The 112,528-nt window shown below is 66.2% G+C and carries 113 protein-coding genes (2 of these 113 cut by a window edge); 66 read left to right on the top strand and 47 right to left on the bottom strand.

The features are described from left to right. The 9 genes in view from H7A85_RS05915 to H7A85_RS05875 are tightly spaced (at most 42 nt apart) and all read left to right on the top strand, a layout consistent with a single transcriptional unit that may run on beyond the window. Positions 1-1,401: the 3' portion of a putative monovalent cation/H+ antiporter subunit A gene (locus H7A85_RS05915; RefSeq protein ID WP_182084948.1), read on the top strand. 972 nt of this gene lie to the left of the window's left edge; 1,401 of the gene's 2,373 nt are visible here — the last part of the coding sequence; its start codon lies off the left edge, out of view; its stop codon occupies positions 1,399-1,401. Beyond that, positions 1,398-1,817 carry a Na(+)/H(+) antiporter subunit B gene (locus tag H7A85_RS05910; protein ID WP_182084947.1) on the top strand — a complete coding sequence of 140 codons (420 nt, stop codon included), beginning with the start codon at positions 1,398-1,400 and terminating at the stop codon, positions 1,815-1,817. The genes H7A85_RS05915 and H7A85_RS05910 overlap by 4 nt, the downstream gene beginning before the upstream one ends. A gap of 16 nt (positions 1,818-1,833) precedes the next feature. After that, positions 1,834-2,211 (top strand): Na+/H+ antiporter subunit C, encoded by a 378-nt coding sequence (locus H7A85_RS05905; RefSeq protein WP_182084946.1) that lies wholly within the window; start codon positions 1,834-1,836, stop codon positions 2,209-2,211. A 42-nt stretch (positions 2,212-2,253) separates the two neighbouring features. Further along, positions 2,254-3,906 carry a proton-conducting transporter membrane subunit gene (locus H7A85_RS05900; protein ID WP_244631007.1) on the top strand — a complete coding sequence of 551 codons (1,653 nt, stop codon included), beginning with the start codon at positions 2,254-2,256 and terminating at the stop codon, positions 3,904-3,906. Beyond that, complete coding sequence (locus tag H7A85_RS05895; protein ID WP_182084944.1) at positions 3,903-4,376, top strand: Na+/H+ antiporter subunit E; 474 nt, start codon at positions 3,903-3,905, stop codon at positions 4,374-4,376. Before H7A85_RS05900 ends, H7A85_RS05895 begins: the two co-directional genes overlap by 4 nt. Beyond that, positions 4,373-4,738 (top strand): cation:proton antiporter, encoded by a 366-nt coding sequence (locus tag H7A85_RS05890; protein WP_182084943.1) that lies wholly within the window; start codon positions 4,373-4,375, stop codon positions 4,736-4,738. Before H7A85_RS05895 ends, H7A85_RS05890 begins: the two co-directional genes overlap by 4 nt. Further along, positions 4,735-5,112: a monovalent cation/H(+) antiporter subunit G gene (gene mnhG / locus H7A85_RS05885; RefSeq protein WP_182084942.1), complete on the top strand. Its 378-nt coding sequence runs from the start codon at positions 4,735-4,737 to the stop codon at positions 5,110-5,112. Before H7A85_RS05890 ends, mnhG begins: the two co-directional genes overlap by 4 nt. Further along, complete coding sequence (locus H7A85_RS05880; protein ID WP_244630976.1) at positions 5,109-5,492, top strand: DUF423 domain-containing protein; 384 nt, start codon at positions 5,109-5,111, stop codon at positions 5,490-5,492. Before mnhG ends, H7A85_RS05880 begins: the two co-directional genes overlap by 4 nt. Before the next feature lie 33 nt (positions 5,493-5,525). Beyond that, positions 5,526-6,308 (top strand): SDR family oxidoreductase, encoded by a 783-nt coding sequence (locus H7A85_RS05875; RefSeq protein WP_182084941.1) that lies wholly within the window; start codon positions 5,526-5,528, stop codon positions 6,306-6,308. 6 nt (positions 6,309-6,314) lie between these two features. On the opposite strand, the gene H7A85_RS05870 is transcribed toward H7A85_RS05875, so the two are convergent. After that, positions 6,315-7,718, bottom strand: coding sequence for a virulence factor family protein (locus H7A85_RS05870; RefSeq protein WP_182084940.1), 1,404 nt, complete (start codon positions 7,716-7,718; stop codon positions 6,315-6,317). Continuing rightward, positions 7,715-10,306: a bifunctional lysylphosphatidylglycerol flippase/synthetase MprF gene (mprF, locus tag H7A85_RS05865; protein WP_182084939.1), complete on the bottom strand. Its 2,592-nt coding sequence runs from the start codon at positions 10,304-10,306 to the stop codon at positions 7,715-7,717. The genes H7A85_RS05870 and mprF overlap by 4 nt, the downstream gene beginning before the upstream one ends. 330 nt (positions 10,307-10,636) lie before the next feature. On the opposite strand from mprF, the gene H7A85_RS05860 reads away from it, so the two are divergent. Next, positions 10,637-13,087, top strand: a complete 2,451-nt coding sequence (locus H7A85_RS05860; protein WP_182084938.1) for an EAL domain-containing protein — start codon at positions 10,637-10,639, stop codon at positions 13,085-13,087. 11 nt (positions 13,088-13,098) lie between these two features. On the opposite strand, the gene fliI is transcribed toward H7A85_RS05860, so the two are convergent. Next, entirely contained in the window at positions 13,099-14,421 is a 1,323-nt protein-coding gene (fliI, locus tag H7A85_RS05855; RefSeq protein ID WP_244630975.1) for a flagellar protein export ATPase FliI, read from the bottom strand. 5 nt (positions 14,422-14,426) lie between these two features. After that, positions 14,427-15,152: a flagellar basal-body rod protein FlgF gene (gene flgF, locus H7A85_RS05850; RefSeq protein ID WP_182084936.1), complete on the bottom strand. Its 726-nt coding sequence runs from the start codon at positions 15,150-15,152 to the stop codon at positions 14,427-14,429. Between the two features lie 192 nt (positions 15,153-15,344). Here flgF and motA point away from each other — a divergent pair, with 192 nt between their 5' ends. The 37 genes from motA (at position 15,345) to H7A85_RS05665 (ending at position 48,107) form a co-directional block, all read left to right on the top strand. After that, complete coding sequence (gene motA, locus H7A85_RS05845) at positions 15,345-16,217, top strand: flagellar motor stator protein MotA (protein WP_182084935.1); 873 nt, start codon at positions 15,345-15,347, stop codon at positions 16,215-16,217. Positions 16,218-16,227: 10 nt separating this feature from the next. Beyond that, positions 16,228-17,163 carry a FliM/FliN family flagellar motor switch protein gene (locus tag H7A85_RS05840; RefSeq protein ID WP_182084934.1) on the top strand — a complete coding sequence of 312 codons (936 nt, stop codon included), beginning with the start codon at positions 16,228-16,230 and terminating at the stop codon, positions 17,161-17,163. Then, positions 17,144-17,503, top strand: a complete 360-nt coding sequence (locus H7A85_RS05835) for a hypothetical protein (protein ID WP_182084933.1) — start codon at positions 17,144-17,146, stop codon at positions 17,501-17,503. Before H7A85_RS05840 ends, H7A85_RS05835 begins: the two co-directional genes overlap by 20 nt. 148 nt (positions 17,504-17,651) lie before the next feature. Continuing rightward, positions 17,652-17,969 (top strand): flagellar motor switch protein FliN, encoded by a 318-nt coding sequence (gene fliN, locus H7A85_RS05830; protein WP_244631006.1) that lies wholly within the window; start codon positions 17,652-17,654, stop codon positions 17,967-17,969. Positions 17,970-17,976: 7 nt separating this feature from the next. Continuing rightward, entirely contained in the window at positions 17,977-19,005 is a 1,029-nt protein-coding gene (locus H7A85_RS05825; protein WP_182084932.1) for a FliG C-terminal domain-containing protein, read from the top strand. A 75-nt stretch (positions 19,006-19,080) separates the two neighbouring features. After that, positions 19,081-20,169, top strand: coding sequence for a flagellar biosynthesis protein FlhB (gene flhB / locus H7A85_RS05820; RefSeq protein WP_182084931.1), 1,089 nt, complete (start codon positions 19,081-19,083; stop codon positions 20,167-20,169). A 72-nt stretch (positions 20,170-20,241) separates the two neighbouring features. Then, positions 20,242-20,685: a hypothetical protein gene (locus H7A85_RS05815; RefSeq protein WP_182084930.1), complete on the top strand. Its 444-nt coding sequence runs from the start codon at positions 20,242-20,244 to the stop codon at positions 20,683-20,685. A gap of 199 nt (positions 20,686-20,884) precedes the next feature. Further along, complete coding sequence (gene flgB / locus H7A85_RS05810; RefSeq protein ID WP_182084929.1) at positions 20,885-21,265, top strand: flagellar basal body rod protein FlgB; 381 nt, start codon at positions 20,885-20,887, stop codon at positions 21,263-21,265. A gap of 6 nt (positions 21,266-21,271) precedes the next feature. Beyond that, positions 21,272-21,688 carry a flagellar basal body rod protein FlgC gene (gene flgC / locus H7A85_RS05805; RefSeq protein WP_182084928.1) on the top strand — a complete coding sequence of 139 codons (417 nt, stop codon included), beginning with the start codon at positions 21,272-21,274 and terminating at the stop codon, positions 21,686-21,688. A 5-nt stretch (positions 21,689-21,693) separates the two neighbouring features. Next, positions 21,694-22,011 carry a flagellar hook-basal body complex protein FliE gene (locus tag H7A85_RS05800; RefSeq protein ID WP_182084927.1) on the top strand — a complete coding sequence of 106 codons (318 nt, stop codon included), beginning with the start codon at positions 21,694-21,696 and terminating at the stop codon, positions 22,009-22,011. Positions 22,012-22,025: 14 nt separating this feature from the next. After that, positions 22,026-22,808 (top strand): flagellar basal-body rod protein FlgG, encoded by a 783-nt coding sequence (flgG, locus tag H7A85_RS05795; RefSeq protein ID WP_182084926.1) that lies wholly within the window; start codon positions 22,026-22,028, stop codon positions 22,806-22,808. Positions 22,809-22,811: 3 nt separating this feature from the next. Further along, positions 22,812-23,282 (top strand): flagellar basal body P-ring formation chaperone FlgA, encoded by a 471-nt coding sequence (gene flgA / locus H7A85_RS05790; protein ID WP_182084925.1) that lies wholly within the window; start codon positions 22,812-22,814, stop codon positions 23,280-23,282. A gap of 140 nt (positions 23,283-23,422) precedes the next feature. Continuing rightward, on the top strand, positions 23,423-24,487 hold the full coding sequence (gene flgI, locus H7A85_RS05785) for a flagellar basal body P-ring protein FlgI (RefSeq protein WP_244631005.1): 1,065 nt from the start codon (positions 23,423-23,425) through the stop codon (positions 24,485-24,487). Beyond that, entirely contained in the window at positions 24,484-25,116 is a 633-nt protein-coding gene (locus tag H7A85_RS05780; RefSeq protein ID WP_182084923.1) for a MotE family protein, read from the top strand. The genes flgI and H7A85_RS05780 overlap by 4 nt, the downstream gene beginning before the upstream one ends. Further along, on the top strand, positions 25,113-25,823 hold the full coding sequence (gene flgH / locus H7A85_RS05775) for a flagellar basal body L-ring protein FlgH (protein ID WP_182084922.1): 711 nt from the start codon (positions 25,113-25,115) through the stop codon (positions 25,821-25,823). Before H7A85_RS05780 ends, flgH begins: the two co-directional genes overlap by 4 nt. 160 nt (positions 25,824-25,983) lie before the next feature. Continuing rightward, positions 25,984-26,520, top strand: a complete 537-nt coding sequence (locus tag H7A85_RS05770; protein ID WP_182084921.1) for a flagellar basal body protein FliL — start codon at positions 25,984-25,986, stop codon at positions 26,518-26,520. 41 nt (positions 26,521-26,561) lie between these two features. Further along, positions 26,562-27,296, top strand: coding sequence for a flagellar type III secretion system pore protein FliP (gene fliP, locus H7A85_RS05765; RefSeq protein ID WP_244631004.1), 735 nt, complete (start codon positions 26,562-26,564; stop codon positions 27,294-27,296). A gap of 262 nt (positions 27,297-27,558) precedes the next feature. After that, positions 27,559-29,271, top strand: a complete 1,713-nt coding sequence (fliF, locus tag H7A85_RS05760) for a flagellar basal-body MS-ring/collar protein FliF (RefSeq protein ID WP_182084919.1) — start codon at positions 27,559-27,561, stop codon at positions 29,269-29,271. A gap of 3 nt (positions 29,272-29,274) precedes the next feature. Continuing rightward, positions 29,275-30,141, top strand: coding sequence for a hypothetical protein (locus H7A85_RS05755; protein ID WP_182084918.1), 867 nt, complete (start codon positions 29,275-29,277; stop codon positions 30,139-30,141). Further along, a complete protein-coding gene (locus tag H7A85_RS20990; RefSeq protein WP_280514905.1) occupies positions 30,138-31,259 on the top strand; it encodes a flagellar motor protein MotB in 1,122 nt (373 codons plus the stop codon). Before H7A85_RS05755 ends, H7A85_RS20990 begins: the two co-directional genes overlap by 4 nt. Further along, a complete protein-coding gene (locus tag H7A85_RS05745; RefSeq protein ID WP_182084917.1) occupies positions 31,256-32,509 on the top strand; it encodes a hypothetical protein in 1,254 nt (417 codons plus the stop codon). The genes H7A85_RS20990 and H7A85_RS05745 overlap by 4 nt, the downstream gene beginning before the upstream one ends. After that, a complete protein-coding gene (locus H7A85_RS05740; protein ID WP_182084916.1) occupies positions 32,506-33,927 on the top strand; it encodes a flagellar hook-length control protein FliK in 1,422 nt (473 codons plus the stop codon). Before H7A85_RS05745 ends, H7A85_RS05740 begins: the two co-directional genes overlap by 4 nt. A gap of 308 nt (positions 33,928-34,235) precedes the next feature. Then, the gene (locus H7A85_RS05735; protein ID WP_182084915.1) at positions 34,236-34,907 is read left to right on the top strand and encodes a response regulator transcription factor; all 672 of its coding nucleotides are present in this window, start codon (positions 34,236-34,238) and stop codon (positions 34,905-34,907) included. A gap of 178 nt (positions 34,908-35,085) precedes the next feature. Beyond that, positions 35,086-36,495 (top strand): flagellar hook protein FlgE, encoded by a 1,410-nt coding sequence (locus H7A85_RS05730; RefSeq protein WP_182084914.1) that lies wholly within the window; start codon positions 35,086-35,088, stop codon positions 36,493-36,495. A 97-nt stretch (positions 36,496-36,592) separates the two neighbouring features. Then, positions 36,593-38,380 (top strand): flagellar hook-associated protein FlgK, encoded by a 1,788-nt coding sequence (gene flgK / locus H7A85_RS05725; protein WP_182084913.1) that lies wholly within the window; start codon positions 36,593-36,595, stop codon positions 38,378-38,380. Positions 38,381-38,395: 15 nt separating this feature from the next. Then, a complete protein-coding gene (locus tag H7A85_RS05720) occupies positions 38,396-39,463 on the top strand; it encodes a flagellar hook-associated family protein (RefSeq protein ID WP_182084912.1) in 1,068 nt (355 codons plus the stop codon). Positions 39,464-39,530: 67 nt separating this feature from the next. Next, complete coding sequence (gene flaF, locus H7A85_RS05715) at positions 39,531-39,881, top strand: flagellar biosynthesis regulator FlaF (RefSeq protein ID WP_182084911.1); 351 nt, start codon at positions 39,531-39,533, stop codon at positions 39,879-39,881. A 2-nt stretch (positions 39,882-39,883) separates the two neighbouring features. Then, positions 39,884-40,336, top strand: coding sequence for a flagellar biosynthesis repressor FlbT (flbT, locus tag H7A85_RS05710; protein WP_182084910.1), 453 nt, complete (start codon positions 39,884-39,886; stop codon positions 40,334-40,336). Between the two features lie 3 nt (positions 40,337-40,339). Next, on the top strand, positions 40,340-40,744 hold the full coding sequence (flgD, locus tag H7A85_RS05705; RefSeq protein ID WP_182084909.1) for a flagellar hook assembly protein FlgD: 405 nt from the start codon (positions 40,340-40,342) through the stop codon (positions 40,742-40,744). Between the two features lies 1 nt (position 40,745). Beyond that, on the top strand, positions 40,746-41,012 hold the full coding sequence (gene fliQ / locus H7A85_RS05700) for a flagellar biosynthesis protein FliQ (protein ID WP_090960449.1): 267 nt from the start codon (positions 40,746-40,748) through the stop codon (positions 41,010-41,012). Positions 41,013-41,176: 164 nt separating this feature from the next. Beyond that, a complete protein-coding gene (gene flhA / locus H7A85_RS05695; RefSeq protein ID WP_182084908.1) occupies positions 41,177-43,273 on the top strand; it encodes a flagellar biosynthesis protein FlhA in 2,097 nt (698 codons plus the stop codon). After that, positions 43,270-44,025, top strand: coding sequence for a flagellar biosynthetic protein FliR (locus H7A85_RS05690; protein ID WP_182084907.1), 756 nt, complete (start codon positions 43,270-43,272; stop codon positions 44,023-44,025). The genes flhA and H7A85_RS05690 overlap by 4 nt, the downstream gene beginning before the upstream one ends. Further along, positions 44,022-44,426, top strand: a complete 405-nt coding sequence (locus H7A85_RS05685; RefSeq protein ID WP_182084906.1) for a hypothetical protein — start codon at positions 44,022-44,024, stop codon at positions 44,424-44,426. The genes H7A85_RS05690 and H7A85_RS05685 overlap by 4 nt, the downstream gene beginning before the upstream one ends. A gap of 80 nt (positions 44,427-44,506) precedes the next feature. Further along, positions 44,507-44,932, top strand: a complete 426-nt coding sequence (locus H7A85_RS05680; RefSeq protein ID WP_182084905.1) for a rod-binding protein — start codon at positions 44,507-44,509, stop codon at positions 44,930-44,932. A 78-nt stretch (positions 44,933-45,010) separates the two neighbouring features. Further along, positions 45,011-45,364 carry a hypothetical protein gene (locus H7A85_RS05675; RefSeq protein WP_182084904.1) on the top strand — a complete coding sequence of 118 codons (354 nt, stop codon included), beginning with the start codon at positions 45,011-45,013 and terminating at the stop codon, positions 45,362-45,364. Further along, the gene (locus H7A85_RS05670; RefSeq protein ID WP_182084903.1) at positions 45,361-45,834 is read left to right on the top strand and encodes a hypothetical protein; all 474 of its coding nucleotides are present in this window, start codon (positions 45,361-45,363) and stop codon (positions 45,832-45,834) included. Before H7A85_RS05675 ends, H7A85_RS05670 begins: the two co-directional genes overlap by 4 nt. Before the next feature lie 95 nt (positions 45,835-45,929). Next, positions 45,930-48,107 carry a DUF1217 domain-containing protein gene (locus tag H7A85_RS05665; RefSeq protein ID WP_182084902.1) on the top strand — a complete coding sequence of 726 codons (2,178 nt, stop codon included), beginning with the start codon at positions 45,930-45,932 and terminating at the stop codon, positions 48,105-48,107. Between the two features lie 11 nt (positions 48,108-48,118). Here the strand turns inward: H7A85_RS05665 and H7A85_RS05660 are convergent, their stop codons facing one another. From H7A85_RS05660 to H7A85_RS05640, 5 genes are all read right to left on the bottom strand, one after another. After that, positions 48,119-49,021 (bottom strand): SMP-30/gluconolactonase/LRE family protein, encoded by a 903-nt coding sequence (locus tag H7A85_RS05660; protein WP_182084901.1) that lies wholly within the window; start codon positions 49,019-49,021, stop codon positions 48,119-48,121. A gap of 11 nt (positions 49,022-49,032) precedes the next feature. Next, positions 49,033-50,007, bottom strand: coding sequence for an ABC transporter permease (locus H7A85_RS05655; RefSeq protein ID WP_182084900.1), 975 nt, complete (start codon positions 50,005-50,007; stop codon positions 49,033-49,035). After that, positions 50,004-50,948 carry an ABC transporter permease gene (locus H7A85_RS05650; RefSeq protein ID WP_182084899.1) on the bottom strand — a complete coding sequence of 315 codons (945 nt, stop codon included), beginning with the start codon at positions 50,946-50,948 and terminating at the stop codon, positions 50,004-50,006. The genes H7A85_RS05655 and H7A85_RS05650 overlap by 4 nt, the downstream gene beginning before the upstream one ends. Beyond that, positions 50,945-52,450 carry a sugar ABC transporter ATP-binding protein gene (locus H7A85_RS05645; RefSeq protein ID WP_182084898.1) on the bottom strand — a complete coding sequence of 502 codons (1,506 nt, stop codon included), beginning with the start codon at positions 52,448-52,450 and terminating at the stop codon, positions 50,945-50,947. Before H7A85_RS05645 ends, H7A85_RS05650 begins: the two co-directional genes overlap by 4 nt. 79 nt (positions 52,451-52,529) lie before the next feature. Continuing rightward, complete coding sequence (locus H7A85_RS05640) at positions 52,530-53,546, bottom strand: substrate-binding domain-containing protein (RefSeq protein WP_182084897.1); 1,017 nt, start codon at positions 53,544-53,546, stop codon at positions 52,530-52,532. A gap of 227 nt (positions 53,547-53,773) precedes the next feature. On the opposite strand from H7A85_RS05640, the gene H7A85_RS05635 reads away from it, so the two are divergent. Together H7A85_RS05635 and H7A85_RS05630 are read left to right on the top strand one after the other, a co-directional pair. Further along, positions 53,774-55,054, top strand: coding sequence for a GAF domain-containing protein (locus tag H7A85_RS05635; RefSeq protein ID WP_244630974.1), 1,281 nt, complete (start codon positions 53,774-53,776; stop codon positions 55,052-55,054). Next, positions 55,051-55,791 (top strand): response regulator transcription factor, encoded by a 741-nt coding sequence (locus H7A85_RS05630; RefSeq protein ID WP_182084896.1) that lies wholly within the window; start codon positions 55,051-55,053, stop codon positions 55,789-55,791. The genes H7A85_RS05635 and H7A85_RS05630 overlap by 4 nt, the downstream gene beginning before the upstream one ends. 48 nt (positions 55,792-55,839) lie before the next feature. Here the strand turns inward: H7A85_RS05630 and H7A85_RS05625 are convergent, their stop codons facing one another. Further along, on the bottom strand, positions 55,840-56,991 hold the full coding sequence (locus tag H7A85_RS05625; RefSeq protein ID WP_182084895.1) for an alpha/beta hydrolase: 1,152 nt from the start codon (positions 56,989-56,991) through the stop codon (positions 55,840-55,842). A 249-nt stretch (positions 56,992-57,240) separates the two neighbouring features. Between H7A85_RS05625 and H7A85_RS05620 the strand changes: the two genes are divergently transcribed. Then, positions 57,241-58,662, top strand: coding sequence for an FAD-binding oxidoreductase (locus H7A85_RS05620; RefSeq protein WP_182085090.1), 1,422 nt, complete (start codon positions 57,241-57,243; stop codon positions 58,660-58,662). Here the strand turns inward: H7A85_RS05620 and glpK are convergent. The 3 genes from glpK to H7A85_RS05605 all read right to left on the bottom strand — a co-directional run bounded on the left by glpK (position 58,659) and on the right by H7A85_RS05605 (position 62,549). Next, a complete protein-coding gene (gene glpK / locus H7A85_RS05615) occupies positions 58,659-60,158 on the bottom strand; it encodes a glycerol kinase GlpK (protein ID WP_182084894.1) in 1,500 nt (499 codons plus the stop codon). The genes H7A85_RS05620 and glpK overlap by 4 nt on opposite strands. Before the next feature lie 14 nt (positions 60,159-60,172). Continuing rightward, positions 60,173-61,684, bottom strand: coding sequence for a glycerol-3-phosphate dehydrogenase (glpD, locus tag H7A85_RS05610; RefSeq protein WP_182084893.1), 1,512 nt, complete (start codon positions 61,682-61,684; stop codon positions 60,173-60,175). 97 nt (positions 61,685-61,781) lie between these two features. Continuing rightward, complete coding sequence (locus H7A85_RS05605; protein WP_182084892.1) at positions 61,782-62,549, bottom strand: DeoR/GlpR family DNA-binding transcription regulator; 768 nt, start codon at positions 62,547-62,549, stop codon at positions 61,782-61,784. Between the two features lie 247 nt (positions 62,550-62,796). Between H7A85_RS05605 and H7A85_RS05600 the strand changes: the two genes are divergently transcribed. Continuing rightward, on the top strand, positions 62,797-62,955 hold the full coding sequence (locus tag H7A85_RS05600; RefSeq protein WP_182084891.1) for a hypothetical protein: 159 nt from the start codon (positions 62,797-62,799) through the stop codon (positions 62,953-62,955). Between the two features lie 9 nt (positions 62,956-62,964). On the opposite strand, the gene H7A85_RS05595 is transcribed toward H7A85_RS05600, so the two are convergent. The 8 genes from H7A85_RS05595 to H7A85_RS05560 all read right to left on the bottom strand — a co-directional run bounded on the left by H7A85_RS05595 (position 62,965) and on the right by H7A85_RS05560 (position 71,930). Next, positions 62,965-64,122: an alpha-hydroxy acid oxidase gene (locus H7A85_RS05595; protein WP_182084890.1), complete on the bottom strand. Its 1,158-nt coding sequence runs from the start codon at positions 64,120-64,122 to the stop codon at positions 62,965-62,967. Positions 64,123-64,129: 7 nt separating this feature from the next. Further along, positions 64,130-65,455 (bottom strand): histidinol dehydrogenase, encoded by a 1,326-nt coding sequence (gene hisD, locus H7A85_RS05590; protein ID WP_182084889.1) that lies wholly within the window; start codon positions 65,453-65,455, stop codon positions 64,130-64,132. Between the two features lie 4 nt (positions 65,456-65,459). Beyond that, positions 65,460-66,260 (bottom strand): ABC transporter permease, encoded by an 801-nt coding sequence (locus H7A85_RS05585; RefSeq protein ID WP_182084888.1) that lies wholly within the window; start codon positions 66,258-66,260, stop codon positions 65,460-65,462. Beyond that, positions 66,257-67,207, bottom strand: coding sequence for an ABC transporter permease (locus H7A85_RS05580; RefSeq protein ID WP_182084887.1), 951 nt, complete (start codon positions 67,205-67,207; stop codon positions 66,257-66,259). Before H7A85_RS05580 ends, H7A85_RS05585 begins: the two co-directional genes overlap by 4 nt. 86 nt (positions 67,208-67,293) lie before the next feature. Next, positions 67,294-68,409 carry a PotD/PotF family extracellular solute-binding protein gene (locus H7A85_RS05575; protein WP_182084886.1) on the bottom strand — a complete coding sequence of 372 codons (1,116 nt, stop codon included), beginning with the start codon at positions 68,407-68,409 and terminating at the stop codon, positions 67,294-67,296. 33 nt (positions 68,410-68,442) lie between these two features. Continuing rightward, complete coding sequence (locus H7A85_RS05570) at positions 68,443-69,507, bottom strand: ABC transporter ATP-binding protein (protein WP_182085089.1); 1,065 nt, start codon at positions 69,505-69,507, stop codon at positions 68,443-68,445. Positions 69,508-69,675: 168 nt separating this feature from the next. Next, entirely contained in the window at positions 69,676-70,434 is a 759-nt protein-coding gene (locus H7A85_RS05565; RefSeq protein ID WP_182084885.1) for a glucose 1-dehydrogenase, read from the bottom strand. 35 nt (positions 70,435-70,469) lie between these two features. Next, complete coding sequence (locus tag H7A85_RS05560) at positions 70,470-71,930, bottom strand: protein adenylyltransferase SelO (protein ID WP_182084884.1); 1,461 nt, start codon at positions 71,928-71,930, stop codon at positions 70,470-70,472. 174 nt (positions 71,931-72,104) lie between these two features. Here H7A85_RS05560 and H7A85_RS05555 point away from each other — a divergent pair, with 174 nt between their 5' ends. Both H7A85_RS05555 and H7A85_RS05550 read left to right on the top strand, forming a co-directional pair. Further along, complete coding sequence (locus H7A85_RS05555) at positions 72,105-73,004, top strand: ROK family protein (RefSeq protein WP_182084883.1); 900 nt, start codon at positions 72,105-72,107, stop codon at positions 73,002-73,004. A gap of 44 nt (positions 73,005-73,048) precedes the next feature. Then, a complete protein-coding gene (locus tag H7A85_RS05550; RefSeq protein WP_182084882.1) occupies positions 73,049-73,840 on the top strand; it encodes an inositol monophosphatase in 792 nt (263 codons plus the stop codon). Between the two features lie 42 nt (positions 73,841-73,882). Here the strand turns inward: H7A85_RS05550 and fba are convergent, their stop codons facing one another. The 3 genes from fba to tkt all read right to left on the bottom strand — a co-directional run bounded on the left by fba (position 73,883) and on the right by tkt (position 77,858). After that, positions 73,883-74,950 (bottom strand): class II fructose-bisphosphate aldolase, encoded by a 1,068-nt coding sequence (gene fba, locus H7A85_RS05545; protein WP_182084881.1) that lies wholly within the window; start codon positions 74,948-74,950, stop codon positions 73,883-73,885. Positions 74,951-74,971: 21 nt separating this feature from the next. Further along, positions 74,972-75,736, bottom strand: a complete 765-nt coding sequence (locus H7A85_RS05540) for a triose-phosphate isomerase (protein ID WP_182084880.1) — start codon at positions 75,734-75,736, stop codon at positions 74,972-74,974. Between the two features lie 118 nt (positions 75,737-75,854). After that, positions 75,855-77,858 carry a transketolase gene (gene tkt, locus H7A85_RS05535; RefSeq protein WP_280514904.1) on the bottom strand — a complete coding sequence of 668 codons (2,004 nt, stop codon included), beginning with the start codon at positions 77,856-77,858 and terminating at the stop codon, positions 75,855-75,857. 230 nt (positions 77,859-78,088) lie between these two features. On the opposite strand from tkt, the gene H7A85_RS05530 reads away from it, so the two are divergent. Together H7A85_RS05530 and H7A85_RS05525 are read left to right on the top strand one after the other, a co-directional pair. Next, a complete protein-coding gene (locus tag H7A85_RS05530; RefSeq protein ID WP_244630972.1) occupies positions 78,089-79,030 on the top strand; it encodes a sugar-binding transcriptional regulator in 942 nt (313 codons plus the stop codon). A gap of 116 nt (positions 79,031-79,146) precedes the next feature. Beyond that, positions 79,147-79,608 (top strand): RpiB/LacA/LacB family sugar-phosphate isomerase, encoded by a 462-nt coding sequence (locus H7A85_RS05525; protein WP_182084878.1) that lies wholly within the window; start codon positions 79,147-79,149, stop codon positions 79,606-79,608. Positions 79,609-79,689: 81 nt separating this feature from the next. Here the strand turns inward: H7A85_RS05525 and H7A85_RS05520 are convergent, their stop codons facing one another. Then, a complete protein-coding gene (locus H7A85_RS05520; RefSeq protein WP_182084877.1) occupies positions 79,690-80,505 on the bottom strand; it encodes an outer membrane beta-barrel protein in 816 nt (271 codons plus the stop codon). A 529-nt stretch (positions 80,506-81,034) separates the two neighbouring features. On the opposite strand from H7A85_RS05520, the gene H7A85_RS05515 reads away from it, so the two are divergent. From H7A85_RS05515 to H7A85_RS05495, 5 genes are all read left to right on the top strand, one after another. Beyond that, positions 81,035-82,477, top strand: a complete 1,443-nt coding sequence (locus tag H7A85_RS05515; protein WP_182084876.1) for a UbiA family prenyltransferase — start codon at positions 81,035-81,037, stop codon at positions 82,475-82,477. Beyond that, positions 82,470-83,819: an FAD-binding oxidoreductase gene (locus H7A85_RS05510; RefSeq protein ID WP_182084875.1), complete on the top strand. Its 1,350-nt coding sequence runs from the start codon at positions 82,470-82,472 to the stop codon at positions 83,817-83,819. The genes H7A85_RS05515 and H7A85_RS05510 overlap by 8 nt, the downstream gene beginning before the upstream one ends. 131 nt (positions 83,820-83,950) lie before the next feature. Further along, on the top strand, positions 83,951-84,391 hold the full coding sequence (locus H7A85_RS05505; protein ID WP_182084874.1) for an EamA family transporter: 441 nt from the start codon (positions 83,951-83,953) through the stop codon (positions 84,389-84,391). Then, the gene (locus tag H7A85_RS05500) at positions 84,388-85,401 is read left to right on the top strand and encodes an NAD(P)-dependent oxidoreductase (protein WP_182084873.1); all 1,014 of its coding nucleotides are present in this window, start codon (positions 84,388-84,390) and stop codon (positions 85,399-85,401) included. The genes H7A85_RS05505 and H7A85_RS05500 overlap by 4 nt, the downstream gene beginning before the upstream one ends. Positions 85,402-85,485: 84 nt before the next feature. Beyond that, a complete protein-coding gene (locus H7A85_RS05495) occupies positions 85,486-86,868 on the top strand; it encodes an aspartate aminotransferase family protein (protein WP_244631002.1) in 1,383 nt (460 codons plus the stop codon). Between the two features lie 70 nt (positions 86,869-86,938). On the opposite strand, the gene H7A85_RS05490 is transcribed toward H7A85_RS05495, so the two are convergent. Next, the gene (locus tag H7A85_RS05490; protein WP_182084871.1) at positions 86,939-88,687 is read right to left on the bottom strand and encodes a hypothetical protein; all 1,749 of its coding nucleotides are present in this window, start codon (positions 88,685-88,687) and stop codon (positions 86,939-86,941) included. Between the two features lie 116 nt (positions 88,688-88,803). Here H7A85_RS05490 and H7A85_RS05485 point away from each other — a divergent pair, with 116 nt between their 5' ends. Continuing rightward, on the top strand, positions 88,804-89,613 hold the full coding sequence (locus H7A85_RS05485) for a DUF1194 domain-containing protein (protein WP_182084870.1): 810 nt from the start codon (positions 88,804-88,806) through the stop codon (positions 89,611-89,613). Between the two features lie 17 nt (positions 89,614-89,630). Here the strand turns inward: H7A85_RS05485 and H7A85_RS05480 are convergent, their stop codons facing one another. Next, positions 89,631-90,587 carry a YbhN family protein gene (locus H7A85_RS05480; RefSeq protein ID WP_182084869.1) on the bottom strand — a complete coding sequence of 319 codons (957 nt, stop codon included), beginning with the start codon at positions 90,585-90,587 and terminating at the stop codon, positions 89,631-89,633. Positions 90,588-90,851: 264 nt separating this feature from the next. Between H7A85_RS05480 and H7A85_RS05475 the strand changes: the two genes are divergently transcribed. Beyond that, positions 90,852-90,998 carry a hypothetical protein gene (locus H7A85_RS05475; protein WP_182084868.1) on the top strand — a complete coding sequence of 49 codons (147 nt, stop codon included), beginning with the start codon at positions 90,852-90,854 and terminating at the stop codon, positions 90,996-90,998. 145 nt (positions 90,999-91,143) lie between these two features. Here H7A85_RS05475 and H7A85_RS05470 read toward each other — a convergent pair whose 3' ends face one another. The 7 genes from H7A85_RS05470 to H7A85_RS05440 all read right to left on the bottom strand — a co-directional run bounded on the left by H7A85_RS05470 (position 91,144) and on the right by H7A85_RS05440 (position 98,580). Beyond that, positions 91,144-91,473 (bottom strand): response regulator, encoded by a 330-nt coding sequence (locus tag H7A85_RS05470; protein ID WP_182084867.1) that lies wholly within the window; start codon positions 91,471-91,473, stop codon positions 91,144-91,146. Positions 91,474-91,609: 136 nt separating this feature from the next. Continuing rightward, positions 91,610-93,538: a GGDEF domain-containing phosphodiesterase gene (locus tag H7A85_RS05465; RefSeq protein WP_244630970.1), complete on the bottom strand. Its 1,929-nt coding sequence runs from the start codon at positions 93,536-93,538 to the stop codon at positions 91,610-91,612. Positions 93,539-93,692: 154 nt separating this feature from the next. Then, on the bottom strand, positions 93,693-94,613 hold the full coding sequence (locus H7A85_RS05460) for a lipid A biosynthesis lauroyl acyltransferase (protein WP_182084865.1): 921 nt from the start codon (positions 94,611-94,613) through the stop codon (positions 93,693-93,695). Beyond that, the gene (locus tag H7A85_RS05455) at positions 94,610-95,653 is read right to left on the bottom strand and encodes a zinc-binding dehydrogenase (protein WP_182084864.1); all 1,044 of its coding nucleotides are present in this window, start codon (positions 95,651-95,653) and stop codon (positions 94,610-94,612) included. Before H7A85_RS05455 ends, H7A85_RS05460 begins: the two co-directional genes overlap by 4 nt. A gap of 22 nt (positions 95,654-95,675) precedes the next feature. Next, a complete protein-coding gene (locus tag H7A85_RS05450; protein WP_182084863.1) occupies positions 95,676-96,962 on the bottom strand; it encodes a beta-ketoacyl-ACP synthase in 1,287 nt (428 codons plus the stop codon). Between the two features lie 54 nt (positions 96,963-97,016). Beyond that, on the bottom strand, positions 97,017-98,222 hold the full coding sequence (locus H7A85_RS05445) for a beta-ketoacyl-ACP synthase (protein ID WP_182084862.1): 1,206 nt from the start codon (positions 98,220-98,222) through the stop codon (positions 97,017-97,019). A gap of 76 nt (positions 98,223-98,298) precedes the next feature. Continuing rightward, positions 98,299-98,580, bottom strand: a complete 282-nt coding sequence (locus H7A85_RS05440; protein WP_182084861.1) for an acyl carrier protein — start codon at positions 98,578-98,580, stop codon at positions 98,299-98,301. A gap of 112 nt (positions 98,581-98,692) precedes the next feature. Here H7A85_RS05440 and dusA point away from each other — a divergent pair, with 112 nt between their 5' ends. Then, positions 98,693-99,712 carry a tRNA dihydrouridine(20/20a) synthase DusA gene (gene dusA, locus H7A85_RS05435; RefSeq protein ID WP_244630968.1) on the top strand — a complete coding sequence of 340 codons (1,020 nt, stop codon included), beginning with the start codon at positions 98,693-98,695 and terminating at the stop codon, positions 99,710-99,712. A 24-nt stretch (positions 99,713-99,736) separates the two neighbouring features. On the opposite strand, the gene H7A85_RS05430 is transcribed toward dusA, so the two are convergent. The 3 genes from H7A85_RS05430 to H7A85_RS05420 are packed head-to-tail and all read right to left on the bottom strand — an operon-like array spanning position 99,737 to position 102,215. Further along, positions 99,737-100,438, bottom strand: a complete 702-nt coding sequence (locus tag H7A85_RS05430) for a TIGR02281 family clan AA aspartic protease (RefSeq protein ID WP_182084860.1) — start codon at positions 100,436-100,438, stop codon at positions 99,737-99,739. A gap of 1 nt (position 100,439) precedes the next feature. Next, a complete protein-coding gene (locus H7A85_RS05425) occupies positions 100,440-100,655 on the bottom strand; it encodes a DUF1289 domain-containing protein (RefSeq protein WP_182084859.1) in 216 nt (71 codons plus the stop codon). A gap of 54 nt (positions 100,656-100,709) precedes the next feature. Beyond that, entirely contained in the window at positions 100,710-102,215 is a 1,506-nt protein-coding gene (locus H7A85_RS05420; RefSeq protein ID WP_182084858.1) for an ATP-binding protein, read from the bottom strand. A 185-nt stretch (positions 102,216-102,400) separates the two neighbouring features. Between H7A85_RS05420 and H7A85_RS05415 the strand changes: the two genes are divergently transcribed. Further along, positions 102,401-102,886, top strand: coding sequence for an Lrp/AsnC family transcriptional regulator (locus tag H7A85_RS05415; protein ID WP_182084857.1), 486 nt, complete (start codon positions 102,401-102,403; stop codon positions 102,884-102,886). A 22-nt stretch (positions 102,887-102,908) separates the two neighbouring features. Here the strand turns inward: H7A85_RS05415 and H7A85_RS05410 are convergent, their stop codons facing one another. Beyond that, positions 102,909-103,775: an NAD(P)-dependent oxidoreductase gene (locus tag H7A85_RS05410; RefSeq protein WP_182084856.1), complete on the bottom strand. Its 867-nt coding sequence runs from the start codon at positions 103,773-103,775 to the stop codon at positions 102,909-102,911. 180 nt (positions 103,776-103,955) lie between these two features. Here H7A85_RS05410 and H7A85_RS05405 point away from each other — a divergent pair, with 180 nt between their 5' ends. Then, positions 103,956-104,648 (top strand): TetR/AcrR family transcriptional regulator, encoded by a 693-nt coding sequence (locus H7A85_RS05405; protein WP_182084855.1) that lies wholly within the window; start codon positions 103,956-103,958, stop codon positions 104,646-104,648. 3 nt (positions 104,649-104,651) lie between these two features. On the opposite strand, the gene H7A85_RS05400 is transcribed toward H7A85_RS05405, so the two are convergent. The 7 genes from H7A85_RS05400 to moaA form a co-directional block, all read right to left on the bottom strand. Continuing rightward, positions 104,652-105,449 carry an ABC transporter permease gene (locus H7A85_RS05400; RefSeq protein WP_182084854.1) on the bottom strand — a complete coding sequence of 266 codons (798 nt, stop codon included), beginning with the start codon at positions 105,447-105,449 and terminating at the stop codon, positions 104,652-104,654. Further along, positions 105,446-106,153 (bottom strand): ABC transporter permease subunit, encoded by a 708-nt coding sequence (locus H7A85_RS05395; RefSeq protein ID WP_182084853.1) that lies wholly within the window; start codon positions 106,151-106,153, stop codon positions 105,446-105,448. Before H7A85_RS05395 ends, H7A85_RS05400 begins: the two co-directional genes overlap by 4 nt. Before the next feature lie 98 nt (positions 106,154-106,251). Continuing rightward, positions 106,252-107,046 carry an ABC transporter substrate-binding protein gene (locus H7A85_RS05390; protein ID WP_182084852.1) on the bottom strand — a complete coding sequence of 265 codons (795 nt, stop codon included), beginning with the start codon at positions 107,044-107,046 and terminating at the stop codon, positions 106,252-106,254. A gap of 70 nt (positions 107,047-107,116) precedes the next feature. Next, a complete protein-coding gene (locus tag H7A85_RS05385; RefSeq protein ID WP_182084851.1) occupies positions 107,117-107,788 on the bottom strand; it encodes an NTP transferase domain-containing protein in 672 nt (223 codons plus the stop codon). Next, on the bottom strand, positions 107,785-108,711 hold the full coding sequence (locus H7A85_RS05380; protein WP_244630966.1) for a DMT family transporter: 927 nt from the start codon (positions 108,709-108,711) through the stop codon (positions 107,785-107,787). Before H7A85_RS05380 ends, H7A85_RS05385 begins: the two co-directional genes overlap by 4 nt. A gap of 175 nt (positions 108,712-108,886) precedes the next feature. Then, positions 108,887-109,117: a YMGG-like glycine zipper-containing protein gene (locus H7A85_RS05375; protein WP_182084850.1), complete on the bottom strand. Its 231-nt coding sequence runs from the start codon at positions 109,115-109,117 to the stop codon at positions 108,887-108,889. Between the two features lie 85 nt (positions 109,118-109,202). Then, positions 109,203-110,243 carry a GTP 3',8-cyclase MoaA gene (gene moaA / locus H7A85_RS05370; RefSeq protein ID WP_182085085.1) on the bottom strand — a complete coding sequence of 347 codons (1,041 nt, stop codon included), beginning with the start codon at positions 110,241-110,243 and terminating at the stop codon, positions 109,203-109,205. A 104-nt stretch (positions 110,244-110,347) separates the two neighbouring features. On the opposite strand from moaA, the gene H7A85_RS05365 reads away from it, so the two are divergent. Further along, positions 110,348-110,710 (top strand): DUF971 domain-containing protein, encoded by a 363-nt coding sequence (locus H7A85_RS05365; RefSeq protein WP_182084849.1) that lies wholly within the window; start codon positions 110,348-110,350, stop codon positions 110,708-110,710. Positions 110,711-110,722: 12 nt separating this feature from the next. Here H7A85_RS05365 and H7A85_RS05360 read toward each other — a convergent pair whose 3' ends face one another. Together H7A85_RS05360 and H7A85_RS05355 are read right to left on the bottom strand one after the other, a co-directional pair. Next, the gene (locus tag H7A85_RS05360) at positions 110,723-111,469 is read right to left on the bottom strand and encodes a proteasome-type protease (protein ID WP_182084848.1); all 747 of its coding nucleotides are present in this window, start codon (positions 111,467-111,469) and stop codon (positions 110,723-110,725) included. Positions 111,470-111,622: 153 nt separating this feature from the next. Beyond that, positions 111,623-112,528 carry the 3' portion of an alpha-E domain-containing protein gene (locus H7A85_RS05355; protein ID WP_182084847.1) on the bottom strand. Its footprint extends 36 nt past the window's final position, so only the last 906 of its 942 coding nucleotides appear in the window; its start codon lies off the right edge, out of view — the gene reads right to left on this strand; it ends in the stop codon at positions 111,623-111,625.

Genomic DNA, 112,528 nt, shown 5'->3' with positions numbered 1-112,528 from the left:
GAACTCGCGGTGGAGGCGGCGGTCCTCTACCTTTTCGCCCACTCCTTGGCCAAGGCCTGCCTTTTCATGGTGGCCGGCTCAATTGACCACGGCGCGGGCACGCGCGACATCCGAGCCCTCGGCGGTTTGCGCTCCAAGATGCCGATCACCTTCGCCGCCGCCCTTCTGGGCGCTGCCGCGATGGGTGGCCTGCCGCCGCTCTTCGGCTTCCTCGCCAAGGAGGAGGTCTACGCCGCCACCGCCATCGGAGACGTGCGGGGCGTCCTGACGACGATCGCCGCCGTTCTCGGCAATTCGCTGATGTTCGCCGTGGCGCTCCTCGTCGCCCTCAAGCCCTTCCTCGGTCCGCTGCCGAGCGGCATGCGACGCGCCCATGAGACCCACCCCCTGATCTGGTTCGGGCCGCTGCTTCTCGGCGTCATCGGATTGGTCGCGGCGATCTTCTCGCAGACGACGCACCAGTTCATCTCCAACCCGATGTCGCCGCCCGCGCTCGACGGGGCGCTCGCGGTGGATATCGCGCTCGGGTTCCACTGGGGGCCGGCGCTGATCCTGTCGATCGCCACGGTGGCGCTCGGAGCGCTTCTGTTCTGGCGGGCGCAGGTCATGCGCGCGCGCATCGCCGCGCTTCTGTCGCGGATCGGCTGGGGGCCGGACAAGGGCTTCGACCAGCTGATGCGAGGCCTCGTGATCTCGTCCTCCGTCATCACCAACCGGCTGCAGCCGGGACGGCTCGACGTCTACATGCGCGTGACCTTCGGCGTCATCGTCGCCACGCTTTGGATCACCATGATCTGGACCCGCTCGCTGCCGGCCTTGCCCCCGTTCCCTCGGCTCTTCTTCTACGAGTGGGCGGTGATCGGCATCGTGGTGCTCGGGCTCTTCGTCGTCGCCTTCTCGTCGAGCCGTCTGACGGCGATCGTCTCGCTCGGCATCCAGGGTCTGGCCGTCGCGCTCCTGTTCATGCTGCTCGGCGCACCCGACCTGTCCTTCACCCAGTTCATGGTGGAGATCCTGTCGGTCTCGATCCTGGCGCTGGTGATGACGCGGCTCCGGCTCATGCCGGCCGATCGCCGGCCCTGGGGCAAGATCCTGTCGGAGGCGGGGCTGGCGGTGGCCGGCGGGGCTGGGCTCGGCCTGTTCCTTCTGGCGGTGACGCAGCGGCCCTTCGACCCCTCGCTCGCTACCTTCTACGAGACCTACGCCTACACGATCGCCCATGGCCGCAACATCGTGAACGTCATCCTCGTCGACTTTCGCGGCGTCGATACGATGGGCGAGATCGCGGTGGTGCTGACGACGGGCGCCGCGATCCTGGCCCTCGTGCGCATCCGGGCTGCCAAGCCGGACGCGCGCCATTCGCGCAAGCGTCGCCGCCGCTCCGGGGAGCTGCATTCATGAGAACCGTGATCTTTCGCGTCACCGCGCCCTATCTGACGGCACTAATGCTCCTGTTCTCGCTGTTCGTGCTTCTGCGCGGGCACAACGAGCCGGGTGGCGGCTTCATCGGCGGGCTGATCGCGTCCTCTGCGATCGCGGTCTACGGCATGGCCTGCGGCGTCGACGCGGTGCGCCGCGCGCTCCACTTCCACCCCATCGCCTATGCCGGGTTCGGCCTTCTGATGGCGGTGGCCGCGGGGTTTCTGCCCATCTTCTCGGGCAGCCCGTTCATGACCGGGCTCTGGGCTTTCGTGTCCGTCGCGGGCGCCGATGTCGCCCTGTCCACGACGCTCGTCTTCGACGTCGGGGTCTTTCTCGTCATCGTCGGGGCGATTTCGGCGATCGCCCTGTCCCTGGAAGAACGGTACTCGGGATGAGGGGAGGGCGCTAAGCATGGAAGTCGCTCTCGCCGGCCTCGTCGCGGTGATGTTCTCCATCACCATCTACCTCCTTCTGTCGCGCTACATCATCCGGATGCTGCTCGGCGTCGTGCTGCTCGGAAACTCGGTCAATCTGTCGCTCTTCGTCGCCGGGCGCATCGATCCGATCGCGCCGCCGCTGATCCCATCGCATCTGAAGGTGCCGCCGCAGGATATCGCCAACCCCGTGCCGCAGGCGCTGGTGCTGACGGCGATCGTGATCTCCTTCTCGTTCTTCGTGTTCCTTCTGGTGCTGGCCTACCGCGCGTATCAGGACCTGGAGACCGACGACACCAACGAGATGCGCGTCGCCGAGCCGGAGGACGAGGGGCTGCCGCCCCTCGGCTATTGAGGAATTTCGATGGAAGAGACTGCGGCTCTCATCGCCGAAGCCATGGTGTTCGATCGGTTCCATGCCGACCAGACGCTGCTCATCGTGCCCGTCGCGATCTGCTTCGTGTTCGGCGCCATTCTCCTGATGATGCGCCGGCGGATGGATCTGCATCCGGTGATCGCGGTGGTCGGGTTGACGCTGCTGCTCCTGGCAGATCTCGCGCTTCTCGTGCGCATCGCCGAGGGCGGGCCGATGTCCATGGCCATGGGCGCGTGGAAGCCGCCCTTCGGCATCTCCTTCACGGCCGACCTCCTGTCCGCCCTGTTCCTGTCGGTCGCCGGGTTCGCGGGTCTCGCCTGCGGGATCTATGCGATCGCCTCGATCGACGAGGAAGGGCGGCGCTATGGGTTCTTTCCGTTCCTGTTCATGGTGATGGCAGGCGTTTCCGGCGCGTTTCTGACGGGTGACATCTTCAACCTCTATGTCTGGTTCGAGGTGATGCTGATCGGCTCGTTCGGCCTCCTGATCCTCGGCTCGGAGCGCGAGCAACTCGACGGCGCGACCAAGTACTGCTTCCTCAACCTCATCGGCGCGACGCTGTTCCTCCTGACGACCGGCTACCTGTTCGGGCTGTTCGGCACCCTCAACATGGCCGATATCGCGCTCAAATCGTCGCGCATGGAGGGCAACGGCATCCTTCTGACGATCGCTTCGCTTTATGTCGTGGCGTTCTCGATGAAGGCGGCGGCCTTTCCCCTGAACTTCTGGCTGCCGGCCTCCTACCATACGCCCCGTTTCGTCGTGTCGGCGCTGTTCGCAGGGCTCCTGACCAAGGTCGGGATCTACGCGCTGATCCGCGTCGTCCTGATGCTGTTTCCGCCCGAACGCGGGGGCCTCGGCTTCGTGATCGCCTGGATGGCGGCGCTGACCATGCTGATCGGCGCCTTCGGCGCGTTGGCGCAGTCCGACCTCCGGCGCATGCTGAACTACGTGGTGATCACCGGCATCGGCACGATCCTCGTCGGCATCGCCATTCCGCCGGTCCTGGAAAGCGCATCGAGCGCGATCACCACCGGGGCGGCGAGCGTCGTGCGCGAGCAGGCGCTCGGGCCCTATTTCGAGAGCGGCATCTCGGACGAGGGGCCGCTTGCCACCGGGCTGTCGGGTGCGATCTTCTACGCCCTCCATTCCATTGTGGTGATGACGGCGCTGTATCTGGCGGCGGGCGTCGCCGCCTTCCGCAACGGGTCGTCGTCGCTCCACGAGATGGGCGGGCTGTGGCGGCGGCATCCGATGTTCTCCGCGCTGATGCTGGTTCTCCTGCTGACGGTCGCCGGCCTTCCGCCGTTTTCCGGCTTCTGGCCGAAGATGCTTCTCGTGCGCGCTTCCATCGCGGCGGATCTGCCGTGGCTGGCAGCGGCCGTCCTCGTATCCGGCTTCCTTTTGACGATCGCCTGCGCGCGCGTCTTCGCGCTGGCGTTCTGGCGCCCGTTCCCGGTCGCGGCCGACGCCGAGCTGCATCCGGGCGAAGAAGCCTTCCGCGCGCCGCCGCCTGGCCGCCCGCTGGCGCTCGTGCCGCTGATCGCGCTCTGCTTCTTCGTCATCGCGATCGGCGTCTGGCCGGAGCCGCTCGCCGAGCTTTCGATGACGGCCGCCCACCAGATCCTGCGTCCCGAAGCCTATCTCACGTCCGTCCTGGGAGCCCGGCCATGAACCCGTTCGTCGCCAATCTCCTTCTCGCCCTGGTCTGGCTGATCGTCACCGGCGGCTTCAGCCTCGCCAACCTGATCTTCGGCTTCCTGCTCGGGGCGGGGACGCTGTTCCTGATCCGCGAACAGGTCGGTGCGGGCAACTATTTCCGGCGCGGGCGCAAAGTCGTCGATCTCGTCCTCTTCCTTCTCTACGACCTCGCCGTCTCCGCTTGGCGGGTGGCGCTCGTCGTCATGCGGCCCAAGCTCGACGTGAAGCCCGGCGTGTTCCTGTATCGTCACCGCGTCCAGTCGGAGTTCGAGATCGCGCTTCTGTCCAACCTCGTCGGCCTGACGCCGGGAACGCTGATCTTCGACATTTCGGACGACGAGCGGACCCTCTTCGTCCATGCGCTGGACTGCTCCGACCCGGATGCACGCCGGCGCGAGATCGCCGAAGGGTTCGAGCGGCGTATTCTGGAGGTGTTCCGATGACGCTTCTCAAGCTGTCGGAGATCGTACTCGATTGGGCGCTGTCGATCGCGCTCGTCCTCCTCTGCGTCTCGCTGATTCTGACGATCGTTCGCATCTGGAAGGGGCCGACCCTGCCGGACCGGGTGCTCGGGCTCGACGTCCTGACGAGCTCGTCGATCGGCTTCATCGCGGTGATCGGCATCGACACCGGCTTCACGCTCTATGTCGATATCGCCATCGCGCTCGGCCTCGTCGGGTTTCTGGCGACGGTTTCCTTCGCCCGCTTCATTCTGGCGCGTGGCGACACGGAGCGATCGCCCGTGTCGGAGCGGGCGGACGAGGAGGTCGATCTGGCCGTGTTGAGCGAGGAGCCGCATCCATGACCGCCGTCGGCAATCTCTTGGCCTCCGTCTTCGTGATCCTCGGCGCGATGTTCGCGCTGGTTGCCTCCGTCGGCATCCTGCGCCTGCCGGACTTCTACACGCGCGTACATGCAGCCTCCAAGGCGGGCACCATCGGCTCGGCGCTGGCACTGGTGGCGCTCGCCATCGTTTCGGTGCAGACGGCCGAAGTCCTGCGCGCCATCGCGGCCATCGTGTTCTTCTTCCTCACCGCCCCGATCGCCGCCCATCTTCTCGGCAAGGCCGCCTATTCGGCGGGCTATCGCATGTGGTCCGGTTCGGTGCTGGACGAGATGCCCGACGCGAGGCGACCCGAAACGGACGATGGCGATCCCAACCAGCGGCCGATCCTGTGAACCTGGACCGTTCTTCCGCATCGTCTCGCGTCTGCCTCGGTTGCGCCGGACTTCTCGGAGCTTTCGGCACCGGTGGAGCGGCCTTTGCGGCGCATGGTGGGGCGAACGCTTGGCTCGCGGGGATTGCGGCCGCGATCGCCTTCGTCCATGCGCCGGCGCTTCTGGCGCTGGCGTTTGCCCCGCGCGAGATGCTTCGCACCCGCCTACTTCCAGCCGGGCTGATGGTGCTCGGCGTCGGGCTGTTTTCCGGCGATCTCGCGATGCGACTGGCGACCGGCGAACGTCTCTTTCCCAATGCGGCGCCGATCGGGGGCTCGATCCTGATCCTGGCCTGGGCGAGCCTGATCCTGCTCGCCGTCTGGCCGCGCCGCGCCACCTGACCCATTCTTCATGACGCTTTCGGCGAGGACGCGATGACGGGTTTCGATTCCCATCTGTTCGAAGGGCGCACCGTAGTCGTCACCGGGGCGGGGCGCGGCATCGGGGCTGCGGTGGCGGCTGCCTTTCTCCATTGCGGCGCCAGCGTGATCGCACATGCCGGCCGCGACCTGTCGCATGCCGAGGGCGATCTCCTGTCGAGGGTCCCGTCCGCCGCGCGCTCGCGCCTCGTGCTTCTGACGGAGGATCTCGCCGCGCCGGATGGCGGTGCGCAACTGGCCGATCAGGTTCTCGCCCGAACCGGTGTGATCGATGTGCTCGTCAACAATGCCGGGACGATGGGCGGGCGTATTCGCGCCGGCGAGGAGACGGCGGAAACCTACGACCATGTCCTCGATCTCAACATCCGATCCGTCGTCGCCCTCACCGGGTGCCTGCTACCGGCGCTGCGAGCGTCCGAGCAGGCGTCGATCGTCAACACCGTCTCGATCTCGGCCCGGGCAGGCGGCAGTGCGGGTTCGGCACTCTATGCCGGAACCAAGGCGTTCGTTTCAGGCTGGACCAAGACCCTGGCCAAGGAGCTTGCGCCGGACGGCATCCGCGTCAACGCCGTATCCCCCGGCACGATCATGACGGATTTCCATCGACGCTATTCGACGCCCGAGAAGCTCGAGGCGACGGCCGCCGCCATCCCCTTGAAGCGTTTGGGCATGGCCGACGATTGCGCGCCGGCCTATGTGTTTCTGGCCGCCGGAAGCCTGTCCGGCTACGTCACCGGACAGGTTCTGGAGGTGAACGGCGGGCAGTTGATGCCCTGAGCCTCGTTAGGGCTGGGCCGGCGGCTCGGGCAGCGCGGCGGCCGGGCCGCCCTGGAGCGCGGCAAGGATGCGCGCGGCCAAGACGTCGTAATTGCCGTCGAAATGATGCCCGCCTTCCAGCGGCAGCTTGGTGACGGCGGCGAGCTGGGGCGTGGTGCAGGCACCGTCGTCCTCGTCCTGCCCGTAGATGCACAGGACGCGCTCGGTCGGCAGCGCCTGGATCGCCTGCACCACGTCGCTGTCGCCCGTCGACAGGCCGAGCCAGCCGCCGACCGAGATCTGGAACCCGGTTTCGGTGGACGGCGCGAGCAGTCCGATCAGCGTTACCCGGCTCGCCCATTCGGGCGGCAATGCGGGATAGGCGAAGGGGAGCGTGTCGGCACCGAACGAGTATCCCATGAGGGCGACCGGGATGCCCGGCGCGGGTGCCGCGTTCCCCAGCATGGTGGAGATGTCGTCCGCCATTTCCTTGGCCGATTTCTCCGACCAGAAGTAGCGCAGCGAATCGACGCCGATCACCTCGACCCCGTGCTCGGTCAGCCAGTCGCCGATGGTCTTGTCGAGATCGCGCCAGCCGCCGTCGCCCGAAAAGAACACGACGACGCCCTTGGGCGCGCCCTTCGGCTTGCCGACCACCGTGGGGAGGTCGGTGAGGTCGGCATCGGCGATGGCGCGCGTCGCCTCGATCACGGCCGTCTGCCGGTCCGGCGCCACGGGCGCCACGCGCAGCCCTGCCTTGATCGGAGCGACGAGCGGCGTCGGCGCCTCGGTGCCGGTATCGGCGACGAAGGTGAAGGGGGAGGGCAGGTCGGCCGTCCGTCCATAGTCGAAGACGCCGGGGCCCGCGGGCGTTGCCGGCGCGCCCTCGCAGACGGGAATGCGCGAATGGGCGCCGTTCGGCGCGTCCAGCGCGACGCCGCCGGCAACGGTCGCCGCCGGCGCATCGGCGACGCTCGCATAGGCAAGTGTCCCGCCCTCGCCGCGGCCGACGACCACGGGATGGAAATAGGTGTCGAGCGAGAGAGCGCGCAGCGCTTCCTTGGCGATCCCCTCGAGATCGGAGCCGAGATAAAGGCACTCGCCGTCCGCGCCGGCATCGGCTTCCAGCCGCGCGCGCCATTGGTCGAGATCCACCGGCAGAACGATCAGGTCGTTGTCGACGAGGGCTGCGGCGAGATCCCGGTCCGCCGGGCTCAAACCGCCCCGGTCCGACAGGAGCACCACCAGACCGGCCGCGTCGTCGTCGGGCGACAGGACGGGAATGTCCTGGAGGTTCTCGTAGGAGATGGTCGTCGCCGCGACGGTTTCGGCTGCGCGATCGATCGCCCGCGAACCGAGGAGGCCACCCAGCGCACCGCCTGCCAGCACGAGGAAAAGCGAGGCGGAGAGAACCGAAAGCGTACGAGTCATGAATCCTGCTTGGGTCGGCCGGAAATCAGGGTGGTCACGTCGACGAGCGCCTTGGCCGTATCGAAGCCGCTCGGGCAGATCAGGTAGTGCGGTGTCCAGACCGGGTTGAACTTCTGCTTGAAGCCCTTGAGCCCGTCGAAATGGTAGAAGTTTCCGCCCTTGCGATACAAGAAGGCGCCGAAGCGGTTCCAGCGCGAGGCGCCCCGCCTGTCCACCAGGCCGGACAAAGGAGCTGCCCCAAGGTTGAACCAGCGGAACCCTTCGTCCTTGCCGTAAAGCAGGAGCCGGGCGAAGAGCGAGTCCATCAGCACCTTGGAAATGTCGGGCAGGAAGCGCATCAGATCGATCGACAGCTCGTGCTTGTCGGCGCCTCGCCAAAGATTGGCGAAGGCAACGATGGCCCCGTCCTTGCGCAGCACCGCCATGTCGAAATGGGCGAGGTAGTCGGCGTCGAAATAGCCGAGCGAGAAGCCCTTCTCGGAGCCCGCCTTGTTTCCGAGCCAGGCGTCGGACACGGCCTTCAGCTCGACGATCGAGTCCACCACCTCTTGCGTGCCGATGATCGAGAACTCGAGACCCTCCCGCTCCGCGCGCCGCGTGGCGGTGCGCAGGTTTTGCATCTTGGCGCCTTCCAGCGTGAACTTCTGAAGATCGACGCGCGCGACCTCGCCGAGCTTCAGCGCGGTCAGGCCCATGTCGAGAAAGAGCGGCAGGCTTTCGGGTCCGACCTCGTAGAACACCGGGCGCTCCGCCTGCCGGTCGGCCAGATCACGGAAGCTCCAGGCGAGTTCGGTGACGACGTCCGGCGGGCCGACCGGCTCGCCGAGAGCGACGAGGCTGCCGCCCGAGCGGGCGTACATGATGAACCCGCGCCGGTCGGGCGAGAACAGGAAACGCTTGTCACCCAAAAGCGCGAGGCAGGCGTTGGTGGACGGCGAGGAGGCGACGATGGCCGGGACTTCCGGCGGGATGGCGCTGAACCGCTGGACACGCTCGGTGCGCCGGTGGATCGCGACGTCGAGCCCGACGGCGGCCACGATCGCGACCGAGACGACGCTGGCGCGCAGGAAGCGCGGCGCGTTGGCGTCGAGCGCGAAGTCCCACCACATCGTGTTGGCGTATTCCACGTGGCGATAGGCGAAGAAGCCGAGCCAGATGGAGGCCATGACGGTGGCGAGAACCGCGGCGAGCCAACCCCAGGTGAGGGCGAACGGGTTGGTGATGGAACGCCGGTAGAACGCGCGGCGGAAGCCGAGAAGCAGCGTCGCCTGAACCACCAGGAGAACGGCCTCTTCCCAGTCGAGCCCTCGAAACAGGGCGAAGACGGAGCCGGCCAGAAGCAGCGCCATCGACACAATCCAGGCGCGCCACAGACGCTTGGCGAGACCGCGCGCGACGATCAGGAGCGCGACGCCGACGAAGCTCGCGGCCAGCTGCGACATCTCGATGAAAGGCAGCGGGACGATGTCGCCGAGAACGCCGAGGCGCTGGGTACCGCTGGGAAGCGCACCGGAGGCGAGGAGGATCAGCCCGCCGCCGAATGTGAGAGCCGCCACCGCCGGCGGCACGATCGGCTCCACCGCCCGCACTAACTCCTTCGCCGGGCCGGTCACGACGCCACGGCGACGCTTGGCCTCGATCAACGCGAGGCCGACCACCGTCAGGACCAACGGGAACACGGTGTAGATCAGGCGATAGACGACCAGCGCGGCCACGACGTCGGCCCGGTCCGACAGACCGAGCGTAACGAGAAGCGTGGCCTCGAAGGCGCCGAGCCCGCCGGGCGCGGAGGATGCGACGCCCACCACCACCGCGATGGCGAAGACGAGGGCGAAGAGGACGAAGCTCGTGACGGTGCCCGCCGGCATGAGCACGTAGAGAACGGCGGCGGCCGCTCCGACATCGACGATGCCGGCAACGATCTGAACGAGCGCGCCCCGGTGGCTGGGCAGGGCCATGTGGAAGCGGCGGAGCCGAACCTCGCGCTGCCCCCGGGACAGCCAGAACACGAAGAGCCCGATCAGCACCACGACGCCGAGACCAAGCGTCAGATCGATGCGCGGATCCACGTCGCGCAGGAACGGCACGCCGCTCGGATCCACCACCAGGGCGATGCCGAGCATGATGGCGAGGGCGAACCACAGGGCGAACCAGGAGGTTCCCACGATCCGCCCGATGTCGGCAAGGTCGATCCCGCCCGACTTGTAAGCGTGGTAGCGCAACGCCCCGCCGGTCAGGAGGGGGAAGCCCAGCGCGTTGGAGATCGCGTATCCCGCCGCGCCCACCGTGGCGGCCACGGGGCGAGATACGCGACCGGGCGCGATCGTCTCGACCGCCACCACGTCGTAAAGCGAGACGGCGGCGAAGCTGACGAAGGTGAAGACGAAGGCCAGGATCAGAGCATAGGTCGGAACGCCGCCGATCGCCGCGCGGATTTCGCCGAGCGACAGGCTTTCCATCATCTGGTGCAGCGTGGCGAAGGCAACGGCCGAGATGGCGAGCCCGATGCCGACGGGAAGCCAGGTCTTCCAGCGGCGCTTCGAGCGGACCGCCGATTCCGTTTCCACTTGTTCGGCCTGGACGCTCATCGATACCCGCACCCGAATGGCTTGCCCGCGGCCATGCTTGGCATGGCCGCGAGGAGCGATTTACCGGAAACGCACAACGCGGCAAGGTTGAACCTCATCGTTGCGCAAATTTAACCCGTGCTCGATCCGATGCCGCTGGCGTTTTTGCTGGGAAGGTCGAGACGTCGCGACGTTCGAGCGAGACCGCCCGAGGATGATAACGCCCGATTGTTTGGTCGTCTCTAGAAGTAACGGAACCATAACGAGGGTTAGCTAGCCTATCCGGGCGATCAAGAGCGGATTCAGGCTGCTTCGCGTCGGCAAAGGCGTGCAACTCAACGTGGTTTCGTCATGTCCATCAATGCCAAGCTCCTGGCGAGCGGATTGATCCTTGGTCTTCTGGGTGCGGGTTTCACCCTCGCGATCGATCGCAGCAATCATGGCATGTTGAGAACGGTGGAGGACGTGTTCCGAGTTGGCGTCGATCCGCTGACGCGCCTGGAAGCTGCGGCGGTTCGATCCGACGAACTGGCGACGCGCTTTCTTCAGTCGGCCAAGTCCAGCGACCCGAACGGCATCGTCAGCCGGGCCGAGACCGTGGAAATGGTGGACGGCTTGTCGAAGATTCTCGCCGACCTGCGTTCGGTGGATGTCGAAGGGCGGCCCGTTGCGATGCAACTCGGCGAGCTGGCCTACGGCATCAACCGGCTGCGGATGACGGACGGGGAGATCACGAGGCGGCTTCTGCGCCGCGAGCTTTCCACGCTGGTCGGCGATTTCGACCGGGCGATCGAGTCGATGCGCCAGGACGTTCAGTCGCTGAAGGACCGTTCCAAGGCGACGAGCTCCCAGTTGCAGACCTATCTGCTGGCCGGGATGTTGACGGGCTCGCTGGTCGGCGCGATGCTTCTGGCCTATCTCTGCTGGAGCATCGGCCGCTCGATCCGGCAGGCTGCCGGGCATCTTTTGCGGGCGGGTGGATCGAGCCACGAGGACGCTCCGACGTCGTCGGGAGATGCGATCCGGCAGCTGGAGCTGGCGATCCGCTTCGTCGAAAGCGCGATCCAGGATCGCTCCGCAGAGGCCCGGCAGAACCAGCAGGCCACTACGGAGCGCCATCAGAAGGAACTGCAGGCGCAGCGGCGCCGGTTCGACGCGGCCCTCAACAACATGCCGCAGGCCTTCTGCCTTCTCGACGACGATGCCGTCGTCAGTGCCAACGAGGCGTTCTTCCGACTGTTTCCCGAAGTGCGGATCGGCACGCGGATGTCGGAAGCCTGGAACGATCCGTTGCTGGCCGGGCTCCTGGCCGTGGACGCGCCGGATGTCGAGCACCGCGAAACGGCCGATGGGCGCGCCTTCGAGTTGCGGCGTCACGCCAACGCGCAGATCGGCGGCACGATCGTGATCTTCGAGGACGTGACGCGCCAGCGGGCCGCCAGCCGCGAGATGGAGAAACTGTCGGGCCAGGACGCACTGACGGGGTTGGCCAACCGCGCCTCCTTCTATGGCCGGCTCCAAGAGGCTCTGCAGGACGGCATGCCGGGGGGCGACATGACCCTCCTGTCGATCGACATCGCTGATTTCAACAACATCAACGCCACTCTGGGGCATTCGGCGGGCGACGATCTCCTGCGCCAGATGGGCGAACGGCTCGGCGCGCTCGTCTCGCCGGACGATCTCGTGGCGCGTCTCGACGGCGATGAGTTCGGCATCCTCGTGCGCAGCGAGGGACCGCCGGCCGCGGCGGGCCGGCGATTGGCCCATGCGATCATGGACGATATCGAGCGAACGCCGATCCGGGTGGCGGGACGCCCGCTCGCCGTTTCGGTCGCGGTCGGCATGGTGGCGATGCAGGCCGGCGATCCCGCCGCGCAGCCGGATGCCCATGCCGTGATGCAGGATTGCGAGATCGCGCTGCAGGAAGCCAAGACGCAGACCGGCCGGCGCTTCAAGCTCTACGATCCGGCACTTCGCGAGGAACTCCAGGCGCGTCAGCGCATGGTGACCGACCTTCGGCTGGCGCTGGAGCGCAACGAGTTCGAGATCCATTTCCAGCCGTTCGTGGACCTTCGCCGCCAGGCCGTTTCCGGCTTCGAAGCGCTGGCACGCTGGCGCCATCCCACGCGCGGGCAGGTCAGCCCAGGCGTGTTCATTCCTCTGATGGAAGAAATGGGCCTGATCGAGCAGCTGGGGCGCTTCGTGCTGACCGAAGCCTGCCGGCACGCCGCGCGCTGGCCTGCCAATCTCTCGCTTTCGGTCAATCTCTCGCCTGTCCAGGTGAAGAACGAGGGGCTGGTCCAGACCGTTCGCCAGATCCTTCGATCCACTGGGCTCGCGCCGGAGCGGCTGCAGCTCGAGGTTACGGAATCGCTGTTCCTGGACGACGCCGACGGCGTGCTTTCTACGCTGGAGCAGCTGCGCAAGCTCGGTCTCGTGATCTCGATGGACGATTTCGGGACGGGTTACTCGTCGCTCGGCTATCTCAGCCGCTTTCCCTTCGACAAGATCAAGATCGACCAGTCCTTCGTGCGTGACATGGAGCGCCCGGAAAACAGCGCGATCGTGCGCGCGGTGATGGGGCTGGGCGCGGCGATGAACATGAGCGTCATCGCCGAAGGCGTGGAAACGGCCGACCAGCTGATGCGGCTGGAACAGGAGGGCTGCGTCGAGATGCAGGGCTTCCTGTTCTCCAAGCCGCGTCCGGCCTCCGACCTGCCCAAGATGCTGACGGAGGTGCGCGAAGGCTTCGCCCAGGGGCGCTACCGCGCCACCGGTTCCGTGGTTCGGCTGAAGGCCTGATCGCGCAACCGTTAGCTGCTCGCAATCCCTGACTTCAGGCGCTTCGACAGCTCGTCGAAGGGGGCGTCGGACGGCTCGTCGCCGGGATGCTGCATCATGCAGCCGTAGACATGGGGCACGAGATCGACTGCCTGGTCGAGCGTCGGGTCGGCACCTCGCTGGTATCCGCCCAGGAGACGCAGGTCGCGCGTGTCCTCGTAGCGCGCGATCATCGCCTTGAGGCGCGAAACGAGCTCGCGCTCCTCCGGCTTCCACGACAGATCGGCCATGCGCGAGATCGACTTCAGAAGGTCGATCGCGGGAAAGCGGCCTTCCTCGGCGATGGCGCGGTCGAGCACGATATGCCCATCCAGCGTTCCGCGAATGGCATCGGCGACGGGTTCGTTGTGGTCGTCGCCGTCCACGAGAACGGCGAAAAGGCCTGTGATCGTGCCGGCGCCCTCCGCGCCGGGGCCGGCGCGCTCCAGAAGGCGAGGCAGCTCGGAAAAGACGCTCGGCGGGTAGCCCCGCGCCACCGGCGGCTCGCCGGCCGCCAGCGCCACGTCGCGCGCGGCATGAGCGAGGCGCGTTACCGAATCGACGATCAGGAGCACGTGCTCGCCACGATCGCGAAAGTATTCGGCGACCGTCATCGCCGTCTTGGGCGCAAGACGGCGCATCATCGCGCTTTCGTCGCCCGTGGCGACCACGGTGACGACGCGCGACAGCTCGCCGCCCATGGTCTCCTCGAGGAACTCGCGCACCTCGCGCCCGCGCTCGCCGACCAGCGCGACGACGACCGTGTCGAAGCCGGGCGAGCGGGCCAGCATGCCCATCAGCGTCGACTTGCCGACGCCCGAGCCCGCGAAGATGCCCATGCGCTGGCCACGAATAAGGGGCGTGAAGATGTCGATGGCGCGAACGCGCGTCGACACCGGCTGGCGGATGCGCGCGCGGCGCATGGCCGCGTCCGGCAGGGTGTCGGTGGCGTAGTTCGTTTCGCCGTCGAGAAGGGGGCCGAGATCATCGCAGGGGCGCCCGAAGGCGTCCACCGTCCGTCCTTTCCAGGCGGGCGAGGGAGCGACGGTGACGGGCCCCCGGCGCCAGGCGAGCGTGCGCACGCCGCTGTGGAAGCGCACGGCGAAGGGTTTGACGGTGGCCGCCGCTTCCTCGACCCGCACCACCTCGCCGAGCTCGGGACCCTGCGGCCCTTCGCAGACCACGCAGTCCCCGAGCCGCACATAGGGGCTGAGGCCGGCGACGCGGAACGACTGGGGTGTGACATCCACCACATGGCCGCTGACGCGGATATGCGGCTCGTCGAGGCCCGATAGATCGACGGCCTTCCGGCGCACCTCACTCACTTGGGCGCGCCGAGCTGGGTGACGGCCTCGTTGAGCGAGGCTTCGGAGGTCTGCACGAGGCTGGCGGCCTGCTCGAAGGCGCGCTGGACGGCGATGAGGCGGGTCATTTCCAGGATCGGATTGACGTTGGAGCCTTCCACGAACCCTTGCGCGACATGATCGTCGTTGAACTCGACGACCGGCACGGCCGCCTGATTGGGAACGACGCCCGACGTGCCGGCCCGCGTGAGGTCCGCCCCGGGGGGCATGCGGAACAGGCCGACGGCGCCGAGCTGCCCGCCGCCTTGCGTGATCATGCCGTCACGCGCGATGGAGATCGGGCCTCCGTTCGGGTCGATCTGGATCGGCGCGCCGCCGACATCGAGGAACGGCTCGCCGTTCACCGTGCGCAACTCGCCCGCATCGTTCATCTGCATGCGACCGTCGCGCGTATAGACCGTCCCGGTCGGCGTCTGGATCGCGAAGAAGGCCTCGCCCGCCACAGCCATGTCCAGCGTGTTGCCGGTTTCCGTCAGCGCGCCGGCACGGGTCGAGATGTAGTGCTCGCCGCCCGAGGCGAAGGCGACGCGCTGGTTGCCGGCGTTGGACAGGATGCTTTCGAACTTCACCTCCTCGGCGCGGAAGCCGGCGGTGCGCGAGTTCGCGAGATTGTTGGCGATCGTATCGAGACGCTTCTCCATGGCGAGCTGCGCGGAAAGGGCGACGGGAAGCGAGGTCTGCATGGGAAGCGGATCCGGGAGGTGCGATCGATAAAGAGCATCCGCTCGCGCGTCGGCGCGGGTGAACACTCCGGCATAATGCCCGTTCCGAATGGATCGAAGCTGACCCTTCGCACGCGCAAAACGCACAGTCTCGCGCAAGTCCGCGCCCTTAATCCTCCTTACCAATTCCTTTATGGTGCAAGGGTTAGCCCGATGGGTATCATTCTCGGCCTTATCGTGACGGTCGGCTGCGTTCTCGGCGGCTATGTCGCGTCCGGAGGTCATCTCTACGTCCTCTGGCAGCCCTACGAGCTCCTGATCATCCTGGGCGCGGCGCTCGGCACCTTTCTCATCGCCAACAACATGAAGGTCGTGAAGGACACGGGGAAGGCCATCATGGAGGCCTTCAAGAACGCCGTTCCCAAGCAGCGCGACTATCTCGACCTCCTGAGCCTCCTCCACTCGCTGATGCGCGAGATGCGCTCCAAGTCGCGCTCGGAGGTGGAAGCCCATGTCGACAACCCTTCCGAATCGGCGATCTTCAGCGCGTTCCCCAACATCCTGAAGAACCAGCCGATGACCAACTTCATCTGCGACTACTGCCGCCTCATCATCATCGGCAACGCGCGTCCGCACGAGATCGAGGCGCTGATGGAGGAAGAGATCCAGACGGTCGCCCGCGACCAGCTGAAGCCCAAGCACGCGATCCAGGACGTCGCCGACGGCCTTCCCGCGCTCGGCATCGTGGCGGCGGTTCTGGGTATCGTCCACGCCATGGGCGCGCTCGACCAGTCGCCGGAAGTGCTCGGCCATCTCGTCGGCGCGGCGCTGGTCGGAACGTTTGCCGGCATCTTCTTCTCCTACGGGGTGTTCGCTCCGCTCGCGACCAAGGTGAAGGGCGTGCGCGAGAAGAAGATGCGCATGTACGTCATCATCAAGCAGACGCTGATCGCCTACATGAACGGCGCCCTGCCGCAGGTGGCGCTCGAATACGGCCGCAAGGCGATCTCCGCCTACGACCGGCCGACCATCGACCAGGTCGAGGCCGAGACGATCGGCGGCGCCGCGCCGGCTCCGGCCGCGTAAGGAGGGGATCATGGACACGATCACCGAACGCAACATCGGCGAGCGTCTTCGCTCCGCCGCCCGGATCGAGCCCGAACGCCTTCCCCGCCTCAAGCTCGTCGGCATGCAGTGGGCCGAGGCGGTGGCCGCCAAGCTGTCCGCGACCCACGCGTCCCCGCTGGCCATCGAATTCGTCGCGTCCTCGCATTTCGAGCTGTCCGCCGGGGCGATCGCGAGTTCCGACACGCAGCTCGCGCTCACCGTGCGCTCGCCCAAGTGGCGCGAAACGGCGCTCGTCATGGCCGATGGGCGCTTCGCCGACACGGTGACGGAAGCCGCCTTCGGCGGCGACGGGCGCAACCCGCCAGCAACGCCCAAACCCTTGAGCCAAGTCGGCCGCTTCTTCGCCGACGCCGCGCTGCGCGCCTTCATCGATGCCGGCAACACGGCCTTCACCGAGCTCCTTCCGCTCGCCATGTCGCCCGATCGCCTGGCGACGGACGAGATCGGCGAGAAGCTGGAGGAATGGGTCGCTCCGGACGCCCGGTCCTTCATCGAGTTCCGCTTTCGCGTGTCCATCGGCGGCTGCGAGGCGGCGCTCAGGGTCGCGCTGCCCGAGGTCGTCCTCGCGCCTCATCGGCGCAAGCTCGCGGCCCCGGTCGACGACGGCCCCTCGATCGTGGATGAGAGCTGGGCGCGCGATCTCGAAGCCGGCTTCCAGAAGACCGACATGCACGTTCGCGCCATCCTCGGCGAGCAGCAGACGACGCTCGGCGCCATCTCCACCTTCCAGGTCGGCCAGACGATCGCGCTCGATGCGACGATGCAGAGCCTGATCCTTCTGGAATGCGAAGGGCAGCGCTTGTTCCGCGGCCATATGGGCCGCTCGCGCGACGCCTACGTCATCAAGGTTGAGGAGCCCGTGGATCCGACGGAGGAGTTCATCGATGACATCCTGGCTCATTGATTTCGTTCTGATCGGAGCCCTCCTGATCACCAGCCTTCGCACCGGCTCCATGTACAAGGAGCTGAAGCGCCTGCGCTCGGAGGAGGTCGGCTTCAAGAAGGCGCTGGAGGACGCGGACGCCTCGATCAACCGGGCGGCCAACGCCGTGGTGCTTCTCAAAAGCGAGGGCGTTCGCACGTTGCGCGCGCTGGAGGAGCGCTCGGCCGAAGCGCAGGAGCTGGCCGAGCGCCTCGATATCCTCCTCGACGCCTACGAGCGCGCTCGCGTCGCGCCGACGCCCGTGACCCCGGACAACGACGCCGTCTCCCGTTTCGCGTCAGTTCCGACCGCTATCCGTTGATCCGTGATCGCGAGAGCGATCCAAGGCTTCCCGAAGGACGACCCCAATGCAGAACGAGACACTGGAACTCGAAGCCGAAACCCCGTTCGGCGGCCAGTTCGGCGCGATGGACGACGATGCGTTCGAGACCGTCGAGACGGTCGAGGACATGAGCTTCGAGGTGCTGGAAGAGGAGCCGGTCGTCGAGGCGCAGCCCAATCTCGACGTCATCATGAACATTCCCGTCACCATGCAGGTCGTGCTCGGTTCGACCGTGATGCCGGTGGCGAACCTGATGAAGCTCGGCCGCGGCGCGGTGGTGAAGCTCGACACCAACATTTCCGACCCTGTGGACCTCATCGTCAACGGCCGCGTCGTGGCGCGCGGCGAGGTCGTGGTCCTGGAGAACGAGGAATCGCGCTTCGGCATCACGCTCACCGAGATCGTCTCGCCGACCGCCCGCCAGCCGCGTTCCAAGAACGGCTGACGTTTCGATGATGCTCGGAGCTTATCAACCGCTGGAGCTTGAAGGGCCGCCGAAGTCTGGCGCGTCCCGTGCGGCGATCCTGCTTCTCACCCTGGGTGGAGAAGGGGCGGCCAAGCTCCTCAAGCATTTCAGCCCGGAAGAGATCCGCGCGTTGCGCCAGAGCGCGACGCTGCAGCAGCCGGTTACCACGAGCGAACTCGAGGAGATCGTCGCCGAGTTCCAGGACGCGTTCCGCACGGGGCCGGCGATGGCCGGCCTGGAGGGTGAACTCAACAAGCTCCTGCGCAACACGTTGTCGACCGATGAGCTGGCCATCGTCTTCGAGGGCGAGAACCTGCTCGGCACCGACAGCGGCGTGCCGGTCTGGCAGGAAATCGAGCAGATGGGGGCGGAAGCCGTCGCCAAGCTTCTCGAGCGCGAGCATCCGCAGGTCGTGGCCTACACGCTCCAGCGCCTGCGCGCCGAGGTCGCGGCGACGGTCGTCGCCGGCATGCCGACCCCGAAGCGCAACGACATCGTTCGCCGCATGCTGTCGGCCGCGCCGCCATCCGAGGCGGTGGCCAAGATGATCGAGCTCCGGTTCCGCGAGGCGTTCGTCGCCGGCTCCAACGGGGCCGAGCGCAAGGCGCGCCATGCGACGCTCGCCGACATCGTCAACCGCATGGAGAAGGCGCAGTCCGACGAGGTTCTGGCCTCGATCGAGGCGAGCGAGCCGGACGAAGCGGTCGCGCTGCGCAAGCTGCTCTTCGCCTACGAGGACATTCTCAGCCTGCCCAAGAAAGCGCGTCTCATCCTGTTCGACGCGATCCCGGCGGAAACGGTGACGCAGTCGCTCACCGGCGCGAACGACGATCTGCGCGAGGCGGTCCTCTCGGCGCTCGGCGCTCGCACCCGCCGCATGGTGGAAGCGGAGCTTTCGCGCGGCGAGGCGCCGGCCGCCGACGTCGTCACGACGGCCAAGCGCTCCATCGCCTCGGCCGCGCTGCGGCTGTCGGCGGAAGGGCGCATCGACCTGACGCAGAAGGCGGACGCCTGATCCCTCTGAACCACCGGCGCCCGACTCGGATTCGAGCCGGACGCCTTTTCCGTTTCGCGAAAGGGCTGATGTGCGATGGCGGAAGGTGCGGACAAGGAGTCCCAAACCGAGGAGCCGACGGAAAAGCGAATTCGCGATACCGTCGAAAAGGGCAACCTGCCGGTTTCGCGCGAAGCGCCAATCCTGGCTTCGCTTCTGGCGGCCATCGCCGTCGTCGTCTTCCAGGCCCGCAACAACGCGGCTCAGCTGACCAATGATCTCAAGGTCACCTTCGAGAATCCGACGCAATGGTCGATCGGCAACGGCCTCGACGCGCTGCAATTTCTGCACATGATGGCGGCGCAGAGCGCCAAGTTCGTTCTGCCGGCCACCGGCATGTTCCTGGTCGCGGGCATCCTCGCCTCGCTTCTGCAGAACCCACCCCAGATCAATCTCGAGCGCATCCGCCCGAAATACTCCAACATCTCTCCCGCCAGCGGCTGGGGACGAATGTTCGGACGTCGCGGATTCACCGAGTTCGGTAAAGCCTTATTCAAGTTCTCCGCCGTTACGATCATCGTTGGTTGGATCCTGTCCGACGAACTGCCCTTGTTGTTGAAGACGATGTTCTCGGACCCTCTGCTCCTGCCCGAAACGATCCTCGGCCTGTCGATGCGGCTCCTCGCGACCGTGTCGGTGGCCACCATCGTTCTCGTGGCGGCCGACCTTCTGTTCTCCCGCATCTTCTGGCGGCGCGACCTGCGCATGTCGAAGCAGGAGATCAAGGACGAGATGAAGCAGAGCGAGGGCGACCCGATGGTGAAGGCGCGCCAGCGCCAGATCGCCCGCGAGCGCACCAAGCGGCGCATGATGGCGGCCGTGCCCGGCGCGACCGTGGTGATCGCCAACCCGACGCACTACGCCATCGCGCTTCGCTACGTGCGCGAGGAGGGCGGCGCGCCCGTCGTCGTCGCCAAGGGCGTCGACGTCATGGCGCTCAAGATTCGCGAGATCGCGGAAGCCAACGACGTTCCCGTCATCGAAGACAAGCTCTTGGCAAGGTCGATGTATGATCATGTCGAGATCGACCAGATGATCCCGCCGCAGTTCTTCAAGGCCGTCGCGGAACTCATCTACTTCCTCCAGTCTCGCCCAGGCGCGCGACTGGAGATCGGGGCGGCCTGAACCGGCCGGCTTGTCGACGAATGCCTTCCTCTTCGGAAGGCGCCCTCTGTCCATCCCGCGTAAAGGTCTTCCATGGGTTCCCACGTGATGCTCAACGTTCGCAACAAGCATGCCGCTGACCGCGAGAAGGCTCTGGCCAACGGGATCAAGGAAGTGGTCGCCGAACTGCGGCTTGTGGACGTGGTGGACTATGTGGCGTTTCTGCGCATGGACCACCTCGGCAACATCGCCGACATCGTGGAATCCTCTGCCCAGCTCTACCTCGCGCCCGGCGCGCTGCGTTTTGCGGGCGGCGGCGACGTGCATCTGACCTGGGGCAGCGCGCCGACGATCGATCTCGATATGGAATTCCATGCGCCGGACGTGACGGTGCATTTCCGCCTCGTCCTGTCGGCGACGCAGGCCGGCGTGCAGATCAACTACATCGCCTTTGCCGAGCCCGACGCCGACCCTGCAAGCAACACCGCGAGGCTGGAGGCGGCGATTTCGGGCGCTCGGCTGCGGACGGCCGGCTGATCGCGACATCCCTGCGGTTCCAACCCTTGAGCCCCGCCGGACCGGCGGGGTTTTTATTTGTCCGCCGCAAAGTCGTTAATTGATATTAACCTTTGTTAGCAATCGGTTAATCCTAATTTTTCTGTAAAACAGTCAGCTTCGGACAAGTGCATCTTCCTAAGAGTGGATCTATCAAGGATCTGTTCGAGGACTTCGGCAGTTGAGCGAGTTCTTTCTTTTCGGGCTGAGTTCCCGTCGCGCCGAGTGGCTGAGCGCCCGCCAGGCCGTGGTGGCGGAGAACGTCGCCAACGCCAATACGCCCGCCTACCGCGCTAAGGACGTGACCGCCTTCGACGACACGATGCAGGCGACCGCGCTTCAGATGTCGGGCTCCAACCCGAGCCATCTCGTGGCCTCGGCGGGACGCGACTTCGGCATAGACGAGCAGAGCCAGAAGCCCTGGGACGTCACCCATTCCGGCAACTCGGTGAGCCTCGAGCAGGAAATGCTGAAGGCCGGCGAGATCTCGCGCGAGTACGCGCTCGACACCTCGATCGTGAAGTCCTTCCACCGCATGTACATGTCGACGCTGAAGGGCTGACGCATCATGGTCGATTCGATCTCCGCCGCCCTCAAGATCGCTTCCAGCGGCCTCGAAGCCCAGTCCGAGCGCCTGCGCATCGTGTCGGAAAACGTCGCCAACTCGCGCTCCACCGGCGAAACGCCCGGCAGCGACCCGTATCGGCGCAAGACGGTGTCCTTCACCAGCGAGCTCGACCAGGTGGCGGGCGCCGAGCTGGTGCGCATCAAGAACGTCGGCACCGACCGGGCCGAGTTCAAGACGGAATACGATCCCGGCAATCCGGCCGCCGACGCGTCGGGCTACGTGAAGATGCCCAACGTCAACATGCTGGTCGAAATGGCTGACATGCGCGAGGCCAACCGCTCCTATGAAGCGAACCTGCAGGTGGTCAAGCAGGCGCGCGAGATCATCAACCTCACCATCGACCTCATGAGAGGCTGACGCCCATGATCCCCGCCCTCGGCAACGCGCTGCCGCGTCTCGACACGCTCCGTCTCGACGGAATTTCCTCGCCCACGACCTCCGCCGCCTCGACGGCGTCCGCCGGCCAGGGTTTCGCCACCGCCATGGCCGACATCGCGCGCGAAGCGGCGCAGACGATGAAGTCGGCCGAAGCGACCTCCATCCAGGGCGTCAACGGCCAGGCCTCGACGCAGGCCGTGGTGGATGCCGTGATGGGGGCCGAGCGCACCCTTCAGACCGCCGTCGCGCTGCGCGACAAGGTGGTCTCCGCCTATCTCGAACTTTCCCGCATGTCGATCTGAAGAAAGACAAACCAATGCGCGCCCTTGCGATCGCCGCGACCGGCATGAACGCCCAGCAGACCAATGTCGAAGTGATCGCGAACAATATCGCGAACATCAACACCACCGGCTTCAAGCGCGCCCGCGCCGAGTTCACCGATCTTCTGTATCAGGTGGAGCGGATGCAGGGCGTGCCGGCGCGCGGCGGCGAGAACGTCGTGCCGGAAGGGGCGCGCATCGGCCTCGGCGTGCGCACCGCCGCCGTTCGCGCCGTTCACATCCAGGGCGCTCTGGAGCAGACCAGCAACAATCTCGACGTCGCGATCAACGGGCAGGGCTGGTTCCAGATCCAGGGTCCGGGCGGCGAGATCCTCTATACCCGCGACGGCGCGTTCAACAAGAACGACACCGGCCAGATCGTGACGCTGGACGGCTTCACCGTCGATCCCGGCCTGACGATCCCGGAAAACGCGACGGACGTCACGATCAACGGTTCCGGCGAGGTCTACGCCACGGTGGAAGGCGAGGCGCAACTCGTCGGCCAGCTGTCGATCGTCAACTTCGCCAACGAGCCGGGCCTGGCGGCCGAGGGCGGCAACCTGTTCCGCGAGACGGCCGCGTCCGGCGCCCCGATCGCCGGCGTTCCGGGTGATCCGGGCTTCGGCGTCATCAAGCAGGGCTATCTCGAAAACTCCAACGTCGACCCGGTGAAGGAAATCTCGGAGCTGATCTCGGCGCAGCGCGCCTACGAGATGAATTCCAAGGTGATCCAGGCCGCCGACGAAATGTCCGGCGTCGTTTCCAAGGGCATCCGCTAAGTCATGACCCTCGCCTCCCGCTTCCGAGCTTCGGCCGCAGCCGCTTTCGCGCTCGTCTCGACCGCCGGCATGGCGGGAGCGGCGGACCTCAACCTTCCCGTTCCGACGGCCGTGGTCTATCCCGGCCAGAGCGTTCTCGACCGGGGCGTCATCTCCGCGCGCTTCACCGTGCCCGGCACCCAGCTTTCCGCCTATGTGGTGGAGGAGGGGATGCTGAAGAACCGGCTCGCGCGGCGCACGCTCCTGCCCAACAAGCCGATCCTCCTCAGCGACCTGAAGTCGCCCGACGCGGTGACGGCCGGCGTTCCGACCACTATCGTCTATCGCGAGGAAGGTCTCTTCATCACCGGCAAGGGCATCCCCCTCCAGTCGGTGGAAGCCGGGCAGCCCGTGCGCGTTCGCAACGCCGATAGCGGCGTGACGATCAGCGGCGTCGCCTCCGAGGACGGCTCGATCGAGGTGTCTTCGCGATGAGCCGCCGGATCTTAAGTCGGTCGCTCGCCGGCCTTCTGCTTCTGGGTGTCGCGCTGCCCGCCGATGCCGCGGACTACGGCGGCCCGTCCTTCGGCTACGGCCAGGCCGGCATCGGTGCGCACGAGAACTTCAACCAGATCATGCCGCGCGCCCGGCCTTCCGGCGGGGTGCGCATTAAGGACGTGACCACGATCAAGGGCGTGCGCGACAACCAGCTCGTCGGCTACGGCTTGGTGATCGGCCTCCAGGGCACGGGCGACAGCTTGCGCAATTCGCCCTTCACCGAGCAGTCGCTCCAGGCGATGCTGGACCGCATGGGCGTCAACGTACGCGATGCCAAGCCGCGCACCCGCAACGTCGCGGCCGTGATCGTGACCGCCGATCTGCCGGCCTTCGCCGGCATCGGCTCGCGCATCGACGTGTCGGTGTCCTCGCTCGGCGACGCGTCCTCGCTGATGGGCGGCACGCTCGTGATGACGCCGCTCTATGGCCCGGATGGCGAGATCTACGCCGTGGGACAGGGGGCGCTCGCCGTCAGCGGCTTCTCCTCGGAGGGGACCAGCGAAAGCCTCACGCAGGGCACGCCGACCACCGGCCGTATCGCCGGTGGCGCCTTGATCGAGCGCGAAGTTCCACGCGCCACGGTCGACACGCCCGTGATCACGATGGAGCTGCGCAATCCGGACTACCGGACCGCGATCCGCGTCGTCGACGCGATCAACGCCTATGCCGGGCGCGCCTACGGCAAGCCGGTGGCGCGCGAGCAGGATTTCCGCACCATCTCGCTGACCCGGCCCGCCAAGCTGTCCTCCACCCGTTTCCTCGCCGATCTCGGCGACCTGATGATCACGCCCGATCAGGCCGCGCGCGTGGTGATCGACGAGCGCACGGGAACGGTGGTGATCGGCAAGGAGGTGCAGATCTCGACGGTGGCCGTGACGCACGGCAGCCTGACCGTGCGCATCACCGACACGCCGAACGTTTCCCAGCCCGCGCCCTTCAGCGACGGGCAGACGGTGGTGACCGCCGACACGACGGTGAACGCCGAGCAGGGCGGCGGAAACCTTGCGATCGTGCAAGGCGCCAACCTCGACAGCGTGGTGCGCGGGCTCAACCGTCTCGGCCTGAAGCCGACCGGCATCATCGCCATTCTTCAAGCTATCAAGACGGCCGGCGCCCTGCAGGCCGAGATCGTGGTGCAGTGATGTTTAGCCCCGCCGTTTCCCCGTCGCGTCCTGCAACGATCGGCGCGCTGGTCCTGTCCGGCTGGCTCTTGGTGCTGGGCTCGGGTTCGGCCTTGGCCGAGGAGGGGGCTGCTGCCGCGCCCTCTCCGCCCGCAGGCCCCGCAAAGGTCCGGGTAATCGGCGAAGACGGCAAGGAAGTCGTGCCGCCGGTGGTACAGATGACGGATGTGGAGCGCTACTGCGCCAACATCTCCAACCCGGCGCTCGACGCGCGCAACGCGCTTCAGCTTCAGGACATCAAGCAGGCGGAAGGCGAAATCACAGCCAAGATCGACGAGCTCGACGCCAAGCGCGAGGAAGTCGAGAAGTGGCTGAACGAGCGCCGCTCCTTCATCGAATCCACCTCCAATATCGTGATCGACATCTATGCCGGCATGAAGCCGGACGCGGCCGCCGCACAGCTCGCCGGCATGGAGCGTCCCGTCGCGGCCTCGCTGCTGACGCGGCTGAAGTCGCGGCAGGCGAGCGCGATCCTCGCCGAGATGCCGGCGCCGGTCGCCTCCGAACTCACTGCCCTGATCGTCCAGAAGACCGACCGCGCCTCGGCCGAAGTGGCTGACAAGGACGCCAGCAAGGAAAAAAGCCTGTGAGAGCCATCGCGCCGCTTCTGGCTGTCGGTCTCCTGGCCGGCTGCACGACCTCGCGAGAGGACCTTCTGAAGGAACCCGTCCTGTCTCCGGTCGGCACGGGTCTCTACCAGTACGCGCCGATCGTCCAGCCCGCGCCGGGCCCCGGCCCGGACGAGCTGCCGCGCCATGTCAACTCGCTGTGGACCGGCCGCAACGCCGATCTCTTCCGCGACACGCGCGCGCTCAACATAGGCGACATCGTCACCGTCCGCATCAAGATCGACGACAAGGCGACGCTCGACAACAACACCAAGCGCTCGCGCGACGCGGGCGTCAGCGTGGGGGCCGACTTCGACGGCTCGCTCAGCGGCACGTCGCTCGGCACGCTCGGCGCGACGCTCGGCCTGAAGAACGGCACCAAGACCACCGGCAAGGGCAAGGTCGACCGCAAGGAGGAGATCAACGTTTCGATCGCTGCCGTGGTCACGCAGGTCCTGCCGAACGGCAACCTCTACATCGCCGGCCAGCAGGAAGTGCGCGTCAACTTCGAGGTTCGTGTTCTGTCGATCGCCGGGATCATCCGGCCGGGCGATATCCTGCCCAACAACACGATCGACTATGCCAAGGTGGCCGAAGCCCGCATTTCCTACGGTGGCCGCGGCCGTCTGACCGAGGTGCAGAACCCGGGTTGGGGCCAGCAGGTGCTCGACAACGCGCTTCCCTATTAAAGGGCTCCGGCGCCTGGTCGCGTAGGCTGACGCTTTCGCGCGGCAAGGCTCGCGACAGCGCTATTTCTTAACAGTTCCCTACCGGACGGCGGCGCCCGGTGGGATGCTCCCACTCCAGATCCGCGCCCGGCAGCTTTCTTCCATGCCGCCGGAGCGCCGTATGACCGAGCTCAGCCCCGAAACACTGGCCCTTCTGCCCGAAGGATTCGCGCAGCCCAAGAAGGCCGGACCGCTCCAGACGATCGGCGCGGTCGCCGGCCTGACGGTGATCGCCCTCTTGGGCGGCAGCGCGCTGGGCTTCCTTCTGAAGAAGGACCCCCCGCCGCCGGCGCCCGCCGAGGCCGTCTCGACGGACCCCGTCACCGCGGCGGTGGACACGCCGACGGCCGATCTCGGGCCGAAGGAGATCATCCAGCCGATCGAGCCGATCCTGACCGATCTGTCCTCGCCGGTCGGAACGCAGGTTCGCCTGGAAGCCAGCCTCGTCATGAAGGTGACGGACGACGAAGGTCCGGATCAGGCGCTTCTGGCCTCGCAGGTTCAGGCCGATACGGTGGTGTTCCTGCGCACGCTGGAACTGGCGCAGATAGAGGGGGCCCGCGGCCTTCTCCATCTGAAGGAAGACCTGCTCGAGCGCGCGCGCCTGCGCTCTTCGTCGGTCAGCGACATCATCGTGCGCGCACTGATCGTCAAGTGAGACGCGCTGCTCTCTGCCTCGCGCTGCTGGCCTTGAGCGCGCTGCCCGCCTTCGCTCAGGATGCCGTTTCCAGCGCCGCAAGCGACATCGCCGCGCTGATCCCGGCCGGGGACTCGGCCGTGTCCGGCCGCATCGTCCAGCTCTTCGGGATCGTCACCGTGCTCTCGGTGGCGCCCGGTCTCCTCGTCATGGTGACGGCGTTCACCCGCGTCGTCATCGCGCTGTCGATCCTTCGCACGGGCCTCGGACTCCAGACGACGCCGGCCAACCTCATCCTCATCTCGCTGTCGCTCTTCATCACCTTCTTCGTAATGATGCCGACCTTCGACCAGGCCTGGCGCGACGGCTTGCAGCCGCTGATGCGCGGCGAACTCACGGAAGAGGAGGCACTGCCACGCATCGCCGAGCCGTTCCGGGGGTTCATGCTCGATCAGGTGCGCGAACAGGATCTCGCGCTCTTCAACAACATCAACGAGGCCTCAATCCGCGACCGGCTTCCGGCGGTGGAACAGGGATCGAGCGAGGGCCAGGTCGTGGACTTCCGCATCCTCGTTCCCGCCTTCATGATCTCCGAGCTGCGGCGTGGGTTCGAGATCGGGTTCCTGATCGTTCTGCCGTTCCTGGTGATCGACCTCATCGTGGCGACGCTCACCATGTCGATGGGCATGATGATGCTGCCGCCCACCATCATATCCCTGCCGTTCAAGATCCTGTTCTTCGTCCTGATCGACGGTTGGAACATGCTGACCGGAAGTCTCGTGCGCTCCTTCATGTAGCGAGGATTACCTGCGGTCGGGCCTTTGGCGAACCCCGGATCGAAAGATCCGGGGTTTTTGCTTTGGGTGATTCGCGCAAGCAATTGATTCGGCGCATGAAACGATCGCCCGATGCGCGGAGGTAACGCCTCGGGTCGTGCACAGGCGCAACACTGTGCCTTTTCGGTCCTTCAACCTTCATCATTCGGTAAGGTCATCACGCCCGCGCAAGCTTGTGCGGCCAGATTGCCCCCATCACTTCCCGCATCCGCAGGCGAACGTAATGGCGATGGTCGCTCGGGCCGAGGCCCAAAAACTTCTGTCCAATCTTCAGGGGCTGGGTGGCCGCAAGCTCGGCGCTCTGGCGCTGGTCGGCGTTCTCGCCATCGCGCTGGTCAGTCTGGCCGCGTTCTACCTGTCCAAGCCGACGATGGAGGTTCTTTATTCCGGCCTCGATCGCCAGGACGTCGCGCGCATCGGTTCGGCGCTGACGGAAGCGGGCATCCCCTTCGACGTCAACGCCACCGGCGACACGGTGTCGACCAACTTCTCGCAGACCGCCAACGCCCGCATGCTGCTCGCCGAAAAGGGCCTGCCGCGCTCGGAGAACGCCGGCTACGAGCTGTTCGACTCGATGGGCTCGATGGGCCTGACGACCTTCATGCAGGAGGTGACCCGCGTTCGCGCCCTGGAGGGCGAGCTCGCCCGCACCATCCAGACATTGAAGGACGTTCGCGCCGCGCGAGTTCACATCGTCCTGCCCGAGCCGGGCTCGTTCCGGCGCGAGCAACAGGCGCCGTCGGCCAGCGTCGTGATCCGCACCGACAACTCGGAAGATTTCGCCAACGCGCAGGCGATCCGCCACCTCGTATCATCCGCCATTCCCGGCATGCAGGTGGATCAGGTCACCGTTCTGAACACGGACGGAACGCTGCTTGCCTCGGGCGACGATGCCTCCAACGCCACTTCCACCAAGCAGCTCGGCATGGAAGGGATCGTTTCTTCCTCGATCCAGGAATCGATCCGCCGCACGCTGGCGCCGTATCTCGGCGTCGACAACTTCCAGACCAGCGTGATCGCCCGGCTCGACACCGATCGCCGCCAGACCAACTCGCGCGTTTTCGATCCGGACGGCCGTGTCGAGCGCTCGACCCGCACGGTGCGCGAAACCGGCCAGTCCAACGACACGGCGGCCAACGACAACGCCGCGACGGCGGCCCAGAACGTGCCCCAGGCCGAGCCGCAGGCCGCCGCCGCGGGCACCTCCTCTTCGGAAGCCAAGGAGCGCCGCGAGGAACTGACGAACTACGAGATCAACGAGACCACGACGCAGACCGTATCCGACGGCTACGACGTCAAGAAGCTCTCGATCGCCGTCGTCGTGAACCGCGCCCGCCTTGCCGCCACGCTCGGCGAGAACCCGACGGCCGAACAGATCAACACGGCACTGGCAGAGGTGAAGGCGCTCGTGGCCTCGGCCGCAGGCATCACCGACGCGCGGGGCGACCAGCTCGAAGTGACGGCCGTCGACTTCGTGAGCAACGGTCAGGACCTTCAGCCGGTCCCCTCGGTCGGCTACGGCGAAATGCTGCTCAAGCAGTCCGGCACAGTGGTCAACGCTCTGACCATCCTCGTGGTCGCGATCCTCGTGATCTGGTTCGGCCTGAAGCCCGCGATCCGCGCCATCGCCGCGCCCGCCGCCAACGAGAACGAGCCGGCCCTCCTGGATGGCGACAACTCGGTCGAGCTGCGCAACCCGCTGCTCGACGGTGGGGACGAGGGCGGCTCGCTGTCCGGCCTGCCGCCCGGCTTCGGCACCGATCTCGTGGCCTCGCTCGGCTACGGCGATGCCGGCCCCTCCGACGACATCCTCGAAGAACTCACCCGCAACCGCGCCAACTCGCCCAAGGTCCGCATCGAGAAGCTCGTCGATTTCGACGAGCAGCAGGCGGCGGCCATCCTGAAGCAGTGGATCCAGCAGAAAGAAGCGGCATAAGCCATGATTCCTCTCGCCCAACTTCTGCTCGACGAAACCGAGGACGAGTTCGTTCCTCTGCGTGCCCAAGCCCCGCGCCGGGCAGCCCCCGCGCCCCGCGCCTTCGAAAGCGCCCTGCCGCGCGTCACGTCTCCTGCCCCGGTCGCAGCGCCCCGGGCGCCGGCCAAGGCCCTGGTGCCTGCTCCGACCCGTGCGGTCGCGGTGCCCGCACAGGCGCTGAAGGCGGCCGGCGTCGCGCCCGCGCCGCGCCAGCCGGCGGCCGAGCCGCGCGTTCCCCTGCGTGAGCTCGAAGCCGAGCGCCGCGCCTGGGCGCAGGAACGCGAAGCGCTGATGCGCGAGCATGAGGCGGCTCTGGCGGAAGCGCGCGAGACGAGCGCTGCACAAACCGAAGCCACCGTGCGCCAGGATCTGGAGCGCGTGTCGGCCGAGCGGCTGGACGAACTGCGCCAAACGCTCGCCGCCGACAGCGACGGCGCCATGGCCGAGGCGCGCCGCGTCTGGGTGGAAAGCGAGGGCGATCGTCTCGCCGATCTCGTGATCCTTCAGATGGCGGTGTTCGAGGACACGCTGAAGACGACGCTGACCGCGCTTCTGCGCCCGCTTGTCGTCGACGTGCGCAAGCGCGCCACCGTGGACGAGCTCGCCGGCGCGGTGAAGACCATCGCCTTCGACGGCTCGGCGGTGAAGATCGCCGCCTCCGGCCCGAGCGACCTTCTGAACGCCCTCGAGGACAAGCTCGGCGACCATGCCCGGCACGTGTCCTTCGACACGAACGAAACCCATACCGACGTGCGCATCGACGCCAACCAGACCGTGATCGAAACGCGTCTGGCGGCTTGGCTGAAGGCCGTCGAGGAGGCGCTCTCGTGAGTGCAGGCGAACTCGAGCGCCAGGAAATCATCATCGTTCGTCGCAGCGGTGAGGTCGAGGACGGTCACCACGGCGGTGCCTGGAAGATCGCGTTCGCCGACTTCATGACGGCCATGATGGCCTTCTTCCTCGTGATGTGGCTGACATCCGTGTCCGACGACGCGACGAAGAAGCAGATCGCGCAATACTTCAACCCGATCGAACTCAACAGCACGCTGCCGCCCACGACCGGGCTCGGCAAGGACCAGAACTCGCGCTCGGGCGACTTCAAGGACACGTCCACCGGCCCTTCCGCCCAGCAGGGCGAGCCCGGCGGTAAGCCCGTGGGCGGTGCCGCGACGGGTGGCGAGGATCAGGCGCTGTTCCGCGACCCCTATGCGGTTCTGGCCGAGATCGTCGCCGAAGGCGGCCAGGCCGTGCAGGACGGAACGGCGCCCGGCAAGCCGAACGGGACGGGCCTTCCCGGCCTCAACGGCGGCGACGCCTATCGCGATCCGTTCGATCCGACCTCCTGGCAGCTGACGCCGAACGCCCAGACGGGCGTGGCGACCGGCAAGGTGGACGTATCGCCCGACGATTTCGCAACGGTCGCCAGCGCGCCGCAAGCGCCGCCCGCCGTGCCCGAGACGCCGCCCGCCGTCGCTCAGACGGCCGAGCAGGCCGACGCCGCGCGTCTGGAAAAGGAGATCGAAGCCAGCGACCCGACCAAGTCGGCCGACGTGCAGGTGAAAAGCGGCGAGGCGGGCTCGGGAACGGTGACGATCTCGCTCGCCGATACGCTGGACACCGGCATGTTCCAGATCGGCTCGGCCAAGCCGACGGCGGATGCGATCCGCCTGATGGAAAAGATCGCCGCGATCCTGCAGCAGCGCCCCGGCACCATCGTCATTCGCGGCCATACGGACGCGCGGCCCTATTCCAACGGCCAGCTCGACAACTGGCGCCTGTCCACCGATCGCGCCCACATGGCCTATTACATGCTGCGTCGCGGCGGCCTGGACGACAGCCGGGTCGAAGCCATCGAGGGTGTCGCCGACCGTCAGCCGACCGACGCCGCCGATCCTGATGCGGCCAGCAACCGCCGCATCGAGATCCTCCTGAAAGAACCCAAGGCGTGACCAAGACTTCTCGGCTCCTTCTCGGCGCCTGGCTGCTCGGCGCTTCTGTTCTGCCCGCCGCCGCGATGGAGGCGGACGCGGGGTCGGAGACGCCCGCCCCATCGGTGGCGGACGCGCCCGCCGACCCCACACCGGCGGATGCGCAGGATACGCACTGGTCCACCACGCGCCCGCCGATGCCGTTCGACGTGATGCGCTCGGTGCAGTTCCTGCAGGATCAGGTGGCGCGCGGCAACGACCGGGCGATCCGCGTGCAGGCGCTGCTTCTGCGGCGCTTCGGCAATTCGTTCCTGAACGCCGATCCCGTAGTCTGGACGGACGATCGCAACAAGCGGGCGGCCATCCTGTTTCTTCTGAGCGGCGGCACGCCGGACGTGGTCGATCAGCTGATGCGCAGCGATCGCTTCGACGAGGCCGACCGGCCCCTCTTCGAGGGGGCGCTGGCCTATGTGCGCAACGATCTGGAGACCGCCGCCAAGAAGCTCGAAGCCATTCCGATCCTCGACATGGAGCCGGTGCTGGCGGCCCAATTGAGCCTCGTGCTTGGTCAGATCCACCAGTTCGACAAGCCCGCCGAGGCCGTGCACCGCCTCGACCAGGCTCGCCTGCTGGCGCCCGGCACCTTGATCGAGGAGGCGGCCCTCCGTCTGGGCGCACCGCTCGTCGACGACGCGGGCGATCATGCGGCAGCCGACCGGCTGGCGCGTCGCTACTTCGACCGCTACGCCGACTCCAGCTATGCCGCCAATTTCGAGACGCGCTATGTCGCCATGGTGGTCGGACGCGCCATTCCCGACGGGCAGGCGGCGCTTCTGGCCATGGACGGGGTGATCGGACCGCTTTCCGTCGATCGGCGCCAGCGGCTGTATCTGGCGGCAGCGCGCCGCTCGTTGGTATCAGGCAATCTCGGCTTCGCGAAAGCGGCCGCCGGCCGAGCGGTGGAGAGCGGCTCTATGCAGCCGGGCGACGAAGCGCGCGGCACCCTTTATCGAACCGCCGCTTCGCTGGGGACGGAGGATCCGGACACGTCGCGCGCCGCGCTGGCCGCGATCGATCGTGACATGCTTCACCCCGAGGACCAGAAGCTCCTGGATGCGGCCTTCGGCGTGCTCCAGTCCATGGCGCGGCCGGCCCTGGTGTCGGAAGCCGTTCTCGATTCGAGCGCCGCCGCCGACACGCCCTCCGTCCTTGCCAGGGCGCGCGAAGCGCTCAACGCGGCTTCCCGCCAGATCGAGACCTCCAAGCCATGAAGATCGACATGCCCGTGATCCCGGTGGACAAGGACGGAGCCAGCCGCGCGCCGACCAAGGGCGACAAGGATTTCGGCCGCGTGTCGGCGGCCTTCGACCAGGCGGTGCGCGAAGTCGGCGGTCAGGATGCCGCCGACACCGGGCGCCGCACGAGCGCGACGTCCCCGGCGAAGGGCCGGACCGACGACGAAGCGGCCGAGCCGCTGGACGACGCCGGAAACACCATCTCCGACCCCAAGGCCGAGACCGCCGAGGGGAAAAGCAGCACGTCGGAGCTGCGATCGCTGCAAAGCCTTCTGGGAGCGCTCGGAAGTCCGGCGATCCCTGCGAAAGCCGAGCGGCAAGCGGGTGATGAGCGGAAGGCGGGCGAGGACGCTCTCCCCGCCAAACCCGAGACTGCGACACCGGCCGTCGATGGGGAAGCCATCGCCGAAACCAGGAACGGTCGCGGCATGCGTCTCGACGTTCTGGAGATGGAAACGCATTTCGAGCCCGGCCAGGACGGCATGGTCCTGGTGCGGCCGACGGAAAAGGGCGACAAGACGGACGGGACGGTCAAGACCGAGAAGACGGCGGCAGCGAGCGGGATCGCGGAACTCCTCCCGAAGACGACGGAAGCTGCCTCCGCCAAGCCCGCCGGCAACGACGCGGCGGCCTCCGTTCGCGTCCGCTTCGACGAGGCGGTGGCGCAGCTGGGGCAGGGCGGGCGCGAGGCGTCCGGCGAACGGGGCGGGCGCGGTGGCTCCTCGGGCGGCTCGTCATCGACGTTGAGCGACCTCGTCAGCCAACGCGGAACCTCCCGGAGCCTCGACGCGGCCCTCTCCGTTTCTGCGCCTGCACCTGCCGTCGGTAATCTCGGCACGGCTTCGCCGTTCGGCCTTCTGGATCAGGTTGCCGGCCCCATCCTCCAGGCGCTCGGCGACGGCGGGTCGTCGGCGGCTGCGTCCTCGGCGCCGTCCACCGACGCCCATCTTCGCATGCGGGCGGGCGGCGGCGCGTTGAAGACGCTGACCATCCAGTTGCATCCCGAGCACCTGGGAACGGTGGATGTCTCGCTGCGGCTCAACGACGGCCAACTGACCATCGAGCTTGCGGCCAGCCAGAGCGACACGGCGGCGATGCTGCTCGACGACCGCGCGTCGCTGCGCAAGCTCTTGGAACATGCCGGCTTCTCGCTCGACGACGCCGCCATTTCGGTCGTGACCCGCGACGCGACGACGGCGCGCGCTGCCGACAGCACCGACACGGGCGCTCAGTCGCGCAACTCGTCGAACGGCTCCTCGTCCGACAACCAGCGTGCGCCCGAGCGAGACGGGTCCCGATCTTCGGGGGAGGAGCCAGAGCGCCGCCGCGCGCCCGCTCGACCGCCCGCGGACGCGCCTTCCGCGTCCGCCCGTTCGGGCTCGACCTACCTCTGATCTTCCCGCGTCGCTTTCCAAGGGCGGCCGCTGCGTAGCGGTCGCCTTTTTCGTCGGCTTTTCCCCCTTCCGAGGTCACTGACGGCAAGGTGCAAGCTTCGGATCAGGATGCTCGCATAGGTTGCGGTTCCATAGGTTGCGAAACTATCGTGTTCCTGAAGAAAGCTTCGCAAACGCTTCCAAAGTCTAAAGCTTTCGGCTCGGCGTTTTCATTCCGTTAACCCTATAGTGATTTTTGGGGATAGGCCGATTCGGACCCGACCGGTTATCTTTTTCCTAACGAAACGCAAGTGATGCGGCGGGGACAGATGATCGTAGTTGTGGACAATCGCGAGCTTGTGACGAGCGGCTACAAGTCTCTTTTCGGCACCGAAGGCGTCTCTTCCGCAGGGTTCGGCGTGGACGAGTTCCGCGACTGGGTGGAAAGCGCGTCGGCCACCGACATCTCCTCCGTGGAAGCCTTTCTTCTCGGCGACTTCCCCGAGCGCAGCTCGTTCACCCGCCTCGTTCGCAGCCGGTCCTCCGCCCCGCTGATCGCGCTTGCCGAGGCCAAGGCTCTCAACTCGACCCTCGACCTCTTCGCCGCCGGCATCGACGACGTCGTCGCCAAGCCGGTCCATGTGAAGGAAATCCTCGCCCGCGTCGGCGCCATTCGTCGCCGCGACGTGGCGGTGGATCGCGGCCGCACGGTGGTGGACGAAATCTGCGTCTTCTCCGACGGGCGCGACGCCGAAGTCGCCGGCGAGCCCATGGTCCTGCCGCGCCGCGAGCGCCGCATCCTGGAATATCTGGTCGCCAACAAGGGGCGCCGGGTTTCCAAGCAGCAGCTGTTCTCCGCGATCTACGGGATCTTCGACGAGAACGTCGAGGAGAACGTCATCGAAAGCCATATCTCGAAGCTGCGCAAGAAGCTGAAGATGCGCCTCGGCTACGACCCGGTTTCCTCCAAGCGCTACCTCGGTTACGGCATCGGCGTCTGACTTCTTCCAAATAAAAATTATTATCTCCTAAGTAAGCCCGCCATCCAAATGGCGGGCTTCTTCATTTATTAAAATATACTTAACGCGCTATAAGATGAAGAATGTATGAAAGCAGCTTCGCGCAAGCCTCGATCCCTAAGTTCGCCGTAACCCCAGGTATCGGACGAGGCGGACCAGCATGAGCATCGGCGGACTAATGCGCACCAGCGTTTCGGGCATGAATGCTCAGGCGACCCGCCTCAGCGCCGTGTCCGAGAACATCGCGAACTCGAACACCAACGGCTACAAGCAGACGACCACCGAGTTCACCTCGCAGCTGCTCGCCCATAGCAAGGGTCAGTACAACTCGGGCGCCGTGGAAGCCAATGTCCGGACGCTGATCAGCGAGCAGGGCGGTCTGACCTACACCGCCAACTCCACGAATTCGAAGAAGATCGATCTGGCGATCGACGGCCAGGGCTTCCTCGTGGTCGGCGACGGCAACGGCGGCAGCTTCCTCACGCGCGCCGGCTCGTTCACCCAGCAGGCCGACGGCACGCTGGTCAATGCGGCGGGCTTCGTCCTGCAGGGCTATCCCGTGGATACCGATGGCACCGACTACGTCCTCAACGGCTTCGCCGGCCTCAAGGACGTGAACATGTCGACGGGTCTTCTGAGCGCCAACCCCTCGTCCTCCGGTACGCTGTCCGCGAACCTGAAGAAGGGCGCCGACATCGTGGCCGCCGCCAAGTTGCCTTCGGCCGTAACGGCCAAGGATACGGCGGTCGCCTATACGTCGTCCAGTTCGATCACCGTCTACGACAATTCCGGCAAGGCCATCAAACTCGACATCTACTACTCGAAGACGGGTGTCGACGCCGATGGCAACGATACCTGGGACGTGTCCGTATTCAACGCGGCCGATGCATCCCCGTCCTCCGGTACCGGCGCCTCGACCACCGCCCCGTTCCCTTACGGCGGAACGACCGGGACCGGGAAAGGTCCGATCGCCAACTACACGTTCGCGTTCGATCAGACCACGTCCAAGCTGACGTCCATCACCGACGAACTGGCCACCACCCCGACCGCGGTGGATGTCGATACGATCGCCCGCGACGGCTTCATCAACATCGATCTGTCGGCGGACGGCGCGGACCTGAACGGCGGCGTCGTCAAGCTGAACGTCAGCGACTTCACGTCGTATTCGAAGGACTATCTGCCGCTCGCCGCAAGAGTGAACGGCAATCCGGCCGAAGTGATCGACAAGGTATCGATCGGCACGGATGGGACGGTCACCGCCACCTTCACCTCCGGCACGACGCGCGATCTCTACAAGATTCCGCTCGCCATGGTCGCAGCTCCCGACAACATGACGGTGATGGCCGGCAACGTCTACAGCGCCGGCGTAGAGTCGGGAACGGTTCTGATGGGCTTCGGCGGGGAGGGCGGTCTCGGCAAGCTGGTCTCCGGCGCGCTGGAGAATTCTACCGTCGATCTCGCCTCCGAGCTGACCACCATGATCGAGAGCCAGCGCTCCTACACCGCGAACTCCAAGGTCTTCCAGACCGGTTCGGAAATCATGGACGTCCTCGTCAATCTGAAGCGCTGATCGCGGCGAGGGGCTCGCCCCCGCTTGATCCCCTGCGTCGCCGGACGGCGGCGCAAACCATGCCGCTTGTCCTCCGCTCCCCTTCCGGACCATTCCCATGTCGCTTTCAGCCGCGCTGAACACCGCGAAGTCCTCGCTGGCCGCGTCCCAGGTCCAGACCGGGATCGTTTCCAGCAATATCGCCAACGTCAACACGCCGGGCGCCACCCGCAAGGTGGCCAGCCTCGTCAGCGGCGCCAACGGCACCGTCCATGTGAGTTCGGTCGCCCAGTCGTCGAACTCGATCCTGTTCCGCAACATGCTGGACGCGACCTCGCAGCTGTCGCGCTTCAACGCGCAAGGCGATGTCTTGTCGCGCCTGAACGAGATCGTCGGTGACACGACGGACAAGCAGTCGCCGCAAGCGAGGATTTCCGCCCTCAACGACGCGCTCAGCGATCTCGCCAACACGCCGGGCAACTACGATCTCGCCCGTGCCGCCGTCCAGGCCGCGCAGGACCTCGCCAGCACGCTGCGCGACAACGCCGACGCGGTGAACACCATCCGCCGGGATGCCGACACGCAGCTGTCGACGGCGGCCACCGACATGAACCGCATCCTGGCGGAGCTGGAAACGGTCAACCGCCAGGTCGTGGCCGGAACCACCAAGGGCTCCGACGTCACCGACCTGTCCGACCAGCGCGACCGCCTGGTGAAGGAACTGTCCAACTATGTCGGCCTCAGCGTCCAGACGCGCGGCAACAACGACATGGTCGTCTATACCGACTCGGGCGTGACGCTTCTGGAAACCCAGGCGCGCAACGTCTCCTTCACGGCCACCAATCCGCTGGTGGCCGGCCAGCCCGGCAACGCCTTCTATATCGACGGCGTCGCGGTCACCGGCAACAATTCCTACATGCCGATCAGAAGCGGCCTCGTGGTCGGCCTGACCGACGTGCGCGACGACATCGCCGTCACCTACGGCAAACAGATCGACGAGATGGCGCGCGGCCTCGTTTCCGCCTTCGCCGAATACGATCAGACGGGCAGCGGCGCCGCCAAGACCGGCCTGTTCACGACCACGATGCCGATGTCGGTGGCGACGGATGCGGTCGCCATGGACGCCTACGCCGCCGATGCGCCGGCCAACGGCGACGAGCTGTCGTTCTCCGTGACCTACCAGGGCACGAAATACACCGCCAAGGGCAAAGTGACGATCCCCGCGACGGCCGCCGAGTTCGCCGCGCAGGTCCAGACGCTCGCCGCCAAGGCGACGGCTGCGGACGGCAGCGTCTTGGGTGCCGGCCATGTTGCCGTTTCCGACAACGCGGGCAGCCTGTCCTTCCAGGCGACGGGAGTCGGCACGGCGATCGGCTTCCAGATCGGCGACGTGAAGAATCTGACGAACGCGGCCGGCGGCGTCGGCGGGCTCAAGGCGGTTGCCAGCGTCAACGAAAATGCGATCGACACCGCTGGGCTGGCCGCGAGCCTCACCCTGGCGGCGGGGCTGACGAGCGATCCGACCAAGGTCCGGGACGGCGTCAACTACGACTACAACGCCTCCGACCTCGGCGGCTTCAGCGGACGCATCAACGCGTTGACGGCGGCGTTGGGAACCGCGCGCGGTTTCTCGGCGGATGCCGGCGCGGTCACCAAGGCGACGCTGGCCGATTTCGCGTCCTCCTCGATCAGCTGGCTTCAGGACAGCCGGTCCACCGTGACGAAGACCGTGTCTTCCAAGGAAACGCTCGTCGCCAAGACCACCGAGACCCTGTCCAACGAGACGGGGATCAATCTCGACGAGGAACTGACGCGCCTCCTGGAGCTGGAGCGCTCCTATCAGGCGTCGGCCAAGATCATTTCAACGGTCGACCAGATGATGGCGGCCCTCCTTCAGTCCATCTGACGGACCCTTGCAATCATGATGATTTCATCGCTCTCCTTCAACGCCGCGACCCGGACCACGATCCTCAAGCTGCAGAACGAACTGAACAAGGCGAATGCGGAAGTCGGCACCGGCCGGCACGCCGATGTCGGCTTGGCGCTCGGCCGCCTGACCGGGGAGGCGGTGCGCTACCAGTCGCAGGCGAGCTCGATCGGGCGGATGCTCGATTCCAACAAGCTCGTGACGACGCGTCTGGAAATGATGGACGACACGATGGCTGGGCTGACGAACTCGGCGCAGAGCCTTTCGTCGTCCCTGACGACCATGCTGAGCACCACGGGCAACGCGGTCGGCGTGACGGCGGTGGTCGATACGGCGAAGGCCTCGATGCAGTCGATGATCGGCGCCCTCAACATCAACGTGACCGGGCAGTACCTCTTCGCCGGCGCGCAGACCGACCAGATGCCGATGAAGGACGGCAGCTCTCAGGTCGCCGACGGGTTCAACGCCTTCCTTCAGGCCGTCGGCACTGCCACGGGCACCACGGTGACGGCAGCCAACGTCTCGCCGGAGGTGATGGAAGCCTATCTCGGCAAGGACGGCTACACGGCCGGCGGCACGACCTACAAGTTCGACGATCTGTTCGCCGACGGCGCGAGCTGGGATGCCTGGTCCAACGCCTCCGACACGCCGGTGGTTTCCCGCATCACCAAGAACGAGACGCTCGATTCCTCGCTCAGCACCAACGAGACAGCCTTCCGCAAGCTGACGGCGGCATACTCGCTCCTGACCAATGCGGGCCTTGGCGAAATGTCGGCGGAAACGCGTTCGGTCGTGGCGAAAGCGGCCCTGACGCGCGTCAACGAAGGCATCAGCGGGCTGACCTCGCTGACCGCCGAAGTCGGCACGAGGATCAATCGCGTCGAGCTGGCGAACACCAGCCTGACCGCTCAGAAGAAGCTGGTGGACGAATCGATCGATCGCCTGGAGGGCGTCGATTATGCCGAGGCCACGCTGCGGGTCACCACTCTGGAGACGCAGCTCAAGGCTTCCTACGAGGTGACCGGACGTTTGAGCGGTCTCAGCCTTCTCAACTACCTCTAAGTCTCAAGCTCTCCACGGCGCATGGCGGCCAGGAGCCGCTGCGATCGAGCCTCACGGGATACGAAGCATGTATCAGTTTTCCTATGCGGAAGTCAGCTCGGAGAGCTCCGCGACGGCTCGCGACCGGGAGCGCGAGGCGCTGGACCGCACCATCGACGCGCTCCAGCGCGCAGAGGCCGCCGGTCCCGGCTCGCGCGAGGCGACCGAGGCCATCTATCTCACGCGATCGCTCTGGAGCGTTCTCGTCGAGGACCTCGCCAGCCCGGAGAACTCGCTGCCCGAGGAACTGCGCGCTGCGCTGATTTCCATCGGCCTGTGGATCATGCGCGAGGCGGAAGCCATTCGCCTTGGCCGCTCGGCAAGCTTCGCCACCATGATCGAGATCACCGCCATGATCCGCGACGGGTTGGGGGAATAACCATGTCCACCCTTCGCATCACGCTTCGGGCCGGCGAACGGATCTTCGTCAACGGCGCGGTCATGCGCGTCGATCGCAAGACGCATCTCGAGTTCATGAACGACGTGACCTTTCTTCTGGAAAGCCACGTCATGCAGCCCGAAGACGCCAACACGCCCCTGCGCCAGCTCTACTTCATCGTACAGCTGATGCTGATCGATCCGGCGGGCGCCAAGGATGCACGGGCCGCCTTCTCGCGGACCTATCCCGCCCTTCTGGCCGCCTTCTCCTCGTCCGAGATCCGCTCAGGGATCCAGGATGTGGTCGATCTAGTGGAGCGCGAACGCAATTTCGAAGCCCTGAAGCGCCTTCGCGCCCTCATCCCGTCCGAGGATGCGGTCCTGAACAGCGAGACGATGAGGGTTCCGTCCATCGACGCGATCGCCCGCCCGGCCGTCGCCATGGGAGCTCGCTGAGCCATGACCACCGTATCCTCGACCACGAGCACCGCGGCGGCGGCCGTTTCCACCGCCACCACGAGCGAGATGAAGACGGGCCTCGACTACGACGCCTTCCTGAAGCTCCTCGTCGCGCAGATGAAGAACCAGGATCCGCTCAATCCGACCGATCCGACCCAGCAGATGAGCCAGCTGGCCTCCTTCTCCAACGTCGAGCAGTCGATCAAGCTGAACCAGAAGCTCGAAGCGATGACGACGCTCAACTCGCTGACGCAGGCCAACAACCTGATCGGCCGCACGGTCACTTCGGGCGACGGCGATGTCAGCGGCGTCGTGAAGTCGATCCAGGTGACCAAGGACGGAACCGTCGCGACCCTGGCTTCGGGCAACACCCTGCTTCTCAGCTCCGGCGTGAAGGTCGAGTAGCGTGAACGAGGCCGACGCCATCGATATCGTCCAGTCCGCGATCTGGACCGTCGTCGCCGCCTGCGGGCCCGCCGTCGGCGGGGCTATGCTGGTCGGCATCGTCATCGCGCTGTTCCAGGCGCTGACGCAGATCCAGGAAGTGACGCTGACCTTCGTGCCGAAGATCCTGGCGATCTTCGTCATCATCGCCTTCACCGCGTCCTTCACCGGCGCGCAGGTCTACGCCTTCACGCAGGAAACCTTCTCGCGGATCGAACACGGGTTCTGAGCCCCCCATATCCGCGATACCTTTAAAGGGCCCGTGCCGGGAAACCGGCGCGGGCCTTTTCGCGTCGCTCAGCCGCCAGCCCTGCACCAGTCCGAAATGGCAAACATCCGTTAACGATTTCGCGTCGGGGCCGATGGGCCCGGGCGCCGTGCAGGACGATGCGCATGGCCGTCGATACGCTCAAGATCCCTTCATCCCCCGCGCTTCCCAAATCCAGCGCCCGCGACATCGGCTTCGCGCTGGGCATTGTGGCGATCCTCGCCGTTCTGTTCGTGCCGATCCCGGCATTCCTGATCGACATGGGCCTCGTGATCTCGATCGCGCTGTCCATCCTGATCCTGATGGTGGCGCTCTGGATCGAAAAGCCGCTCGACTTCTCGGCCTTTCCGACCGTCCTCCTGCTTGCCACCATGCTGCGCCTGTCGCTCAACATCGCGACGACGCGCGTGATCCTGTCCCATGGCGACCAGGGGCACAACGCCGCCGGCTACGTGATCGGCGGCTTCTCGCAGTTCGTCATGGGCGGCGACTTCGTCATCGGCATCGTGGTCTTCATCATCCTGATCACGGTGAACTTCCTCGTCATCACCAAGGGCGCGACGCGTATCGCGGAAGTGGGCGCGCGCTTCACCCTCGACGCCATTCCCGGCAAGCAGATGGCGATCGACGCCGATCTCTCGGCCGGCCTCATCGACGAGAAGCAGGCCCAGACCCGCCGGCGCGAGCTCGAAGAGGAAAGCTCCTTCTTCGGCTCCATGGACGGTGCCTCGAAGTTCGTGCGCGGCGACGCCATCGCCGGCCTCATCATCACCGCCGTCAACATCTTCGGCGGCATCATCATCGGCGTCACGCGCCACGGCATGGACGCCAGCCACGCGGCCGACGTCTTCGTCAAGCTCTCGGTCGGCGACGGTCTCGTGACCCAGATCCCGGCGCTCGTCGTCTCGCTCGCCGCCGGCCTTCTCGTGTCCAAGGGCGGAACGCGCGGGGCGGCCGAAAGCGCCATCATGACGCAGCTCGGGCATTACCCGAAGGCGCTGATGGTCGCCGCCGCGCTCCTCGGCGTCCTGTCGCTCCTGCCCGGCCTGCCGTTCATGCCCTTCGCCATCACCGGCTGCCTGATGGCGAGCATCGCCTATGTCATCCCGCGTCGCCGCGCCACGGAGGCCGAGCGCGTCGAGAGCGCCAAGCGCGAGCAGGAAGCACAGGCGATCGAGGCCGAGCGCCAGTCGGTCAAGGAGTCCCTGCGCATCATCGAGGTCGAGCTCGTGCTCGGCAAGCAGGTCGCCGCGCACCTGTCCTTCTCGCGCGACGAGCTGGCCAACCGCGTCGGCAAGATGCGCCGTCGCTTCGCCTCGCGCTACGGGTTCGTCATTCCCGAGATCAAGCTCTCGGACGACCTGTCGATCCCCGCGAAGTCCTACGCCATCAAGGTCCACGGGACGACGGTGGCGACCCAGCCCGTGCGCCTCGGCGACCTCCTCGTGATGCTCGGCGACGCGCCCGCGCCCGACATCCCACACGACCTGACCAAGGAGCCGGCCTTCGGCCTGCGCGCCGCCTGGATCTCCGAAACCTTCGCCTCGGCGGCGCGCCGCGCCGGTTTCGAGCCGGTGGACACGCTGTCGATCATCCTGACGCACCTGTCCGAGGTTATGCGCAACAATCTCGCGCATCTCTTGTCCTACAAGGACATGCGCTCGCTGCTCGACCGGCTGGAGCCCGAATACAAGCGGCTGATCGACGAGATCGTGCCGACCCACATGAGCTATTCCGGCCTTCAGGCGGTCCTGAAGCTCTTGCTCGCCGAGCGCGTCTCGATCCGCAACCTGACGCTGATTCTCGAAGCCATCGCCGAGATCGCACCTCATGTGCGCCGCTCGGAAAAGATCGTCGAGCATGTGCGCACCCGCATGGCGCAGCAAATCTGCGGCGATCTCCTCCACGACGGCCAGCTCGCGGTGCTGCGCCTCGGCAACCGGTGGGATCTCGCCTTCCACCAGGCGCTCAAGCGCGACGTCAAGGGCGACGTCATCGAGTTCGATATCGACCCGCGCCTCGTCGAGCAGTTCGCGACGGAGGCCTCCAAGATCATCCGCGAAAAGACCGACCAGGGCGAAAGCTTCGTGCTCGTCGCCTCGCCGGACGCACGCCCCTACGTGCGCATGATGATCGAGCGCATCTTCGTGAACCTGCCGGTGCTCTCGCACCTGGAGATCGCGCGCGGGGTCGACATCAAGGCGCTGGGTTCCATCTCGTGACCCCCGAAGCCGAGATCCTGATCCTCTCGGTCTTCCTGGTGTTCTGCCGGATCGGAGCGTGCCTGATGGTGCTGCCGGGCTTCTCCAGCCTGCGCATTCCCTCGCAGATCCGGCTGTTCGTGGCGGTGGCGATCGCGCTTGCCGTGTCGCCGCGCCTCCTGCCCGACATCATGCCGCTGGTTCGCGTCGCTTCGGACGACATGCGCATCGCCATGATGTTCGGCGAGATCCTGAACGGCCTCCTGATCGGGCTTCTCGGCCGCGTCTTCATGATCGCGCTGCAGTTTTCAGGCGGCGTCATCGCCAGCGCCATCGGCATGGGCCAGTCGCTCGGCGTGCCGATCGAAGGCCACGAAGCCGATCCCGCGCTCGTATCGCTGATCACCCTGACGGCGACCGTCCTGATCTTCTCGCTGAACCTCCACGCCGAGATCGTTCAGGCGCTCATCGCCTCCTACCGCGCGATGCCGGTGGAACTCGGCTTCTCGATCCGCTCGGGGCTTGCCGCGCTCGTCGACAATCTCGACACGACGTTCCACCTGTGCCTGCGCATCGCGAGCCCCTTCGTCGTCTACGCCGTCGTGGTAAACTTCGCGGTCGGTCTGGCCAACAAGATGACGCCGCAGATCCCGATCTACTTCATCTCGCTTCCCTTCGTTCTGGCTGGCGGCCTCGTGCTCCTCGGCTTTTCGATCGGCGACTACCTGACGCTCTTCATCGAGGGCTTCCGCAACTGGGTGCTGAACGGATGAACGCGCGGGGCAAGGGTGAGCGTCTGGCCCGCGTGCGCGACGTACAGGAAAAGATGCGTCAGATCGAGGAATGGCGTCTCGCCGAACTCGTGCGCGAGGAAAACCGGCTGGTGGAGAACGAGCGCGAGCTTCTCGAAACGCTTGGCTCCCAGTCGCTGATGCACGGCCTGTTCCTCGACGCCAAGGTCTCCGCGCTGCGCCGCAATGACATGGCGCTGCGAGAGACACGTTCGCGTGAAGAGGAAGCGCGCCGCCGCGTTCGCGATGCGCACGCGGCTGAAAAGCGCGTCGAGCGTGCAGCTGAGCGGGCGCAGGCGCTGGAAGCGGCGGATCGCGAGCGCGACGAACTCATGAGCGCGCTGGAGGATCATCTCGCCGCCAAGGCCGCAAGTTTCGAATAAGTGGGCTGCCTTACAACGGTCTCTATCGAATCGGGGTTCGAACTTCCGGTTTCGCGATCAACTCGTTCAGGCGTTCCGTGATGACCGTACTTCCCGTTTCCTCCTCCCTCCCGCGCGTCGAGCGTACGGCCTCCGCGCCGGCGGCGCGCGTCGAGGCGGGCGATCAGGCGGTGTCGTTCGAAGGGACGATGAATGCCGCCGCGAGCGAACAGTCGGGCGCGGCCGAGAACATCGATTTCCACCACCAGTCGTCGCGCAGCGCCGAGCTGAAGCCGCTCCAGCGGTTCGAAAGCTTCGTCCTGCGCTCCTTCATCGAGAACATGCTGCCGAGCGAAAACTCCAGCTTCTTCGGGACCGGGACGGCCGGCAACATCTGGCGGTCCATGCTGGCCGAACGGATCGGTGACGAAATGGCGGCATCGGGGGGCATCGGCATCGCCGAGATGCTGGGCAAGAGCCGCGACGTGGATCCGAAGACGAACACCGCCATCAACGAAACGAAGTGACGCAACGAAGCCGAGAAAAGGCTTCGGGACGACACACGACATGCCGCGGCTTCGGCCGCCAGAAAAAAGGGTAGGACATTGGAAGCGGTTCTGACTCAAGCCATCAACCGGCTCGAAGCCGTTCTCGCGGGCGAGATGATGGCGCTGCGCGCCAGCGATCACTCGGGCCTCGGCGAGATCAGCCACCGCAAGAACCAAAGCCTCATGGAACTGACGCGCATCGGGCGCGGGCTGGAGCCGCACGGCATGAGCGGCGAGCTTCAGGATCGGCTCCTCGTCCTGCGCGAGCGCCTCACCGACAACAGCCGCCTTCTGGAGCTCCATATGGAGGCCACCGCCGAGGTCGCGGGCCTCATCACCCGCGCCATGGCGGAAGCCGAGTCCGACGGCACCTACGGAGCGTCCGTCAACGGGGCGAAGCGGATCGGATGATCAAGCTCCTCGGCATCGGCGTCTGGGTCTGCCTAGTCACGTTGGGATCGGGCTATGCGGTGGCGAACCTTGCCGGCGCCTCCGCATCCGAGGCGCCCAAGGCACCGGATTACTTCGAAGGTCTCGACTACAAGAAGACCGACAGCATCGCCGTGCCGGTGATCGCCGAAAACGCGATTCAGGGCTATGTCATGGCGCGCTTCGTCTACACGATCGACGGCGAGACGGCATCCAAGCTGGCCGTGCCGCCGGAGCCGATCATCCTCGATCAGGCGTTCAAGACGGTCTATTCCGTGTCCGACTTCGACTTTCAGCACCCCGAGCGTTACGACCTGTCGGCGCTCATGGCGTCGCTACGGGACGGGGTCAACGCCAAGTACGGACGCAAGGTCGTCGAGGAGGTCATGGTCGACCAGTTCGACTTCCTGCCCAAGAACCAGATCGGCGGCGAGGCCTTCAAGACGCACTGATGGAGATCGGTTTACGTCGGGGTAACGACGTTCGCCGATAATCCACGGGCAAACCGCCCGGCTTCCCGGCCGGCGATACGACAAGGCTCAAGCCGGTGCTCTCGACGCTTCTCAACTACCGGCTCTATGCCAACGACATTGCCAAATCGATCCAGCGCGTTTCGGATCAGGCCACCGTCGAGCGGGAGGCGGCCTACTACAAGGCCAACATCGGCAAGGTCGAGACGGTCGACGATCTCCTGAAGGACTACAAGCTCTATTCCTATGCGATGAAGGCCTATGGCCTCCAGGACCAGATCGCTTCGAAGGGCTTGATGAAGAAGGTCCTCCAGAGCGATCTGACGGACGCCAACAGCTTCGCCAACAAGTTGACCGACCAGCGCTATCGCCAGTTCGCCGCTTCGTTCAATTTCTCCTCGACAGGCACGAAGGCGATCCAGACCCCGGCGCAGACGGGGCTTCTGACCGAGGCGTACAGCGAACACCGCGTCCGCGCCGCCGCTAAGGTCTCCGCCACCGTCACTCAGTACGGGAACGCCGTCCAGTCGATCACCAACGTCGACGATCTTCTGGCCGATCCCGTCCTGTTTGCAGTGGTCGCCAAGGTCGCCAACCAGGACCCGGCGACCGCCGACAAGGCCGTGCTCCGCGATGCGTTGCTGAACGGAAGCTCGTCGTCCAACACGGGGTTGGCGGGCCTTCGCTCGATGTTCAACTTCCAGGCCGACGGCACGTTGCAGGCCGGGAACCCGGTCCAGACCGCCTCGCAGATCGCCGACATCTCCGCGACCTACTTCGATCGCATGGGGGCAGGGGCGAGCACCCAGGCCGCGGCGCTGAAGGTCAGCTATTTCAACGACCGGATCGCCGGCATCACGCAGGCCAGCCAGATCACCGACGACGAGCAGTTGTTCGGCTATGTCCTGACGGCGTTCGGGCTCGACCCCACAACGGAGTCGCCGAGCTTCGTCCTCAACATCCTGAATTCGCAATCCGGCGACGCATCCAGCGCCCTGGCATCCATGCCGACATCGACCAGTGGCGAGATCACCCGCAAGAACAAGTTGGTCGCGCTCAACGCGGCCTTCAACTTCACCGGAACGGGCGCGGTGCCCGCCGGCGAAACGGCTCTCGACAGCGCCACGACGACGGCCTCGCTGGAGCAGAAATTCTACGCCAACTATCAGACCAGCGCCAATTCCGACGACGCGCGCCGCACGTCGGTGATGGAGGCGCGTCTTTCCAACATGAAGACGATCAACGACCTCCTCGGTCGCGACAGCGCGTTCGGCAAGGCGGCGTTCGACTACATTCTCACCGCGTTCGATATCGATCCGACGACGGAATCGTCCGCCAAGATCCGCAAGGTTCTTCTCAGCGACCCGTCCGATCCCAACAGCTACGTCAGCAAGCTGAAGGACGAACGCTACGAGAAGCTGGCAGCCGCCTTCAACTTCGACGCGGCCGGCAAGGTCACGACGCAGCGCCTCGCCCAGTCCGTCTCGTCTCAGACGACCACCGGCTCGCTCTATGCCGCGACCTTCGGCAAGGATGTCAGCACGGCGCAGAAGTCCCTGATCACGGCTGCCACCAAGGACTACCTCACCGCCATCGGCGAGGTTCGCTCGCTCGACGACTTCCTGTCGAACGACAAGCTCGTGAAATACGCGCTGACGGCCTACGGGCTCGAAAAGGAAAAGATTTCCGCGAGCGATCTGAAGAAGCTCATGACGAGCGACCTGTCGGATCCGAAGAGCTTCGCCAACACCAAGGGCGACAAGCGCTACGTGGATTTCGTCTCCGCCTTCAACTTCACGCCGAAAGGGCTGATCGCGCGCGAGGCGGACGGCGTGCAAGGCGGAGCCAAGCTGCTGACGACGCAGAACCAGTACGTCCTCCAGACAATGGAGGAGCAGGTCGGAGAAAACAGCGAGGGCGCGCGCCTCGCGCTCTACTTCCTGCGCAAGGCCCCGAGCATCACGACGGCCTACGGCGTCCTCGCCGACAAGGCTGTGTTCGAGACCGTTCGCACCGCGCTCGGCCTGCCGGCCAGCATGGCCAACATGTCGATCGAGTCGCAGGCCAAGCTTCTGGAAAGCAAGATCGACTTCGGCGACTGGCAGGACACCAAGAAGCTCGACAAGTTCATCACCCGCTTCTCGGCGCTCTACGATATCGCGAACGGCAGTTCCTCCTCGTCGTCTTCCGTCCTGTCGCTGTTCGGCAATTCGAGTTCGGGTTCGACCGCCGGCAGCCTCCTGTCCTATCTCTGAGGGCCGAGCCGTCAGCAGCCTCTGGCGTTGACGTAGATCGAATAGAGCGAGCGCGTTCCGGCAATGAAGAGGCGGTTGCGCTTGGGGCCGCCAAAGCAGAGATTGGCGACCACCTCCGGAACCTTGATCTTGCCGAGCCGCGTGCCGTCGGGAGCGAAGCAATGCACCCCGTCCGCCGCGCTCGACCAGAGATGGCCCTTCGTATCGACGCGGATGCCATCGGGAATGCCGACGTCGATCCGGCAGTGGACGCCGTCGTCGATCAACCTCTCGCCCTCCACGCGGAAGCGACGGATGTGCCGGGGATGGTCCGGGCTATGGCTCGCCCCGGAATCGGCGACGTAGAGAAAGCGCTCGTCGGGCGAGAAGGCAAGGCCGTTGGGCTGAAGGAAGTCGTCGATGACGCGGGTGATCGCGCCGCTCGCCCCGTCCACGCGGTAGACGCCGCGCACCGGCTGCTCCGGCTCGGCGGCATATCCCTCGTAGTCGCTCAAGATTCCGTAGGTCGGGTCGGTGAACCAGATCGAGCCGTCGCGTTTCACCACGAGATCGTTGGGCGAGTTGAGACGCTTGCCCTCGAACCGGTCGGCGATCACCGTGATGGAGCCGTCGATCTCCGTGCGCGTCACGCGGCGCGTCCCGTGCTCGCAGGACAGGAGCCGCCCTTCTCGGTCGCGCGTGTTGCCGTTGGAATTGTTGGCCTCGTGGCGGAACACCGAAGTGCCGACATTCGGGATGAAGCGCATCATGCGGTTGTTGGGGATGTCGCTCCACAGGAGATGGCCGGCATCGCCGAACCAAACCGGCCCTTCCGCCCAGCGGCATCCCTCGAACACCTGCTCGAGCTCGACGTTCAGGAGTGTCAGAGCGGAAAAGCGTACGTCGTCCACCTGGTACGGGGTCATGATGGCCATGGTGGACTCCTTCAGTTCCGGCCCGTGCGCGGGCCGCCGGCAAGCGTGATGATGGCGATGATGATGAGGCCGGTGAGGAGCAGGCGCAGGCCCGCTCCGACGCCGAACGTGTTGAGCATGGTGACGAGGAGGTAGAGGAAGATCGACGCCCCCCAAAGGCCCGTCACGTTGGACTGGCCGCCCGACACGGACGATCCGCCGACGACCACGACGGCGATCGAGGCCAGCAGATACTCCTCGCCCATGTTAAGCGAGGAGCCGCCGGAAAAACCTGCGAGGACGGCGCCGCAAAGACCCGCCAGCACCGCCGACAGAACGTAGGTCGCCCAGCGCACGCGCTCGACGGGGATGCCGGCAAGGCCGGCCGCGCGCGTGTTCTGGCCGATCGCTGAGATCGAGCGGCCATAGACGGTGCGATGAAGAAGGATGCCCATCAGCACGCAGAGCCCGAGCGTCGCGATGGCGAGATAGGGAATGTCAGCGACGCGCCCGGTCGCGAACTCGGCGAAGCCGGAGGGCGGGCGAACGCGCAGGCCGCGCCCGTAGGCGATGGCAACCGACTGGATCAGGAAGCTTGCCGACAGGGTCGCGATGATCGGCGGGATCTGGAGAAGGCGGATCAGGGCGAAGTTGAAGCAGCCGACCGCGACGCCGACACCGAGCGCTGCAAGCAACCCCGGCACGATCATCGCGTCGCTGCCGCCCATCACGGTCATCGACACCGCGCCGGCCAGGGCGATGGTCGAGGGGATCGAGAGATCGACGTTGCCGGGGCCGGTGGTGATGACGAACATCTGCCCGAGCCCGACGATCACGTACATCGTGGCGAAGGTAAGGGCGGTGGAGAGGATCTGCGCGGCGCCGACGCCGCCGGTGAAGGCGATCGTAGCACCGAAGACGGCGGCGGCGCCGAGGAACGAGAAGAGCCAGGGCGCCTGAAGCTTCCGGCGCGGTGGAACGACGGGGGAGGAGGGGGCAGCGCTCATGCGGCTTGCCTTTCCACCCGGTTCACCAGCGCGCGAAGCGCCAGGACCACGATCAGGATCGCCCCTTGCGCGCCGATCTGCCAGTCGGGTGAGATGCGCAGGAACGACAGGAGCGAGCCCGCGAGCGTCAGGGTCAGGGCGCCCAGGACCGCGCCGATCGGCGAAACGCGCCCGCCGGTGAACTCGCCGCCGCCGAGGATCACCCCGGCGATGGACAGAAGCGTGTAGCGCAACGCGATGTTGGCGTCGGCCGAGGTGGTGAGGCCGACGAGCGCCAGACCCGACAGGACGCCGAAGAAGCCGCAAAGCGCATACATCGTCATCTTGGCGCGCAGGAGCGACCAGCCGGCCCGCTGCACGGCCTGCGCGTTACCGCCCGCGCCGCGCAGCACGGTTCCGAACGAGGAGCGCATCAGGAGGAAATGACCGGCGAGCGCCAAGGCCGCGCTCGCCACGATCGCCAGCGGCACGAAGGGCAGCTTGTACTTCATCGCCCCCGCCAGCCATGCCGGGGCGCTGCCGCCTGGGCTCGGAAGCAGCAGCACCGCGGCCCCCAGCCAGACGAAGCTCATGCCGAGCGTCACCACGATCGAGGGCAGATTACGCAAGTGGATCAGCGCGCCGAGAAGCGCGTAGACCCCGATGCAGCCGACGAGCGCCGCGACGCCGAGAAGCGGCGTGTCGTTGAGGAGCGTCGCGCCGATGCAAGCGGCAAAGGACACGAAGGCGCCGATCGACAGGTCGAGATCGTTGACCGCGATGACGCAAAGCTGCGCCACGGTCGCGAGCGCGATCGGCAGCGCGAGGTTGAGCATCAGGGACAGGCCGAGATAGCTCATGGCGCGCGGCTGGATGACGAAGATCGCGACGAGGAGAAGCGCCAGCGAGACCGGCGGCAGGAGATCTCGCAGCGTGCGGGCGAGAGCGGGGCTTCGCGTCATGCCGCGTCGTCCGCGAAGGAGGATTGGAGCACGCGCGCTTCCGACAGTTCGCTGCGCGCCATGTCGGCGACGATGCGGCCCGATCGGAAGACGTAGGTGTGGTCGCAGGCGCGCAATTCGTCGAACTCCGTCGTGTACCAGAGGAAGGTCCGACCCTTGGCGGCCTCGCCGCGGATCAGGGCGTAGACTTCCTGCTTGGTGCCGATGTCGACGCCGCGCATCGGGTCGTCCATCAGGATGATATCGGCATCGGACGCCAAGGCGCGTGCGAACAGCGCCTTCTGCTGGTTGCCGCCGGAAAGGGTGAGGATGCCGTTGCCCATGTCGGGCGTGCGAATGGCGATCCGCTCCTTCCACTCGGCTTCCATCGCCCGCTCGGCGCCGGCGTCGATGAGACCGAACCGGCGCATGCCGCGGAGCGAGCGGACGGTGACGTTCTCGCCGATCGACCAGAGTGGAAACACCCCGTCACTCTGCCGGTCGCCCGCCACGAAGGCGACGCGCCCTTTCAGTTCGGCAAAGCGCGAGCGATGGCGCGCCGCGTTCTGGAGGAGCACGAGAAGCGCGGTCTGGCCGTGGCCCGCCAGCCCCCCGAGCCCGACGATCTCGCCGCGCCGCGCTTCCACACGCCGCCCATTGCCTTGGCGCGGTGGGGCGGCGGAGGCGACGACCGCAGCGCTCGCAAAGCTCGTGTTAACATCGTCTTCTGTTTCGGCATCCTCGTGCGCGACATGGCCCATGGTTTCCACGAGCGAGGCACGGGTGAACTCGCTCGCGGGCCGATCCGCGACGACGCGGCCGTCGCTCATGACGGTGATGCGGTCGCAGGTTTGCAGGATCTCCCCGAGGATGTGCGAAATCAGGACCACGCTTCCGCCTGCCGATACGAACCGGCGCACATGGGCCAGGAGCTGCGCGGCGACCTGGGCATCCAGCGACGAGGTCGGTTCGTCGAGAATGACAAGGGAAAGCGGCGTTTCCCCCGGCGCGAAGACGGTCGCGATCTCGACCATCTGCCGCTGGCCGAGGGCGAGGTCGGACACGAGATCGCCCGCCCTGATGCCGTGGCCGGGAAAGATCTCGTCGAGCTTTTCGAGGATCAGTTTCGAGGCGCGCGCCCGCCAGCCGAACCCGCGCAAGTATGCATGCCGAATGCGCGCGTTCTCCGCCACCGTCAGGTTGGGACAAAGCGAAAGCTCTTGGAACACGCAGCGAACGCCGAGCCGCCCGGCGCGCTCGACGGAGTATCGCCCCGCTTCATTCGAGCCGCCGACATGGAGCTCTCCGGCGTCGGCCCGGACGTTGCCCGCCAGCACCTGCATCAGCGTGGACTTGCCGGCCCCGTTATGGCCCGCGAGCCCGACGCATTCGCCAGCCCGCACGGCGAAGTCGACGCCCGCGAGGGCTCGGACCGCGCCGTAGCTCTTGGCGACCTCGCGAAGATGAACGAACGGCGGCGGCGCGTTCGCGGATGCGGCGAATCCGCCGACGGCTGCACTCATGGCATGGCACTCGGAAAGGCTGGCGCGGACGAGGACGGGCGAGGCGGCGGAGCTTGTCGCCCCGCCGCCGTCCGAAGGCTTACTTCGCCTCGGCGATCACCTTTTTGGCGTCGTCCTGGCTGTACTCGACGTTGGCGACACCCCCATCCGGCGTCGTCTTCAGAGACTCGTCGAGCCCCGCCTGATCGATCGACAGGAACGGAACGACGAGGTCTTTCGGGACCTCCTGCCCGTCGAGGATCTGCTGCGCCACCCAGAAGGCGAGCGTCGACACGCCCGGCGCGATGGAGACCGACATGGTCTCGTATCCGTCCTTATCCTTCTGCGTCTTCCACCAGGCAAGCTCGTCCTGCCGGTTGCCCATGATGATCGTGGGCGTCGGGCGGCCGGCGGCGGCGAAGGCTTCCGCCGCGCCGAACCCGTCGCCGCCCTGCGTGACGACACCCACCACCGGCGGGATGCTCGGAAGGACGCCGGCGACCGACTTCTGCGCGACCGTCTGGGTCCAGTCGCCCTGGACCTCCGACACGACCTTGAACTTCGAATGGGTCTCCAGCCCCGCCGCGATCCCCTCATGGATTTCCGTATCCACCGAAGTGCCGGCAAGGCCGCGGATTTCGAGGAGGTTGCCGCCGTCGGGATAGCGCTCGGCGAGATAGTCGAGCTGGCCCGACCCCATCTTGCGGAAGTCCACGGCCACGCGCCACGCGCAGGGTTCGGTCACGATGCCGTCGAAGGACACGACGGTGATGCCGGCGTCGCAGGCTTCCTTGACCGCGCCATTCAGCGCGGTCGGCGAGGCGGCGTTGATGACGATGGCGTCATAGCCCTGCAGAATCATGTTCTGGATCTGCGCGGCCTGTTCGGTGGCTTGATTCTCGGCGGTGGTGAAGGCGTCCGCCGCCTTGACGACGCCGTCCGAGACGGCCTTGCCCGTCACCGTCTTCCAGCTTTCCAGCATGGCCTGACGCCAGGAATTGCCGGCATAGTTGTTGGACAGGGCGATGCTCTTGCCGGCTGTCTCGGCTTGGGCCGGCATGACGGCGAAAAGGCTCGCCGCAGCGACGCCGGCCAGCAGGAAACGCTTGGCGATCATAGGTTCCTCCCATGGGCCCTCCGGCCCTCGATTCGTCGAGCCCATGCGCCGCACGGGGTCCGGCCGCTCCCGACGGCCGGGGAGGAGTGTGGTACGGCGGGGGCTCGTCTGTCCAATCCGATCCGCGCAGGGCCTTTGCGGGTTCCCGCAAACCGGCTGCCGGTTTCGCCGCCCCGCGCATGCTTTCCGCGCTGGCGGGCGGGGGGCAAACGTGGTGCGATCGACGGATGAGCATGGCCCCCGTTCCCGTTCGACCCGCCCGCAACGCCCGGGCGTTTCCCTCACCCGAGGCCGTGTTCGGGCATCTCCTGCGCATCTCGCGTGCGCTGGCGGGCCACCTCGATCTGCAATCGGCCATCCAAGCGGTGTCGGAGGAGTTGGACGACGTCCTGCCGCACGACCATCTCGACGTCTGCCTCCTCCGGACGGGCGAAAACGTCCATGTTGCCTACGAAGCGGGCCTTCATACGGACTGGAGCCTCGCCGAACACCCGATCCCGGTGAGCGGCAGCCCGATCCGCAGCATCCTCCTTGGAGAAGCCCGCGAGCTTCTGACCGGGGACGCCACGACCGATCCGCGCTTTCGGTTCGAAGGCGCGTTCAACCATCCGATATTCGATCAGAACCTACGCTCACGCATCCATGTCGCCCTCGTGGTGCGGGGCGAGGTGATCGGTGCCTTTTCCTGCTCCAAGCACGACGCGGGCTTCTACCGGGACGAGGACGTGACGATCGCGGGCCACGCCGCCGAGATGCTGGCTCCTTATTTCTACGCCCTGCGCGCCAGCCAGGACGCGAAGCGCCTCGCCATCGAGGAAGCGGAAGGACGCGCTCGCGAGGAGGGCCTGCGCGAAGGCGCCCTGCGCCTGACGGAGGAGTTGGAGCGCGAGCGCCAGCGCATCGGCATGGACCTTCACGACCAGACGCTCGCCGACCTGACGCGCGTCGTCCGACGACTGGAGGGCTTGCGCGATGGCGAGGATCGAACGTCCGAGGCTCTGGCGCCGGTGATCGGAAGTCTTCACCGCTGCATCGGCGAACTGCGCGAGATCATCGACGACGCGCGGCCCAACATTCTCGAACTCTTCGGCTTCGCCGAAGGCGTCGAGGATTTCCTCGTGCGCGCGCTCGCCGATACCGGCATCGTCTGGAACCTGTCGGATCGGAGCGAGGGGGCGGTCGACGCGCTCGGCCCTTCGCTTCGGGTCGCTCTGTTCCGCATCGTCCAGGAGGCCGTCAACAACGCGGTCCATCACGCCTCGCCCGCTCGGATCGACGTCGATCTCGAAAGGTCTAGCGAGGGCGGCATCCAGATCGCGGTGCGGGACGACGGCGTCGGCTTTGCGCCTATTCCGCAACGCCGCCGCATCGGGGGCATCCGCAACATGCAGACGCGGGCGCGCCTGATCTCCGCGAGCTTCTTCCTGGATCGTCTGGCGGACGGACGGGGCACGCTGATGTCGCTGTCGCTGGGCGCGCCGACGTCGGGGGAAGGAGAGGGGCGATGACGAACGGCGAAATCCTTCTCGTGGAGGACGACGCGGTGCACCGCGCCTTCTTGCGCGAGGTCATCCACGCAACGCTGCCGGGGCGACCGCTGCTGGAAGCGCAGGACGGCGAGGAAGGAGAGCGTCTGGCGCGAAGCCACAAGGTGCGCTCGCTCGTCGTGGACCTCCAGATGCCGCATCGGACCGGCGTCGACATGGCGCGCGCCCTTTGGCGCGACCAGCCGGACACGAGCATCATCTTCTGGTCGAACTACGCGGACGAGGCCTATGTGCGCGGCGTGTCCCGCATCGTTCCGGCGGGTGCTGCCTATGGCTACATCCTGAAATCCGCTTCCGAGGAGCGTCTCGGGCTGGCGCTGCGCGGCGTCTTCGTCGAGGGCCAATGCGTCATCGACCGCGAAATCCGGACGGTCCAGCAAAAGGCGGCGAACCGGTCCGAAGCCTTGTCGGAGGTGGAATACGAAATCCTCGTCGATCTCGCCCTGGGGCTGACCGACCGGATGATCGCGGACCGGCGCTCGGTATCGCTGCGAAGCGTCCAGAACCGTCTGCAGCAGATCTACGAGAAGGTCGGCGCCTATGAGGGCTCGGCCGGCGCCGACACCTTCAACCTGCGAACCCGCGCCGTCAGCTTGGCTTTGATGCGGCGCCTCCTCAACCGAACCGGTCTGGAACAGGCGGAAATCGAGTTGCAGGAATGGCTGCGGCGAACGTCGGGCGTTCGGACGTCGAACTGAACGGAAGTCGGGCGCGGCACCGCTGGGAGTGCCGCGCCCGTTTCATTCTCAGTTGGCCGGTGCCGGTGTCGGCGCCGGGGCGTTGCTCGTCGAACTCGTGGCTTCGCCGGATGTCGCCGAGAAGGCCGCCGTGAGACGCTCGGTCGCCATCGTCATCGCTTCCTTGGCTTGGGGCACCACCGTGCCCATGCCGAAGAACTCGTGCGTCGCGCCCTCATAGGTCTTCTGCTCGGTCGCGACGCCGGCGGCCTTCAGCTTCTCGGCATAGGCTTCGCCTTCGGAGCGCAGCGGATCGATCTGGGCGTTGATGATCGTGGCGGGCGGCAGGCCCTGGAGATCGGTGCGACCGACGAGGTTGAGACGCTTGTCCGCCGTCTGCGACTTGTCGGCGAAGACGTTCGAGACGAACCATTCCATCGCTGGCTTCGACAGCGGCTGCGCCTCGGCGTTTTCCTGGTAGGACGGCGTCATCATGTCGTTGCCGGCCACCGGATACACCAGAAGCTGATGGATCGGCTGCGTGATCTTGGCATCACGCGCCATGATCGCGACGTTGGTCGCAAGGTTCCCGCCGGCGCTCTCGCCCGCCACCGCAATGCGCGTGGCGTCGGCGTTCATCTCGCCCGAATGCTCGACGATCCACTTGTAGGCGGCGAAGGCGTCCTCATGGGCTGCCGGGAACTTGTGCTCGGGCGCATGGCGATAGTCCACCGAGACGACGACCGCCTTAGAGCCGGCCGCAAGCGAACGGGCGCTGGCATCGTAGGTGTCGATGTCGGCGATCACCCAGCCGCCGCCGTGATAATAGACGACGAGCGGGAAGGGGCCGGAGCCGGGCGGCGTATAGACGCGTGCGTCGACCTCGCCTCCCGCACCGGGGATCTTGATGTCGCGCGTCTTGATGGCCGCGGCCATCGGGTCGGGCGCAATGGACTTGTCCTTCATGACAGCCATCACGGCGTCCGCCGGGGTCGGCTGGGCGCGGGTCTGCTCGACCGACAGGGTGCCGATCGGCTTGGCGCCGAGATCGACGAGCTTGTCGAGGATGCTTTTCATTTCCGCGCCGGGTTGCGCCATCCGAGGCGCGGCCTCGTTCTGCGTAGCGGGCGCTGCCGTCTGGGCCGAGGCCAGCGAGCCGAAGGACAGGATGGTGCCGACGGCTAGAAGGGCGGCAAGGGATTGGGTCGTTGTGCGCGACATGAGGTTGGCTCCCGATGAATCAGTCGCACTGGGAAGGATCGCCGGAGTGCTATCGTTCCGGAGGATCGCGCGCGACCCTTGCGATTTCCAATGGGCGGCTAAGCGTCGCTGGCGTGTCGCGGACTTCGCTTCCTTCCGCAAAGAAGCCTTGCTCGGCGTATTGTGTTGGTGCAGTCCGATCGCCGGGAGGATCCTATCATGAGCGCAGCCGTCCAAACCCCCAACCCCGATCCGGTCGCCCTTCGGCAGATGATGGTCGATCGCTTCGGACCTCGCTCCGTGTTGACCGAAGCCGCCGATACCCGGCGCTATCGGCGCGATTGGCATGGCGACGCGGAGGGCGAGGCGGTCGCGGTCCTGCGCCCCGCTTCGACCGCCGAGGTGGCCGAGATCGTCCGCTTCTGCGCGGAGCGGAACCTCGCCGTCGTTCCGCAGGGCGGCAATACCGGCCTCGTTCTGGGCGGCATCCCGACCAGCGCCGACGGGCATGTCCTCCTGTCGCTGGAGCGGATGAACCGCATCCGGACGATCGACGCGGCGGACTTTTCCGCCGTGGTGGAAGCGGGCTGCGTCCTGGCCGCGATCAAAACGGCCGTGGAGGCAGAGGACCTTTTCTTTCCCCTGTCGCTGGGTGCCGAGGGGAGTTGCCAGATCGGCGGCAACATTTCCACCAATGCCGGCGGCATCAACGTCCTGCGCTATGGGATGACGCGCGAGATGATCCTGGGGCTCGAGGTCGTGCTCGCGGACGGCACGATCTGGAACGGCCTGTCCACCCTTCGCAAGAACAATAGCGGCGTCGACCTGAAGCAGCTCTTCATCGGCGCGGAGGGAACGCTGGGCATCGTCACGGCCGCCGCGATCCGCCTCGTGCCGAAGCCGACGCGAACCGAGACGGCGCTCCTGGCGCTGGCCGATCGAAGCGACGTGATGGCGCTCTACGCGCTGGCTCGGCGCGAATGCTGCGATCTTCTGTCCGCCTTCGAGCTCGTGCCGCCCGAAGGCATGATGTTGGCCAAGGAAGCCGATCCGAACCTCGCCCTGCCGCAGATCGCGCCCGCGCCCGCCTATGCGCTGATCGACGTTTCTGCGACCGGTTCCCTCGACCTCAAACCCCTCGTGGAACGCTTCTTCGAGACGGCGATGGAGCGGGGTCTGGTGATCGACGGCGTTCTGGCCTCATCCGAGTCGCAGGGCGCCGATCTCTGGCAGATCCGCGACGGCATGAACGAGGGACAGGCCAAGCGCGGCGTCCACCTGCGCACCGATCTATCCGTGCCCCCTTCGAAAGTCGCCCCGTTCATTCAGGAGGGGATGGAGGAGATCGCACGCTGCCTGCCGGACTGTCTTCCCGTCGCCTACGGCCATGTCGGGGACGGCAACATCCATTTCAACGTGCTGCCGCCGGCGGGGCTCGAACGCGCGGAACGGGACGCACAGCTGAAGACGGCCAAGACGATCCTTCAGGCGATCGTCGATCGCTACGACGGGGGTATCAGCGCCGAGCACGGGGTCGGCCGATTGAAGCGCGACGACTTCGCCACGCGCCGCTCGCCCGTGCAGGAACGGCTCCTGCGCGGCGTCAAGGCGCTGCTCGACCCGAGGGAGATGCTGAACCCCGGATGCCAGCTGCCCTCGGCGCGGGATGGACGCGACCTGACGGTCTTCTAACCGGCGACCGCGTCGCTCAGCGTTCGCCGCAGCGCGCGGGACCAGCCGGCGAGCTTGGCGCCGCGCGTCACCGCGTCCATGCGCGGCTCGAAGCGGCGCTCCAGCTTCCAGCGAGCGGCAAAGCCGTCCATTCCCGGCCACGCCCCGCAATGGTGGCCGGCGAGCCAGGCGGCGCCGAGCGCGGTGGTTTCCAGAACGGTCGGCCGGTCGACCGGGGAGTCGAGAAGGTCGGCGAGGCGCTGCATGGTCCAGTCGCTGGCAACCATGCCGCCGTCGACGCGCAGCACCGTATCCGCCGCCCCCGGCCAATCCTGCCGCATGGCGTTCAGGAGGTCGGCGGTCTGGAAGCACACCGCCTCCAGCGCCGCACGGGCGATCTCGTTCGGGCCGGTGTTGCGCGTCAGCCCGTAGAGCGCGCCGCGTGCTTCCGGGTCCCACCACGGCGCGCCGAGCCCCGTGAAGGCTGGCACGAGATAGACGTCCTGCGCGTCGTCGGCCCGCTCGGCCATCGGCCCCGTCTGGGATGCGTCGGAGACGATGCGCAACCCGTCGCGCAGCCATTGAACGGCCGCGCCCGCGATGAAGATCGAGCCTTCGAGAGCATAGGTCGTCTGTCCGCCCAGACGATAGGCGATCGTGGATAGAAGGCGATGCCGGGACGGCACGCGCTCCGCGCCCGTGTTGAGAACGGCAAAGCATCCGGTTCCGTAGGTCGATTTCATCATGCCGGGCTGGAAGCAGGCATTGCCGAGGGTCGCGGCATGCTGATCCCCCGCCACCCCGCGGATCGCTATCGCCTCGCCGAACAGCGCCGGGTCGGTCGTGCCGAAGTCGGCGGCGCAGTCCTGCACGTCGGGCAGAAGCGCGCGGGGCACGCCGAAGAGACGAAGAAGCTCGTCGTCCCACGTGTTGGCGAGGGTGTCGAACAGGAGCGTGCGCGACGCGTTGGTCGCGTCCGTTGCGTGGACGCGCCCGCCGGTCAGGCGCCACAGGAGGAACGTGTCCACCGTGCCGAAGGCGAGCTTGCCGGCTTCCGCCTCGGCTCTCGCGCCGTCCACGTTGTCGAGAAGCCAGGCGATCTTGGTGCCGGCGAAATAGGGGTCGATCACGAGCCCCGTCTTTTCAGCGACAAGACCTTCGGCGCCGTCGGCAATGAGATGGCGACAGCGCTCGGCGGTTCGCCGGTCCTGCCAGACGATCGCATCGTGGATCGGGCGGCCGGTCTCGCGGTCCCAGATCAGCGTCGTCTCGCGCTGGTTGGTGATGCCGATCGCCGCAATGTCGCGCGCCGAAAGCGACGCGTCGGCCAGCGCCGCGCGGACCGTTTCCACCACCGAGCACCAGATCTCTTCGGGATCGTGCTCCACCCAGCCGGAGCGCGGCAGGATCTGCTCGAACTCCTGCTGCGCGATCCCGACGACCCGGAACGCGTCGTCGAAAACGATGGCGCGGGACGATGTGGTGCCCTGGTCGATCGCCAGCACGTATCCGGACATGCCTGTCGCTTTCCTTATTCCGCCGCCTTGGTCACCGGCTCGGCGTGTTCGATGCCGCGAACCAGATAGGCTTCCAGCGAGGCCGTCTGCTCGGCGTCGAAGCGCAGGCCGAGCTTGGACCGGCGCCAGAGGATGTCCTCGGTGCTTCTCGCCCATTCGCGGCCCACGAGCCAGTCCACTTCGCGCTCGCTCAAGCCATGCCCGAGATCGGCACCCCAATCGCCGTTCACTTGCTCCGCAAGCGTCAGCGCATCTGTGCCGTAGGCGGCGACGAGCCGCGAGATCGTCGCCTTCGAAAGGCCGGACGCCAGCGCGCTCAGGCGATCCTCAAGCGCCGCGACGCCCTCCACCGGAAAGTCTCCGCCCGGCAAGGGGGCGTTGCCCGTCCACGATTGGCCGCGTTCTCCGAGGCGGTGGCCGATATGGCCCAGCGCATCTTCGGCGAGACGGCGATAGGTGGTGATCTTGCCGCCGAAGATGTTGAGAAGCGGCGCGTCGTCCCCGTCCACCTTCAGGACATAGTCGCGCGTCGCCTCCTGCGCCTTGGTGGCATGGTCGTCGAACAGCGGACGCACGCCGGAAAAGCTCCAGACGATGTCCTCGCGCGCCAGAGGCTTGGCGAAATACTCGCCGGCCGCCTGAAGGAGGTAGTCGATCTCCGCGTCCGTGATTGCGGCATCCGCCGGATCGCCCTCGAAATCTTGATCGGTCGTGCCGACCAGCGTGAAGTCGCTGTCATAGGGGATGGAGAAGATGATCCGACCGTCCGCGTTCTGGAAGATATAGGCCCGGTCGTGGTCGAAAAGGCGGCGCATCACGATGTGCGAGCCCTGGACGAGGCGGATGTTATGCGCCTCCGGCCGGCCCGCCGACGTTCGAAGCACATGGTCCACCCAGGGGCCCGCCGCGTTCACGAGAAACCGAGCCGCGACCTCGCGCCGAAGGCCGGTCTCCGCATCTTCCAGCGTGATCCGCCAGAGGCCGTCCACCGGTCGCGCTGCGACGACCTTCGTTCGAACCAGGATCTCGGCGCCGTGCGCGGCGGCGTCGCGCGCGTTGAGGATCACCAGTCGGTTGTCATCCACCTTGGCGTCGGAATATTCGAACCCCTTCGTGAACTCCGGCTTCAACGGTGCTCCGAGGGGACCGGCGAGCGTAACGGAACGGGCGGCGGGAAGCGCTTTGCGCCCACCCAAGTGGTCGTAGAGGAAGAGGCCGAGGCGCAGGAGCCAGCGAGGCCGCAGGCCGGCATGATGCGGCAGGACGAAGCGAAGCGGCCGGATGATGTGCGGCGCGATCCGCCAGAGAACCTCGCGCTCCATCAGCGCCTCGCGCACGAGGCGGAACTCGTAGTGCTCGAGATAGCGCAGGCCGCCGTGGATCAGCTTGGTGGACCAGGAGGAGGTGCCGCTGCTCAAGTCGCGCGCTTCGGCCAGCCCGACGCTGTAGCCGCGACCGGCCGCGTCGCGCGCGATCCCGCATCCGTTGATCCCGCCGCCGATGATGAAGACGTCGAATGTTGGCATGTCGCTAGCGCTTTCGCCGAGGCTTCGTCCGGTGCACGACGGGAATTTATGCGTTTCGGTTTCGAAATCAAACGAAACCGAAGCGAAAGTCAGGTCGTCAGATCGGCGACGTCGTTTCCACCAGCCGAACGCCCGCCTGACGGCAGATGTCGCGCACCGCTTGCGAAGGGCAACGGTCGGTGACGAAGCTGTGGACCTGCGAGAGATGGCCGATCCTCACCGGCGCCGTGCGTTCGAACTTTCCGGCATCGGCCACGAGAATCACGTGCCGGGCGTTGGCGATGATCGCCTGCGCGACGCGCACCTCGCGGTAGTCGAAGTCCAGAAGCGCCCCGTCCGGGTCGATCGCGGAGGCGCCGACGATGGCGAAGTCCACCTTGAACTGAGCGATGAAGTCGATCGCCGACTCCCCGACGATGCCGCCATCGGTTCGCCGGATCATACCGCCCGCCACGATCACCTCCACGCGAGGATTGCTGCGCATGGCGTTGGCGACATTGAGGTTGTTGGTGATGACGAGAAGACCGGAATGCTGCGACAGAGCCTGCGCGGCGGCTTCGGTCGTGGTGCCGATATTGATGAAGAGCGAGGAGCGGTCGGGCACGAGGTCGGCCGCTGCGCGCCCGATCGCGGCCTTCTCAGTGGACGCGATGGCGCGCCGCGCCTCGTAGTCGACATTCTCGGCGCCCGAGCCGAGAACGGCCCCGCCGTGGATGCGCGACAGGAGACGCTGGTCGCAAAGCTCGTTCAAATCCTTGCGGATGGTCTGGACGCTGACCTCGAAACGCGTGGCGAGTGCATCGACGAGCACAGTGCCTTCCCGCTTGGCGGTTTCCACGATCCGGGTCTGGCGTTCCGTCAGCATCGGCTCTCCCGAGGGTTGAGAAGCGTAGGGGATCGAACCTATCGTGCAACGATACGAAACATTGTGTCAGTTGCAACCGAACGACGGTCCGACCAGATTTCCAACGGCAGCCGGCTGACGGAAAATTCTGGCATTCGTCATTTGACTTATCCGTCAGTCGCACTATTCACGCGCCGTCGCGTGAATGCCAAATTCGTATGGTTCATGCGTCGGGAGGGACAGTATGGAGAGTTTGAAGGAGAATCGGATGGCGCAAGCTGCCCATTACGCGCTGACCCGCGACGACCTGGTTCGTCAGGAGGGGATCGATGCCGCTCAGAGCAATCGTACGCGCAAGGACAACCCTTACCGTCCCGGCAGCGCCGATTGGCGCGCTTGGACTTCGGGCTTCGACGCCCGCGGCTGACTTCGTCGGCTAGCCGGGGGCGGTTCGCAGGGCGGACCGTCCCCTCGACTTCAGCTCGTCGATCGACGACAGGCCCATCAAACCCAGCGTGACGCCGATCTCAGCCGCAAGGGTCTCGATGACCGCCGAGACGCCTGCTTCCCCGCCCGCGGCCGCTCCGAACGCGTAGGCCCGGCCGAGAAGCACGCCCGACGCCCCCAGCCCCAAAGCCTTGACGATGTCGGTTCCCCGTCGGAACCCGCCGTCGATCAGCACTTCCATGCCATCCGCCGCATCCACGATCTCCGGCAGAACGGAGATGGTGGAGGGCGCTGTGTCGAGTTGGCGGCCGCCGTGGTTGGACACGACGATCGCGTCCGCTCCGGCCGCCTTCGCACGCGCCGCGTCGTCGGCGTGGAGGATGCCCTTGATCGACAGACGGCCCTTCCAACGCTCGCGCAGCCATTCGACGTCCGCCCAGGATAGGGCCGGGTCGATCAGGCGAGAGAGCGTCGAGGCCTGTTCCAGGATGCCGTTGCCGAACTCGGCGCGTCCGCGCACCGCGCCGACGCCGGGGCGACCGGCGCGGGCAAGGTCGAGACACCAGGCGGGGCGCAGCGCCAGCCCGAAGCCAAGACGCGGCCCGATGCGCGTGACCGCGCGAAACCCGTTGCGCGCATCGCGCTCGCGGATGCCGGTGATGGCGGTGTCAACAGTCAGGTGCAGCGTTTCGACGCCGGCCGTCTCGGCCGCCTGCACGAACTCTTCCGCCAGCCCGCGATCCTTGAGGACGTAGAGCTGGAACTGCGGCTGGCCGGCGGCCCCGTCCGCCTTCAGGTCGGCCAGCGAGGCGATGGAGAAGTTCGACAAGCAGAAGCCGGTGCCGGCACGATGCGCGGCGCGCGCGGCGAGGATTTCGCCTTTTCCCGCAAACAGCCCGAGGAAGCCGACCGGTCCCAGCATGAAGGGCAGGGCATGGCGCTGACCGAGATAGCGGGTCGAGAGATCGGCCGGCTGGAACCCCGCCAGAACGCGCTGCTCCAGCCGCCAGCGGCCGAAATCCTCGCGGTTGGCGCGCAGCGTTTCCTCGCCCGACGAGCCGCCGTCGATATAGTCGAAGAAGATCTTCGGCAGGCGCCGTTTGGCGATCCTCCGAGCATCTTCGACGTTGAAGATTCGCGACGTCATGTCGGCCCTACCGCTTTAGGATCGCGTCGCGCATTTCGGACACCGCGTTCTCGTGGCTGGAAAAGCCCTCGTAGCGGGCGAGGCGGCGCGCATGGGTCGCGAGTTCGGGGTAACCGGCGGAGGTGACGTAGCCGATCGAGGAGCGCTTGAGGAAATCCGTCACCGAAAGCGGACCGTAGGTGCGCGCCCAGCGGCTCGTCGGCAGGACGGCGTTGGGGCCGAGCACGAAGTTGCCGAGCGTGACCGGCGTGTGCGGCCCCATCAGGATCTCGGCGGCCTCGGTGATACGGCCGAGATGGCGGAAGGGCTCGGTGGAGAGAATTTCAAGGTGCTCGGGCGCGTAGTCGTTGATGAATCGGTAGCTGTCCTCCAGCGAGGCCGTCAGCACGATGCCGCCAAACGGGCCTTGCAGGACCTTCTTGCTGAATGCCACGCGCTGCTCGGTCATCTCCCTCCAATAGCCCGGCAGCGCCTCCCGCGCGGCCTCGGCCACGCGGCGGTCGTGGGTCACGAGATAGGCCGAACTGTCGGGCCCGTGCTCGGCCTCGATCAGGAGATCGAGCGCCGCCAGAGCGCCGTCCACCGTTTCGTCCGCGAAGATCACGGCCTCCGAAGGCCCGGCCGGCAGGCCGGTGTCGAGCACGCTGGCGAGAAGGCTCTTGGCGGCGACGACGAAGGGCGAGCCGGGGCCGACGATCTTGATCTTGGGCCTGATCGTCTGCGTGCCGTAGGCGACGGCGGCCACCGCCTGCGCGCCGCCGACCTTGTAGACCGTCTCGACGCCGGCAAGGCGCGCGGCGACGAGGGTCGCGGCGTCCACCGAGCCGTCCGGCGTCGGCGGCGTGACGATGCAAAGGTCCGGCACCCCGGCGACCACGGCCGGCACGCTCGTCATCATGGTGACGGAGGGGAAGGCACCCTTGCCGCGCGGCACGTAGAGCGCGGCGGACTGGATCGGCGTCCACCGATCGCCCGCGAAGGCGCCGGGGCGGATCTCCTTGAACCACATGGGCTCGGGCCGCTGCTCTTCGTGGAAGCGGCGGATGTTGTCGATGCCGAAGCGGATGGCCTCGATCACCTCCGGCTCGACGGCACGGAACGCCGCGTCGAACTCCGCCTCGCTCGCCTGGAGCGCGCCCTCGCTCACGTCGGCCTTGTCGAACTCGCGCGCGAAGCGGACGAGCGCGGCGTCGCCCTCTGTGCGGACGGCCTCGATGATCGGCTTCACGCGGTCCTGGAAGCCCGAAAGGTCGGTCTCGGAGCGCTTCAGGAGCGCCGCGCGCGCGTCGGTCGAAAGTGTGGCGAGGTCGTGGAAGGAGCAGATCGCGGTCATGGCGTCACTTCGATTTCAGGAAGATGTCGAGCCCGACCAGCCGGTCGAGCAGGAGAATGGCGGCGGCCGCGCAGGCGATGAAGATCACCGACACGGCGGCAAGATCGGGCGTGATGATGGAGCGGATCGAATTGTAGATCTGAACGGGAAGGGTGACGATCCGCGCGTCCACCAGGAGAAGGCTGACGAGGAACTCGTTGAGCGCCAGGATGAACATCAGGAGCGAGCCGGTGATGACGCCGGGCAGGACGGCCGGCAGCGTCACGAGGAGGAACGTCTGGAGGGGGGGCGCGCCGCAGTTGGCGGCGGCGAGTTCCAGGTCCGGGTCGAGCGCGCCCGCGCTCGCCGTGACCGCCCAGATCATGAAGGGCAGGTTGATGACGCAGGCCGCGAGCCCGACCGGCCAAAGCGAGCCGAGAACGCCGGCCTCGCCGAACACCAGCATGAGCCCGATCCCCGATCCGATCAGCGGAATGGTGAAGGGCAGGAGCAGGTAGACCTGGAACAGGTTGGCGAAGCGCACCCGGTACTTGGCGAGCGCCAGCCCGGCGAGCGTGCCGGCGGGAATCGCAATGAGCGTGCACACGAAGGCGACCCAGAGCGAGCGCCCGAAGGCGCGGCGCAGATCCGAGGCGCCCGCGACCTTGGCATACCATTGGAGCGAGAACCCGTCCGGTGGGAAGGCGATGATGTTGCCGCCCGTGAACGAAGCGCCGAGCACGACGAGGGTCGGCGCTGACAGGATCAGGAGCGAAAACGCGACGAGCGCGCCGAGCGTCAGCGATTTGCCCCGCGTGCCGGTCATCGGCGGCTTCCGCGCATCGATAGGGTGCCCGCCCCGAACAGCGCGAAGACCGCGCCGACGATCGTCGAGCCGAGGAGAACGAGAAGCAGCGTCAGCGTCGAGCCGAGCCCTTGGTCGGAGGTGCGGAAGAACTGGTCGTAGATCGCGTTGGCGATGAAGTCCTGGCCGCCGCCGCCCAAAATCGCGGGAACGGCGAAATCGGTCAGCGACAGGGTGAAGACGACGAGCCCGGCGCCGACGAGGCCGGGTTTCGCCATCGGCAGCACGACATGGGTGAAGGTGCGCACCCAGTCGGCTCCGAGCGAGCCCGCGGCCGCCTCGATCTCGTCGGGAATAGCGGTGAGGGCCGGGGCCAGCATGAGGACGGCGAAGGGCAGCATGTACTGGACGAGGCCGAACAGGACGGCCCAGTAGTTGAAGAGAAGGCGCTGCGTCCCGAGGCCGAGAAGCGCCAGCGCCTCGTTGGCGAGACCCTGGTTGCCCAAAATGATCAGCCAGCCATAGGCGCGCACGACCTGCCCGATGAAGAAGGGCAGGAACAGCGCGATCAGCAGGAACTTGCGCCACGCCGCGGAGCCGGTGCGCACCATGACGTAGGCATAGGGGAAGGCAAGGACGAGCGTCGCGAGCGTGACAAGCGCCGCACCGCCGAGACTGCGCAGCGCGACGTTCAGGAACAGGGGTTCGGTGAAGGCGCGGGCGTAGTTGGCAAGCGACCAGCTTTCGGAGGGAAGGAAGGTCGCCGTGTCCAGCGTGCGCAGGCTGGAGTCGCCGATGGCCGCGAGGCCGAGGACGAGCAGCCCGACGAGGAGAAGCGCCGGCAGGAGCATAAGATAGGGCAGCCCCTTGGCGAAACGGCGCGGCCAAAGGAAGGCGGCGATTCGCTCCGCCCCGTCGAGAAGGCGCCACGACAGGGGATAGGCGTTGCGGGAGGGGCGAAGCGGCATCGTCGTCCTTCGAACGTCTCATGCGGCGGGCCGCGAAGAGCCCGCCGCCCTATGCGCCCGGGGCCGAGCGCATGGGAACTTCGGTATCAGCTCTGCATGATCGCCTTGAACTTGGCGAACCATTCGCTCTGGTTCTCGACCTGCACCTTGGACGAAACGCGGATGAGATGGTCGAAGTCGGCCGGCTTCGTCGGATAGGAGGGATCGTTCGTCAGATCGCTCGGCGGGGTCAGGCCTTCCACGACGCCGGGCAGGCCGAGACCGTCGAGCCAGACCTGCTGGGCGTCCTTGGTGATGGCGAAGTCGATGTAGCGCTTCGCCCAGTAGAGCTCGTTCTCCGGCAGACCCTTGGGGATCCAGAGCCCGTCCGTGTCGAACTTGGCGCCTTCCTCCGGCACCACCCAGGCGACGTCGATGCCGTTCTTCTTGGCCTCGCGCGCGTTGGTCGAGATGGTACAGGCGACGTCGATCTCGTTGTTCTGGAACCAGGTCGTGAAGTCCGGGTCCTCGCCGAGCAGGGGGGACTGCGCCTTCACCTGCGTGATGAAATCCCAGGCCGGCTGCATGTTGGTGGGGATGTCCTCCAGCTTGCCGCCGCCCGCCACCTGCGCCGGGAAGTGGAGGCCGATGCCGTCGTTGTAGAGCGCGACGCGGCCCTTGAACTTCGGGTCGAGCAGCACCTTCCACGAGGTCGGCGGCCCGTCCGGGAAGGCGCCCGGACGATAGGCGAGGACGTAGACGTAGCCGTAGGTGTTGACGATGGGGAAGCCGTCGAGGCCGACGGGCCTAGCGAGCTCGGTGACCTTCGACAGGTTGGAAAGGTCCGACAGGTCCTCGGTCACGCCGCGTAGCGCCGACTTGGTGGCGTTCACCGTCGTGTCCCAGTTGACGTGGATCGGGGGCACGCGCTTTTGCGCGACGGCGGCCCAGACCTTGGGCTGGATCTCGTTGTCCTCGGTCAGATCGTGGCGCACGGAGATGCCGGTGGCGGCGGTGAACGGGTCTGACACGCCGGCCTTCAGCGCGTCCACCCAGGACCCGCCCCAGGCGCGCACGATGATCTCGCCCGGCTTTTCGGGCTCCTGCGCGAAGGCGCCGCGCAGGCCGAGCGCCGAAGCGCCGGCCACGGTGCCGAGCGCGGCCGCGCCGTGCAGGAAGCGACGACGATCGAGTTCGAAGCGGGACGGCTTGGCATCGGTCATGCAAGTTGCTCCTGTCGGGAACGGGAAAAGGGATCAGGCCGGATAGAACAGAACGTCGCGCCGGTTCCAGCCGAGCGAAACGGAGGCGCCGACGGCGTGGACGGCATGCTCGGCGGGATCGTGGTCGAAGACGCGCAGGGTCCGGTCCTCAAGGGCCGGAACGCGGATCTCGTAGACCACGCGCTCGCCCTCGAAGATCACGTCGACGACCGTACCGGACGTCACGGTCTCGAGATTCGAAAGCGGCTCGGCGCTTGCGCTCAGGCGGATCTGCTCGGCGCGCAGCGCGCCGAGCACAGCACGACCGACGGCCGTCGGCTCGCAACCCACGGGGAGCGTCCCGGAAATCTCGAGCTCGCCCGTTCGAGCGGTCGCCCCGCCGGCGTCGGTGCGAAGCACCGCGGCGGGAAGCTTGTTGGTCACGCCGATGAAACCGGCGACGAAGGCATCGGCCGGGCGGCGATAGGTGCTGGTCGGGTCCGCCTTCTGGAGGATGGTGCCGCCGTCCATGACGACGATCTCGTCCGACACGACGAGCGCCTCGCGCTGGTCGTGGGTCACGTTGATCGTGGTCACGCCGAGCTCGCGCTGGATACGGCGGAACTCGAGCTGCATCTCCTCGCGCAGCTTGCGGTCGAGCGCGGCCAAGGGTTCGTCCAGAAGCAGGAGGTCCGGCTCGAACACGAGCGCGCGGGCGATGGCGACGCGCTGCTGCTGGCCACCGGACAGTTCGTGGATGCGACGATCCGCAAAGCCGCCGAGCCGCACGAGATCGAGGAAACGCTCGACGCGCGCCGGGATCTGCCGCGCGTCGAAGCGGCGCATCTTCAAGGGAAACGCGACGTTCTCCGCTGCCGTCATATGAGGAAACAGCGCGAGCTTCTGAAACACCATGCCGATCGAGCGGCGGTGCGGGGGCACGGCGGACACCGCCTCGCCGTTGATAGCGATCTCGCCACTGGTGGGGGACTGGAAGCCGGCGATCATGCGTAGCAGCGTCGTCTTGCCGGAACCCGACGGCCCGAGGATCGTCAGGAAGCGCCCGGTTTCCAGATCGAAGGACGCATCGCGCACGGCATGCTTGCCCGAATACACCATCGAGACGTCGCGAACCGAAACGGCGGGCGTGGCGGGGACGCTGGTCGAGGTCTGGGTCTGCGTCACGCCGGGGTGCCGTTCGTTTCAGGACATGTCGTTTCCCCCTGCTAACCCGATGGCGCAAGGCAGCGCAATCGTCCGCGCTGGGGAAACTTTGGGCATGTCCCGCTAAATCGAGGCGAGAAACCCGCCATCCACCGCGAGGCACTGGCCGGTGACGTAGCGCGATGCGTCGGAGGCGAGGAACACCGCCGCGCCGCCGAGGTCCGTTTCCTGGCCGAAACGGCCAAGCGGCAGGCGCTTGGCGATGCGTCCCTGCCAGGCGTCGTCCTCGTAGAAGGCATCCGTCATCGCGGTTCGGAAATAGCCGGGGGCGATGGCGTTGACGCGGATGCCGAGCGGCCCCCATTCGGTCGCGAGCGCGCGCGTCATGCCGAGGAGGCCGCTCTTCGACGAGCCGTAGGGAACGGCGGTCGGCACGCCGACGAAGGAGGTCAGCGAGCAAAGGTTGACGATGCTGCCGCCGGTGTCCCGCATCAATCTGGCTGCCGCCTGCGCCGCGAAGAAGGCGCCTTTCAAGTTGGTGTCGAGGATGCGGTCCCACAGCGCTTCCTCGACGTCGAGGGACGGGCAGACCTTCTCCGTGCCGGCGTTGTTGACGAGGATATCAAGGCGACCGAAGGCCTGAGCCGCCTCCGCGATCCCCGCACGGATGGCGGGAACGTCGGTGACATCCATCGCAAGGCAAAGCGCACGTTGCCCGGTTTCTTCGACAAGGATTCTGGTCGCTTCCAGATCGGCGATGCGCCGGGCGGACAACACGACGTCCGCCCCGGCTCGCGCAAGCGCCGGAGCGATCGCCGCGCCGAGACCACGGCTGGCACCCGTGACCAGGGCGACGCGCCCGGACAAGTCGAATTCGGACATTCCAGCTCCTAAAGCTTACGTGTGGCGGCGGGCTTTCACGTGCCGCAGAAGGTGCGATAGGGCGCGGCCGGGCCGGGATCGGCCCAGCGCTGGGCCTCCGGCTGGTCATCGTAGGGGCGCGACAGGGCGGCATGGAACGCCCGGAACGGTTCGAGATCGCCGTCGTCCACCGCCGCGCGGATGACCTCCTCGACGCGCTGGTTGCGCGGGATGAAGGCCGGGTTCTCGCGCCGCATGTCCGCCGCACGCCCTTCCACCGATCCGGGCTCGTGGGGAAGTCGCTCACGCCACGTTGCGAGCCAGTCTTGAAGCTCGGGGCGTTGAATGAGCGTGCCGGCTTGGTCGTCCGAAGCTTCCGCCGATGCGAGGTTGCGGAAGGTCGCGGTGAAGTCGGCTTTCGTTTCTCCCATGCGCCGAAGAAGCTCCTGCGCGAGGGTCCAGTTCGCTTCCTCCGCGTCATCCGAAAGGCCGATCTTGCGCAGGAGCCCGGCGCGGTAGGCGGCGTTGAAGCGTTCCGCGAAAAGGGTCAACGCGCCGGTCGCCTGCCCCATCGCTTCCGCCTCGTCGGTCGACAGAAGGGGCAGGAGGCATTCGGCGAGCCGCGCGAGGTTCCACTGGGCGATGGCCGGCTGGTTGGCATAGGCATAGCGGCCGCCGCGATCGATCGAGCTGAAGACGCTCGACGGGTCGTAGGCGTCGAGAAAGGCGCAGGGGCCGTAGTCGATCGTCTCGCCCGATATCGCCATGTTGTCGGTGTTCATCACGCCGTGGACGAAGCCGAGCAGCATCCAGCGGGCGATGAGATCGGCCTGGCGGATCGCGATGCCGTCGAGAAGCCGCCGGTATCGGTCGGGGGCGTCCACCGCGTCCGGCTGATGGCGGGCGATGCTGTAGTCCGCGAGCTCACGTAAGGCCGCCTCGTCGCCTCGCGCGGCGAAGTACTGGAAGGTGCCGACGCGGATGTGGCTTGCGGCGATGCGCGTCAGGACCGCTCCGGGAAGCTCGGTTTCGCGGTAGACGCTTTCGCCGGTCGACACGATCGCCAGCGAGCGGGTCGTCGGCACACCGAGCGCATGCATCGCCTCGCTGACCAGATACTCCCGCAGGACGGGCCCGAGGGCCGCCAGTCCGTCGCCCTGGCGCGAAAAGGGTGTCGGCCCGGAGCCCTTCAGCTGAATGTCGCGCCGCTGCCCGTTGCGATCCACCACTTCGCCGAGAAGCAGCGCCCGGCCGTCGCCGAGGCGCGGTACGAACTGGCCGAACTGGTGCCCGGCATAGGCCAGCGCGATCGGGTCGGCGCCTTCCGCTCTGGCGCTGTTGGACAGGATCTCTGCACCCTCGGAGGTGAGAAATTCGGTGTCGATGCCGAGTTCCTCGGCGAGCGGTCGGTTGAGCTGCAGAAGCTTCGGGGCTGCGCGGCGTTGCGGCGCGATCGCCATGTGGAAGGAGGCCGGCAGCCGCGCATAGGTGTTGTCGAACGGGATAAGGGCGCCCATGCCGCTGGTCTCCATGCTCTTCGATTCACCGTGCCATATGGGCACCCCAGCGGCGAGACGCCATCGCGATCCTCGAATGCCGCCCTTGATCTCGCGCTGGTATCATCAGTATCCATCGAACCGTCACGCCGCCGGATCAGCAGAACGGCGCCGAGACGGGCAGGGAGGGCCGGAATGCTGATCGGAATCGACTGGGGCGGAACGAAGATCGAGGGGGTCGCGCTCAGCCCCGACGGCCAGGAGCTTGCGCGCTTTCGCGAGGACACGCCGCGCCACGACTACGACGGCTGCATTTCGATGATTGGATCGATCATCGCGCGGCTCGAAGCCGCGACGGGACAGACGGGGTCGGTCGGCATTGGCATTCCCGGCTCGCTCGAGCCGAAGTCGCGCGTTGGTAAGGGCGCGAGTTCCACCTGGCTTCTCGGCCGCCCGGTGGAAGCCGATCTTCACGAGCGGCTCCGCCGTCCCCTGCGGGTGGAGAACGATGCCGACTGTCTTGCGGCCTCCGAGGCCGTCGACGGAGCGGGGGCGGGCTACAACGTCGTCTTCGCGGTGATCCTGGGAAGCGGGGCGGGGGCCGGGATCGCGGTCGGCGGCCGGGCCCATCACGGGCCGAACAATTCCGCCGGCGAGTGGGGCCACAATCCGTTGCCGCTCCCGCATGCCTCCGAACTGCCCGGCCGGCCGTGCTATTGCGGAAAGCACGGGTGCCTGGAAACCTGGGTGTCGGGCCGCGCCTTCGAGGCGGAATATGAGCTTCACACCGGCGTCGAGACCAAGGCGCGCGACGTGATGGACAAGGTGCGCGCGGGCGACCGGCTGGCCGGTCTGATCTGGGACCGCTACCTCGATCGGGTGGCGCGCGGGCTTTCCGTCGTCGTCAACACGCTGGACCCGGACGTGTTCGTGATGGGCGGGGGCATGTCGAACATCCCCGAGCTATACGATTCCCTGCCGCAGCGAATCGCCAAATATACGTTCTCCACCGTGTTCCATACGCCGGTGGTGCAGTCCCGGCACGGCGATTCGAGCGGCGTCCGGGGCGCCGCCTGGCTGTGGAAGGACGCTTGAGGATGCCGGCTGCCGATCCGTCCCAACCGCATGAAGGCTCATCCATGACAACCGTCGAACTCGACCGTCGTTTCGAATTCGCGTCCGCTCTCGTTCGCGAAGCGGGGGAGGTCGCGCTCGGTTTCTTCCACCGTGTGGAAACCCTCACCGTTTCCTCCAAGGGGCTGCAGGACGTCGTCAGCGAGGCGGATGTCGAGGTCGAGAAGCTGATCCGCGCCCGGTTGGACGAGGCCTTTCCGCAGGATGCGTTCTTCGGCGAGGAAAGCGGGCGTAGCGAGTTCGCGCCGGGCCAGGGCATCTGGGTGGTGGACCCGATCGACGGAACGCAGCCCTTCGTCAACGGCATGAGCGGCTGGTGCGTCTCGATCGCCTTCGTGGAAGGCGGGCGCAACCGGATGGGCTTCGTCAACGCCCCGGCGCGCGGCGAACTGTTCGCCGGAGGGGCGGGTCGCGGGGCGACGCTGAACGGGCGCCCGATCCGTGTGCGCTCGGCGACAAGCGTTCGCGAGGGGCTGACCGCGATGGGGTATTCGCCGCGCGTTCCGCCAGTCGAGTTCCTGCCGGCCTTCGGACGCGTCCTGGAAGCAGGCGGCATGTTCTATCGCGACGGCTCCGGCGCGCTCGCGCTCGCCTATCTCGCGGCCGGCCGGCTGATCGGCTACATCGAGCCGCACATCAACTCCTACGACTGCCTCGGCGCGATGGGGGTGATCGAGGGAGCCGGCGGGCAGGTCAGCGATTTTCTGGCGGGCGACGCGCTTTTCAAGGGCAACTGGCTGATCGCCGGCTCGCCCGAACTCTATCCCCAGCTTGCCGAACTCGCCGGGTACGAATAAGCGCCCGGCCGGGCGACACGACCATGTCGCCCGGCTTTCCCGCTAGGTCCGGTTGGACACCTTGAGGCTGCCGTCGCGGTAGCGCTTGGCCATGTCGGCGAGCGCGATCGGCTTGATCTTCGGCGCATGGCCGGCCGTTCCGAACTCCTCGAAGCGCTGGCTTGCCAGCTTGGTGATCGCGGCCATGCCGGGGCCGAGATACTTGCGAGGGTCGAACTCTTCCGGGTTCTCCGCGAACACCTTGCGGATCGCCCCGGTGAGCGCCAAGCGGCAGTCGGTGTCGATGTTGATCTTGCGTACGCCGTGGCGGATGCCGCGCTGGATCTCCTCGACCGGCACGCCCCAGGTCGGCTTGATGTCGCCGCCATACTGGTTGACGATGTCCTGCAGGTCCTGCGGCACCGACGAGGAGCCGTGCATCACGAGATGCGTGTTCGGCAGCTTGGCGTGGATCGCCTCGATGACGTTCATCGCCAGGACCTCGCCGTCCGGCTTGCGGGAGAACTTGTAGGCGCCGTGGCTGGTGCCCATCGCGACGGCGAGCGCGTCGACATGGGTGTCCTCGACGAAGCGGGCGGCTTCCTCGGGGTCGGTCAGGAGCTGGTCGTGCTCCAGCGTGCCTTCGAAGCCGTGGCCGTCCTCCTGCTCGCCACCGCCCGTCTCCAGGCTGCCGAGAACGCCGATCTCGCCTTCCACCGATGCCCCGCACCAATGCGCCATGTCGGCGACGCGGCGCGTCACGCCGGCATTGTAGCGATAGTCGGCGAGCGACTTGCCGTCTTCCAGAAGCGAGCCGTCCATCATCACCGAGGTGAACCCGTGCTGGATCGCGGTGATGCAGGTGGCTTCGTTGTTGCCGTGGTCGAGATGCATGCAGATCGGGATGTCGGGGTGCATCTCGGCCAGACCCTCGATCAGCCGCGCCAGGATCAGGTCGTTGGCATAGGCGCGCGCCCCCCGGCTCGCCTGCAAAATCACGGGCGAGGAGGTCTTGGCGGCCGCGGCGAGAATCGCGAGACCCTGTTCCATGTTGTTGATGTTGAAGGCGGGGACGCCGTAGCTATGCTCGGCGGCGTGGTCGAGGAGCTGGCGAAGGGTGATGAGGGCCAAGGGGAAACTCCGGCGGTCCGTTCAGGACAGGGACGAGACGACGTCCGAGACGATGGAAAGATAGCCGTCCGCATTCCAGGCGGAACGGCCGATGAAGAGACCGTCGATATGCTCCTGCGCGGCGAGCTCGACGCAGTTTCCGGGATTGACGCTGCCGCCGTAGAGGACGGGCAACGCGAAGCCCAATCGCGCCTTCGTCAGTTCCTTGATGCGGGCATGCTGCTCCTCGGCGAAGCTCGGCTCGGCCGGCGTGCCGCCTTCGCCGATCGACCAGACCGGCTCGTAGGCGATGACGACCTTGGCGGGCTGGCTCCATTCGACGCGCGAGATCAGCGCTTCCGTCTGGCGCTGGAGCGCCTCGGCCGTTCGGCCGGCGTCGTATTCCTCCCGCGTGTCGCCGATGCAGACGAGCGCGACGAGGCCGTGGCGCACGGCGGCTTCGGTCTTCAGCGCCACCGTTTCGTCGGTTTCGCCGAAATGCTCGCGCCGCTCCGAATGGCCGATCTCGACGAGGCGTCCGCCGCAGTCCAGGACCTGCAGCGGCGAAACCTCGCCGGTCCAGGCGCCGGCGTCCTTCCAATGGGCGTTCTGCGCGCCGACGATGATGTCGGTCCCGTTCAAGGCCTCGGCCACGCGGTGGAGAACGGTGAAGGGAGGGGTGACGAAAAGCTGCGCCCGGTCGTCATGGGCGAACGGCGAGCGCGACACCGTCTGGCAGAAGGCATCCGCTTCCGCGATCGTCTTGTTCATCTTCCAGCTGGTGCCGATCCAGGGCCGCTTGGTCATCTCGCTCGATCTTTCCCGTCGGTGGCGGTGTGTTCGCGCGGCCCTTGCGCCGCAGCTTGCGAAAAAAGGGCCGGTCGACGACGATCGACCGGCCCTTTCGAAGTCTCCTGACCCGAGGTCAGCCCTGGACCTTGGAGCGCGCCTTGTCGGCGACCTTCTCCGGCGTCAGCCCGAAATGCTTGTAGAGGTCGGCGCCGGGCGCCGAGGCGCCGAACGTGGTGAGGCCGACGACGTCGTCCTCGTCGGCCACGAAGCGCGTCCAGCCGAAGGGGCTCGCCGCCTCCACCGCGATGCGCGGCGCCGATCCGAGAACCTCGTCGCGGTAGCTCTTCGGCTGCTGCGCGAAAAGCTCCCAGCAGGGCAGGGACACGACGGCGGCGCGAACCCCGGCGTCCGCCAGGATCTTGCGCGCGGCGACCGCGATCTCGACCTCGGACCCGGTGGCGAGGATCGTCACCTGGCGCGCGCCGCCCTCGGCCTCCTCGAGGACGTAGCCGCCCTTGGCCGATAGGTTCTCGTCCGTGGCGCCGGTGCGCAGCGTCTTCAGGTTCTGGCGCGACAGGACCATCGTCGTCGGCGACTTCGTCGCCCGGAGGGCGGCTTCCCAGCACTCGGCCGTTTCGACGCCGTCGGCCGGACGCATGACCAGCATGTTCGGCATGGCGCGCAGCGACGCAAGGTGCTCGATCGGCTGGTGCGTCGGGCCGTCCTCGCCCTGACCGATCGAATCGTGCGTCATCACGTAGACCACCGGCTGGTGCATCAGCGCCGAAAGCCGCATCGCGGGCCGGGCATAGTCGGCAAAGCACAGGAATGTGCCGCCGAAGGGCGTGAAGCCGCCATGGAGCGACAGGCCGTTCATCACGGCCGCCATGCCGTGCTCTCGCACGCCGTAGTAGATGTAGTTGCCGGTGGCGTCCGACGGGGTGATCGGCTTGGCGGCGCCACCCTTGGTCAGGTTCGAGCCCGACAGGTCGGCCGAGCCGCCGATCAGCTTGGCGGATGCGGCCGATAGCGCCTCGATCACCGTCTGGCCCGCCTTGCGCGTGGCGACGGAGGGCGCCTCGGAGGCGAACTTGCGCTTGACCTCGGCAAGGATCGCGGCCGGATCGCCGTCGAAGCCATCCTTCATCACGCGGTCCCAGTCGGCGGCATGGGCGGACGCCGCATGGCGCTTTTCCCAGGCGTCGGCTTCCGCCGCGCCCCGGCTGCCGACCGCCTTCCAGAAATCGGTGACGACATCCGGGAGAACGAACGGCTCATGAGCCCAGGTGAAGTATTCGCGGGCATAGGCGATGCCCTCGGCGCCGATGGGCGAGCCGTGGACGCCGGACGTGCCGGCCTTCTTGCCCGCGCCGTAGCCGATCGTGGTGCGGCAGGCGATCAGCGTCGGCTTGTCCGAGCCGCGCGCCGCTTCGATTGCGGCGGCGACGGCTTGGGGATCATGGCCGTCCACCGCAGCCGTGTTCCAGCCGGACGCCTCGACGCGCTTGGCCAGATCGTCCGAGGTCGAAAGGTCGGTCGCACCGTCGATCGTGATGCGGTTGTCGTCCCAAAGGACGATCAACTTAGAAAGCTTCAGGTGGCCGGCGATCGAGATCGCCTCCTGGCTGACGCCTTCCATGAAGCAGCCGTCGCCGGCGATCGTGTAGGTGTAGTGCGAGCAAAGCTCCTCGCCGAAGCGCTCGCGCAGGATCTTTTCGCCGAGCGCGAGGCCCACCGCTGTGGCAAGGCCCTGGCCGAGCGGACCGGTGGTCGTCTCGATGCCGGCGCCCTCGCCGAACTCGGGATGGCCGGCGGCCTTGGAATGAAGCTGGCGGAAGCGCTTCAGCTCGTCGATCGAAAAGTCCTGGTAACCCGTGAGGTGCAGGAGGCTGTAGAGCAGCATCGAGCCGTGGCCGGCCGACAGAACGAAGCGGTCGCGATCCGCCCAATGGGGGCGGGCAGCGTCGAACTTCATGAAGCGGCTGAACAGGACGGTTGCCGCGTCGGACATGCCGAGCGGCATGCCGGGATGGCCCGAATTGGCCGCTTCCACCGCATCCATCGACAGGAAGCGGATGCCGCTCGCCATCGCGCGGATTTCCTGGGGGTCGAGATGGGGGAGTTGTGCGGTATCCACGGCGTCCAGGTTCCCTTCGCTGGCCCGCGCGAAACGCGAGCGAATGATCGGAATCGCCAAGTCGATGCGACAGGCCTCCCAACCGTTGTGCACACCACAAACACGAGTGGGCGCTTGAATCAATCGTGGCCCCGTGAAAAACGTTCATATGAACGCGTTCGTATCATATGAACGGCTGCCGGACCGGTGATGGCTTCTTGGACGACATAGTACCATCCGAGATCGACACGATGATGAAGGTCGCTCGCCGCTACTACGAGGGGCAGGCGACCCAGGCCGAGATTGCGGCCGAACTCGGCTTGTCGCGCATGAAGATCAACCGCCTCCTTCGGCAGGCGCGCGACGCCGGCATCGTGGACGTGCGCATTCGCGTCCACCGCGCGGTCGAGGCGGAACTCGAGCGGCGGCTGCGCGAGCGCTTCGGCGTCAAGGCCGCCTTGATCGCGGTGGACCGGCGCGACGCCGACACGCAGCGCGCGGAGGTGGCGCTGTTGGTGTCGGACTATCTGGAGCGCCACCTTTTCGAAGGGGCGACGGTCGCGGTCGGAATGGGACGCAACGTGGCGGCGGTAGCGGACACGCGGGGGCGCGCGTTCCTGGAAGCGGCGACCTTCGTTTCGGCCACGGGCGGCGCGCATCAGGCGGGAGAGCCGGCCAATGCCGACCATATCTGCCGCAAGCTGGCGCGCCGTTTCGGCGGTCTGCCCGAGACGCTCTATGCGCCGGCCTATGTGCCTGACGCCGGCTTACGCGACGCGCTTCAGCGCAATCCCACCGTGAAGCAGACGCTGGATCTCGGCCGCAGCGCCGACTTCGCTCTAGTCGGCATCGGCGATCTCGGCGAGGAAAGCCATATGGTGCGCATGGGCTGGTTCAAGCGTGAGGAAATCCTCGCTGCGCGCGCCGCCGGCGTCGTCGGCGATCTCATGGGCTACGACTTCTACGATCTGGAAGGCCGGGAGCGAAACGAGATCATCGGCGGACGGGTCGTCGGGCTTCGCCTCGACGAGATCCGAGCCATCCCCAACGTCATCGCCATCGCTTCCGAGCCGACGAAGACCATGCCGATCCTGGCGGCCCTGCGCACCGGCGCGGTGGATGTGATCGCGACGTCGCTCGCCAACGCGCATGGGATTCTGGCGCTCGATCAGGCGGGACGGGCCGGGTCGTAGATCGATCCACTCTTGATCGTTTGAACGGGTGGCTGATATTATGAACGGAAGGCGCGACCTCGCGCCACGGCATCGGCGGAGCGGTTTCCGCCCTTTTTCCAGAACGGATGACATCCATGAAGATCGTGATCGGTGGCGACAGCGCCGGAAAGCCCTTGGTTCAAGCCATCAAGGAGCATCTCGGCTCGCGCTCGGACCTGACGGTGGTGGACGCCAGCGATGCGCCGGACGGTGCGTCCGAGCGCTACGCCACGACCTCCGAGCGCATCGCACGCGCGGTGGTGGACGGCGAGTACGACCGCGCCATCCTGTGCTGCGGCACGGGCATCGGCGTCAACATCTCGGCCAACAAGGTGCCCGGCATCCGCGCCGCGCTGACGCACGACACCTATTCGGCGGAGCGCGCCGCCAAGAGCAACAACGCGCAGATCATCACCATGGGCTCGCGCGTCATCGGTCCCGAGCTCGCCAAGGCGATCGTCGACAAGTATCTGGAATCCGAGTTCGACCCGGCCAGCAGCTCCGGTCCGAACGTCGAGGCGATCGACGCGCTCGACCGCAAGTACAACGCCTGCTGAAACCAGCGCTTTGATCGACACATGAAAAAGCCCGCCGCGCTCGAAGCGCGGCGGGCTTTTTCGTTGGTTTGGTCCGGCCGCTTAGTTGAAGCGGTAGGAAAGCTTCGCCGTCACCGTGTGGAAGTCGAAGTCGCCGTTGGAGCGGAAGTCGGTGAACTGGCCGGGGATGACCGCCGTGCCCGAACCGTCGAACGGACCGCCGTTGAGGCGCGTCGAGGAGTCGCTGTCGCCGAGGTTGGTATAGAGGTATTCCGCGCCGAACGAGATGTTCTGCGTGACCTTCACTTCCATGCCGCCGCCGACGGAATAGCCGAAGTCGTCGGAGTCCGAGTTGACGACGGCCGGGAAGGCCGCGGTAATCGCCGGGCTGTTGGACGTGAAGCGGTAGTCGCTCTCGCCGTAGGCAAAGCCGCCGGTGGCGTAGGCCAGCGCGCTGTCGGTCACGAGATAGCCGGCGCGCAGGCGGCCGGTCACGAGGTAATCGAGGCTCCGCTCAGCGGTGTAGAAGGCCGGCGTGTTGGAGAAGGCGCTGGAGCGCTGGGCAATGTCGAGCGCGTTGATGTCGACGAGCGCACCGACCACGAAGCGGTCGATCTGGTAGTCGTAACCGATATGCGCGCCGCCGATGAAGCTCGACTCGAACTCCGAGGAGAAGCTGTTGCCGAAGGCGTTGGTCAGGAACGTGGCGCCGGCGCCCGCGAAGTTCGGGACGATCGACAGGTTGTCGCCGTTGTCCGGGTTGAAGGCGCCGCCGGCCTGAACGCCGAGGTAGAGGCCGGTCCAGTTGGAGACCGGGGCGATGGCGATCGGTGCCGCCGGCTCCTCGTAGACGACATCGGCGGCCAGAGCCGGCGTGACGAGGGCGGCGGATGCCAAAAGAAGGGCAAGACGCTTCATGGTTCCAAGGCTCCAGCATACCGCTGCACGGCGGGGCCGAGGCGGATTTATATTTGATCGGGAGGTGACGGTTCGTACCGCTTCCGTGCGTTCTACAGATAAGATCCGGCTGCTCTCAGCAAGTATGCCTGGGGCATCTGGCGCTCCGGTGTGGCATAGGAAACACGCTCACATAGCCAGCCAAGCACATGCGACGCATCGAGGCCTAGAGTTGGCAAGTGACTGTTATCGTTTGGTGATATCGGGAAGACGAGGTCGTTCTCCTCCGCAATCCTCATGTTCGGCAGAATATCGCTCACGAACGTTTGAAAGCGGCCAGATGTTTGCGAGCGCTTGGAAGCGATCAGAAAGCTCCGGCTCGGAGAGTGGAAAGTCGGTCCACCCCAGATCGAGACAATTTTAGGCGGTCCGGAGGATCGTCTTAAGCATGCGCGATGGAAGTTGCCGTATTGGCCCGCGGTTTACCCTTGGGAAACATGGCGATGGGGATAGTCCGCCGTAACTGATCGCCCATCGGTAGGATATCGCCATGGATACTTTCGTCACGAGAACCGAACGGCCGCTGTTCGTCGATCTCGACGGGACCTTGATCCGTGGCGATCTCCTTTGGGAAAGCCTCTTCCTCTTCGCCCGGCAGGAGCCTCTGTCGTTCTGGCGCCTGTTCGGATGGATGTTCCGGGGCAAGGCGGTCATCAAGGACGAACTCGCCGCCCGCATCGACATCGACGCCGCGACGCTTCCCTATCGCGAGGAGGTCGTGGCCGCGCTTCAGGCCGAGCAGGAGGCGGGCCGTCGGATCGTTCTGGCGACCGCTTCCAACGAGCGCCTTGCCAAGGCCGTCGCCGACCACCTCGGCCTGTTCGACGAGGTGATGGCCAGCGATCGAACCACCAACCTTTCTGCGCGCACCAAGCTCGACCGCATCCAGGCGCGCTGCGAGGGCGGGGCGTTCGACTATTTCGGCAATTCGCAGGACGATATCTGCCTGTTCGAAGCTGCCGAAACGGCGACCGTGGTGCAGCCCGATCGCTCCGCGCGCCGCTGGCAGGCGAGCGCTGCCCGCCCCGCCCGGCTGATCGAGGACGGACGCTCGACGTTGCGCGCCATGGTGAAGGCCATGCGACCGCATCAATGGCTGAAGAACCTCCTCGTCTTCGTACCGGTCGCGCTCAACCACGAGTTCCTCGACGTCTTCATGGTGCTGAGCGGCCTCGTCGCGTTTCTCAGCTTCTCGCTCGCCGCCTCGTCGGTCTACATCTTGAACGATCTTCTGGATCTGGCCGCCGACCGGCGGCACAAGACCAAGCGCAACCGGCCCTTCGCCAGCGGGCGCGTGCCCATTCCCGTCGGGCTCGGACTGGCGGCCGGACTGCTGGTCGGCTCCGTCGCGCTGTCGCTCCTGCTTCCGATCGGCTTCACGGCGATCCTTGCCGCCTATCTCGTCGCGACGACGGCCTATTCCCTCGCGCTGAAACGGATGCTGCTGATCGACGTCCTGACGCTGGCGGGCCTTTACACGCTGCGGATTCTCGCGGGCGCGACGGCGGTTCAGTCCACCGAGTCCTTCTGGCTTCTGGCCTTTTCGATCTTCTTCTTCCTGTCGCTGGCGCTGGTGAAGCGCTTCGTCGAGATCTCCGAGTTCGAGGCCGGGGCGAACCGCTCGTCCACCGGGCGCGGCTATGTGGAGATGGATCTCGACACGGTCGGGCAGGCCGGCATGGCGTCGGGCTTCGCCTCCGTCCTCGTCCTGGCGCTTTATATCGACAGCGACGCGGTGAGCGAGCTCTACCGCCACCCCTACATTCTCTGGCCGCTCTGCCCGCTGGTTCTCTACATCATCGTGCGGATCTGGGTGCTCGCGCGCCGCCGCCAGATGTATGACGATCCGATCGTCTTCATCATGCAGGACTGGCGCTCGCAGATCATGATGGTGCTGGGCGCCGCCATGTTCCTGGTCGCGGCCTATGTCTGACCCCTACGGCAACTGGGGCCGGACGCCGGCGCCTGCCGGCGGTCGCCGCGCGATCGCGATGGGAGTGGGGGATACCTTTCCTGAACCGCACAAGGGCTTGTGGCTCCTGCCGCGCGGCAACGGGCGCTCCTACGGCGACACCTGTCTCAACGACACCGGCACCCTGATCGACATGCGGGGGCCCCGGCGCATCCATTCGTTCGACCGCGAAACAGGCGCGATCGAGGTCGACGCCGGTGTGATGCTGCACGAGATCACGCGGCACGTCGCGCCGCACGGCTGGTTCCTGCCGGTGACGCCGGGCACGCAGTTCGTCACGCTCGGCGGCGCGCTGGCCAACGACGTCCACGGCAAGAACCATCACCGGCGCGGAACGATCGGGCGCTGGATCGAGGGCTTCACGCTTCTGCGCTCGGACGGAACCGTTCTGACCTGTTCGCGGGACGAGAACGCCGACATGTTCGCCGCCACGATCGGTGGCATGGGGCTGACGGGCATCGTCACCCGGGTCCGCCTCGCGCTGATGGCGGTGCCCTCGCTGACCATTCGTCAGCGGACGGTGCGCCTATCCAACCTCGCCGACTACTTCGCGCGCGCGGGCGACGCCGACGACGCGTATGAATACGCCGTCGCCTGGATCGACCAGCTGGCGCGTGGGAACAGTTTCGGGCGTGGTCATCTGATCTGCGGCGACCATGCCGGATCGGGCGACCGGCAGGGCGAAGCGCGCCCGCCCGTCGCCTCCGTTCCCTGGACGCCGCCGATCAGTCCCTTGCGAGGGGTCGCGCTCCGGGCGTTCAACGAGGTCAACTTCCGCAAGCTGCGCCGGGCCGAGGTCGTCACGTCGGTTCCGTTCGACAGCTTCTTCTACCCTCTCGATCGCGTGCGCGACTGGAACCGCCTCTACGGCCCGAACGGGTTGCTCCAGCACCAGAGCGCCGTGCCGATGGAAAACGGCTACGAGACCGTGCGCGCCTTAATGGAGTGCGCGGTGGCGGCTGGGCAGGGCTCGTTCCTTACCGTTTTGAAACGCTTCGGCGACCTCGACAGTCCCGGCACCTTCAGCTTTCCCCGGCCGGGCTACACGCTGACGCTCGACTTCCCCCATCGCGGCGAGCGCACGCTGAAGCTCATGGCCGAGCTCGACCGTATCACGATCGAGGCCGGCGGCGCGGTGAACCCCTACAAGGACGCGCGCATGTCGCCCGAAACCTTCGAAGCCTCGTTCCCGAACTGGCGGCGCCTGGAAGCCATGCGCGATCCCGCGATCCGCTCCGACTTCTGGGCGCGCACGGCGCTTCGGTTGGCCGATCACCGGGCGCCGGTCGGCATCGCGGCCTGAGGCAAGGTTTCGGTGACCTTCCCCAACGGAAATCGTCCGATACAGCGCCTTTTCGCTGAAGGCTTAACCCGATCGGAGGCGGCAAGCGTCACGATCCGCCCCATTCGAAACGAGCCGGGAAGGCTTCGCGCATGAGCCGCTACATCCCCTTCATCCTGTTCACGGTGCTGACCAACGCAGCGGCGCAGATGCTCCTGAAATACGGGATGATGCAGCTCGGCCCCTTGAGCTTTTCGGGCGTCAACCCGGTGGTGAAGATCCTGTCGATCGTCTTCAGCCCGTTCGTGTTTCTGGGGCTTTGCGTCTTCGTCGTCTCGATGGCCTCCCATCTCTTCGTCCTGTCCAAGGTCGATCTCAGCTACGCCTACCCGTTTCTCAGCCTCGCCTACGTGGTGGTCGCCTTCGCGGCCTGGGCCCTGTTCGGCGAACAGATCAACGCATCGGCGATCGCGGGCATCGCCCTGATCTGCCTCGGCACCGTCTTCATCGCGCGCGGCGGCAGCCAGGCGCCGGCGGCCGCCGAGGTCGAGGCGCGGGCCGACATTCATTCCACGGAAGGAACCCTTCGATGAAGCACGTGATCTTCGGCGGCGACGGCTTCGTCGGCCGCCATCTGGCACAGCGTCTCGTCGCCGATGGCGAGGAGGTCGTGGTGGCCGACATCGCGCGAAGCGATCTTGCCCATTACGCCCGCTCGACGCATCTGACGGTCGACGTGACCGACGCGGCCGCCGTCGGCGCGGTGCCGATCGCGCCGGGCGACATGATCTACAACCTGTCGGCCAAGATGCTGTCGCCGCTCCAGGTGCGCGCCAAGCGCCGCGAGTTCTTCTATCCCGTGAACTACGACGGGACGAAGCACATCATGGAAGCGATGGGCCGCGCGGGCGCGGATCGGCTCGTCCACTTCACCACCGACATGATCTACGGCCATACGGTGACGACGCCGATGACGGAGGACCACCCCGTCGCTCCGCTCGGCGAATACGGGCAGTCGAAGCTCGACACCGAGCATCTGGCGGCCGAATGGCGGGAGCGCGGTATGCGCATCTCGCTGTTCCGCCCGCGCCTCATCATCGGGCCGGGGCGCCTCGGCATCCTGGAAAAGCTGTTCAAGCTGATCGACGCGAACCTGCCGGTTCCAATGATCGGCTCGGGTAAGAACCCCTACCAGTTCATCTCCGTCTTCGACTGCGCCGAAGCGGCGCGTCTCGCCTGGAAGGCCGACGTGCCGAACGAGGCCTACAATCTCGGCTCGCTGAACCCGCCGCCGGTGCGCAAGCTCCTCGGCGATCTCGTCCGGCATGCCGGCTCGAAGTCCATCCTCCTGCCAACGCCGGGCTTTGCGGTGAAGCGCACGCTGGACCTTCTCGACTGGATGAACCGGCCGCTGATGGACCCGGAGCAGTATCTGATCGCGGACGAGGAATGTGTGCTCGACGTGTCCAAGGGCCGGCGCGACCTCGGCTGGGTTCCACAGTACCGCGACGAGGACATGCTGATCGCCGCCTATTCCGAATATCGTGCCAAAAAGGAAGGCCGGCCGGTTCCTTCCGGCGCCTTCGCGCAACCCGCCGAGTGAGGATCTGAACCGATGCTGGACCGTCCGACGACCCTGGCGCCCTCGCTCGATGCGCCGCACCGGCAGGGGCCGCCCAAGCCCGACATGCTGACCCTCGACCAGGCCAAGGCGATGGACGTCGCCACCATGGCGGACCTGTTCAAGGAGCATATCAACCCCGGCCAGTTCCACTTCATGAAGCTGCTCGGCTTCCACAAGGTGAAAGTGGAACGTGCCGAGGGCATGTTCTACATCGATCAGAACGGACGCCGGATCCTCGATTTCTTCGGCGGGTTCGGCTCGCTCGCCTTCGGCCACAACCACCCGCGCATCCTGGCCGCCCGCAAGACGTTCCAGGACGAGAAGCGGCACGAGATCGCCATCGCCTTCCTGTCGCAATATGCGGCGGCGCTGGCGAAGAACGTCGCGAGCTGTAGCCCCGGCGAGCTCGACATGGTGTTCCTCGGCTCTTCCGGTTCGGAAGCGATGGAAGCCGCGATCAAGGTGGCCGAGCGGGCATCCGGTCGGAAGAATTGTAAGATCGTCCACGCCGAGAACTCGTTCCACGGCAAGACGAAGGGTGTCCTGTCGATCACGGATTCGCCGCTCTACAAGGGCGAGTTCAAGCTTGTCGAGAACACCTACCGCGTGCCCTTCGGCGATCTGGCAGCGCTCACCGCCGTGGTGCGCTCCGACCCCGATGTCGGCGTCGTCGTGCTGGAAACGGTCCAGGGCGGGGGCGGCATCATCGAGGCGCCGACCGAATACTGGCAGGGCGTTCGCGCGCTCTGCGACGAGCACAAGGTGATCTGGGTCGCCGACGAGGTGCAGTGCGGATACGGGCGCACGGGACGCTTCTACGCCTTCGAGCACCACGGCGTGGTGCCGGACGTGACGGCGCTCGCCAAGAGCTTCGGCGGCGGCAAGGCGGCAATGGCTGCCATGGTCGCGCGGCGCGACGTTTACATGCGCGCCTATGGTACGCCGAAGACCGCGATGATCCACGCGCACGCTACCTTCGGGGGAATCGGCGAGGGCTGCGCCACCTCGATCGAAGCGCTCAACACGCTCTACGACGAGGATCTGATCGGCAATGCCGAGGTGGTCGGCGCCTACTTGAAGGAGCGTCTGGAGGCGATCCAGGCCAAGTACCCGTCGATCATCAAGGACGTGCGCGGGCGGGGGCTGATGCTGGGCCTCGAGTTCCACGACTTCTCGCAGACGCTGCCCTTCGCGCTGCGCCCCGTGGTGGCGCTCCTCGACGAAAAGCTCAAAGGTTCGCTGTCCGGCTTCATCGGCGCGCTCCTCCTGAAGGACTACGACTGCCTCGTCGCGTTCACCGAGTACAACCGCAACGTCATCCGGCTCGAACCGCCGCTGATCTGCTCCCATGACAACGTGGACCAGTTCTGCGACGCGCTGGATGCGCTTCTCGGGCGCGGCATCGTGTCGATCGTGACGAGCTTTGCCAAGACGCAGATGGGCTGAGCCCTTCGAACGCGAATGGAAACGACAAAGGCCGGATCGAAGGATCCGGCCTTTGTCGTTTGCGCTTGTCTCAGAGCGTGCCGGAAAGGCCGGCGCGCACGTAGCCCGTCCAGCACCGGCCGAGCGGCACGGTCGTCCGTCCCTTCAGGCCGTCGGCGTAGATCGCCTTCAGCTCCTCGTTGGACGTGGTGATCGGGCATGTCGGATACAGGATGAGGTCGGCGTCGCGCACCGCTTCCAACGTCTGTGCGTCGAGCGGCGGTACCGCGCGGAACGGGTCTGCCCCGATCGCGATGTGAAGGGGCGCCTTGCGCTCCAGAAGGTAGGGGAAGGGGTTGACGAAGTTGAGGCTCATGACCGTCTCGAACCGCACGCCGCGCTCGGCCTCCAGGGCGCGGACGGCCTCCACCGCTTCCTCGAAGGTCATGAGCAGGGAGGCCTGGAAGTCGAGGTCCGAATAAAGTCCGAACGTCGGGAGTTGTCCGCGGGTCGCCAGATCGCGATAGGTGTCCGGGAAGCCCGCGTAGTTGTCCAGCATCGCGGTCGCACGTTCGAGAACCTCGGGCCGCTGGGTGACGCTGAACAGCATCTTGAGATCGGCGACTGGTACGCGGGGGTAGGCGAGTTGCCCGACGATCGCCCTCGACGAGCGATGGAGGACGTTGACGAAGGGCGGCATGGCGGTCGCCGCGACGAGAACGAGAACCGCGACCGTACCTCGGTTCGAGTGGCGCGACGCGTTGCAGGCGATGGAGAGGAGGATCGGCCAGACGAAGAGAAAGGCTTGGCTGCCTGTGTTCTGCGTTTCGAAGAACAGGCCGGCGAACAAGGCGGCCGCCAGCCAGAAGGCGTTGCGGTCCAGAAGCGTCGTCCAGCCGCGCGCGGCCAAGGGATGGCGAGAAAGCGCCTGCGCATCAGCAAGAACGCTGCGGCGCTCGGTCAGAAGAAGGGTGAGCACGAGAAGGCAGCCGGACGCGAGGATGCCGAAATGCAGCGACGAGGCCTGCAGGAAGCGCGAAAGCAGGACGCCTTCGTTCATGGAAACGAGAAGGGCTATGTCCGAAAGGTAGGCCGTCGTCAGCCCGAACCCGAGCTGCAGCAGGCCGAGCACGACGGCAAAGCCGAGAAGCGCGCCGAGCGCCGTCCGCAGCCGGACGCGACCCGCCGCGAAGGCGAAGGCGCAGAGCATTCCGCCGGCGACGAAACCCGTGATCTTGGTCAGGAACAGGGCCGTGCAGATCGCGCCGACGACGCAAAGAAGGACACGCTGGCGACGCTCGAACACCAGCGCCACCGCAAGGGGGTAGAGGAGCTGCGCCACGTGGCGGTTGTAGATGCCGTAGCCGTCGAAGCTAGGATAGGTCGAGTACTGCTCGAGATTGGTCGGCAGGAGCTGGAACACGAGGAAGGGTAGGAGCAGCGCCAGCGCCAGGGCGCGTGATCCCCGATCCACGCGCTGGAGGACGGGCAGGAGCGCGCCGAGCGTGATCGGCATTACCATCCACTGCGCCAAGAGGACCGGCTGCGCCTGCGGAAACAGCTTCATTCCGGCTGCGAACAGCCAATAGCCGAGCGGGCCGATCGGGGCGAAGAAGTCCACGGCCGGGATCTGGCCGGAGAGAACGCGCCATCCGCCGTCGATGTAAACGACGACGTCCCAGTACATGGGCCCGAGCGGCAGGGAGATCGGCAGCGAAAGAAGGATCGCGCAGGCTGCGAGAACGAAAAGGCCGATCGCTAGGGGAGACAGAGCCGTTCGCCGCCACCCCGGTGCCAGGGAAACGGGCGCTCGCACCGACGGATCGAGAGGGAGCGACATCGAGGGTTCCTACAGATCGTGCCAGACGGGGCACTCTTGCAGATTGTGGTTAAGCCCCGCTTACGGAAGGTCGACAGCCGCTTGCGCCGGAGGGCGATAAGGTAGACCATCCCGGAATGAGAACCCTGGCCCGTCTTCTCGGTGCGGCGTCGTTCCTCGCTTCCGGTACGCTCGTCGTCCGGGCGGAGCCGGTGGATGTCGAACTGGTTTTGGCGGTGGATGTGTCCTGGTCCATGGATCGGGGCGAACAGGAAATCCAGCGAAACGGCTATATCGCGGCGCTCAGAAGCCCCGAGCTTCATGCGGCGATCGCCGATGGCGCCTATGGACGCGTCGCGATCACCTATGTCGAGTGGGCGGGCGACACGTCGCAGACGATCGTCCTGCCCTGGACGCTAATCGACGGCAAGGCGAGTGCCGAGGCCTTCGCCTATCGCTTGGCAGCCGCCGAGCCCGACCGAAGGCGACGGACTTCGATCTCTTCGGCGATCGATTTCGCCGCCGATCTCTTCGATCGCAACGAGTTCGAGGGCACGCGCCGGGTGATCGATGTCTCGGGCGACGGTCCCAACAATCAGGGACGCCCGGTGACGCAGGCCCGCGATGCGGCGACCGCGCGCGGCATCACGGTCAACGGCCTCCCGTTGATGACGCAAGGGGCCGGGGACGGCTATGGATCATGGGGTTCGATTCCCGATCTTGATCGATACTACGAGACTTGCGTGATTGGTGGGCCGGGCGCCTTCATGATCCCCGTCAACGACTGGGAGCAGTTTCCGGAGGCCGTGCGGCGGAAGCTCGTTCTGGAACTGGCCGATGCCGCGCCTCGCTTGGAACAGGTGCCAGCCGTGTCGAAGGTCACCTACGAACCCGCCGAGGCGAACTGCCTGATCGGCGAGACCCTATGGCAGCGCAACCGGGACTGACCGGACGGTCATCGGCCTCATCCCGGCGATCTCGCCCCGCCCGCACCGCGTCGGCGCTGACGCATGGCGTTCTGCTCGAACACGAGCACGAAGATGATCGCCACAGCGAAGGGCAGGAGCAGATACAGGATCCGGAAGACGAGGAGCGCGGCGAGGACGTCGGTTTCCGGAACGTCCGAAAGGCCGGTCAGGAAGGTGACCTCCAGCACGCCGAGCCCGCCCGGCGCGTGCGAGACGAGGGCGAGCGAGAAGGAGATGACGAAGATCGCCAGCACCACGACGAAGCCGGGATGGCTTTCCGGGGGCAGGGCGAAGTAGATGATGCCCGCCGCGGCGACGATCTCCAAAGGCGCGGCGACGAGTTGGCGGAGAACGACGTCCCGACGGGGATACTGGAGGAGAAACCCCCCGATCTTGCGGGGGCGGAACCCTTTCAGGCTGCCGAAAATGTAGAGCCCGACAAAACCGAGAACGACGACCCCGATCGAAATCGGCACCATCGGCGCGACATCCACGTATCGCCGGATCATCGTCGGGTCGATCAACTGCGTCACGGCGGCCAGAACCAGGACGCCGAGCCCGAACGTGAAGGAGCAGAAGGCGATCAGGAGGGCGATCTCGGAGGGTGTCAGACCCTGCGAGCTGTAGGCGCGATACCGCACCACCGCGCCGGAGAAGACCGAAGCGCCGATATTATGGGACAGGGCATAGGTGGTGAACGAGGTGGCGGCCACGAAGGGCATCGAAACCTTGCGGCCGAGGTGACGCAGCGCCAGCCTGTCGTAATAGGCCAGCATCGCATAGGCGAAGAGCGCGCAGAAGACGGAGAGCAGCCACTGGTGCCAGCCGATGTTCTGGAAGCTCGCCCAGACGTCGTCGAGGGAGAGACCCCGTATCTCATGGTAGAGCAGCCAGCAGGAGAGAACGACGGCGCCCAAACCAACGCAGGGCCAGATGGCGTCCTTCCACTTCATTCCGTCTCCTTCCGTCCGATCCGCAAGCCGCATCCTCCGGCACATCGGTTCGCCCCTGGCCAGACATAAGCCTTCGACCCCATCAGGGGAAGCAATCGAACTTCAACAGTCCGACAAATGCGCAGTGATCGGCAAAATTCCTCCCGCCGAGGTGGGCGCGCGCGATTTCAGATCGCCAGAGCCGCATTTCGTCCGCGACAAAATGGAACCAAGTTGTGGCGCTGCCGTTATCCTGCCGCAATCGGGACCCTGAGGAGTTTGGTCATGATCCGTCGCATTTCCGTCGTCGCCGCAACGCTCGCCGCCGTCATGGCGGTGTCTGGCTGTGCCAATACCGTTCGTGGCGTTGGACGCGACGTGGGCAACACCGTCGATGCGACCGGCGCGGCCGTCAAAGACGTCGCTCGCTGAGGGCGATCGCCGGCCACGGTCGGCGTACACGAGTTTGTCCAACGGGTCGGCCATGCCGGCCCGTTTGTCGTTTCTGTCTGCGGACATCATCGAGATCGGCGGATTTGTCCGAGCGAGCGACCTCCTAGCGGTCGCCTCGTGGTCTTCACGTGCTCGGAATGGCGCGCAGGATATCGGCCGGGCGGAAAGGCTTCGAAACGCTGGGCACGTTGTGAAACTGCGGAGGAAGCTTCGAAAGGCTGGACGACACGAAGCAGAATGGAATGTCGTGGGCGCGTAGATACGATGCGACCGGTAGCGAGTTGTCACCGCCCAGATCGAAGTCGAGAAGGGCGAAATCGATCCCTTCCGTGACCCTGCGCATCCCGTCCCGCAGATCCTTCGCCCAGACGCAGTCCGCCGCCACCGCATCGGTGACGATGTCCTCCAGATCCATCGCGATCAACGGCTCGTCTTCCAGTATCAGGATACGCATGTCCGAAACCCCCGTTTCACCAAGAACGGTCGCTTCGTGTATTGGTTCGGTTTAGTCCAAAATAAATATCAAGTATAAATTAGTAAATCGTTCACCATAGTTCAGCGCAATCCTCTGCGCGTGCGACGGTGGATCATCAGGTCCCGTAGCGTGCCGGAGCAGATTGAGCGGTGTCGAGCCGTGTCCGCATCCAATCCGACAGCGCCTCTTGCGCAACGCGCTCGGCCGGCTGCGGCCTGCCGAAGAAGTAGCCCTGCAACTGGTCGCAGCCGATCTCCCGCAGCATATCGGCCTGCGCGGGCGTTTCGATGCCTTCCGTCACCACCTTCAGCTTCATGTGGTGACCGAGGCTGACGATGGCCTCGATGATCTGGCGCACGTTGGCCTCGCCCTGGTCGAAGGCCACCATGAAGGACTGGTCGATCTTCAGCTTGTCGAAGGGAAAACGCCAGAGATAGCCGAGCGAGGAGTAACCGGTGCCGAAGTCGTCCATCGCGATCGATACGCCGAGCGACTTGAGCGCCTGCAACTGGTCGATGATCGCATCCGATCGTTCGAGAAGGAGGCTTTCCACGACCTCGAGCTCCAGCCGCGATCCTGCGATGCCCGCCTGCGCGAGCGCCTTGCCCACGATCGCGACGAGATCGCCGTCCCGGAACTGCACCGCCGACAGGTTGACGGATATGAACAGCTCCTCCGGCCACAGCGCGATCTGGCGAGCCGCCTCATACAGCACCCAAGTGCCGATCGCCTTGATGTAGCCGCGCGCCTCGGCGATCGGAATGAACATCGAAGGCGGGATGTAGCCGCCTTCGCCGTCGGGTAGGCGCAGCAGGCTTTCGAAGCCGAGGAGGCCTCGATCGCGCGCGTCGACGATCGGCTGATAGAAGAGTTCGAACTCGTTCCCGTCCAGCGCCTCGCGAATCCGTCGCTCGATGCGACGGCGTTCGTTGGCTTCCTCGTCCATGGACGGTTCGAACAGGATGAACTGACCGTGCCTGGAGCTTTTGTGCACCGTCAACGCCAGTTCGGCGTGGCGATAAAGGTCGCCATAGGTGCGTCCATGGTCGGGCACCACGGCGACGCCGATACAAAGGCGAGGGGTGATCGTGTGCGCCTCGATCTCGATCGGGGCTTCGACTTCATGCACGATGCGCTTGGCCAAGGCCTCGATCGCATCGCGCTCTTCGGCGCGCCGCTGGATCACCACGAAATCGTCGGCCCCTAATCGTGCGGCAAGGTCGCTCCGATCCACCACCTTCAGAAGTCTTGCGGCGACCGTTCGCAGAACCTCGTCACCATTGGCCTGCCCGATATTGTTGTTGATGTCGGCCATTCCCTCGACGTCGAAGGCCCAAAGCGCCAGCCGCTCGCGCGTGGCGCGAGAGGTGGCGAGGATCCGATTGGTTTCCTCTTCTAGGCGCTTGCGGTTGAGAAGGCTGGTCAGCGTATCGTGGTTGGCGAGGAAGCGGATGCGCTCGTCGGCCTGCTCGATGCGGCGCTTCCTGCGCATGTAGATCAGAAGGGGGATGCCGGTGGACAGAACCAGTACGCTGACGAGGCCGAGCATCATCATGCGGACGATGTGGGCGTATCGCGACTGAAGAAACGTGACGTCGGGCGTCACGGCGATGAACCCCAGCCGCGTTCCATTATGATCGAAAGGCCGGATGAAGGTCGCTCGCCCGCTCTCGTCCTCGGCGACCTCCTGCCATGTGCCGGGCCGCGAAACAGCGGCTTCGGCGAGTTGATCAAGCCCCGCGATGCCGCCGGGCCGTTCGCGCAGGAGCCAGGCGTGGCTCGCCGAGCGCGGCGAGAAGACGGGGCGGCCCATGGCGTCGAAGATCGAGAAGTTGGCGATGCCGGAGGCATCGGCCACATCCCGGATCTGGTTCTCGATATCCGGGTTCCGCGACAGGCCGGTGACCAGCGCCGCCAATGCCCCCTCGGTTTCCACGAGATAGTGCGCGAAGCTCTCGCCACGCTCCAAGGTCGTGGCGGAGAGAAGATGCGAGACCGATAGCTGGCTGAGATGCAGCCCGGCGGCCAGCAGTGTCAAAACCACAGCCCCGGCTCCGGCCGAGGTGGCCGAGTATCGTTTGAGGAATTGGATCATCGCACCACTGCTTTACGCCGTGGCACGATAGAACCCGAAGGTTAAGAAAGGTATGGCTGCATGAGCGTCGGCGCGAGATCGTCCGAAAGCCGCGACGGTAAGCCTAGATCTGCCAGCGGCGGTGGAACCACATCCATTGTTCCGGTGTCTCGCGCACCCAGGCTTCCACGACATCGTTGAGCTTCTGGCAACTCGCCCGAACGTCGATCTCGCCGGTCGGCGTGCGAGGCAGTTCGAGCTTCGGCTCCAGTGACAGGCGGTAGCGCCCATCGGGCAGCCGGATGCAGCGCGCGGGATGGACGTCGCAGTCGAACTGGCGCGCGAGCTTGGGAAGGAGCGGGTTCGTCCGGCAGGGACGCCCGAAGAAGGTCGTCAGCTCGCCGCGCTTGAACTTCTGGTCCACCAGCATGCCGACATTGCCGCCGCCCTCCAGCGTGCCGGCCAGCGCCCAGGCGGCGCCCGCCTTTGACGGCACGAGATGGCCGCCCTTGGTCTTGCGGGCCGACAGGACTTCGCGGGCGATATAGCGGTTGTTGGGCTGGCGGAAGAGGGCGGTCAAGTGCAGGTCGAACGTCGCCGCGCAGATCGGCAGGAGCTCGAAACAGCCGAGATGCGCGGTGAAGAAGACGATCGGCTTCGGGTTGTCGCGCAAAGCCAGGAAGGTGTCCATACCTTCGACCTCGATCAGCCCCTCGCCGGTCTGTCGGTCTGGGTCGAAGTCGAAGATCTCGTCGAGGAAGACGTATTCGGCCGCGATGCGACCCATCTGGCCCCAATTGCGCCGGGCAAGATCCTCGATCCAGGCTTCGTCCCGCTCGGGAAAGGCTTGGCGAAGGTTGTCCTTCGCCAGCTGGTGACGCGAGGTCCACGGTCCGATCCAGCGGGCGAGCCGATCGGCGATGCGAAGGCCGGTTTGCGCGGGAAAGCGGCGAAGCACGCCGAGCAGCGTGAAGAGCGCCCGCGCGATCAGCCAATCGCGCAGCTGCCGCTGCTGCTTCCAAAGCTTCGCCAGTCCCCGCTTCATGCCGCTGATGCGTCGTCCACGTGCAGGATGATCTTGCCGAAGACGCGGCGGCCTTCCATGCGCTCCAGCGCGATCGCGATGTCGTCGAAGCCGACCTCGGTGTCGATCACCGGCTTGACCAACCCGCGCGCCATCTTCTGCATGGCGTCGGCCATGTTCTCCATGCGGCAGCCGAAGGAGCCGATGAGCTTCAGCTGCTGCTGGAACAGCATCATCAGGTTGACCTCCGTCGACACGCCCGACGTCGAGCCGCATGTCACCAGCCGCCCGCCGCGCTTGAGACACAGCATGGAGCCGGCGAACGTGTCGGCGCCCACATGCTCGAAGACGACGTCGACACCCCGCTTCTTCGTCAGCTTGCGCACGACACCTTCGAACCGGTCGGAGCGGTAGTTGATGACATGATCGGCGCCGAGCGCCTTGGCGGGCTCGATCTTGTCGTCCGAGCCGACGGTGGTGATGACGGTCGCGCCCTGGCGCTTGGCGAGCTGGATCGCCGCCGTGCCGATGCCCGAGCCGCCGGCATGCACGAGGATCGTCTCGCCCGGCTCCAGCTTGGCGTTGTCGAACAGCATGTGCTCGACCGTGCCGAAAGTGACGGGTGCGAGCGCCGCGCCCACCGCATCGCAGCCGGGAGGGGCGGGCACGAGAAGGCGGGCGGGAAGATTGATGCGCTCCTGCGCGAAGCCGTCGAGATGGAAGCCGTGGACGCCCGATACGTGTTCGCAGAGATTGTCGCGACCCTCGCTGCAGGCCCGGCAAAGCCCGCAAGTGCGCGCGCCGTAGATCGAGACGAGCTGCCCCGGCACGAGGCCGGACGTGCCCGAGCCCAGCGCTTCGACGATGCCGGACGCTTCGGCGCCGATCGTCAGCGGCAGCTTGCGCTTGGCGAACGCCATTCCGCGCCAACCCCAGACGTCGATGTGATTGAGCGCGACGACCTGGATCCGGACCGTGACCTCGCCCGGACCCGGCTCGCCCGGCTCCGCGATATCGACACGCCTCAGGTCGCGGTCGGCGACAAGTTGCAGGGCTCGCATGGGGTTTCCTTCGTCAGGCGGTTCAGGCGCGCGGTTCGCGGCCGAGAACGAGCGATACGTTCTGGCCGCCGAAGCCGAACGAGTTCGACAGGACGGCCGACACGTCGGCGACGCGTGCGACGTTGGGGATCGTGTCGAGCGGAATGGCGGGGTCGGGCTGCTGGTAGTTGATCGTCGGCGGCAGGGTCCCCTCGCGCATGGCGAGCAGCGAGAACACGGCCTCGATCGCGCCCGCGGCCGTCAGCGTATGTCCGATCATCGACTTGTTGGAGGAGATCGGAACCGAGCCGATCGCATCGCCGAATACGGCGGCAAGGCCGGTATATTCCATCCGGTCGTTTTCCGGCGTCGAGGTGCCGTGGGCGTTGATGTAGCCGATGTCGGCCGGCGTCAGCCCGGCATCGTCGAGACCGGCGCGAATGGTGGAGATGATGGGCGAGCCGTCGGGCTTGGAGCGCGTGCGGTGGAAGTCGTCGGCCTGCTCACCGATGCCATGGACGACGCCGAGCGTCTTGGCACCGCGCGCCCGCGCCGCCGACAGCGATTCCAGAACGAGGGCCCCGGCGCCCTCCGCCATGACGAAGCCGTCGCGGTCCTTGGAAAAGGGCTTGGAGGCCGTCTGCGGCGTATCGTTCTGCGTCGAGAGAGCGGACAGGAGCGAGAAGCGGATCAGCGCCTCGGCTCCCACCGAGCCGTCCGTTCCGATGACGATGCAGCGTTCCGCGTCGCCGCGACGGATCGCTTCCAGCCCGAGCTGGAGCGCGCTCGCGCCCGATGCGCAGGCGGTCGAAAGCGTGATCGGCAGGCCGCGCGTGCCGAGCTTGTCGGCCAGCCGCTCGGAGATGCCGCCGAACAGGGTCAGGTCGTAGATCGCGCGCGAGCGGTTGGAGCGGGCCAGCTCCAGAAGGCGATCGTAGCCCGCTTCCTCGCGCGCCTCGCCCGGCAGCCTGTCGAGCAGGAGGCGCTGCGACCATTCGAGCTCGATCGGCGGCGCTGCCAGGAACAGCGGCGCGCCGAAGTCTTCCGTGTCGAGGCCCGCCATGGCGATCGCCTCGGTGCCGGCAGCTTCCGCCAGCGCATAGGACAGGTCGATCCCGCTCCAGGGCTCGACGTTCATGAAGTCGATCGTGCCGGCAATGGTGGTGCGAAGGTTGTCGGTCGGGAAGCGCGTGATCGGGTGGATACCGGAGCGGCCGGCCGTCAGCGCGGCCCAGTTGTCCGCGACGCCGCGTCCGAGCGAGGACACGACGCCCAGCCCCGTGACCGCGACGATGGGGCGGCCCTGGAAATCGAGATCGTTAGAAGCCATCGGTTCCATCCGTACTCGGCCGGCGATCCGGCCTGTCCCATGCTTAGCCGCCGTTCAGCGCGGCTCGATCGCCTCTACGACGCAGACGCCTTCGCCGCGCACGTGGCCGACACCGGTCACCAACGCGCGGCGCGGGGCGAAGCCTGCCGGCCGCTCCTCGCCGCCGGATGCGGGGGCGGGGAGGCGCCCGGCCGAAAGCAACATGGCGGCGGCCGCCACGCCGGTCGGAAACTGCGCCTCCATGCCGTGGCCGAAGGCGCTGCCGACCGTGCGCAGTGCTGCGTTCGGAAAGCGCTTCGCCAGGAGACCCAGTTCGGCGTCGGTGATCGGATCGATGCCCGTCGCGCCCGATAGGATCAGGAGGTCGTCGTCGCCCAAGCCGCTTTCGTCCAGAAGTTGCCCGAAGCGCTCCTCGAAACGTGCCGGCTCACGAGAGCCTCGATCGCCTGCCACGAAGCGGAGCCGACCATAGGCAACCGCCCCTCGCTCGGCCGCATGGTCCGCATCCTCCAGGACGAGGAACGCCCCGACGCTGCCCGGTGCAAACCCCGCCGAGGCTCCGTCGCGAGCGGGAACCGGCCGCCATTCGTCCCGCGACAGGAAGCCGCCGAGCTCGTAGTTCAGGAGAAGATCCCGGCGCTCGGCCGAGAAGGCACCGCCGACGAGGCAGATTCGGCTCTGGCCGGCACGAATGCGGGCCGAGGCGACCTGGATGGCCGAAATCCCGGCGCTTTCCTCGCCCATGAAGGTGCGCGAAGAGCCGGTCACCTTATGGACGATCGAGATGTTGCCGGCGAGAAGGTTGGACAGCTGCGCGAGAAACAGCGTCGGGCGAAGCTCGCTCGACAGAAGCTCGTTCATCAAAGGCTGCGGATCGTTCGCGCCGCGCGTCCTGGCCATCACGAGGGCATCGACGTCCGGATCGCGCTCCCCGCCGCCGGCCGCCACGATCATGTCGACCCGGGCCCGCGTCGCCTCGTCGGGTTCGACCTTGGCGTCCTGAAGCGCCAGGCCCGCCGCGTAGACGCCGAGCTTCTGCCAGGTTTCCATCTGCCGCTGATCGCCTTTCTTGGGGATCTGCTGGCTCCAGTCCACCGCCGGCAGCGGATGCACGAAGTAGGGGGCGAAGGCCGAGCCTTCGATCGCCGGCTGAAGGCCCGTCGGCGCGGTCAGCCGGGCAAGATGAGCCTCGACGCCTTCGCCGAGCGAAGAAACGAGGCCGACACCGGTGATCAGCACATCGCGCGCGTTCTGGTCCATCTTGGGGTCCCGCCGAAATCAAAGACGCGGGCGTCAGGGACGCCCGCGGGGAATCACGAAACGACGACGAGCGTCCTCAGACCGCCTTGGCGGCCCGCAGCTCGTCGATCTTGGCGCACAGGTTCTTCATCACGAAGTATTCCTCCGTGTTGGCCTCGCCCTCGTTGACGCGCTGGGTCCACTTTTCCAGCGGGATCTTGATGCCGAATTCCTTGTCGATCGCGAACACGATGTCGAGGAAGTCGAGGGAATCGATGCCCAGATCGTCGATCGTGTGGCTTTCGGGGGTGATCTGGTCGCGGTCGATCTCGCTGGTTTCAGCGATGATGTCCGCTACCCGGTCGAAGGTTGAAGACAAGGGAGCTTCCTCGTAAATCTGTCCGATCGTTCAAGCGGCGAACCTATAGGCAATCCTCCCCGTTTTGCAAAGCGAAGCCGTTCCAACATCCGCAACCGAAAGGTGGAGCCCCATGCCGGGCTCGAAAGAGCGTATGCGAACCTACCTGCCGATCCGCTTCGCGGTCGCTCCCATGATCGACTGGACCGACCGACACTGCCGGTACTTTCACCGGCAGCTGGCCCCGCACGCCCTCCTTTATACTGAGATGGTCGTGGCGGATGCGATCCTGCACGGCGATAAGGATCGTCTGCTCGGCTTCGATCCGGCCGAGCATCCGGTCGCGCTGCAGATCGGCGGCTCCGATCCGGGGAAGCTTGCCGAGGCGGCGGCTGCCGGAGAGGTCTTCGGCTACGACGAGATCAACCTGAACGTCGGCTGTCCCTCCGACCGTGTCCAGTCCGGAGCGTTCGGTGCCTGTCTGATGCGCGATCCCACCCTTGTCGGGCGGTGCCTCGAAGCCATGCGGCTGGCCGTTTCGATCCCGGTCACGGTGAAGTGCCGAATCGGCGTCGACGATCAGGACCCCGGCCCGGCGCTCGATCTCCTCGCCGACCATGCCGTCGGTGCGGGTGTATCGGCGATCTGGGTGCACGCGCGAAAGGCGTGGCTCCAGGGCCTCAGCCCGAAGGAGAACCGGGAGATCCCTCCACTCGACTACGACCGCGTCTATCGGCTGAAGGAGCGGCTGCCGGATATGTTCGTCGGGCTGAACGGCGGGCTCGCGACGGTGGAGCAAGCGGCGCGCCATCTCGGTCGGGTGGACGGGGTGATGATGGGGCGCGGGGCCTATCAGAACCCGTCCGATCTCGTTCATGTCGGTCCGCTGATCCATGGCGCGGCGGCCCGGCCTTTCGACTATCCCCGATTGATGGCGACGATGGCCGCCTATGCCGAGCGGCATATCGAGCGCGGGGGAAAGCTCGCGCAGGTGACGCGCCACATGACCGGTCTGTTCGCCGGCCTTCCGGGCGCGCGGCGCTGGCGCCAGCTCCTGTCCGAGAGAGCGGTTCGGCCGGGCGCGACGCCCGATCTCATTCACGAAGCCTTCGCCGAGATCCGGTTCGAGCCTTCGGCTTCCGTGGCGGCCTGAGGAAAGGACGTCCTCGGCGCCGAATCAGTCGGTCAGAATCAGCCGGTCCCCTCGAAAATCGAGCGACGACAGGGTGCCGAGAAAGCTCATGCCGAGGAGATTGACGCCGATCCCGTTGCCCTGCGTCACGACGGCGGCCACGCGCCGGCGCTCGATGTTTCCGACGCGGACGCTGTCGAGCGTCACCGGCGCGGCTACGGTGTCGCCGTTGGCGGTGCGGATCTGCGCGGTGTAGCGGAGTGTTCCGACATCGAGCCCGATCGCGGCCGCCGTGTCGCGGTCGATGGCGATCAGGCTGGCGCCGGTATCCACGAGGAACGGGATGCTGCGCCCGTTCACCTCGGCGTTCAGATGGAAGTGGTTGCCTTCGCCCCGCGCGACGAGAACCTGCCCGCCGTTCTGGCTCAAGGTGACGGTGCGGCCGGGAAGGAGAACCGCCATCATCCTGTCACCGGCCAGTTGAAGCTCCGGCCCGAAAGCGTAGGCGGCGATCAGGGCGGCGAACGCGCCGAGCCAGATGACGGCGTTGCGCAAGGCTTCGCCCCAGCGCCCGCGAACGGAGAGGAGAAGGCCGGAGCCGACAAGCGTTCCCCACAGCCCGATATAGACCAGAGACGCGAAATCGTTGTCCTCGAGGCCGAGGACATGGCCCCCGCCCATCGTCAGCATCAGGATCGCGCCGGCGATGATGGCAAGGAGGAGGATCAGGACGCGACTGGAGCGCATGTCAGCCCACAGCCTCCGAAACGCTCGCCGAAGGCCCGGCCCATCCCCTTCTGCCGAGATCCGCCATCACCTGGAGCCGGGCTTCCTCGCTCATTCCGCCCCAGTTCACGATCTCCCCGAGCGTGCGTCCGCAGCCCTCGCAAAGCCCCGTGCCGTCGTCGATGACGCAGACGCAAATGCAGGGCGAGGAGACGGTCGGGAGACGAGCGATGGTCATGGCAGGGGAGATAGGCTCGAAGGCTTCGCGCGCAACGCGGCGGGCGATCAACGATCAGTGCAGCCCGGCCACGGCGGGCATGACTTCCAGCACCCGCGAATGCGGAAACACGGCAAGTGCCTCGGTCCCTTGTCCTGGTTCCGATTTCAACTCGAATACGCCGTCGTGCAGGCTAACCAGCGCCTGGACGATGGGAAGGCCGAGGCCGGTGCCCTGTTCGGCGCTCTTGATGGCGCTGGAGCCCTGTCCGAAGGACGAAAGGACGACGGACATTTCCTCGGGCGGGATGCCGGGACCGTCGTCGCGCACCGAGACATACTGTCCGCCGCCCGCCGTCCAGCCGACGCGCACCACGATGCGTCCGCTCTGGGGCGTGAACTTCACGGCGTTCGACAGGAGGTTGAGAACGACCTGCCGGAGCGAGCGGGGATCGCCCCAGAACTGGGGCAGACCGTCCTCGAACTGGCCTATCACCTCGATGCGCTTGGCATCGGCCTTCATCTGGACGAAGCCGATGCCGCTCCGAGCGATGGCGACGAGGTTCAGCGCTTCCTCGTTGAGCGTATATTTGCCGGCCTCCACCCGCGACAGGTCGAGGATCTCGTTGATCAGATCCAGGAGGTGCTGCCCCGAGTTGTGGATGTCGCGGGCATATTCGCGGTAGGTCCCGTTGCCGACAGGGCCGAGGATCTCGTTGGTGATGACCTCCGAGAAGCCGAGGATCGCGTTCAGCGGCGTGCGCAACTCGTGGCTCATGGTTGCCAGGAACTGCGACTTCGCCATGCTCGCGTCCTCCGCCCGGCGCCGCGCCTCGTCGGACGCCAAGCGGGCGGCCTCGATCTCGAAGGCGAACTGCTCCCGCTCCGTCCTGTGCCGGATGCGCTCCTCCTTCACCATTCGAAGGCGCTCCGACACGATGGAGAAGAACGGGACGGCGGCGAAGAGAACGCCGTACAGGGCCAAGCTCAAGGGGTCTTCGGCGCGAAGCGCCAGAAACGCCAGTGCGAGAAGCAGCGGCGCGAAGCTCCACACGACGACGCCGCGCAGGCAGGCGCCGATCATCGCCGTCGCCCCGATGGCCGCCATGGCTCCGGCGAAGCCGACGGCCTGCAGGCCGGGAAGGCTGCAGCTTTCGCAGACGGGCCACAGCAGGAGAAGCGCCCAAGGCAGGCCGAGCGCGAGATGGCTCAGGCGAAACAAGCGAAGCCAGAAGGCGGGTAGCACGATGGAAGGCTGCGCATGGCCGAACTGGCGCACGGTCGCCACGATCGGCAGCGCGAATACGCCGTTCACCGCGAGCCACACGGGCAATGTGCTGGGATCGGCGAAGGCGAGCATCGCGCCGGTCGCCAGGACCAGGACGAGATAGGTCGCGAGCGCCGCGATGACGTTCCGGGCATGCTGGCTGAGAAGCTCGAGCTCGATCCTCGACGGCGTGCCGTCCGTCGCCGTCAGCCGGTCCCGGGTCAGTCGCAGCGTGCGGGCCAGCTCGATTCGCCTTGCCGCTCCTTCACGGGGCGAGCCGGCCTTGTCCAGGTGGGAGGAGTGGGCAAGCGACATCGGGCACTCTGACCAGGAAACTGATACACGCAGGCGGTCGAGGCATATCTTGTTGCGGAAAACTTAAAGAATTGGCTTAAGAAACTTCGAAAGGCGACGCCGCCGGAAGGCAGGGTCGTTTGTGATGGATGGGATTCGCGTAGCCAGCTTCCGGCCCTGCGCTTCAAGACTGGAGGGTTCGTTCGTTGGACCGATTGGACAAGAAGATCCTGCGACTGCTTCAGGAAAACTCGACGCTGGCCGTGGCGGACGTCGCCAAGCGCGTCGGCCTTTCCACGACGCCATGCTGGCGCCGCATCCAGAAGCTGGAAGAAGAGGGCGTGATCGTGCGCCGCGTGGCGGTTCTGGATCCCGTCAAGGTGAACGCCAGCGTCACGGTGTTCGTGTCGATCCGCACGAACTCGCATTCCACCGAATGGCTGAAGCGCTTCTCCGAGGTCGTCCACGAGTTCCCGGAAGTGATCGAATTCTACCGCATGAGCGGCGACGTCGACTATCTCCTGCGCGTCGTGGTGCCCGATATCGCGGCCTATGACGCGTTCTACAAGCGGATGATCGCGCGCATCGAAATCCGCGACGTATCCTCCGCCTTCGCGATGGAGCAGATCAAGTACACGACCGAGCTGCCGCTGGACTACATGATCCTGGAAAAGGAGCAGCGGGAGAGCTGAGCCCTCCCGCCGCGAGGTTTGGCTAGCGGTTCAGCCGCGCCAGGAGGGACGAGGTGTCCCAGCGCTTGCCGCCCATCGCCTCCACCTCGGCGTAGAACTGGTCCACCAGCGCGGCGACGGGAAGCGAGGCGCCGCTGCGTCGCGCTTCCGCCAGGCAGATGCCGAGGTCCTTGCGCATCCATTCCACCGCAAAGCCGAAGTCGTATCGACCGGCATCCATGGTCTTGTGCCGGTTTTCCATCTGCCAGGAGCCGGCCGCCCCCTTGGAGATGACATCGACCACGGTGGCGATGTCGAGCCCGGCCTTCTGGCCGAAATGCACCGCTTCCGAAAGCCCTTGGACGAGGCCGGCGATGCAGATCTGGTTCATCATCTTGGCGAGCTGCCCCGCGCCCGTCGGTCCCATCAGTCCGACCATTCGAGCATAGGCTTCGATCGTAGGCTTGGCGTCGGCGAAGGTCGCCTCGTCGCCGCCGACCATCACGGTCAACGCGCCGTTCTGCGCGCCTGCCTGCCCGCCGGACACGGGCGCGTCGAGAAAGCGCTTGCCGCCCGATTCGAGCGTGGCGCCAAGCTCGCGCGCCAGTTCGGCCGATGCGGTCGTGTGGTCCACCAGGATCGCGCCCGGCTTCATGCCCGCCACCGCGCCATCGGGGCCGAGCGCCACGGAGCGGACGTCGTCGTCGTTCCCGACGCACATGAACACGACGTCGGCGTTCGCCGCAGCCTCACGCGGGGTCGGCGCGGCGCGTCCGCCATGCTCCTTCACCCAGGCTTCGGCCTTCGTGGCCGAGCGGTTGTAGACGGTGACGGAATGACCCTTGGCGGCGAGATGCCCGGCCATCGGATATCCCATGACGCCGAGGCCGATGAATGCGGAAGTGACCATACTGTGCTTTCGAGGTTTTCAGTGCGGCATGCGCCGCAGTCGATATGGGCGACATTATGGCATGAATTTCCAGGGACCGTCTTCCCTTCGCAAAAGCGGCCTAAGGTGGAAACAACGAATTCGTTCATGATCTCGATGTCGCCTCGCTGCAGGCGGTTCGATTCTCCGAAGGAACGTCGTTTGTACCCAAAGGCTCAGGTCGGAGACGACGCGATCGATCTGAAAGAGGTGGATCAGAACGCAGGCGCCCGTAGGCGAGGGCGCCCTTCGAAGAAGGAAGCCGGCGATCTTTCCCGGCGCATCGTCGAGGCGGCTGCACGACAGTTCCTCGAAGCCGGCTATCAGGCGACGAGCATGGACGCGATCGCAGCCGAAACCGGAAGCTCGAAGCGCACGCTCTACGCGCGCTTTCCTTCCAAGCTGCATCTCTTCGAGGCGGCGATCACCCAGCATTCCATGCTGGATCACGCCGAGCTTCGAAAGTTCGAGAACCGTCCGGGATCCGTGGCCGCAACGCTGGAGGAGTTCGCCGTCTGGCTCGGCCGACGCACGACCCATATGCGAAACGTCGCCTTTTTTCGCATTCTGGCGGCCGAAGCGCATCGCCATCTCGAACTGCAGGAGTTCTACGAGCGAAACGTGGTGAAGCCCATCGTCGAGACGGTCGGCCGAATCTTCGAGATCGGAATGGCGCGCGGCGAGATCGCGGACGCGGATAGCCGCTTTCTGGCGGAGCAGTTTCTGGAAGCGGTCTGCGCACGCGAGATGCGGCGGCGTATCTACGGTCAGACGTCCGCCGGCGAAACCCGAGAATCACGCGAGCGGATCCGAAGCGCCGTTCGCCTGTTCCTGCAGGGCGCTGAACAGCACTAGACCTCAGCGACGAAGGTGGCGCGTCAGCCGGCTTTCGGCTGCATTCGTCAGGTTGCGCACGATCTCGACGATGACGAGGTAGAAGACCGCCGCCCAGACATAGGTTTGGAAATCGAAACTGCGCGAGAAGGCACGCCGCGTTTCGCCGAACAGGTCGAAGACGGTGATGATAGCGACGATCGCCGACGACTTGACCATGAGGATCAGCTCGTTGGCATAGGGCCGCAGCGCCACCATCAGCGCTTGCGGGACCACGACGCGCCGCACGGTCACCCTACGAGGTAGCGCCAGCGCCTTGGCGCCTTCCCATTGCCCTTTAGAAACGCTTTGGATCGCGCCGCGCAAAATCTCGCATTGATAGGCCGCCGTGTTCAGCGACAGCGCGAACACCGCGCAATACCAGGCATCGCGAAAGAACCACCACAGCCCGACCGCTTCGAACGCGCCCCGGAAGCTTCCAAGTCCGTAGTAGACGAGGAAAATCTGCGCGATCAGCGGCGTGCCGCGAAAGAACGAGACATACCCGAACGACAGCGCCTGCGCCCAGCGGCGCGGCGACATGCGCCCGAGCGCGAGCGGCACCGAAACGAGGGCCCCAACGCCGTAGGAGATCGAGACGAGCACGATCGTGGTCCACAGGCCCCGGGCGTAAGCCGGCCCGTAGGTTGCGACCAGTTGAGGGTTCCAGGCTCGGACGAGATAGACCACGAGCGCGACGGCGGCGAGTGCCCAGATGCCGAGCGTGATCCGGCCGAACCAGCCGGAGCGCGGGCGTGCGGGGGGAGGGGCGGCAACGCTCATCGGACAGCCTCGCCGCGCTGCGTCCAGACCTCGATCCGCCGGAGGACCACGGCGGAGACGATCGTCAGGAGAAGGTAAAGGACGCAGGCGAGACCGAAGAACAGGAAGGGCTCGCGCGTGACGCGAGCCGCGACCCCCGTTTCGCGCAGGATATCGGCGAGTCCGATGACCGATACCAACGCCGTGTCCTTCAGGAGGTTCAGCCAGACGTTCGACAGGCCGGGAAGGCTGATGCGCAGAAGCTGCGGGAAGATCACGAGAAGCTGGATGCGCGCGCGCGACAGGCCGAGGGCGCGGCCCGCTTCCCACTGGCCGGAAGGGATAGCCCGAAAGGCGGACAGGAACACTTCGCTGGAATAGGCCGCGAACACGAGGCCCAGCGCGATCATGCCGGAGAGGAAGTTGGATAGGGTCCAGGGCGCGAGCCCGGCGGCCGCGGTGGCTGTGTTGAGGAGGTTCTGCCCGCCATAGTAGACGAGAAACAGCGTCAGCAGTTCGGGCAGGCCGCGAAAGATCGTCGTGTAGATATCTGCGGACAGTCGAAGCGCCCGATCTTCACCCCGTTTGGCCAAAGCGAGACCGAGGCCTAGCACAAAGCCGAACGGAAGCGTTGCCAGAGCCAGCGAGGCGGTCACGAACAGCCCTCGAGCCAGTTCGTCCCCCCAGCCATCGGATCCGAAGGCGAGTAGCTGAATGATATCCATCAACCGGTACGGTCCGTCAGCATGGTCATGACGAACGGGGAGCCGGAGCGCTCGTCGCGCTCCGGCTCCCCGTTATGTTTACGGTTCGAGATGCCGGCTCACTCGCCGTAGACGTCAAACTTGAAGTACTTGTCGTTGACGCTCTTGTAGACGCCATTGGCGCGAATCGCGACGATGGCCTCGTCGAACATCGCCTTGAGCTTGTCGTTGCCCTTGCGCAGGGCGATGCCTGCGCCCGGACCGTAGATCTTTTCGTCCACAGGCAGGGTGCCCAGAAGCTTGCAGCAGGCCCCGGCCGGGCTTTCCAGCCACTCCGTCAGCACCACCACGTCGTCGCTCACCGCATCCAGGCGACCGTTCTCGATATCGAGCTTGTACTCTTCGGCCGTCGGGTAGATGCGGACGTCCGCCTCCGGGAAGAAGGTCTGCACCGCCTGGGCATGGGTCGTCGAGCCCTGGGCTCCGACGGCCTTCCCCGCCAGGGACGCGGCGCTCGTATCGGCGATCGTCGAGTCCTTGGGTACGGCGACCGCGCCCGGAGAGTTGTAGTACTTGTTGGTGAACAGCACCTGCTCGGACCGCTCGGGCGTGATCGACATCGAAGCGATGATGGCGTCGAAACGGTCGTTCTGGAGTGCCGGGATGATCCCGTCCCAATCCGACGTGACGAACGTGCATTTGACTTTCATCTGGTCGCAGAGCGCGTTGGCGATGTCGATGTCGAAGCCCAGGAGCTTGCCGGACGCGTCCGTGTAGTTGAACGGAGCGTAGGCGCCCTCGGTGCCGATGCGCACTTCGGTCCACGTCTTGTCGGCATCGGACTGCTGAGCCGCAGCCGGCAGGACGGCGAGCGTCGCAAGAAGGGCGGCGGTGACGCTTTGCACAAGTTTCATGGGATCGCGGGTCCTGTTGATGGCTGCTTTGAAAATGCGCAGGGCATGCGCATGCTCCGAATGAAGGCGATCATGGCGCCTTCCGCGTGTTTGGCAAGTCGCTCCGTGCTCGGATGTCGTCGCCATCCCCTGAAACCGACCGTTCTCGGGCCAATTTCAGATCTTCCGGCGTGTTCACGTTGAAGAACGGGTCACCATAGGGTGCGCTCGCCTGATGCGGAAACGCTACGACCCTGTGGGGCCGAATCTCGATCATCGAGCGCAGCGGCGGGGACCGTGCGGCACCCAGTTCGACGTCGAGAATGCTCAAAAGAGCGTCGCGGGGCCATGCGGCACAGGTCGGCTGGAGCCGGCCGCTTAAGGCCGCGACCTGCACCTCGTCCAAGTCAGCCTCCGAAACGAGCCGGGGGACGAGGTCGATCGGAAGAAACGGCGTATCGCCCGGCACCGTCACCAGCCGGAACGGCTCGTCCGAAAGCGCCCGGCAAAACGCGGCGGCAGCCTTCAGGCCACCGATGGGGCCGAGATATCCCGTTTCGGGATCGGGCAGAACCGTAGCCTCTGGGCGCGCGAAGAGCGCGGGCTCGTTCGCCGAGATCAACAGCGCGTCGACATTCGGCCGGAGGCAAGCCATGGCGCGATCCAGCATAGCGATGCCGCCGACCGCCAGGAGCGGTTTGGGGATGCCCAAACCCATTCGTGAGGAACGGCCGCCGGCCAGGACGAGGCCGTAGGTTCTCACTCTCCCGCCCCCAGGAGGGCAGCCCGGCGCGCGGCGCGAGCGACGCGTCGTTCCCGATGGATCGTGTAGAGGCCGCTGCCGACGACGATCAGCGAGCCCATCAGTTCGTTGCCCGTCGGACGTTCGGCAAACATTAGGAACCCGAGGATCATCGAAAAGATCAGGATCGTATATCGAAAGGGCGCGACGAAGCTCATGTCGCCAATCCGGACCGCCGAAACGATCAGCGCATAGCCGAGCGAGATGAAGACGGCGGCGCAGGCAAGGGTCAGCCACAAGGCGCCCGTCATTGGGCGCCATCCCACCACCGGAAGAAAGGCGAAGCCGGTCAGCATGACGGCGAAGCACGTGATGCTGGCGATCTCCAGCGAAGAGATCGACGTGGGCATCTGCCGGGTGATCACGTCGCGCGCCGCCGCGAAGACCACCGAGGCCAACACCCAAAGGGCCGGCGCGCCGAACCCGTCCGCGCCCGGATTGAGGATCACGAGCACGCCGACGAAGCCCGCGCCGATCGCGACCCATCGTCTCCATCCCACGACCTCGCGGAGAAACAGCACGGCGCCGATCGTGATCGCGAACGGCAGCGCCTGGAAGATCGCGGATGCATTGGCAAGCGGAAGATGGCGGAGTGCGGAGATGTAGCACACCGTCGTACAGATGTCGGCCAGCGCGCGAAGGAAGACGGTGCGCTCGCGAAGGATGCCGAGCGACAGGGGTACGCGGCGCCACTTCGCGATCGCGATCAGCAACACCGAGGCCATGACGCCGCGAAGCGCCATGATCTGCATCGGCTCGATCGCCTGCGACGCCAGTTTCGTCAGCATGTCGTTGCAGGCGAACGCCGCCATCGACAGGCACATGAAGATGCTGGCTTGGACGTTTCCGCTGAGGGAGGCGATGCGTCGGGGGGGAAACGGCACGATGGCGGCACTGTGGTTTCGGCTGTCAGCCCCGTAGCCGAAACCTCCAGTGGTGGCGATCCCTTCGGGGATGACTTTTCATCTCAGTCTTGCACGGGAGGACAGCGAGACTAACACGCGAAAACGCCCCGAAGCCTAACTCCGGGGCGCCATGAAAGTCGGTGTGCGATGCGGATCAGTAGTAGCCGCGATTGCGCCCGGACTGGTTGCCGATCACGGCGCCCGCCGTGCCGCCGGCGAGGCCGCCGATCACCGCGCCGCTCGAGCCGCCTACAGCATTGCCGACCACGGCTCCGCCGACGCCGCCGATGGCCGCACCACCCACGGTGCGCTCCGTCGTGGTGCAGCCGGCGAAAGTCAGAAGCGAGGCACCCAGCACCACCGCGGTTTTCCAATTGGACGTCATGACGCGCTCCCTTACGCTTCTACCATCGAACTGCCCGTACAATGCGGGTTGGGACAAAGCGTTCCGCGCCATCGACCGGGCGATCCTATCCTCCGGTCACGCTCATGTGACGCGACACGGCCGGACGCTTCGTCGTGCGATCGATGACGAAGTCGTGTCCCTTCGGCTTGCGCGAGATCGCCTCGTCGATCGCCCGGTGCAGCGTTTCGTCGCTTTCCGAGCCGCGCATCACGGAACGCAGATCGGCCGCGTCCTCCTGGCCGAGGCACATGTAGAGCGTGCCGGTACAGGTCAGGCGGACCCGGTTGCATCCTTCGCAGAAGTTGTGCGTCATCGGCGTGATGAAGCCGAGCTTGCCGCCCGTTTCCTCGACCTGTACGTAGCGCGCCGGACCGCCGGTGCGCTCGGGCAGGTCGGTCAGCGTGAACTCCTGCGCCAATCGATGGCGGACGGTGCTGAGCGGCAGGTAGCGATCGGTCCGGTCCTCGTCGATCTCGCCGAGCGGCATGGTCTCGATCAGCGTCAGGTCCATGTTCTCGCCGTGCGCCCAGCGGGTCATTTCCGAAAGCTCGAACTCGTTGACGCCTTTCAAGGCGACGGCGTTCAGCTTGATGCGGATGCCGGACGCCTGCGCCGCGCGGATGCCGTCCATCACGCGCGCGAACTGGTCTCGTCGCGTGATCTGGCGGAAGCGTTCGGGGTTCATCGTGTCGAGCGAGACGTTGATCCGGCGCACGCCGCAATCGGCGAGTTCGGCGGCATGCTGGGCGAGTTGGGAGCCGTTGGTGGTGAGCGTCAGTTCCTGAAGCGCCCCGCTTTCGAGGTGGCGCGACAAGCGGCGCACGAGCTGCATCAGGTTGCGGCGCACAAGAGGCTCTCCGCCTGTCAGCCGCAGCCGACGCACCCCACGCTCGACGAAGGCGCTCGACAGGCGATCGAGTTCCTCCAGCGTGAGAAGATCGCGCTTGGGAAGAAACTGCATGTCCTCGGCCATGCAGTAGACGCAGCGAAAGTCGCATCGGTCGGTGACCGAAACGCGGAGATACGTCACCCGTCGTCCGAACGGATCGGTCAGCCCCGAACGGGCAGGAAGTGATGTCTGGACGTTGGCGGGAATGTCGAGCATGCGCGAGGCGGATACCGCCCTTTCGTGGCTGGGATGCTTGCGAATGTGGAAAGGTTGGGTCATGAAATCAACCCGTTGAGCCGGGAAGACTGGTGAGCCACGACATGAGCCGAACGCAATCCCCGACGCCCGACGAACTCGTCGTTTCCAAGGATCGTCGCCGTTTGACGCTGCGATATCCCGGCGGGGAGGCCTCGGAACTGACCGCCGAGTTCCTGCGCGTCATCTCGCCTTCGGCCGAGGTCCAGGGGCATTCGCCCGACCAGAAGGTGACGGTCGCCGGCAAGCGCGACGTCGCCATCAGCGATATCCGACCGATCGGTCACTATGCCGTGCGCATCGTCTTCGACGACGGCCACGATTCGGGGCTTTATACCTGGAGCTACCTGTTCCGGCTGGGCGCCGAAAAGGATGCGCTCTGGCAGGCGCATCTCAATGATCTCGCGGCGAAGAAGCTCAGCCGCTGACGCCGGCCGGTTTCAAGCCGACGGCGCCTTCGGCTCGAACGAGGGCAAGCTTTCGAAGGCCGACTTGAGAGCGTCCGACCAGCTGTCCGAGATCGCGCGGTAATAGGGATCGCGGTGATCGAAGCGCTGGCGAAAGCCCGCTGCGAGACTGTCCGTCTCGTAGCCCTGCACGTCGATCGGCAGGCCGACCGAGAGGTTCGACTTGATGGTCGAATCGAAGGACACGAGAAGCAGCTTCACCGCCTCTTCGAGCGGCATGTTCGGCTCGTAGGTCCGCACCAGGATCGGGCGACCGTACTTGTGCTCGCCGATCTGGAAAAACGGGTTGTCGGGACCCGCCTCGATGAAGTTGCCTTCGGGGTAGATCATGAAGAGGCGAGGGCGGCTGCCGGCGATCTGGCCGCCCAGAATGAAGCTGCCCATGAAGCGGCTCGAGGCTTCCTGGCCGCCTTCGGTCGTGTAGGAGATGACCTCCTTCAGCGTTTCGCCGACGAGCTTGGCCGTTTGGAACATCGACGGCTGCGCCAGAAGCGACGACTTGCGATGCGAGGGGAGCCGGCAGCGCTCCTCCAGAAGGGAGATCGTGGACTGCGTCGTCGCGAGATTGCCCGCGCTCAGAAGGCAGAGGAATCGTTCGCCCGGCACTTCCCAGGTGCGAAGCTTGGTGACGACGGAAATGTTGTCGATGCCCGCGTTCGTCCGGGTGTCCGACATGAACACCATTCCGCGTTCCAGAAGAAGTCCGACGCAGTAGGTCATTGCCTTCCGCTCCCCGTCGCTCGATCGCCATCCCAGCGCCAAAGCTTGGCAGCCGGAGGTAGCGGTATTCCTACCGATAGCCCATGCGACAAGGGGGCGAAGCGAACTTCGTCCCGACTGCGGCATTCCCGCCGCACAGAACGCGCTGTCGGGTCAGGAGTAGAAGCTGTAGGCGCGGGCGATCTCGTTCGACAAGCGGTTGTTGGCGACGATGATTTCCTCCAGGAATTCATGCAGCCCGTTGTCGATGATGTCCTTCACCGTGCCCGCCTCCAGACGGGCCGCGATGGAGCGCGCCGTTTCGTGGGCCTCGTGCTCCGCGCCGTAGGCGCGGGAGAGAAATTCCAGACTGTCGTTGATGCAGCGATAGGAATAGGCGAGCGATCGCGGCATGCGACGGTTCAAGAGCAAGAAGTCGACGATGTCGACCGCCCGGAAGTCCGCATCGTATTCCCAGGCATAGGAGCGCAGCGCCGACACCGAACGCAGGATCGAGCCCCATTGGTAGTTGTCGAGCGAGGAGCCGACGGAGGAATGCTCGGGCAGAAGCACCCAGTATTTCACGTCGAGGATGCGGGCCGTGTTGTCGGCGCGCTCGACGAAGGTGCCGAGATTGCAGAAGTCGAAGATCGAGTTGCGAAGCATCGTTCCGTAGAACGAGCCGCGGATCAGCGCCGTCTGCGCCTTGACCATGGCCAGCACGGCCGGGAGATCGTCCACGGGGCGCGACAGCTGGCGCTTGAGCACGATCCAACTTTCGTTGATCGCCTCCCAGGTTTCGCGCGTCAGGGCCGTGCGCACCATGCGCCCGTTGGTGCGCGCGACACCGATCGAGGACAGAACGCTCGACGGATTGTCGAGGTCGCGAAGCATGTAATCGACGATATGAGTGGGGTCGAACTCGGCGTATTTCGTGAGGTATCCGGTCTCGACACCCGCCGAAACCAACACCGACTGCCACTCGTCGGGCTCCGACGACAGGTTCGTCAGGGATAGGCGGAGCCCGGCATCGAGCAGGCGTGCCATGTTTTCCGCGCGCTCGATGTAGCGTTGCATCCA

Source organism: Aureimonas sp. ME7 (assembly GCF_903970965.1).
GTDB lineage: Bacteria > Pseudomonadota > Alphaproteobacteria > Rhizobiales > Rhizobiaceae > Aureimonas.
Note: the sequence above shows the minus strand (reverse complement) of the source record. Positions and strands in the feature narration are given on the sequence as shown.

Bases quoted from the DNA above. Each gene is read 5' to 3' on its own strand.
- H7A85_RS05520 (WP_182084877.1), bottom strand. From the start codon at position 80,505: ATGAAGCGTCTTGCCCTTCTTTTGGCATCCGCCGCCCTCGTCACGCCG.
- H7A85_RS05360 (WP_182084848.1), bottom strand. From the start codon at position 111,469: ATGACCTACTGCGTCGGACTTCTTCTGGAACGCGGAATGGTGTTCATG.
- H7A85_RS05580 (WP_182084887.1), bottom strand. From the start codon at position 67,207: ATGCCGCTTCGCCCCTCCCGCAACGCCTATCCCCTGTCGTGGCGCCTT.
- H7A85_RS05730 (WP_182084914.1), top strand. From the start codon at position 35,086: ATGAGCATCGGCGGACTAATGCGCACCAGCGTTTCGGGCATGAATGCT.
- glpK (WP_182084894.1), bottom strand. From the start codon at position 60,158: ATGTCCGGATACGTGCTGGCGATCGACCAGGGCACCACATCGTCCCGC.
- moaA (WP_182085085.1), bottom strand. From the start codon at position 110,243: ATGCTCGACATTCCCGCCAACGTCCAGACATCACTTCCTGCCCGTTCG.
- H7A85_RS05840 (WP_182084934.1), top strand. From the start codon at position 16,228: ATGGACACGATCACCGAACGCAACATCGGCGAGCGTCTTCGCTCCGCC.
- H7A85_RS05495 (WP_244631002.1), top strand. From the start codon at position 85,486: ATGCTGACCCTCGACCAGGCCAAGGCGATGGACGTCGCCACCATGGCG.
- mnhG (WP_182084942.1), top strand. From the start codon at position 4,735: ATGACCGCCGTCGGCAATCTCTTGGCCTCCGTCTTCGTGATCCTCGGC.
- H7A85_RS05685 (WP_182084906.1), top strand. From the start codon at position 44,022: ATGAACGCGCGGGGCAAGGGTGAGCGTCTGGCCCGCGTGCGCGACGTA.
- H7A85_RS05480 (WP_182084869.1), bottom strand. From the start codon at position 90,587: ATGAAGTGGAAGGACGCCATCTGGCCCTGCGTTGGTTTGGGCGCCGTC.
- H7A85_RS05485 (WP_182084870.1), top strand. From the start codon at position 88,804: ATGAGAACCCTGGCCCGTCTTCTCGGTGCGGCGTCGTTCCTCGCTTCC.
- H7A85_RS05600 (WP_182084891.1), top strand. From the start codon at position 62,797: ATGGCGCAAGCTGCCCATTACGCGCTGACCCGCGACGACCTGGTTCGT.
- H7A85_RS05620 (WP_182085090.1), top strand. From the start codon at position 57,241: ATGATGGTCGATCGCTTCGGACCTCGCTCCGTGTTGACCGAAGCCGCC.
- H7A85_RS05680 (WP_182084905.1), top strand. From the start codon at position 44,507: ATGACCGTACTTCCCGTTTCCTCCTCCCTCCCGCGCGTCGAGCGTACG.
- H7A85_RS05460 (WP_182084865.1), bottom strand. From the start codon at position 94,613: ATGAAGCGGGGACTGGCGAAGCTTTGGAAGCAGCAGCGGCAGCTGCGC.
- flgG (WP_182084926.1), top strand. From the start codon at position 22,026: ATGCGCGCCCTTGCGATCGCCGCGACCGGCATGAACGCCCAGCAGACC.
- H7A85_RS05770 (WP_182084921.1), top strand. From the start codon at position 25,984: ATGACCGAGCTCAGCCCCGAAACACTGGCCCTTCTGCCCGAAGGATTC.
- H7A85_RS05525 (WP_182084878.1), top strand. From the start codon at position 79,147: ATGAAGATCGTGATCGGTGGCGACAGCGCCGGAAAGCCCTTGGTTCAA.
- H7A85_RS05410 (WP_182084856.1), bottom strand. From the start codon at position 103,775: ATGGTCACTTCCGCATTCATCGGCCTCGGCGTCATGGGATATCCGATG.
- H7A85_RS05670 (WP_182084903.1), top strand. From the start codon at position 45,361: ATGATCAAGCTCCTCGGCATCGGCGTCTGGGTCTGCCTAGTCACGTTG.
- flgF (WP_182084936.1), bottom strand. From the start codon at position 15,152: ATGCAGACCTCGCTTCCCGTCGCCCTTTCCGCGCAGCTCGCCATGGAG.
- H7A85_RS05650 (WP_182084899.1), bottom strand. From the start codon at position 50,948: ATGACGCGAAGCCCCGCTCTCGCCCGCACGCTGCGAGATCTCCTGCCG.
- H7A85_RS05635 (WP_244630974.1), top strand. From the start codon at position 53,774: ATGAGCATGGCCCCCGTTCCCGTTCGACCCGCCCGCAACGCCCGGGCG.
- H7A85_RS05905 (WP_182084946.1), top strand. From the start codon at position 1,834: ATGGAAGTCGCTCTCGCCGGCCTCGTCGCGGTGATGTTCTCCATCACC.
- H7A85_RS05505 (WP_182084874.1), top strand. From the start codon at position 83,951: ATGAGCCGCTACATCCCCTTCATCCTGTTCACGGTGCTGACCAACGCA.
- H7A85_RS05735 (WP_182084915.1), top strand. From the start codon at position 34,236: ATGATCGTAGTTGTGGACAATCGCGAGCTTGTGACGAGCGGCTACAAG.
- fliN (WP_244631006.1), top strand. From the start codon at position 17,652: ATGAGCTTCGAGGTGCTGGAAGAGGAGCCGGTCGTCGAGGCGCAGCCC.
- flgI (WP_244631005.1), top strand. From the start codon at position 23,423: ATGCCGCGCGCCCGGCCTTCCGGCGGGGTGCGCATTAAGGACGTGACC.
- H7A85_RS05395 (WP_182084853.1), bottom strand. From the start codon at position 106,153: ATGGATATCATTCAGCTACTCGCCTTCGGATCCGATGGCTGGGGGGAC.
- H7A85_RS05400 (WP_182084854.1), bottom strand. From the start codon at position 105,449: ATGAGCGTTGCCGCCCCTCCCCCCGCACGCCCGCGCTCCGGCTGGTTC.
- hisD (WP_182084889.1), bottom strand. From the start codon at position 65,455: ATGACCGCGATCTGCTCCTTCCACGACCTCGCCACACTTTCGACCGAC.
- H7A85_RS05420 (WP_182084858.1), bottom strand. From the start codon at position 102,215: ATGTCGCTTGCCCACTCCTCCCACCTGGACAAGGCCGGCTCGCCCCGT.
- H7A85_RS05430 (WP_182084860.1), bottom strand. From the start codon at position 100,438: ATGCGCTCCAGTCGCGTCCTGATCCTCCTCCTTGCCATCATCGCCGGC.
- flgD (WP_182084909.1), top strand. From the start codon at position 40,340: ATGACCACCGTATCCTCGACCACGAGCACCGCGGCGGCGGCCGTTTCC.
- H7A85_RS05835 (WP_182084933.1), top strand. From the start codon at position 17,144: ATGACATCCTGGCTCATTGATTTCGTTCTGATCGGAGCCCTCCTGATC.
- H7A85_RS05825 (WP_182084932.1), top strand. From the start codon at position 17,977: ATGATGCTCGGAGCTTATCAACCGCTGGAGCTTGAAGGGCCGCCGAAG.
- H7A85_RS05655 (WP_182084900.1), bottom strand. From the start codon at position 50,007: ATGAGCGCTGCCCCCTCCTCCCCCGTCGTTCCACCGCGCCGGAAGCTT.
- flgA (WP_182084925.1), top strand. From the start codon at position 22,812: ATGACCCTCGCCTCCCGCTTCCGAGCTTCGGCCGCAGCCGCTTTCGCG.
- H7A85_RS05455 (WP_182084864.1), bottom strand. From the start codon at position 95,653: ATGCGAGCCCTGCAACTTGTCGCCGACCGCGACCTGAGGCGTGTCGAT.
- fliF (WP_182084919.1), top strand. From the start codon at position 27,559: ATGGCGATGGTCGCTCGGGCCGAGGCCCAAAAACTTCTGTCCAATCTT.
- H7A85_RS05720 (WP_182084912.1), top strand. From the start codon at position 38,396: ATGATGATTTCATCGCTCTCCTTCAACGCCGCGACCCGGACCACGATC.
- H7A85_RS05560 (WP_182084884.1), bottom strand. From the start codon at position 71,930: ATGGGCGCCCTTATCCCGTTCGACAACACCTATGCGCGGCTGCCGGCC.
- H7A85_RS05910 (WP_182084947.1), top strand. From the start codon at position 1,398: ATGAGAACCGTGATCTTTCGCGTCACCGCGCCCTATCTGACGGCACTA.
- H7A85_RS05510 (WP_182084875.1), top strand. From the start codon at position 82,470: ATGTCTGACCCCTACGGCAACTGGGGCCGGACGCCGGCGCCTGCCGGC.
- H7A85_RS05565 (WP_182084885.1), bottom strand. From the start codon at position 70,434: ATGTCCGAATTCGACTTGTCCGGGCGCGTCGCCCTGGTCACGGGTGCC.
- H7A85_RS05625 (WP_182084895.1), bottom strand. From the start codon at position 56,991: ATGTCGCGCACAACGACCCAATCCCTTGCCGCCCTTCTAGCCGTCGGC.
- H7A85_RS05660 (WP_182084901.1), bottom strand. From the start codon at position 49,021: ATGGCCATCATGACCCCGTACCAGGTGGACGACGTACGCTTTTCCGCT.
- H7A85_RS05375 (WP_182084850.1), bottom strand. From the start codon at position 109,117: ATGACGTCCAATTGGAAAACCGCGGTGGTGCTGGGTGCCTCGCTTCTG.
- flhA (WP_182084908.1), top strand. From the start codon at position 41,177: ATGGCCGTCGATACGCTCAAGATCCCTTCATCCCCCGCGCTTCCCAAA.
- H7A85_RS05475 (WP_182084868.1), top strand. From the start codon at position 90,852: ATGATCCGTCGCATTTCCGTCGTCGCCGCAACGCTCGCCGCCGTCATG.
- flgC (WP_182084928.1), top strand. From the start codon at position 21,272: ATGGTCGATTCGATCTCCGCCGCCCTCAAGATCGCTTCCAGCGGCCTC.
- H7A85_RS05490 (WP_182084871.1), bottom strand. From the start codon at position 88,687: ATGTCGCTCCCTCTCGATCCGTCGGTGCGAGCGCCCGTTTCCCTGGCA.
- H7A85_RS05595 (WP_182084890.1), bottom strand. From the start codon at position 64,122: ATGACGTCGCGAATCTTCAACGTCGAAGATGCTCGGAGGATCGCCAAA.
- H7A85_RS05425 (WP_182084859.1), bottom strand. From the start codon at position 100,655: ATGACCATCGCTCGTCTCCCGACCGTCTCCTCGCCCTGCATTTGCGTC.
- H7A85_RS05530 (WP_244630972.1), top strand. From the start codon at position 78,089: ATGATGAAGGTCGCTCGCCGCTACTACGAGGGGCAGGCGACCCAGGCC.
- H7A85_RS05585 (WP_182084888.1), bottom strand. From the start codon at position 66,260: ATGACCGGCACGCGGGGCAAATCGCTGACGCTCGGCGCGCTCGTCGCG.
- H7A85_RS05890 (WP_182084943.1), top strand. From the start codon at position 4,373: ATGACGCTTCTCAAGCTGTCGGAGATCGTACTCGATTGGGCGCTGTCG.
- H7A85_RS05800 (WP_182084927.1), top strand. From the start codon at position 21,694: ATGATCCCCGCCCTCGGCAACGCGCTGCCGCGTCTCGACACGCTCCGT.
- motA (WP_182084935.1), top strand. From the start codon at position 15,345: ATGGGTATCATTCTCGGCCTTATCGTGACGGTCGGCTGCGTTCTCGGC.
- H7A85_RS05870 (WP_182084940.1), bottom strand. From the start codon at position 7,718: ATGACTCGTACGCTTTCGGTTCTCTCCGCCTCGCTTTTCCTCGTGCTG.
- H7A85_RS05570 (WP_182085089.1), bottom strand. From the start codon at position 69,507: ATGGTGTATTCGGGCAAGCATGCCGTGCGCGATGCGTCCTTCGATCTG.
- flgK (WP_182084913.1), top strand. From the start codon at position 36,593: ATGTCGCTTTCAGCCGCGCTGAACACCGCGAAGTCCTCGCTGGCCGCG.
- H7A85_RS05515 (WP_182084876.1), top strand. From the start codon at position 81,035: ATGGATACTTTCGTCACGAGAACCGAACGGCCGCTGTTCGTCGATCTC.
- H7A85_RS05470 (WP_182084867.1), bottom strand. From the start codon at position 91,473: ATGCGTATCCTGATACTGGAAGACGAGCCGTTGATCGCGATGGATCTG.
- H7A85_RS05550 (WP_182084882.1), top strand. From the start codon at position 73,049: ATGACAACCGTCGAACTCGACCGTCGTTTCGAATTCGCGTCCGCTCTC.
- H7A85_RS05365 (WP_182084849.1), top strand. From the start codon at position 110,348: ATGAGCCGAACGCAATCCCCGACGCCCGACGAACTCGTCGTTTCCAAG.
- flaF (WP_182084911.1), top strand. From the start codon at position 39,531: ATGTATCAGTTTTCCTATGCGGAAGTCAGCTCGGAGAGCTCCGCGACG.
- H7A85_RS05605 (WP_182084892.1), bottom strand. From the start codon at position 62,549: ATGCTGACGGAACGCCAGACCCGGATCGTGGAAACCGCCAAGCGGGAA.
- H7A85_RS05895 (WP_182084944.1), top strand. From the start codon at position 3,903: ATGAACCCGTTCGTCGCCAATCTCCTTCTCGCCCTGGTCTGGCTGATC.
- H7A85_RS05450 (WP_182084863.1), bottom strand. From the start codon at position 96,962: ATGGCTTCTAACGATCTCGATTTCCAGGGCCGCCCCATCGTCGCGGTC.
- H7A85_RS05555 (WP_182084883.1), top strand. From the start codon at position 72,105: ATGCTGATCGGAATCGACTGGGGCGGAACGAAGATCGAGGGGGTCGCG.
- H7A85_RS05900 (WP_244631007.1), top strand. From the start codon at position 2,254: ATGGTGTTCGATCGGTTCCATGCCGACCAGACGCTGCTCATCGTGCCC.
- H7A85_RS05575 (WP_182084886.1), bottom strand. From the start codon at position 68,409: ATGACCGATGCCAAGCCGTCCCGCTTCGAACTCGATCGTCGTCGCTTC.
- H7A85_RS05500 (WP_182084873.1), top strand. From the start codon at position 84,388: ATGAAGCACGTGATCTTCGGCGGCGACGGCTTCGTCGGCCGCCATCTG.
- flbT (WP_182084910.1), top strand. From the start codon at position 39,884: ATGTCCACCCTTCGCATCACGCTTCGGGCCGGCGAACGGATCTTCGTC.
- flhB (WP_182084931.1), top strand. From the start codon at position 19,081: ATGGCGGAAGGTGCGGACAAGGAGTCCCAAACCGAGGAGCCGACGGAA.
- H7A85_RS05540 (WP_182084880.1), bottom strand. From the start codon at position 75,736: ATGACCAAGCGGCCCTGGATCGGCACCAGCTGGAAGATGAACAAGACG.
- H7A85_RS05630 (WP_182084896.1), top strand. From the start codon at position 55,051: ATGACGAACGGCGAAATCCTTCTCGTGGAGGACGACGCGGTGCACCGC.
- glpD (WP_182084893.1), bottom strand. From the start codon at position 61,684: ATGCCAACATTCGACGTCTTCATCATCGGCGGCGGGATCAACGGATGC.
- H7A85_RS05755 (WP_182084918.1), top strand. From the start codon at position 29,275: ATGATTCCTCTCGCCCAACTTCTGCTCGACGAAACCGAGGACGAGTTC.
- H7A85_RS05875 (WP_182084941.1), top strand. From the start codon at position 5,526: ATGACGGGTTTCGATTCCCATCTGTTCGAAGGGCGCACCGTAGTCGTC.
- H7A85_RS05860 (WP_182084938.1), top strand. From the start codon at position 10,637: ATGTCCATCAATGCCAAGCTCCTGGCGAGCGGATTGATCCTTGGTCTT.
- H7A85_RS05390 (WP_182084852.1), bottom strand. From the start codon at position 107,046: ATGAAACTTGTGCAAAGCGTCACCGCCGCCCTTCTTGCGACGCTCGCC.
- mprF (WP_182084939.1), bottom strand. From the start codon at position 10,306: ATGAGCGTCCAGGCCGAACAAGTGGAAACGGAATCGGCGGTCCGCTCG.
- H7A85_RS05445 (WP_182084862.1), bottom strand. From the start codon at position 98,222: ATGGACCAGAACGCGCGCGATGTGCTGATCACCGGTGTCGGCCTCGTT.
- H7A85_RS05740 (WP_182084916.1), top strand. From the start codon at position 32,506: ATGAAGATCGACATGCCCGTGATCCCGGTGGACAAGGACGGAGCCAGC.
- H7A85_RS05640 (WP_182084897.1), bottom strand. From the start codon at position 53,546: ATGATCGCCAAGCGTTTCCTGCTGGCCGGCGTCGCTGCGGCGAGCCTT.
- dusA (WP_244630968.1), top strand. From the start codon at position 98,693: ATGCCGGGCTCGAAAGAGCGTATGCGAACCTACCTGCCGATCCGCTTC.
- H7A85_RS05815 (WP_182084930.1), top strand. From the start codon at position 20,242: ATGGGTTCCCACGTGATGCTCAACGTTCGCAACAAGCATGCCGCTGAC.
- H7A85_RS05645 (WP_182084898.1), bottom strand. From the start codon at position 52,450: ATGAGTGCAGCCGTCGGCGGATTCGCCGCATCCGCGAACGCGCCGCCG.